Genomic DNA, 88,684 nt, shown 5'->3' with positions numbered 1-88,684 from the left:
TTCGCTCAAAGAATTGAAGTGAACTTCACTTCCATGAGCATTAAGGTCTTGCGACCATGTGTCCTAAGACACTTGGCACTCGCCTCTTAACGCCCACGCTTATCGGCTGTTAGTTTTTAAAGAGCTTCGACTTTCGTCGCGTTGCTGTTGACTTGTTGTCATCAGCAAAGAGGAGCGATTATGGCTTGTTTTAAAAACCCTGTCAAGCACTAGGCTTTTATCGCTTGCGGCTTGCGGTGATATTCACTTGCTTGCCGCCCTCTTGTTCACTGGTGGCGCTTGCTTTGCTTGCCGCAAAGCCGTGTCATCAGCGAAGCCCTCGACTATAGCACTGATTTTGCGAGCCGCGCAAGCAGCTATTTTGTTTTCTCTGTTTTTGCGCCCGTTACCGCTGGCCCGCAGCGTTTCGCCAGGCGGCTTGCGGGTCGTCTGCCGCCATAGCATTGTTGAGCAGCGCCGCGAAGTGCTTGGTGTCTGCCCGCAGGACACGCTGCTTGATGGCGCTGATTTGAGCGGGGTGCATAGAGAAGCTCCGCAACCCCATGGCCAGAAGGACTTCGGTAAACGCAGGATCTCCGGCCATTTCTCCACACACGCTGACGCTCTTGCCCGCCGCCGTGGCCACGGTGATGGTTTGCTCAATCAGACGCAAGACCGCTGGATGCCACGGATCATAGAGATGCGCGACTGCCTCATCGGCACGATCAATGGCCAAGGTGTATTGGATGAGATCGTTGGTGCCGATGGAGAAAAAGTCGAAGTGCGGCAGCAAGGAGCGAATCATCAATGCAGCGGCTGGGATCTCAATCATGGCCCCCAGCTCCACATCGCTGAAGGCTTGCCCGCGTTGTTGGAGTTGCTGCTTCGCCGCCTCCAGGCCTGCACGGATCTGAGCCACCTCCGAGAGATGCGCCACCATCGGGATCAGCACCCGAACCTTGCCGAACGCGCTGGCACGCAGCAGTGCGCGCAGCTGCTGCGCGAACATATCAGGCTCAGCCAAGCTCCAGCGAATGGCCCGCAAGCCCAGCGCAGGATTCAGCGTGTGCTCATGGCGGAGCTCATGGGTAGACATTCTGTCCAGGGGCTTGTCGGCACCGATGTCCACCGTGCGGATGGTGACGGGCAGGCCCTTGAGGGCCTCGACCGCCGCTTTATAGGAGAGGAACTGCTCCTCCTCGCCCGGCAGGTGCCCTTGGCGATTCATGAACAAAAATTCGCTGCGGAACAAACCCACCCCCACCGCGCCCGCCTCCAGGGCGGCAGCGGCGTCTGCAGGCAGTTCAATATTGGCCAACAACTCGACCCGCTCGCCGTCCAGCGTGACGGCCGGCGTATTGCGCAGACGGTGCAGCCGCGCCCGCTCCAGCTCGATCTGCCGCTGCCTGAAGCGGTATTCCTCCAGCACGATGGCAGAAGGATTGACGATCATCACCCCGGCATCACCATCAATGATGACCCAATCATCCTGGCGCACGATGCGGCTGGCCTCGCGTGCACCCACCACCGCCGGGATGTCCATGCTGCGGGCCACGATGGCCGTATGCGAGGTACGCCCGCCCACATCGGTGACGAAGCCCGTGAACACACCGCGCTTGAACTGCAGCATGTCCGCCGGCGCGATGTCGTTGGCCACCAAGATCAGTTGATCATCTCCGCCGAAGTCGCGGGGCGCGACAGGTGCGCTCGGTTCCTCACCGCGAGTCCGCCTGCTGGTGCGCATCAGGGCTTTGAGCACCCGCTCGACCACCTGCTCTAAGTCTGCCTTGCGCTCACGCAGATAGTCGTCCTCCATCTCGTCAAACTGACGTGCGAGAACCTCCAACTGGGCCGACATCGCCCACTCGGCGTTGTAATGCCGCTCAAGAATCCACTGCTTAGTGGCATCTGCGAGCATCTCGTCATGCAGCAGCATGAGGTGCACATCAAGCAGCGCCACCAACTCCGCGTGAGCCTCCTCCGGGACCTCCAGCTTCAAGGCCACCAACTCTTCGGCGACCTCGTCACGCGCTCGGCGTAGGCGCGCAATCTCGTCTAGTACCTGAGTCGGATCAATGAAATAGTGGGCGACATCCACGCGGCTGGACGCAACCAGTACCGCGCGACCAATGGCAACCCCGCGGGACACCGGCAGGCCAAACACTTGAATGCTCATGGACTCAATGTAGCAGTTGCACTCAGGCCGTGCGCGGCTTACCCAAGCACGCTAGGGCCTCATTGACCCTCGCCAAACTTGTCATTGACCAAGTTGGTGATGGCCTCCTGGGCCTGTTGCTCATCAGCCCCATCTGTCTCCAACTCGACTTCGGAGCCCATGCCAGCTGCCAGCATCATCACGCCCATGATGCTCTTGGCATTAACACGCCTGCCATTTCGCGTCATGAACACTTCGGACTGAAAACTGCCTGCCAGCTTTGTCAGCTTGGCCGAAGCCCGGGCATGCAAGCCCAGCTTATTGCTGATGGTCAACGTGCTCTTGATCATGGCGTGGTGGTTTCTGGGTTTGAAATTGGGGACCTTGAGGCGCAAGCTGAAGAACGCCTTGCGTACCGCCCGAGACCGCTCTGGCGACAAGCGCCTCCAAAGGCTCGTGCGTATAGCTCAGCGCACGCCACAACATGGCGACATTCACACCCGTCACCACTCGGACATTCTGCCCATCTGCTAGACGCTGGGCGGCATTGCACGGCGTTGCACCAAAGACATCGGTCAGGATCAGGAGCGGGGTGCCACGGGATTTGGCCAGCACTGCCTGAGCGGCAGCTCCAACGGCTGGACCATCCCAGCTGGGCAATACATCCAGCACCAGCAACTCACGCGCAGCTTCAGGCAGCACATGGGCAGCCACATCTCGGAGTGCACTGGCCAGCGGCGCGTGGGCCATGATCAAGATAGCGGTCATGTGGGAAGTATCTGCCAACTTCTGAGCAAGTACAGGCCAATAGACACCTCAAGGCGCCTGAAAGAGAAAACTCTCAAAAAACTGCTTGGCTGCGTCGGGAGGGACTGTTGGCCCACTGACGTTGACTTGAACAATCATCGTCCCCCGAGACACCAAGCCGGTTTCGGTTTGAACCGATTGGCCAGAAGGCATGGCACCGCCAAACCGCCACCGCCCCGCGTCGGGCTGAGGCGTCATGCCTTTCACCGCCCAGTCTTGACGGGCGGAAGAGCCAGGAGCGGCCCCCACATTGCTGGCATAGCCCAGCAGCAAATTCTTCATGACCACAGGTACGTGCGCAGGGTCTTTCACGTCCACCTCCGTCATCGCGAAGGTCAGACCGTCCACATCACAAGCCCGCAAGGTCATCGGTAGACGAACCCCGCTCAGGCCTTCCAAACTCACCTGCCGCACATGCAGGTCTGGCTTGCAAGGAAAGCTCGCCACTACCCCCGTCTGACTGCTGCGAACCTCTCGCCAGTTCAAGGCTGGCGCGCAGGCGACCAAGCCAGCCGCACAGATCAACCCCACAAGGGCAAGCACATTGCGTGCGCAGTAAAAACGCAGGTAGTAGCGCCATGCGGATCGGGTCATGGGTGGATTATCCCCACTTCGAGGGTAGTACCTCCCTGATGAGGAGGATGTGCACCTTGAGCTCCAGCCGGCATGATTCACCGGGCAATTTCTCACAGCATTGTCGCCAGCAACACGAACAGTCGCCCACAAATGTAGCCAATCGTGTCAATATCTTAAGACCCGACGCCGGGTTAACCCGAAGTCTAGGTTCATCATGACTGCAGTCCTCCCCCCTCAGCTAGAGCCACCGCACACCGCATCGCCGCTGATCCAAACCTCCAGTGACGAGCACTGGCGCGAGTTGATTGGCCAAGTAGGCAGTGACATTGCTCAATCTTTGTCCAGCGCTCTGGAGCGGGTGACGATTCTGGCCACCACGGGCAAGATCGACCGAGCGGGCTTGCGGGCACTGCGCGAAGAAATTGAGCAAGCTCGCCGCGTGGGCATGATTGGCCAGCAACTGGCCCGCTTTGCCTCCGGACGCATTCGTCAAAACGCCGAGCAGATCACGCTGACCCAAGTAGTTCGAGATGTCTTGGTGCAGCGTGGCCGAGAAGCCACCGCGCGTGGCATTGAAGTGCGCCAGGCGCTGCGGCCCGCCGAAGTCATTGTGGACCCCACCCTGCTCCACACCTTGGTTCAGTCCATCATGGATTGGGCTCTGGAGCATGCCCGCGAGCAGATCGAGTTCCGCATCGACCTCAAGCCCTGGCCGGCCCACGCCCGCTTGTTCTGCCAGTTCTTGCTCAAGGCCAGCGGTGAAGCGCCCGCTGATGTGGTGGCGCGCCATGACGCCACGCCCGGCCTGGACTCTATGACTTGGCGCTTGGTGCAGCAGATTTGCTGGACACTGGGTTTGGTGATTGACCGCGTGGACACCACCGAGACAAGCTCGGTCTTGATCGAATTCCCTCGAACCGTACAAGACAAAGTCGAGGGGATTGCCCTGACCGAGGTCGAGCCGGATTTTGGTGTGTCCGAGAACTCAAAGCCCTTGGCCGGCAGCCAAGTGTTGGTGCTGGCTGCACGACGTGAACTGCGCACCGAAGTGCGCGATGCCATCCGTCACATGGGCTTGGTGCTGGACTTCGTCAGCTCGGTCGATGAGGCCGAAGAATACTGCCGCGATACCCTGCCGCACGCCATCATTTACGAATCGGCCTCGGCGGGGCAGCGTTTTGAGCGCCTGCGCAGCGGGCTCTCGCACGACTTCCCCAACTTCGTCTTCATCGAGATTGCCGAAGAAGGCAGCCGCTTCGCCCTGAGTGGTGAAAACGGCCGTCGCCATGCCGTCATTGGCCGCGACACCGTGCTGCAGTCCCTGCCCTCAGCACTGATCTACGAGCTGTCACGCAGTATGTAACGCTATAGCGCTGGGCGCAGGTCGCCCGGCTCTACGGGCTGCAGCGCGGCAACTCAGCCGCCAAACACCTTGCGCAAGATATCGCTGCCGGTCCCTACCGGGTCGCGGCGAATCTTCTTTTCTTCCTCGCCGATCATGAAGTAGAGCCCGTCCAGGGACTTCCGCGTCACATAAGCTTGGATATTGGTGTCTTCCTTCTTCACCAGCCCCAAGCCCGAGGCCTTGCCGGCCACGGCGTTGTACTTGTCGGCCAATGCCACTTGCTCGGTGGCTTTGGTCACGATGGGCAAAAAGCGCTCAGTTAATGCAGCCCGGGTCCGCTCGGTGAAGAACTGCGTCACCGAGGTCTCGCCACCTTGCACGATGCGCGCCGCGTCTTGGACCGACATGCTCTTAGCCGCATTGACCAACAATTCCTTGGCCTGTGGCACGGCCGCTTCGGCGGCCCGGTTCATCGCGGTCACCAGTTCATCCACGCGCTTTTGCTGGCCGGTGTACTTCAGCACCTTGGCGGCATCGTTCAAAAAGCCTGGCAGGGGAATGCGCACTTGGGGGTTGCCCAGAAAGCCATCGGTTTGTCCCAACAGCCCCACGGCCGCCACCGCGCCACGCTCCAAGGCGGCTTTCACGCCTGCGGAGGCATCTGCATTGCTCAACTGAAAGGCCTGCGCTTGGGGAGTGGAAAGTCCCACCCCCAGCGCTGCCAAAGTGCCTGCCGTAAACTTCCGTCGCTTCATTGGGAGTCCTCCATGGATCGTCGTCGTCATCTTGCCTCCTGCGCCAGCCTGCTGGCAACCGCCTGCGTGGGCAGCTTGGCCCTGTCGGGCTGCTCCTCGCGTGAATCCGCGCCGGATGTCGCAATCACGTTGCTGGACGGCAGCAGCCACGCCGTTTCAGCCCAAAAGGGCAAAGTGACCCTGGTGAACTTCTGGGCCACCAGCTGCACCTCTTGCGTCAAAGAAATGCCCGAGTTGGTGAGCACCTTTGAAAAGTACAAGAGCCAGGGCTATCAGACCTACGCCGTGGCGATGAGCTACGACACACCGGCTTTTGTCAGCAACTTTGCCGAAACCCGCCAATTGCCGTTTCATGTCGCCATGGATACCAGCGGCGCCGTCGCCAAAGCCTTTGGCGATGTGCGCCTGACGCCCACCAGCATCTTGATCGACCGGCAAGGCCGCATCGTCAAACGCTATGTAGGCCCACCTGACTTTGAGGCCCTGCACAAGCAGATCGAAGCGCTGCTGGCGGCCTAAGCCGCCCGCTCCTTCGATCAGGCCACGCCCGCGTGCGCCGCTTGTTGGTCGGCGTGATAGCTGGAGCGCACCATGGCGCCCACCGCCGCGTGGCTGAAGCCCATCTCTGCGGCCTTGGCCTCAAACATCTTGAAGGTGTCGGGGTGCACATAGCGGCGCACCGGCAGGTGGTGGCCGGAGGGGGCCAGGTACTGGCCGATGGTTAACATGTCGATGTTGTGGGCCCGCATGTCGGCCATCACCGCCAAGATTTCTTCATCGGTTTCGCCCAAGCCCACCATCAGGCCGCTCTTGGTGGGCACGCCGGGCACCTCTTCCTTGAAGCGCTTCAACAGCGTCAAGCTGAATTGGTAATCCGATCCGGGTCGCGCTTCTTTGTAGAGCCGCGGCACGGTCTCGAGGTTGTGGTTCATCACATCCGGCGGCGCTGACTTGAGAATGGCCAAGGCCTTCTCCAGGCGGCCTCGGAAGTCCGGCACCAGCACTTCAATGCGTGTCTCGGGCGATTGCTCGCGCACCGCACCGATGCACTGGGCGTAGTGATCGGCCCCGCCATCGCGCAGGTCATCGCGGTCCACGCTGGTGATCACCACGTACTTCAGCTTCAGCGCCGCAATGGTCTTGGCCAAATTGGCCGGCTCATCCACATCCAGCGGGTCTGGGCGGCCGTGGCCCACATCGCAGAAAGGGCAGCGCCGGGTGCACTTGTCGCCCATGATCATGAAGGTGGCCGTGCCTTTACCAAAGCACTCGCCGATATTCGGGCACGATGCTTCTTCACATACGGTGTGCAGCTTGTGCTCACGCAGGATGTTCTTGATCTCGTAGAAGCGCGTGGTGGGCGACCCCGCTTTGACACGAATCCAGTCTGGCTTCTTCAGCGTTTCGGCCGGAACGATCTTGATGGGAATCCGCGCGGTCTTGGCCTGGGCCTTCTGCTTGGCAGTGGCGTCGTAATCGGCGCCAGTCTTGGCTTGGTGGGTGACGTTCTCGGTGGCCATGAACAAGGCTCTCTTAAAAGGCGAAGGGCACAGGGTTTGACGAGTGGCCCAGATGATGACCCAGCCGCTCAGCCAGCACATCGGCAACGGCCTGCGGCTCAGCGCGGACGCCCAGTGTAGCGAGGTCCACTGTTTTCAGCCCCGCATAGCCACATGGGTTGATGCGCACAAAGGGCTCCAAGTCCATGGCCACGTTCAGCGACAGGCCATGGTAAGTGCAGTGGTTGCTGACCTTGATGCCCAGGGCTGCGATCTTGCCCAAGCCTTCAAAGACATCTTGCCTGGGCCCGGCGGGCAAGCCCAGGTTAAACGGGTCAGCCAGGTTCACATACACCCCCGGCGCACTCGGCACCCGAAAGCCCACGACCCCAAAAATCTCCAGGGTCTGGATCAGTGCGGCCTCCAGGCGAAAGACGTACTCCTTGACGTAAATGCCAAGCCGGCGCAGGTCCACCAGCGGGTAAGCCACCACCTGACCGGGGCCGTGATAAGTCACTTGCCCGCCGCGGTTGCTTTGCACCACCGGAATATCTCCGGCCAGCAGCACATGCTCGGCCTTGCCCGCCAGGCCTTGGGTGAACACCGGTGGGTGCTCCACCAGCCACAACTCATCGGGCGTGTCGGCGGTGCGGGCTTCGGTGAAAGCGCGCATGCGCTCAAACACCTCGGCGTAAGCTTGCAGCCCCCCATCGCGACGAAACCAAGGCGCGGGATGCGCGCCTGCCTGAACCAGCGTACTCATCCCGCCATTGTCCCTGACCCGCGAAAGCCCTGAAGAAAGCCCACCATGCCTCCTGCCTCCCTGCTGGCCCGCCTTCTGCGAGGCCCTAGCGCGGCCGCTCTGTTGACGCTGAGTGGCTTCACCGCACTGCCTGCGTTGGCCGGTCCGACATGCTTGGCGGCCTCGGCGCCCGACTCGCCCACTGGCCAAGACCGGGCCTTTGCAGCAGCCTTGTTCGACTATGTGGAAGGCCGATGGCCGCAAGCTCAGCACAAGTTCGAAGCTTTGGCCCGAAAAGGGCATGCTGCAGCGCAGTACAACTTGGCCGTCATGCATGCCCGCGCCGAGGCCCGCCCCGCCTCCGCGAAAGCGGCGCAACAAGGCTTTGAGCGCGCCGCCGAATGCGGCTTTGTCACGGCCATGTTCGCTTTGGGTGAGTGGTTTGACAGCCCACAACGTGGCGGCCAGCGCCAGCGCGCCTTGCAGTGGTACTTGAAGGCCGCCGAAGCCGGCAGTGTGGACGGCCAGATGGCGGCGGCCACCGCCTACCTGATGGGCCGAGGCACTGCCGCAGACAGCGCGCAAGCGGCCCACTGGTACCGCAAGGCCGCCACAGCCGGTGATGTGGGCGGACAGTACATCTTGGCCTCGCTCTATGAGCGCGGTGACGGCGTGTCGCAAGACCTGCGCCTGGCGCGCTATTGGTACGAACAAGCCGCCCGACAAGGCGACGAAGCCGCCCCCGCCAAGCTGGTCGAGCTGGCGGCGCAGGAAGCGCCTACAGCACCACCTTCACCATCGGGTGGGAGCTGAGCGTTCGGTACATCTCATCGAGTTGCTCACGGCTGGTGGCGGTGATGGTCAGCGTCACGCCCAGGTAGTTGCCCGCCTTGCTGGGGCGCTGCTCCACAGTGGCGGGGTCAAAGCTCTGGTCGAACTGCTGCGCCACATGCACCATGGCCTCCACAAAGCCGGCCACATGCTGGCCCATCACCTTGATGGGAAAAGCGGACGGGTACTCGATGAGCGATTGCTCGGGTGGAATGTCTGGCATATCAAATCGATTGTTCGCGTTTGGCCTGTTGGTAGGCTTCATACAGCCGGGCATAAACCGGGCCGGGCTTGCCCCGCAAGGCCCCATGGCCCACGGCCTCACCATCGAGGCGGGTGACGGCCAAGACCTCTTTGCCGGTCGAGGACAGCAGGATCTCGTCCGCTGTGCGCAAGTCCGACTCACTCAAGGGTCGCAAGTTGAAGGGCAGGTTCAGCTCTTCACACAGCTCGCGCAGCAGGCCCACTCGGATGCCTTCGAGCACGTGGGCGTCCATCACCGGGCCCAGCAATGCACCTTCATGCACGACCCAGACATTGCACGAGGATCCCTCGGTCAACCAAGGCCCACCGGCTGCACCTTCGCGCAGCAGAATCGTCTCGGCCGCGTCAGCATCGGCCGAGAGCTGGCGCGCCAACACATTGCCCAGCAAGGAGATGCTCTTGATGTCACCGCGCTCCCATCGGAAGTCACGCGCGGTGATGCACGCCACGCCCTGATGCCGCTGCTCTGCCGACACCGGCTTCATGGCGTTGCTCATCATGAACACGGTGGGTATCAAGCCTGGCGGCATCACATGGTCGCGTGGAGCTACGCCGCGGGTGACTTGCAAGTAAACCACCTGATCGTCCGCGGGATGCGCCGCCACCAATCGGCGCACACGCGCCTGCCAACCATCGCGATCGAGCGGGTTGGGGATGCGCAACTTGGCTAAGCTGCGGCTCAGCCGGGCCATGTGCTCGTCAAAGCGGAATAGCTTGCGGCCATAGACCGGCATGGCTTCGTACACACCATCGCCGAACAGAAAACCCCGGTCCAGCACCGAGATCTTGGCCTGGTTCAGCGGCAGCAACTCGTCATTCAGGTCACACAGGGTGTCAGGCAGAGCAGTCACAGGCGTCTCCAGCGTGCAAAAGCCGACCTTACTTGATCCACAGCCGAATAGCATCCCACGCACGACCAAAAGCACCCGCCTCGGGCACGGCCGCTTGCGTGACCAAAGGCAGCTCAGCCACCACGGCGCCCGATCCGGTCGTGACTTTCAAGGTGGCCACGCGCTGCCCCTTGGCCAAGGGGGCGAGCAAGGGGTCGATGCGCTCGATGGAGGTCTTCAAGCGTTCCGCCTCCCCCTTGGGCACAGCCACAAACACCGCGCCCTCCATGCCGCCGATGGCCACCTCATTGGCCGAGCCCTTCCAGACCGGCACGGTTTGCACGGGCTTGCTGCCGTCAAACAAGCGCACAGCGTCAAAGGTGGCGTAGCCCCAGTTCAGCAGCTTTTGGCTTTCGTTGGCCCGAGACTGCATGGAGTCGGCCCCCAGCACCACCGACAGCAAGCGGCGCTTGCCGTTCGGGAAGTCACGCTGCGCCGAGGCGATCAAGCAATAGCCCGCCGCCTCGGTAAAGCCTGTCTTCATGCCATCGACCGTCGGGTCGCGGCGCAGCAGCAAGTTGCGGTTGTCCTGCTTGATGTTGTTGAAAGCGTAGTCTTTGATCGCATAGTAGGCATAGCGATCTGGGAAGTCGCGGATGATGCGCTGCGCAATCACCGCCAGCTCGCGCGCCGTGCTGCGGTGGCCTGCCTCGGTCAAGCCGGTCACATTTTTAAAGCTGGTGTTCTTCAGGCCCCAGGCTTCAGCCTGTTTGTTCATCAGGGCCACAAAGCCTTCGACCGAGCCAGACACGCCTTCGGCCAGCGCCACCGAGGCGTCATTGCCAGATTGCACGATCATGCCCCTGAGCAACTCGTCCACCGTCGGGGTCATCTTGGGGTCGATGAACATCAAAGAGCCGCCCCCTTTGCGCTCGGCCCAAGCGCGCTCGGACACGGGCAGCCTTTGGTCTAGGGCGATCTTGCGGTCACGCAGGGCCGAGAACACCACATAGGCGGTCATCAGCTTGGTCAAAGAGGCGGGCTCTGCGGCGGCATCGGCATTGCGCTCTGCCAGTACTTGGTTGGTGGTCATGTCCACCAGCAAGAAGCCTTTGGCTGCGACTTCCGGCGCTTGTGGCGCCGCCAAGGGGGCCACAGCCGCTGACCCTGCAACCACAGGAGGACGCGACGCTTGAGCTAAGGCGACCGAGCTGAGCGCTAGTGACGACAGCAGAAGAACGGATTGAATGAGTTTCATGAGAACCTAAATCAGGCCTGCCCCATCGACGACTGCGCGGGGCAAACCTTTGTCAATGTCAGGGCTGCCAAGCCGCCACCACCAGCGACTTGAGCAAAGCAAGCTGCCCATGGAAAAAATGTCCTACCCCCGGCACCACCACCACAGGGTGGACCTGGGGCCGGGCCCATGCCAAGGTGGCCGACAGGGGCACGACTTCGTCGGCCTCACCGTGGATCACCAAGGTGTTGGCGGCCACAGGGGCCACGTCAAAATTGGAGGTGGCCGGGCCGACCAGCACCAAGCGCTGCACGGCGTCTGGCGAGTCCTTCAGGCGATGGGCGGCCTGAGACGCCACGTAAGCGCCAAAGGAAAATCCCGCCAGCACCAAGGGCTGACCGGCTTGGCGATGCGCCGCGATCACCGCCAGCGCATCCTCCACCTCGCCACGGCCTTCGTCCCAGTGGCCCTCGGAGCCACCAACACCCCGAAAGTTAAAGCGCACCACCCGAAAGCCCAGTTGCACAAAGGCGCGGGCCAAGGTTTGCGCCACCTTGTTGTCCAGCGTGCCGCCGTGCAGCGGATGCGGGTGGCAGACCACAGCCACGCCGCAGGGCGGCTGCGCGGGCTCATCAATGGCCAGCGCCAAAGCACCCGCCGGCCCCGCCATCTGCAAACGTTGTGTGTGCGCGTTCATGGGCCCAGCGCCTCAGCGACCCACAGTGGGCGCCAGCATCAAGCGTTCGACCTTCTCGCCGCCCTTCAAATGCCGCTCAACGACCTCGTCGATGTCTTCAGCATCCACGAAGGTGTACCAAGTTTCGTCCGGATAGACCACGGCCACCGGCCCACCGGCGCAGCGGTCCAGGCAGCCGGCCTTGTTGACCCGAACGCCGCCAGGGCCTGCCAAACCCGCCGCCTTCACGCTCTGCTTGCAATGGTCAAAAGCCGCCTGGGCGCCTTGCTGGGCGCAACTAGCGTCGCCGTTTTCGCGCTGGTTGAGGCAAAAAAAGATGTGGTGCTTGTAATAGCTCATGCCCGGATTGTAGGCAGGGACCGAGAAAACCCTGATCTCAGCGCCAGCGCGTGGCAATGCGCCCAAGCAACCAAAGCGCGCAAGCCCAAGGCCACAGCAAGCCCACCCAACGCGCCAGACCATGAAAACGAATGAAACGCCCCTGCTCCCACGCCTGCAGGCTCTGCGCAAAGTAGGGGTCGGCGGGCGCCTGCGCCACCAGCGCCAGCATGATGGCGCAGGCCAGCAAACCCAGCGTGGCCGCCAGGCGCTGGTTGACCCACACCAACATCAGCGCCACCGCCGCCGCAACCCAGGCTCCGCGCACCACCACGGGCGCGATCCAAGCCAAAGCATGCTCAGGCCCAAAGTTCATCGCGGCAGACAAAGTAGCCGTGCCAAACCCCAGGCCCAAGGCGCCCAGCACCATCACCAAGCGTCGCCAACTCGGTGGTGTAACGGAATAGGCCAACAGACAAGGCACCAGCAAACCCAGGGACACTCCCAAGCCCTCCAGCAGCAAGGGCAGGCGCTGAGTGGGCACCGGCACCTCAGCCACCGCGCTGCGCACCGACTCCGCCCAACTCACGTCGGCCAAGCCTTGCAGCAGCGCCGTTTGCATGCCTTCCCACCCAGGGCCTAGACCAAAAGGCAAAGGGGTTGGGAACAACAAGCCCACCGGCCACAGCGCCATCAAGGCCAAGGCACCGCCACTGCGTTGGATGAACCAACGCTCTCGGGCGGCTTGCCAGTGGTCTACCCAGGCCAAGGACTGAGCCAAACCTGCCAACACCATGCCCAAAGCCGCGCCAGCGCTGTTCAGCATCCAGTCCAACAGCGAGGGGTAACGCCCAGGCAGGAACTGCTGGGTCACCTCCAAGGTGTAGGACAGGGCCGAGGGCAGCAGCACCGCCCACAGCGCGCCCGGCAAGGGTCGCCAGGCACTGCGCACGGCAGCGCCGTAGACCAGCGCCCCCAGCGGCACATAGCCCAGCAGGTTGGCCCACATGTCAAAGCGGTCGCGCCACGGTGGCATGGGCAGCGCAAGCCACGACCAGCCCTCGCCACCGGGCCAGCGCCAGCCCACAAAGGGGTAGAGGCTGGCATAGCCCATCAGCCCGACCAAGACCCAGGCCAGCGGAACGGCGGAGCTGGTGCCCTGGGGCCGCATTTGAGTGCTCAGAACGGTTTGACCACCACCAACACGACGATGGCGATGAACAGAAGCACACTGACCTCGTTGAACACCCGGAACCAGCGGTGCGAACGCCGATTCTCGAAGTGCTCAAATTTGTGCAGGATGCGATGGCAGGCATGTTGGTAGCCCAGCACCAGCGCCACCAGCGCCAGCTTGGCATGCATCCAGCCGCCCACGTTCCAGCCCATCATCCACCACAAGACCAGACCCAGCAGCAAGGCAGGCACCATCAGCAGGAGCGCAAAGCGCGAGAGCTTGCGCGCCATCAGCAGCAAACGCTCGCGCTCGGCATGCGACTCTTGCGGCACCATGGCCAAGTTCACAAAGATGCGCGGCAGGTAGAACAAGCCCGCAAACCAACTCGCCACAAAGACGATGTGAAAGGCCTTGACCCAGAGATAGCTTGTGCTCATGCCCAGATTATGAGGCGCGACGTGCCGGGCTGACTTCGGCTCCACACCAAGCGCGACAGCGCAGCAGCGCAGCAGCGCTCAAAAAGGAGGGCCAGAAAAGAAAGAGCCCAGACCATAAAGGCCTGGGCTGAAAAGCCTTGACGCTGTCATCACGTAAAGGCACCTGCTCAGGGAGGAAAAGCAGGGAGCGCGCCCTCACGGGCACCACTCAGAAGTGACTTTAACACCGCAAGACCTAGCCGCCATCGGCAAGAACCCCGCAAAATGCACAGTTCGCGGCGCCTGCCGCACTCACCTCCCTAGAATCACAGGAACTCGCCGTGCCGACTCCGCCCGCCTTTCCCGCCAGCCGCCCGCGCCGTTTGCGCCGTGATGCCTTCAGCCGCGCCATGGTGCGCGAATATCACCTGCGCCCCGAAGATTTGATCCTGCCTGTCTTTGTGTTGGATGGCCAGCAGCGGCGCGAGCCTGTCGCCAGCATGCCGGGCGTTGAACGCCTTAGCCTGGACCTGCTTTACCCGGTGGCCGAGGAATGCGTGCGCCTGGGCATTCCGGTGATGGCCCTGTTCCCGGTGATCGACGCCAGCCTCAAAACGCCTGATGGCCGCGAAGCCACCAACCCCGACGGTCTGGTGCCGCGCGTGGTGCAAGGCCTCAAGGCCCGCTTCCCCGAACTGGGCGTGCTGACCGATGTCGCGCTAGACCCCTTCACCAGCCACGGCCAAGACGGCTTGCTGGATGACTCGGGCTATATCTTGAATGACGACACCGTGGCGGTGCTCAAGGCCCAGGCCTTGGTGCAGGCACAGGCCGGTGTCGACATCGTTGCGCCCTCGGACATGATGGACGGCCGCATCGGTGCCATCCGCCAAGCCCTGGAAGGTGCGGGCCACATCCACACCCGCATCATGGCCTACAGCGCCAAGTACGCCAGCGCCTTTTATGGTCCCTTCCGCGACGCCGTGGGCTCGGCCGCCAACCTGGGCAAAGCCGACAAGAAGACGTATCAGATGGACCCGGCAAACAGCGACGAAGCACTGCGTGAAGTGGCGCTCGACATCGCCGAAGGCGCGGACATGGTGATGGTCAAACCCGGCATGCCCTACCTGGACATCGTCCGCCGCGTGAAAGACGAATTCCGCGTGCCCACCTTCGCCTATCAAGTCAGCGGCGAGTACGCCATGCTCAAGGCCGCCGCAGCCAACGGCTGGCTGCAACATGATGCCGTGATGATGGAGTCGCTGCTCGCCTTCAAGCGCGCCGGGGCCGATGGTGTGCTGAGCTACTTCGCCCTCGAAGCCGCGCGCCTGCTGCGTCAGGACTAAGCCCTTGATGCGCATCTTCTTGATCCGCCCAGAGAGCTTCACTGCGCTGGGCTTGCTGCCTGAAGATCTGCCTGCCGACGGCTTTCTGTGGCTGGGCTGCACCCGTGCCGAGCTGAATGCAGAGTTGGCAGCCGTGCAAGCAGGGCTTCATCGATGGATGGGGGCGGCCCTGGTCGATTTGCACACCAGCGACCTGCTGAATGCCCATTTGCCCTCGCATTTTGAGGACACTTCCTGGTACGACATGCTGGTCTTCAGGCGCTTGGCAGCGACGCCCAGCAGCGCCCAGCACAAAGATGGCGAGGATCCAAAACCCCCCAAGCGGGACGGCCTGCACGAGGCCCTGGAGGCCATCGACACCAACCCCGTCGGCTTCGCCGTCTTTGACCGCGTGCTGCTGACAGTGCACCCAGAAGGGTGCCAGGTGCTGGAGCACTTTGCCCAGCGTCTGGAGCAGCATTCCCAAGAGCCCGATCTGCGCGGCAGCGCCCGTCTGCCCACCAGCCCCGCCGACCTGATGCTGCGCATGGTCAACCACATGGTGGACAGCTACCTTGAGCTGCGGCGCATGCTGACCCGCCAGTTCACAGCCTTGCAGGCGGCCTTGTTGGCCCCGCGCAGCCGTTTTGACGACTGGCCCGCCCTGCTGGCCGCGCGCGACGCCTTGCACCGGCTGGAAGACACCTGCGAGGACCAACGCAGTGCCATCCAGGAATGGATAGACGCGCTGGACGAATGGCCGCTGGAGGCCGACGCCACCAAGCGGCGCGAGCGCGAGCTGCTGCGGGTGCGCTCCCGCGACGTGCTGGAGCACATCGAGCGCGTGCTCAGCCATGTTCGGCGGCTGGAACAGTCGGCCGATGGCGCCGTGCAAATGCACTTCTCGGCGCTGAGCAACCGCACAAACGACATCATGCGCACCTTGACGGTGCTCACCGCCATCTTCCTGCCGCTGAACCTGATCACCGGCATCTTTGGCATGAACTTCGATGCGCTCCCGCTCATCCACAGCAGCACCGGCTTTTTTGTGGCCCTGGGCCTGATGCTCTGCGTGGGCATTGGACTGGGCCTGTTTTTCTGGCGCAAGCGGTACTTGGGCACTCAAGTTCGACGCTGAGGCGACGACACCCCCCCAAAGTCGGGTGTCAAGTCGGCCGCATCCGCAGCCGACAACAGAAGCAGAACCTTTAGCAGCCCTCTGCAAAGGACTGTTTTGAGCACCACCATGACCGCCAAAGTTCCTGTCGAGGACCTGCGGGTGGGGATGTTCATCCACCTCGACCTCGGGTGGATGTCCCACCCCTTCCCACTGTCCAGTTTCAAAATCAGCTCGCAAGAGCAAATCGACACCGTGCGCAGCCTCGGGCTGAGCCATGTCCGCTGGGACGCCGCGCGCAGCGATACCGTGCACACCACGCCCGAGCTGGTGGCGGCGACGCCCATTGACATGCCCGCCCCAGCGGCGGTCTCGGCCGAACCCGAAACCCCCGGCCAGCGTCAGGCCAAAGCACTGGCTGCGCAAGAGACGACCCAGCGGCTGTGCGAAAAGCAGTTTGGCGAAGCCTGCCGCGCACTCAAGCAGATCAATGACCAAGCGCTCACCGCGCCCCAAGCGGCCCGAGACAGCAGCCATCAGCTGACCCGCGCCCTGCTGGACAAAATGCTGATCGGCGACGCCGAGCTTTGTCTGCGGGTACTGGGCGACACCAGCGGCGACCGTGGCTCGGCCCACGCCATGAACGTCAGCGTGCTCTCATTGCTACTGGCCAAGCACCTGGGGTGGCCCGACCACGAGCTGATGGACCTGGGGACTGGCGCACTGTTGCACGACATCGGCAAACTGAACTTGCCGGATCGCCTGCGCTGGCAACAGGACAACTTCACGACCGCCGAGCAAAGTCTTTACCGAGACCACGTGGCCCAAGGCATTGCGCTGGGCCGCCGCATGGGGTTGACGGCCGGCAGCCTGTTGGTGCTGGCCCAACACCATGAGATGGCCGATGGCTCGGGCTTTCCGTCAGGCTGCCCGCAAGAGCGCATGACACAGGCCGCGCGCATCGTCTCCATGGTCAACCACTATGACAAGCTCTGCAACCCCGCCACACCAAGCATGGCGCTAACGCCGCACGAGGCGCTCTCGCGCATGTTTGCGCAAAGCCGCACACGCTTCGACATCAGCCTGCTGAACGCCTTCATCCGCATGATGGGCATCTACCCGCCCGGCTCGGTGGTGCAACTGTCGGATGAGCGCTTTGCGATCGTCATGACCGTGAACGCGCAACGCCCGCTCAAACCCACGGTGCTGGTGCATGACCCACGCGCCTCGCGGCAAGACCGCCTTCACCTCAACCTGGAAGGTGTCACCGACATTGGCATTCGGCGCAACCTCAAGCCGGACCAACTGCCAGTCAAAACGGCCGAATTTTTGGCGCCACGCCAGAGGCTGAGCTACTTCTTCGGCGCCGACATCAATACCCCCCATGCCGCCTGAACCCGCCGCCCCGCCCCGGCCTCTGCAGCATGGGAGGACAATGCAAGGGTGACACCACCAACTCAGGGGCGACTGTGATCTACAAATTCAAAAGCAAAGCATCGGGCGATGTGATCATGCTGGGCGACTTAGGCGACCGCTTGCTCACGCTGATGGGCAAGGAGCCTGCCGCCAAGGGCATCATCGAGCCTGCGGCCTATCCTGCAGCCATTGCCGCTCTGCAATCCGCCATTGCGGAAGAGGAGCGTGAGCGCGCGCAAGCCGCTGAAGAAGACACCGACTCCGCCCCCAGCGTCTCCCTGCGCCAGCGCGCGTGGCCGCTGATCGACATGATGCAGCGCTGCCAAGGCGCTGATGAGCCCATCGTCTGGGGGGTGTAATGCGAGAGCCGACGCGCATCATCGCCATCCGCCACGGCGAAACTGCCTGGAATGTGGCGTCGCGCCTGCAAGGCCAATTGGATGTGCCGCTCAATGAGCGCGGCCAAGCACAAGCCCGACTCACCGCGCAAAGCCTGTTGGAAGACCGCCCCGACGTGCTCTACAGCAGCGACCTGAGCCGCGCCAGAGACACTGCCCGCGCCATCTCCGAAGCTTTGGGCATGCCGTTGACAGAGCATGCCAGCCTGCGCGAGCGACACTTTGGACATTGGCAAGGCCAGACCTATGCCGAGATCGAACAGCAATGGCCCGACCTGAGTGAACTGTGGCGTCGCCGCCTGCCCGAGTTTGGGCCAGAAGGTGGCGAGACCTTGCAGGCGTTTTCGGACCGCTGTGTGGCGGCTTTTGCTGCACTGGCCGCACCGCACGAGGGGCAGACCGTGGTGATCGTGACCCACGGCGGCGTGCTGGACTGCCTCTACCGCGCCGCGTCTCACATGACGCTGAATGCACCACGCACCTGGGAGTTGCCAAACACGGGCATCAACCGCCTGCTCTACACCGGCGAGGGCTTTACCTTGGTCGGCTGGGCCGACACTTACCACCTAGAGGCCCAAGCGCTGGACGAAGCTACCGACGGCGCCACCCAAGCGGTGTGAGCTTTAGAACGTCGTCCAGTCGTCATCGCTGGCCGTGCTGGCCACAGCCGGTGCGCTGGCAGCAGGGGCAGGCGGCGACGGTGGTGTTTGCGGCTTGGCGGGTGCAGCACGCGGTGCGGTCGGAGCTTTAGCCACGACCGAAGCGGGTTTGGGTGCAGCCAAGGGTGGTGCGCTGTAGGCCGACGCGCTGTGTCAGCTGTCCTGCCCGCTGAGCTTGAACACGGCGACGGCCTGCACCAATTGCTGGGCTTGGCCGCGCAAGCTTTCCGCTGCCGCGGCGCTTTCCTCTACCAAGGCCGCGTTTTGCTGGGTGGCCTGGTCCATCTCGGTCACCGATTGCCCAACCTGGGCCACGCCAGCGCTTTGCTCGGCACTTGCGGTACTGATCTCACCCATGATGTCCGTCACACGGCGGATGGCGGTGACCACCTCGTTCATGGTGTGACCGGCCTTATCGACCAGCGCTGAGCCCTGCTCGACCCGGTCCACACTGGCCGTGATCAGCTGCTTGATCTCACGCGCAGCTTCGGCGCTGCGTTGCGCCAAGCTACGCACCTCACCAGCCACCACGGCAAAGCCGCGGCCTTGCTCGCCAGCGCGTGCGGCTTCCACCGCCGCATTCAGGGCCAGGATATTGGTTTGGAAAGCAATGCCGTCGATCACCGAGATGATGTCCGCAATCTTCTTGGAGCTTTCGTTGATGCCCTTCATGGTCTCAACGACTTGGCCGACCACATCACCGCCTTGCACGGCCACGGTCGAGGCCCCCATGGCCAGTTGATTGGCCTGCTGCGCGTTGTCGGCGTTCTGGCGCACCGTGGAGCCCAATTGCTCCATGGCGGAGGCCGTGCGCTCCAGCGCTGAGGCCTGCTGCTCGGTGCGGCCACTCAAGTCTTGATTGCCTTGGGCGATCTGGGCACTGCCGGTGGCCACGCTCTCAGCATTGCGCCGCACCGTGCTGACCACTTCAGAGAGCGACTTCTGCATCTGCGCCAAGCCCGCCAAGAGCGGTGAGAACTCATCACGGGCGTCGTCCTTCACCGTGACGGACAGGTCGCCCCCTCGTACCGCATCGGCCACGCTCTGCGCCACCGCCACGCGACGGCGCAAGGTGCCGGCAATCATCCAGACAGCCGCCAACAAAACAAAACCAGCAACGGCCACCATGCCAACGATCATGCGCGCCATCGCGGTGGCTTTTTCGTCGATACCCGCAAGGTCGCGCTTCAGCCATTCACTCTGCCGCTTTTTCTCACTCGCTAGCGCTTCGAGCAGCTTATTGCGGGCGGGGATGGTTTTGGCAACCAGCATGTCAAAGGCGGCATCCTTCTGGCCCGCAGTGATCTGCTCGATGTTGGCCCCCCCAACTTCCCAGAACGCCTGCGCCACGGGTTGCATGCGCGCAAACTCGGCCTTGCCAATGTCAGAGGTTAGCGCTTCGCCATAGGACTTGATGGTTTCGTCAATGAGCTTGCGCTTAGCCCCAATGTCGGCCAGCGTGGCCTTGAGGTCCTCGTCGTTGCGCACCAGCAGGGCATGACGGATCTGCAAGGACACCCGTGTGACATTCAACTCAATATCAGCGACGCGCTGCAGCTGTGGCACCCGGTCTGTCTCGGTGCTCTCGGTCAGATCGTGCACCTCGGCCAGCCGCAGCCACGAAAACGCCGCTACCGCGCCAAGAATCGCCACCAGCGCCAAGGCAGCCAGCTGCAAGCGGCGCCCTATTCCCAAGCTCGACCAAAAGCTCATGGCTCACTCCTCAGAAGAATACCGTGGCTCGCGGTGAGACCCTCTCGCCGCTTTACGCTGATACAAAGTGTCGCGGTGAACTCTTCAGCTCAAGGCGCCAATAAGAAGGGTCAAGCCCGGCCGATTCTGGCGCCAGCAAGGCCATGAAAGTCCCAAGCAACAAGTCTCTCGCTTTGGGGCACCATGTCCACACCTCTCCCTATTTGCCCCCTTCGCGCATGACCTCGTCCCAAATCATTGCCCTGGCCAGCCCGGTGTTTTTATTGCTCATGGCCTTGGAGTGGTGGGTCGGGACGCGCCGCGGGCGCCCCAGCTACCGGCTCAACGACGCCTTCAACAGCCTGGGCTTGGGCATGCTCAGCCAGGTCATCGGCCTGTTCACGGCCTTGCTGGCGGTGGGTGTCTACACCAGCGTGTGGCAGCACGCCTCGCTGTGGCAGCTGCCCGCGGACCAAGCGTGGGTTTGGGTCAGCGCACTGCTTTTGTATGACTTTTGCTATTACTGGCTGCACCGCTGCGGCCACCGGGTGGCCGTGCTGTGGGCCGCCCATGCCGTGCACCACCAAAGTGAGGACTACAACCTCTCCACCGCCTTGCGTCAAACCTCCTCGGGCCACCTTTTGGGCTGGCTGTTCTACCTGCCCATGGCGGTGCTGGGCTTTCCGCCGCTGGTCTTTGCCGTGGTGGGCTTGATCGACCTGCTCTACCAGTTTTGGGTCCACACCCAGCAGGTCGGACGTCTAGGCTGGTTTGACCGCTGGTTTTGCTCGCCCAGCAACCACCGCGTTCACCATGCGGTGAATGACCGCTATCTCGACAAAAACTATGGCGGCATCTTCATGGTCTGGGACCGACTGTTTGGCACCTTCATCGATGAAGACGATCTCGAACCCATCGTCTACGGCACCCGCAAACCCCTGCGCAGCTGGAACCCCGTCTGGGCCAACCTGGAGGTCTACAGCGCATTGGCGAAGGACAGTTGGCACACCCAAGTGCCGCTGGACAAGCTGAAGGTCTGGCTGATGCCACCGGGCTGGCGCCCTGCCGATGTCGCAGCCCAAGACCCCAGCCCGCCGTTCGAGCTGAAACGCCCCCTCTACAACCCGCCCCTGTCGCGCCAGCGCAAAGCTTTGGCCTGGGCCCTGGGCCTGTGCGCCATGGCGGCGGTCATGAGCCTGCTGTGGCTGGCGCACACCCTGCCTTGGGTAGACAAAGCCGCTGCCGCTTTAGGCGTACTGAGCCTGCTGTGGCTGATCGGGCGGGTCTGTACGCCCCCGAAACTGGACATTGCTCGGGACGCGACGACTGCCCCCCACGTAAGGTAGCAAGGCCTTGACGCCTAGCCTCTGACTCAATAGTCGTTGCGCAAGGCCACTTCTTCGCTGTCGTACTGCACAAACTCAAACTGCAGTGCACCCGGTGCCATCACATAGGCACTGCGGCGGGCCGCGCCCGTGCCGCCCCAATGGTCTAAGGCAAAGCCAGCGGCGCCCAAGCGCTCGACCACCTGCGCCACATCGGGCACCACCAAGCCAATGTGCTTGACGGCCGTGTGGTGGCTTTGCCAAGCGATGGGGTCAGTCTCGCCACCGCTTTGCAAGGCCAGGTAGCTGTGGTCGTCGCCCACATGGCACCAGTCAATGGTCTTGCCAAACCAGTCCATCTGCCCGCTGCCGCGCACGCGCCAGTCGGGCAGCGCCAGCTGAATGAAGCGCAGCGTGGCGGGCAGGTCGGTGACGGTCAAATTGACATGTTCCAAAGTGATCCGGCTCATGATGAATGTCCTTGAGGAAGTTGGTGATGAGTGCATTCTCAAAGTTCAAGTGAACTTGAAGTCAAGAGATTTACACTCTCCGCGATCAATCTTCTTCGAGACACCTCATGAGCGAGCACTGGAGCATTGGCCAACTGGCCGAGCGTGCAGGCCTGGCCACCAGCGCCCTGCGTTACTACGAAGACCAAGGACTGATCACAGCCTTGCGCAGCAGCGGCGGCCAGCGGCTGTATCCGCGCGAGGTGCTGCGCCGCGTGGCCTTCATCCGCGCAGCGCAAAACGTGGGCTTGAGCCTGGACGACATCCGCCAAGCCCTGGCCAACTTGCCTGAAGGCCGCACGCCCACGCAGGCCGACTGGACGCGCCTTTCGCGCCAATGGAAGCCGCTTTTGGAGGCGCGCATTGCCGCGCTGTGCACACTGCGCGACCAACTGGATGCCTGCATCGGCTGCGGCTGCCTCTCGCTCAAGCGCTGCGCGCTTTACAACCCCGGTGATGCGGCCCAGCGCCTGGGGCCGGGGGCGCGTTACTTGCTGGGCAACAGCGCATCAGAAGTCACCTGAGCAGGCCGCTGCGCAGCAGCTGCGTCACCGCCTGCGCCAGGTGCTGCACCTCGGCCTCGTGGAGCACCGGCATCGCCTCGGCCTGCGCCAGCAAGCGTTGGGCCACGCCTGCATGCGGCAGCACCGTACCGTAGAAGACGGGCTGCTCGCCCCGCATCAGCAGCAGGGTCGGAAAGTTGTCAATGTCGGGCACCGGCCCAAAGGCCTCCAGCGCATCGGCTTGGTCTTCAATGTCCACCCAAGCGGCTTGCAGGCCGGGGCTCTGTGCCACCAGCGCGTCAAAGGTCAAGCGGTACTCGGTGCAGGTTTTGCACCAGGCCGCGCACAGGCAGGCCAGGGTCAACGGCGCGGGCACATCAAGACTCGAACAGGTCGCCCGCACGGGAGGGCGGCGTCAGCCCCAAGTGACGCCAAGCCAGCAAGGTGGCGACCCGACCACGTGGGGTGCGCTGCAGATAGCCTTGTTGGATGAGATAGGGCTCGATCACGTCTTCGATGGTGCCGCTCTCTTCGCCAATGGCCGCCGCCACGTTGTCCAGGCCTACGGGGCCGCCATCGAAGCGGTGGACCACGGCCTCCAGCAGTTTGCGGTCCATCACATCAAAACCCATCGGGTCCACGTCCAGCATCTTCAGCGCGGCATCGGCCATCACGCGGGTGATTCGGCCGTCTCCCTTCACGTCCGCATAGTCGCGCACGCGGCGCAGCAGGCGGTTGGCAATGCGCGGGGTGCCACGGCTGCGGCGGGCAATTTCCAGCGCGCCCTCGGGTTCGATGGGCGCATTCAGCAGACCGGCCGAGCGGGTGACGATGCGCGCGAGCTCTTCAGCGGTGTAGAACTCCAGCCGCGCCACGATGCCAAAGCGGTCGCGCAGCGGGTTGGTCAGCATGCCGGCCCGCGTGGTGGCGCCCACCAAGGTGAAGGGCTGCAAATCGAGCTTGATGGAGCGGGCCGCCGGGCCTTCGCCGATCATGATGTCGATTTGATAGTCCTCCAGCGCCGGGTAGAGGATTTCCTCGACCACCGGGCTCAGGCGGTGAATCTCGTCGATGAAGAGCACATCGTTCTTCTCGAGATTGGTCAGGATGGCGGCCAGGTCCTTGGGCTTCTCCAACACCGGGCCGCTGGTCTGGCGCAGGTTCACGCCCAGTTCGGTGGCGATGATGTGCGACAGGGTGGTCTTGCCCAAACCCGGCGGGCCAAACAGCAGCACATGGTCGAGCGCCTCGCTGCGCTTCTTGGCCGCGCCGATGAAGATCTCCAACTGCTCACGCGCCTTGGCCTGGCCCACATACTCTTGCAGCGCCTTGGGCCGCAACGCGCGCTCCAGCGCCTCTTCTTGCGGCGTGGCCGGGCTGGCCGCCACCACCCGAGCAGTGCGGGCGGGCAGATCTCCAAAGTCGTCGGTCTGGATGGACATACAGGGATTATCGCCAGCTTTGCATGACCGTCGAGCACGTCCTTCGCCCGCCTCCACCTTCTCGGGCATGATGGCCGCTCACTGACTGCTGCCCCGCTGCCATGCAACGCCTGACCATGTCCCTGGCCGATGACCTAGCCGACGCTTTCGACACCCTGGTTCGCCAACGGGGCTACGAGAACCGCAGCGAAGCCTTCAGAGATATGCTGCGGGCTGAACTGCAAGCGGCTCGGCTGGCCACGCAGCCGGAAGGGCCTTGCGTGGGCACGCTGACCTACGTCTATGACCACCATCAGCGCCAATTGGCGCTGCGCCTGACCGACCTGCAACACGACCACCACGGGCTGACCATCTCCACCACCCACGCCCACCTAGACCACGATCATTGCATCGAGGTGGTCATCCTGCGCGGGGCCAGCCGTGAAGTCCAAGCATTTGCCGATGCTGTCTTGACGCAAGCCGGGGTCAGCCACGGCCACTTGCATTTGGTGCCGCTGTCTTTGCAAACCCATACACATTCGGCTTGAAGCGCCGGTCAATCAGCTTCCAAATCCGGGGGTTGCTTTCCGCGCGTTAACCCTGAGGCCAGGGCGCCCGCCCTGGGAGCGCCCGAGGCCAAGGGGTTGGCATGGTTCTTGTATGAAGAAATGTTCAAACTTCATACAGGCCCCGCCATGCTGCCGATCTCGTGCTCACACCGCCCTCGTCTCAGCCTCTTGGCCACGGCCCTGCTGGCCGCCCCTGCGGCCTTGTGGGCTCAGACTTCACCCAGTGCCACCGCAGCCACCACCGACCCGGAGCGTGTGGAGGTGACCGGCCGCCACTACGACAACGCCGTGGGCAGCAGCGACGCGGCCTCGCAAGGCGTGGTGCGGGCCGAACTGCTGAAGAGCCGCCCGGCCTTGCGCCCTGGCGAAGTGCTGGAGTTTGTGCCCGGCGTCATCGTCACCCAGCACTCGGGCGACGGCAAAGCCAACCAATACTTCTTGCGCGGCTTCAACCTCGACCACGGCACCGACTTTGCCACCAGCGTGGCCGGCATGCCGGTCAACATGCCCAGCCACGGTCACGGTCAGGGCTACACCGACCTGAACTTTCTGATCCCGGAACTGGTGAGCCAGATCGCCTACCGCAAGGGGCCTTACTTTGCCAGCCACGGCGACTTTGCCTCCGCAGGCGCAGCCGACATTCGCTACCGCCAGACCTTGGACGCCCCCCTGGCGCAACTCAGCATCGGGCAGCGCGGCTACGTGCGCGGCCTGGCGGCAGGCTCAGGCACGGTCAGCCCAGACACCCAAGTGCTGGGCGCCTTGGAGTGGATGCGCAACGACGGCCCCTGGACCGTGCCCGAGGGCCTGCAGCGCCACAACGGCGTGCTGACCGTGAGCCAAGGCACTGCACAGTCGGGTTGGTCAGCCTCGGCCATGGCCTATGACGCCCGCTGGACCTCCACCGACCAAGTCCCCCAACGCCTGATCGACGCCGGACAGTTCCAAGGCCGCCCCTTTGGCCGATTCGACTCGCTGGACCCCAGCGACGGCGGCAGCACCTCGCGCTTCAGCCTCTCAGGAGAGTGGCATCGCCGCGCGGACACAGAAGAAACCCAAGCCTCGGCCTACCTGCTGCGCTATCGCCTGAAGCTGTTCTCCAACTTCAGCTATGCGCTAGAGCGGCCCGACACCGGGGACCAGTTTTCTCAGCAAGACAGCCGCTGGGTGGGGGGCTTGCAGGCCCGCCAGGCCTGGCAGCACATCCTCGGCCAAGCCAACTTGCGCAGCGAGGTGGGCGCGCAACTGCGGCACGACCGCATCCGCGTGGGCCTCTTCGACACCCAAGCCCGTCGCATCCTGGCCACCACCCGAGAGGACGACATTGAGCAAAGCCAGTGGGGCCTGTACGCCCAAACCGAATGGCAGGCCAGCCCTTGGGCGCGTGTCATCGCCGGCCTGAGAGCCGACGCTGGATGGTTCAAAGTGCATGGCCTGGACGGCAGCGAAGCCGCGCTCGCCAACAGCGGCCAGGCCCGTGACAGCCAGGTCTCACCCAAGCTCAGCGTGGTGCTGGGCCCTTGGGCCAAGACCGAGTTGTTCTTCAATGCCGGCCGTGGCCTGCACAGCAATGATGCACGCGGCACCACCGCGAAACAGGACCCCAAGTCCGGTGAGCCCGCCAACGCCGTGCCTGGCTTGGTCCCGGCCAAGGGCTGGGAGCTGGGCCTGCGCAGCGAAGCAGTTGCCGGCTTGCAAAGCTCACTGGCCCTGTGGCAGTTGAAGTCAGCCTCTGAGTTGGTCTATGTGGGCGATGCCGGAGCCACCGAAGCCAGCGGCGCCAGCACCCGCCGCGGGATCGAGTGGAACAACCGCTGGACACCCCACCGCCACCTGCTGTTGGACGCCGACCTGGCCTGGACCCACGCACGCTTTGACAACGGCGACCGCATCCCCAATGCCGTGGACCGCGTCGCCTCGGTGGCCGCCACACTCAAAGACCTGGGGCCTTGGTCCGCCAGCCTGCAGTGGCGCTACTTGGGCCCTGGCGCCTTGGTCGAGGACAACAGCGTGCGCTCCCTGCCCTCGTCCACCTTGAACCTGCGGCTGACGCGCACCCTCAAAGACCTGCTGGGCCATGACAGCGACCTGACCCTGGATGTGTTCAACCTGACGAATGCACGCGTCAACGACATCCAGTATTACTACGAATCACGCCTGCCCGGCGAAGCCGAGGCCGTGGCCGACCGCATCGTCCACCCGGCTGAGCCACGCAGCCTGCGCGTCACCCTGCGCTGGACATGGTGATGTGCTCTGCGTGCACCTGCACTGAGGCGCCGATACCACGTCGGGGTTGATGTGGGCACGCCGACTAGGGCCTGTTAACACTACGGAAAGGGGACGCGTTGCGAGTCAAAAAGAGCGCAGGCAAGGCGCAAACCGCAGCCGGGCTGCCCGCCCGGCGAGGATTTGCAACGCCGCATGCGCCCTTTTTGACCACAACCCGAAGGGAAGCGGCGGATTGGGGCGCCCCTCGTCGTTGCAACGCTTGCCCGCACACCAGTGCGGGCGGCGCATTGCGCCTAGATGGGCGCCCCAATTCGCCGCTTCGCGCCCCTTGCCGTAGTGTTACCAGGCCCTTAGGCAGCACCTTACAATCGCCGCCGTGTTGTCCTGGATCCGCACCCACCTTCGTCGCGCAGTTTGGCTGGCCCTTGGGCTCATGCTGAGCTTGGCCATGGTGCCGACCCTGTCACACGCCATCGCCTTGAGTGCGGGGGCCTCGCTGCCCAGCGATGTGTGCTCGGTGCAAGACCCGCAGTCCTTAGGCACCGACGCTGCTCCCCAAACGGCATCGCACCACTTAGAGCACTGCCCGCTCTGCGGCGTGACCACCCATGGCGCCCCGCCTCCTGCCCCGGTGGTCTTCACCTTAGCGGCCGCTCCGGCCACTTCGGCGCCCGCCCTGTTCTGGGTCTCCCCCAGGCCCCTGCACGCCTGGGCCAGCGCGCCCTCTCGCGCCCCGCCGCTGAACTAAAGCCGCGCGGCTGACGCGGCCTGCGTCGGCACCACTGGCCCTTTGCGGCTGGTGAAAACGATCCCCTTTTTGTTGCAGCCCTCCATGGGCACGTCGCACCCCTGTGTCCGGCGTGGCGCCTTGCGCGTGCACCGATCTTTGTCCCCACCCTTTCCCGGAGTTTGCCCATGTCCCCCGTTTTCAAACCCACCTGTGTCGCTGTCGCTGTCACGCTGCTGAGCCTGGGCGCACGTGCCCAAAGCACTGAGCCTGAGCGTGTTGAAGTGACCGGTCAACGTGACGCTTACCAAGCACCACCGACCGAGCGAGCCACCAAGACCGATACGCCTTTGCTCTTGACACCCCAGTCGGTGCAAGTGGTGCCGCGTGCCGTGCTGAATGACCAGAAGGCGCTGACCTTGACGGATGCGGTGCGCAATGTCTCTGGCGTGGGCACCGACTTTGGCTTCAACGGCAGTGCTCAACCCTTGTTGATCCTGCGCGGCTTTCAGACCACCTCGATGACCGCCTCGGGCAGCATGTCGGGCATGTCGGCCTATTACGTCAACGGCGTCAAGGTCATGGGCGTGCCGCTGAACATGGCCAACGTGGATGCAGTGGAAGTGGTCAAAGGCCCGGCCTCGGTGCTTTACGGACGCTCTGAGCCGGGCGGCCTGGTGAACGTGGTGCCCAAGGCCTTGTCGGCGCAAACTCGGCTGGGCCTAGAGCAGACCTTTGGCCAATATGGTTTGTCGCGCACCCTGGTCGAAGGTGGCGGCGCGCTCAACGAGGAGAAAACCCTATTGGGTCGCGCCTCCTTGTCCTATGACAAGGGCGGCTCTAACCGCGACTTCGTCGAGAACAAGCTGGCCGCCTTCAGTGGCACCTTGGCCTGGGTGCCCAATGCCGGTACCCGTGTGGCACTGACGCTGGACCACAACGCCCAGAAGTATCGCAACGACTTTGGCGTCCCCGCCGATGGCAACCGCCCCGCCAACCTGCCACGCACCCGCCAGTACAACGACGCCCCCGAGCTGTCGACCTTTACCAGCGACTCCCTCGTGCTGGATGCACAAACCAAGCTGGACCCCAACTGGACCCTGAAGGGCCGTGTGGTGAGCATGCGCGCCAAGACCCATGAGGTGGATGTCTGGCCCTATCGCGAGAACTATGGTCTGGGCGCCGAAACCTGCGACAACACAGCGGGCTTGAGCACGCTGTGCCGCTACTACTTCTATGTGCGGCCAGACGGCCGGGTCAAGCTGGACCAAGCCACCGTGAGCCTGGCAGGCGACCTGGCCTTGGGCGGCTTGAAGCACAAGTTGCTGGCCGAGGTGGACCATTACCGCACCGAGAAGACTGGCAACCTCTACTTCACCCAGATCAGCTCGGTGAGCGTGTTCAACCCCTCGCTGGGCAAAGCCCCCGCCTTGGACACCAGCTTTCCCTTGCCTGCAGACGATCACAACCAGTGGACCAGCCTGACCCTGCAAGACCAAGTGGCCTTTGGCGGCGGCTGGCATGGCGTGTTGGCCCTGCGACATGACCGCACAGACGCGCTGTTCAGCCTGACGCCGAACACCGCCCCCAACAAACAATCTTTCACCACCCCCCGCGTGGGCGTGGTCTGGGAGTTTGCGCCCCAACAGACGCTGTATGCGCAGTACCAAGACTCCATTGCCGCCAACAACGGCCGTGACCCCGCGACGGGCAATGCCCTGGAGGCGGAACGCGCCAAGCAGATCGAGCTGGGCTGGAAACAAAGCGCGCTGGGTGGCAAGCTCAACACCACGGTCGCGGTGTACGAGTTGGTCAAGCGCAACCGGGCTGATTTCAGCCTCTACCCCACGGTCACCACCATTGGTGAGGCGCGCTCGCGTGGTTTGGAGGTCGATGCCATCGGCCAGGTCTCACCGCAATTGGCCATGATGGCGTCTTACACCTACCTGGACGCCAAGGTCACCCAAGACCCTCTCTACCAAGGCACCCGCCTGGCCAACACCGCTCGCCATGCAGGCAGTGTCTGGGGCCGCTGGATGTTTGATGAGCAGTGGGCTGCGGGTGCGGGCATCTTCTTCCAGGGCCAACGCCAAGGGGACAACGCCAACTCCTTCCAACTGCCGGGCTTTGCCCGCGTGGATGCCATGGCTTCGTATGCCTTCAAGGTCGGCACCAGCAGCAAGGGCTCGGTGCAGTTCAATCTGAAGAACGTGTTTGACACCGTGTACTACACCGGCAGCCACCCCTTGGTGAAGGACTGGATCCAACCGGGCACACCCCGCACCGCGTCTGTCACCCTGCGTCTGGACTATTGAGGAGCCTTTCATGACCCAACAGCGACGTGATTTTTTGCGGCAGATGGCCCTGGCCGGTTTGGCAGGCTCAGCGGCCGTGACCGCCCCGGCGGCAGAGGCCCCCAAGGCCGACGCCACGCTGACGCATGACATGACGGCCTTCCCACCCGAGTGGTTGGGCAAGGAGCAAATTGCCATGCTCATCTACCCCGACTTCACGGCGCTGGACATGGTCGGGCCGCACTACATGTTCACCAGCCTGTGGGGCGCCAAGGTGAACTTGGTGGCCGCCTCCAGAGAGCCGGTGCGCAGTGACGCCGGCCTGGTCTTCACCCCCAACCTCACGCTGGAGGAGGCCCCCAGTGACCTGGACATCTTGTTCGTTCCTGGCGGCAGCACCGGCACCCTCAAGGCCATGCAGGATGCGCGCCTGATCGCTTGGGTGGCCGACCGGGCGCGTCGCGCCAAGCTGGTGGCCTCTGTGTGCACGGGGGCCATGATCCTGGGACAAGCCGGCTTGTTGAGGGGCAAGCGGGCCACCACGCACTGGGCCACCCACAGCCTGCTCAAAGACTTCGGCGCTCAAGCTGTGGACGAGCGGGTGGTGTGGGACGGGTCGCTCGTCACCGGCGCAGGGGTGTCGGCGGGGCTGGACTTGGGCCTGTCGGTGGTAGGTCGCTTGCGTGACAAGCCCTATGCCCAGGGCGTGCAGTTGCTGGCCGAATATGCGCCGACGCCGCCCTATCAGGCAGGGACACCCAAGACAGCACCTTCTGAGGTGCACCAGCTCATGGGGTCCATGTTCAACGGCTTGGTGGCCGACATGCGCCTCACCGCCAAATCGGCCTTGGGAGCCTGAACATGCAGACCTTAACTTCACGACCCGCAGGGTCACTCTGGGCCTGCGGGCGCGCCTGCCTGGCAGGGCTACTGACGGCCCTGAGCTTGACGGCTTGCCACCGCAGCGAGCCCGCGCCAACACCGCCCACCACTGCGGCCTCGGCCGGGCCACTGAGCGCAGAAGACGCTGCCCTCAAAGCCAAGCTGCCCGAAACGGTCACCGCCGACAACCACTCCATGATCATGGATGCGATCTTGGGCAAGCCCAAGCACAGCATCAAAACCATCGGCATCTTGGTGTATGACGGCGTCAATGACCTGGACTTCACCGGCCCACGCTATGTGCTGGGCCAGGCGGGTGCTAAAACGCAATTGATTGGCGTGAAGCCTGGGATGATCAAAACGGTGATGGGCGTGCAGGTGATGCCGGACACCACCATGGATCAGGTTCAGCAGCTCGACATCTTGATCATCCCCGGAGGCTTCACCGGCACCATCGAGGCCGCCTACGACCCCAAGGTGCTGGATTGGATTCGTGCCATTGACAAGGGCAGCGTCTACACCGGGGCCGTCTGCACGGGCGTGTGGGTACTGGGCGCCACAGGCTTGCTGGAAGGCAAGCGCGCATCAACCAACTGGTACCGCGAAGACGAGTTCTTGAAGAAATACAAAGCCATCCCGGCGCATGAGCGCTATACCCGTGACGGCAAGTACTGGACCTCGGCCGGCGTGACCGCCGGGATGGACATGGCACTGGCCATCCTGCATGACAACTGGGGCGAGAAATACACCCAAGGCGTGATGCTGGACATGGAGTACGACCCGGCGCCCCCCATCAAAGGCGGCACGCCTGAAAACACCAACTGGCTGGTGAAGTGGATGATGGAAGCCATGTATTCAGCAGGGGTGGACCCTCTGATTGAGAAGCTGGAGAAGGCCAAGCCCTGATGGGCACCGAACACTGATCTATATCAAGTGATCGTGCAAAGCTGATCAAGGTCAAGGGTTGTCCTGCAAGGCCACCGAAAGCCCTCAGCCTACAATGCCATCGTGTTTGCCCTGATTCGTCACCACCTCCGCCGCTGTTCGTGGATCGCCTTGTTGGCGGTCTTCGGCTTGGCCCTGGCGCCGACGATCTCGCACGCGGTGGCGCATTCCAAAGGGGCCACGCCCTGGACGGAAATCTGCACGCCGCAGGGCATCAAGCTGGTCAGTCTGAGCGGGGAAGAGCTCCCAGCAGATGCCACGCTCTCACAGCACAGCCTTGAACACTGTGCGCTGTGCGGCCTTGCAGCAACGCCTGCGGCCCCCCCAGCAGCCCCCGAAGGCGTGGTGCTGCACAACGGCCTGAGCCAGGCTGCACCCGACCTCTTCTGGCACGCGCCCCGGCCTTTGTTTGCCTGGGCCAGCGCCCACCCCCGAGCCCCTCCACTGCGCGGCTGATCCAGCCGCCGCTCTTGCGGCAGGCCGCGCCCTTGGCGCCGCCCGCCTTGCAAGCTTCGTCACCTTTGGGTGACCCGGGCTGCCCTCTTGTCGTGCCTTGAGTCCACCCTGTGGGCCTGAGGCGAAGGGCACCCCTGAGGAGTCTCTACCGTGTCCCTGTTAGAACGCGTCTTCCGCGGGTTGACGTACTTGAACATTGGCGCCATGTTGGCCATGGCCTTGTGGCTGCTGACCAGCAGCATCATTCAAACCGCTGGCCCTGCGTCGCGCCACACCAAACCCCTGCGCTTGATGCCTGTGGCCGCCACAGTCAGCGTCGAGCATTGCCACCCGTCGGCCCCCTCGACCACTGCGGCTCCGACGCTGGTGGCACGCCATGAGGGTGCTGCGCCATGAAGCCCGCCGTCGATCACGCCAGCCGCATCCGATGGTTTGTGGCAGCGCATGTGGCCGCTGTGCTGCTGATCTTTGATCTGGCCGTCAGCTTAGGAGCGGGCCTGGCTGCAGAGCCCATGCCGCCCCTGACGCCCCCGCCACTGCGCACAGAAGCCAGCCCACAGCGTGTGGCGCTGGCCGAGCCTTCCCCCTCCCACACAAACCCAACCCCAACCACTCAAGAGGATTGATGACATGAAAAAAACCCTGATGCTCAGCAGCTTGGCCGCAGCCGCTCTGGCCGCGCTCACCGCCTGTGGCGGTGGCAGCGACGAAGACACTGGCCCCAAGGCGGTGCGCGTGGAGTTTGCCGCCGTGTCCGGCGACACCCCCATCACCTGCGCCTCCACCCTCAGCGGCTTGGGCACCACCAGCGCCAGCGGCACCTTGTCGGACATGCGCTTCTACATCTCGAATGTGAAGCTGGTGACCCGCGCTGGCGCCGACGTGCCGCTGGTCTTGGAAGCCTCAGACACCTACAACACCACCAAGGGCGCAGACACCGTCACCCTGATCGACCTGGAAGACAAGACAGGCACCTGCGCGGGCACTACCGCCATGAATAGCAGCATCAAGGGCACCGTGCCTGCCGGTGACTATGTGGGCATCAAGATGACCCTGGGCGTGCCGCTGTCGCTGAACCACACCGACCAAACGGCTGATGTGAGCGTCACACCGGCCGTGGTCAACAATGCCTCGCACCCCGGCATGGCCTGGAGTTGGGCGGGTGGCCGCAAGTTCGCCAAGATTGAGGTGACCAACAGCACCTGGACGGCGCCGGTCTTCAATATGCACCTGGGCTCCACAGGCTGTACCGGCGCCAACCCGGCCGCCGGCCAAGTGGACACCTGCAGCCGCCCGGGCCGGGTGGAAGTCAAGTTGGCCAGTTTCAACCCTGACACCCAGAAAGTGGCCGTGGATGTGAAGGCCATGCTGGCGGCCAACAATGTGACCGTCAATGGCGGCGGCCCCACCGGCTGTATGTCTGGCAGCACCGACCCTGAGTGCCCGGCCATCTTCAACGCCTTGGGCCTGGACTTGACCACCGGTGTGGCCACATCGACCTCGCCTGCGCAAACCTTGTTCAAGGTCGTGAGCAAGTGATGTCCATGCAACGCTTCAAACAGGCGTTGCTGGCCCTCGCAGGGACAGCCGTGGCAGGCGCCACGCTGTCCTTGTGGGGCTGTGGCGGCGGCGGTGTGACGGTGAATGACACGGCGCAGACCCCGCCCAGCAACGGCTGGGTGTGGCAATTACCCGCCAACTTCCCCATGCCCAAAGTGCCCGCCGACAACCCCATGAGCACGGCCAAGGTCGAGCTGGGGCGCTTCCTGTTTTACGACAAGCGGCTCTCCGGCAACGGCACGCAGTCTTGCGCCAGTTGCCACCACCAAGACAAAGCCTTCACCGATGGCCGCGCCACCGCCGTGGGCTCGACCGGTGCCGCCCACCCTCGCAATTCTCAAGGCCTGGCCAATGTGGCCTACCACCCGACACTGACCTGGGCCAACCCCTCGCTGCTGAGCCTGGAGGCGCAGATGCAGGTGCCGCTGTTCTCAGAAACCCCTATCGAGTTGGGCGTGAATGATGGCAATGTGGCCGAGATTCTGGCGCGCCTCAGTGGTGACGCCCGCTACCCCAGCCTGTTCGCTGCGGCCTACCCTGGGGTGGAGGCCCCGATCTCTTGGGGCAACATCACCCGCGCCATCGCCAGCTTTCAGCGCACGCTGATCTCGGGCCACAGCCGCTATGACCAGTTCCTGCAAGGCACGGTCACCTTGACCGAGAGTGAGCGACGTGGCCTGGACCTCTTCAACAGCGAAAAGGCCGAGTGCTTCCACTGCCATGCGGGGTTTAACTTCAATGATCAGGTGGTGCATGCCTCCACCCAAGTGCTGGACATCCCCTTCCACAACACCGGTCTCTACAACCTGGGCGGCACGGGCAACTTCCCCGCAGGCAACCAGGGCTTGTTTGAGCTGACGGAAAAGCCCACCGACCGTGGCCGCTTTCGGGCCCCCAGCTTGCGCAATGTGGGGGTGACCGCGCCTTTTATGCACGACGGCAGCATGGCCACGCTGGAAGAGGTGCTGGACTTTTATGCCGCCGGTGGCCGCAACATCACCAGCGGCCCGAATGCCGGTGATGGCCGTGCCCACCCCAACAAAAGCGACCTGATCTCGCGCATCGACCTGACGGCGCAAGACAAGGCCGACTTGGTGGCGTTTCTCAAGACGCTGACCGACTCGGACTTCCTCACCAATCCCAAGTTCTCCAACCCCCATGCAGCCAACTAAGCACCGCCTTTCGCGCAACCCTGGCGCATTCGCCCTGCTGCTGATGCTGGCCCTGCCTGGCCAGAGCATGGCCCACGAGGTCGAGGAGGATGCCGTGCCCGATGTGCCGGGCTGGCGCGTGGGGGCCGGCGTGGCGCTGAGCGCCATCCACGCGGACCAGGCCTGGCCCACACCCCGGCACGCAGGCGTGCTGCTGACGGGCGAGCAAGCCCGGGACCGCAGCGGCCAGTTGGGCCTGGAGCATGCCGTGCTGGGCTTGGGCCTGCGCTTGGACCGCCACTGGTCGGCCCAGGCAGCGGTGGGGCAGCATGACCGCGACGCCCCCCACGTGGAAGTGGCCCGCGTACAAGGCGAATGGAACGTTGCCTGGTGGCAGGCCGGTGAGCAACTGCGCTGGCGCTTGGGGCGCCAGTCTGTGCCACTGGGCGCTGTGATCGGGCAGGCCGGTCAACTCGATGCCTTCGCGCAAGCGCCGCTGGCGAAGCAAGCCGCCATCCACACCACCTGGGTGGACGACGGCAGCAGCCTGCAGTGGCAAGCCGCGCCCAGCGACACGCAAGGCCCCCGGCTGAGCCAAGTCGAGTTAGGCGTTTGGCGGGCGCGTAAATTCCCTGCGGGGCCGCATGGAGCGCCAGCGCCGTCGCTGCGGCTGCAGGGCCAGTGGGGGCATTGGCGCGCGGACGTGAGCGGCGTGTGGCTTCACCCTGAAGGCCGGGGCGCAGCCGTGCAAGGCGTGGGCGTGGTGGGACACAGCCACGGTGTGCCCGACTGCCGCGCCAGCATGGCCCAACGCATCTGCTTTGACGGCCAGGCCCAGGTCTTAGGTGCCAGCCTGGCCACCGACAGCGACGACGGCCGCTGGACATTGCAAGCCGCAGGCTTGTGGCGGCGCGAGCGCGGTGATCTCAGCTCCGTCAACGGCCGTGCCGTGTACGCAGGCGACACCAGCGGCGTGTGGCTGCAAGGCCAGTGGCGCTGGCTGCCCACCTGGCAAGCAGCCGCCCGTCTGGAGCGCCTGCAAACCCGCCATGACCTGCAAGGGCCCGGCGCCAGCTTGCTGGCCACAGAAGCCGGCTTCAATGGCGCGCGGCCGGTCAGCCGTGCGGCCTTGTCGATGGGCTACAGCGGCTGGTCGCCGGTGCAGCTTTGGGTGGAGGCCGGCCAAGAGCGTGCCGCCACCGCGCAGCCCTACGCCGCCCTGCGCCTGTTGTGGCAAGGCCCGCGCCTGCTGGAAGGAGGCTGGTGATGCACACCTTGCCGCGCCGCCACCTCATTCAAGCCACCGGAGGCAGCCTCGCCTTGCTGGCCTGCGGCCTGAGCCTCGCCCACGGCAGCCAGTTGGGTGACCTGACCCTGGACCACCCCTACGCCATCCCTTCGGCACCGGGCACTCTAGAAGGATTCGCCTATCTGCGCCTCTTGCGCAATGGCGGTCGACAGGCCGACCGCCTGCTGGGCGGCCACACGCCGGTGGCGAGCGCGGTGCTGATTCAGCAACGCCAAGCCCAGACCTGGCGCACCGTCGATGCCCTGCCCATCGCCGCGCAGAGCGAGCTGCCGCTGCGCCATGACGGCGCCTGGCGCCTCAGCCTGCAAGGCCTCAAAGCACCCTTGCAGGCGGGCGACCGCTTCCCACTGACGCTGCGCTTTGAGCGCAGTGGTTCCATTGAGCTGCGCGTGTGGGTGCAACAACCCCGCCAGGCTTGATTTCCCGCAAGTTCCATGACGGCAAACCCTGGTAGAAACCCGTATCTTCCTGCTCGAACGCAAGTTCAAGCGGGCACGGCAGTGTGGGCCAGGGCCTCACTGCATATCTCTTGTTGCGCAGCGCGAGGCCTTGAGCCTCGCAACGCCAGCCCTGGCGGGCCGGCGGCTGCGGGAGTTTGATCATGAGTTTGGAATCACCCTCTTCTTTGGAACTGATGCACTTGGCCTGTGGCGAGCCGCTGTTTGAAGCCGGCGCCTCGGGCACGGTGTGGCAGTTGGAATCCGGCGCCGTGCGTCTGGACCGCATGGACCGCGAAGGCCCTCGCTTTGTGCATCTGGCCCTGCCGGGGGACCTGCTAGGCCTGGAGCTGCTGGCCGCCTACCCTTATGCCTACACCGCGCGTGCCATCGTGCCCAGCAGCGCACGCCAGCGCGTGCTGCCTGGGGAAACCCAGCGCCGCATGGCGCTGATCGAAGGCTTGCTGCAGCAACAGCGCAGGGGCGAAGATGTAGTCAAGCTGCGCAGCGGCCCGGCCCAAGACCGGCTCAAGCACCTGCTGCTGACCTTGACGCCCGAGGGCACCCCTTGGAGCGGGGAGGGCACTTGTGCCCTGCCGACCATCAAGGACATGGCGGCCATCATCGACACCGCGCCCGAGACCGTGTCGCGCATTTTTGCCAACCTCAAGCGCACGCAGATTCTGGCTGGGCGGCAACGCCAAGGCGCCAGTTTCAGCTTGTCGCGCTTGGTGCAGGCCGAGTGGCCCTCCGGCATGACCCGCAGCGACGGCAGCCTGCGCCTGGGCGTGCTGAGCCCTACCTGAAGCAGGCAGCGCGCAAGTCATTGAACTTCTCGTCAACCCAATCGTCTGAATCAGGGTTGAGTTACCTTCACCGATCAAGGATCATCATGAACAAGTTGTTTGCTCTGGCCAGCTTGGCCGCCACGCTCGCCGCATCGCCCGCTTGGGCTCAAACCACGGTCAAAGACGCCTGGGTGCGCGGCACCGTGGCCCAGCAAAAGGCCACTGGCGCCTTCATGACATTGACCAACGCCCAAGGCGGCAAGCTGCTGTCCGCCGCCTCCCCGGTGGCCGGTGTGGTCGAAGTGCATGAGATGAAGATGGACGGCAACGTCATGAAGATGGCCGCCATCCCCAGCCTGGACCTGCCCGCTGGTAAGGCCGTTGAGCTCAAGCCCGGTGGCTACCATGTGATGCTGATGGACTTGAAGCAGCCTTTGAAGGACGGCGAAAGCGTGCCCTTGACCCTGACCATTCAAGGCAAGGATGGCAAGAAGGAGACCGTCGAGGTCAAAGCCCCCATCAAGGCCTTGGCCATGCCCAAAGGGCACGAAGGCATGCACAAATAAGCGAGGCGCCCTCGCCGGGGCGTTCAGGCCAGCGACTTCAGCGCCAGCTTGATGCCCTCACTGACCCCCACATCCGGCGGCAGCTTCTTCAAAGCGGCCGCCGCGTCTTTTTCGTTGTAGCCCAAGGCCATCAAGGCTTGGACGATATCGGCCTGGTTGTCGCTGACCACCGCCCCGCCCGCCGGCAGGCCCAAATCAGGCCCCAGCTTGCCCTTGAGCTCCAGCAGCAAGCGCTCGGCGGTTTTCTTGCCGATGCCCGGCACTTTCTGCAGCCGCCCGCCTTCTTGGCGCGAGACGGCCTGCGCCAGCTCCGTCACCGACAGCCCCGACAAGATGGACAGCGCCGTGCGCGGCCCCACGCCCGAGACCTTCACCACCTCGCGGAAGGTGGCGCGCTCAGCCGCTGTGCCAAAGCCAAACAAGAGGTGGGCGTCTTCACGGATCACCTCGTGGATCAGCAAGGTGACCCGCTCGCCCAAGGCCGGCAGGTTGTAGAAAGTGCTCATGGGCACCTCTACGTCATAGCCCACACCGCCCACATCGAGCAGCACTTGCGGAGGGGTCTTCTCCGCGATGAGACCCGTGAGTCGTCCAATCATGCGAGCCATTATCAGGGCCGCCGCTGGGCGTCAGCGCGATGCCGGACAATGCACCCCATGATCTTGAAGCATCAGTTCGAACCCTTGGACAACACCCGCCTGGGCCATTTGTGTGGCCCCGTCGATGCGCACCTGCGCGCCATCGAAGAGGTGTTGCCCGTCAGCATTCAGCACCGGCAATCGGAATTCCGCATTGAAGGCTCTAAACGCGACGCCGAGACGGTGCAAGCGCTGTTGACCTCTCTGTATGAGCGGGCCGCCAAGCCCCTGAAGCCCGAGCTGTTCCAACTGGCTTTGGATGACCTGCGGCGCGGCCATGGCCCGGCCGTCTCTGCGCGGGCGGTGGGCGACAACGAGATCGTGCTGCACACCCGCCGCGCCGACCTGACCGGCCGCACGCCCAACCAAATGCAGTACCTTCGGCAGATCTTGTCGCATGACATCAGCTTTGGCATTGGGCCAGCGGGCACAGGCAAAACCTTTTTGGCGGTGGCCTGCGCGGTCGATGCGCTGGAGCGCAGCGGCGTGCAGCGCATCATCCTGACCCGCCCCGCCGTGGAGGCCGGAGAGCGCCTGGGCTTTTTGCCGGGCGACTTAACGCAGAAAGTCGACCCTTACCTGCGCCCACTTTACGACGCGCTCTACGACCTGATGGGTTTTGATCGCGTCACCAAGGCTTTTGAAAAAGGCACGCTGGAGATTGCGCCGCTGGCCTTTATGCGCGGCCGCACGCTGAACCATGCGTTTGTCATCTTGGACGAGGCCCAGAACACCACGCCCGAGCAAATGAAGATGTTCCTCACCCGCATCGGTTTTGGTGCCAAAGCCGTCATCACCGGCGATGTGAGCCAGATCGATTTGCCGCGTGGCATGAAGAGCGGCCTGGTCGATGCCGCGCAAGTGCTGCGCGACGTGAAGGGCATTGCCATGACCCGCTTCACGAGCGCCGATGTGGTGCGCCACCCGCTGGTGGCCCGCATCGTCGAGGCCTATGAGGCCCATCAGCAGGCCGTTGCCCAGCGCCCGCCCGACCGCCCCTCTGACAACCGCTGAACCCACCCGCCCGCCATCATGAGCAAAGCCCTGCACCCCTTGACCCTGTCGCTTCAGTGTGCCGATGGTCGGCATCGCGCCCTGCTGCCGCGTCACAAGGTGACGCGCGCCATCCGCCATGCGCTGGAGGCGCCGGGCGAGATCACCGTGCGCATCGTCGACGAGGTCGAAGGCCAGGCCCTGAACAGCGAGTTTCGGGGCAAGGACTACCCCACCAATGTGCTGACCTTCAACTACAGCCATGAGCCGGTGGTGATGGCCGATTTGGTGCTGTGCGCGCCCATTGTGGAGGCCGAGGCCAAGCAGATGCGCATCAGCGTGGCCGACCACTACATGCACCTGCTGGTACATGGCACGCTGCATGCCCAAGGCTGGGACCATGAAGACGATGAGGCCGAAGCCGAGGCCATGGAAGCCCGCGAGACCGAGATCATGCTGGGGCTAGGTTTGAAAGACCCGTACAGAAGCGGCAAGTAAGGCGGGCGCTGTGGCGCCGTCACCGAACTGTCACGCCGTCGTCACGGCGCGGCCACATGGGTTTTGAAGAATGCAGTGATCCCTCCACCCGCTGGACACTGCCATGAACACACTTCAAAAAACCTCTTCCACTTTCGCTGAGAACAGCTACGACGACAACGAGATCGTCAACCCCTCCGCCAACCCGCACATGAATGAGCTGGTGGCGGCCATGGTGAGCCGTCGCCAAGCCTTGCGCGGCGGTGTCAGCGTGACGGCAGCCACCCTTCTGGGCAGTCTCAGCCTCAGCGCCTGTGGCGGCGGCGACAGCCCCGCACCGGCACCAGCTCCCGTGGCACCCACCCCTCCGGCGCCAGCTCCGCTGGCCCTGGGCTTTACCGCCGTGGCCAAGAACAAGAACGACGTGGTCACCGTGCCAGAGGGCTACCAAGCCAGCATCTTGCACGCGCTGGGTGACCCGCTGCACTGGGGCGACGCCAGCTGGGCCAACGACGGCAGCGAGAGTGCCGACAGCTACAACCGCCGCATTGGCTGCGGCCATGACGGCATGTACTACTTTGGCCTGAGCGAGGCCAGCAAGTACCAGGCTGACCGCTCAGACCGTGGCCTGCTGTGCGTGAATCACGAGTATGTGGTGGGCCCCTACAGCCTGCACCCCAACGGCTTGACCGCAGGCAGCACCCGCGTTGTCAGCGAAGTGGAGAAGGAAATCTACGCCCACGGCGTGAGCGTGGCTGAAGTGCAGCGCAAGAGCGGCAGCATGGACATGGCGATGGTGCGCGGCTCGCGCTTCAACCGCCGCATCACCTCGGCGACAGTGATGGATATCACCGGTCCGGCGCGCGGCAGCCGCTTGATGCAGACCCGCTTCTCACCCACCGGCCGCCAGACGCGCGGCACCAACAACAACTGCGCCAATGGCTACACGCCTTGGGGCACCTACCTGACCTGCGAAGAGAACTTCCTGAACGTGATCAGCCGGGCCGTGGGCGATGACGCGCTGCGCAGCGCCGCTGAAGTGGTGGCCCTGAAGCGCTATGGCCTGACCCAAGGGCGCGTCAGCCCCTACAAGTGGGACACCGCTGGGACCGACGATCTCTTTGCCCGCTGGACCTCCTCGGTCACGGGCACGGACGCCACGCTGGACTATCGCAATGCCATCAACACCTTTGGCTGGGTGGTGGAGATCGACCCGTTTGCACCCGATTCCGTACCCGCCAAGCGCAGTGCGCTGGGCCGCTTCAACCACGAAGGTGCCTGGCCCGCTCCCGCCGTCGTGGGTCAGCCCATCGTGATGTACATGGGCGACGACGCACGTAACGAATACATCTACAAGTTCGTCTCCAAAGCCTTGTGGAGCGCTGCGGACGTGAATGGCGGCCTGACAGCCGGCGCCAAGTACCTGGACGAAGGCACGCTGTATGTGGCCAAGTTCAATGCCGACGGCAGCGGCCAGTGGCTGGAGCTGACGCACGGCAAGAACGGCCTGGACGCCAGCAACACCACCTATCCCTTTGCGGACCAAGCCGATGTGGTGACCCACCCCCGCCTGGCGGGTGATGTGCTGGGCGCGACCAAGATGGACCGTCCGGAATGGGGCGCGGTGAACCCGCTCAACGGTGAGGCCTACATGACCCTCACCAACAACTCCAACCGCGTGGACCCGACGGCCACGCCCACCGGCAGCCAGCTCAAGCCTGATGCTGCCAATCCGCGCTACTACAGTGACACGAAGACCGACGACACCAAAACGCCGCCTGTCACCACGGTCTCCAAGGGCAACCCCAACGGTCACATCATTCGTTGGCGCGAGGCGGCCAGCAATGTGGCGGCCACCAGCTTTGCCTGGGACATCTATCTCTTTGGCGCCCAGGCCGACGCGGCGGCCAATGTCAACTTGTCGGGCCTGACCGCGAGCAATGACTTCTCCAGCCCTGACGGCCTCTACTTCGACCCGCGCGGCATGCTGTGGATCCAGACCGACGACGGTGCCTACACCGATGTCACCAACTGCATGATGCTGGCCGCTGTGCCCGGCAAAGTGGGTGATGGTGGCGCGGCCACTGCGGCGGGCGGCACCGCCACGATCAAGGGCGCCAATGCCACCGATGCCACGGTGCGTCGCTTCTTGGTGGGCCCCAAGGACTGCGAGATCACCGGCATTGCGGTCACTCCTGATGGCAAGACCTTGTTCGTGAATGTGCAACACCCGGGCGAAGATGGCAGCTTGGCCAGCCCCAGCAGCGCCTGGCCCGCCTCCCAGACGGACAGCGCCTCCAAGGCCCGTCCCCGCTCGGCCACGGTGGTGGTCACTCGCAAGGACAGCGGTGCCGTTGGCGTCTAAGCGCTGAGCCGCTTCGGCCGCACAAAGCCTGCGCTTAAGCACGGGCTTGTGCGGCCGATATACACTTCTGCCCTTGTTCGAGGAGCGTTGCAAGGCTCCACCCCCGTGGTGAGTGGCCCCAGGCTCGAACACATCCAGCCAGTGCCCAGCACTGATTTGGCAACGGCGCTCACCCGCAATCCTCTCTGGCCGTGGGTGAGTCGCGTCTGATGTCAGTCGCGTTCAGATGAGATGCGGGATTCCTGTTGAACCACACGGAGTCTTTGCCCATGAACGCTGCAACCACCCCCGCCCAATTGCTGGCTGCTGACCAATACGCCGTCGCTGACTTGACCCTCGCCGCCTGGGGCCGCAAAGAGATCAAGATCGCCGAGACCGAAATGCCTGGCCTGATGGCCATCCGCGAAGAGTTCGCCGCCAGCCAGCCGCTCAAGGGCGCGCGCGTCACCGGCTCGCTGCACATGACCATCCAGACCGCTGTGCTGGTGGAGACCCTTCAGGCCTTGGGTGCCCAAGTGCGCTGGGCTTCGTGCAACATCTTCTCGACCCAAGACCATGCTGCCGCCGCTTTGGTGGCCACCGGCACGCCGGTGTTTGCCTACAAGGGCGAGTCGCTGAAGGATTACTGGGATTACACCCACCGCATCTTTGACTTCGGCGCCGCTGGCACACCGGGCGAAGGCCCCAACATGATCCTGGACGACGGTGGCGATGCCACCCTGCTGATGCACCTGGGCAAGCGCGCTGAAAAAGACGCCTCGCTGATTGCCAACCCCAGCAGCGAAGAAGAGACCTGCCTGTTCAACGCCATCAAGGCCAAGCTGGCCGTGGACCCGACCTGGTACAGCCGCAAGGGTGCGCACATCATCGGCGTGACCGAAGAAACCACCACCGGCGTGCTGCGCTTGAACGAAATGGCCGCCAAGGGCAGCCTGATGTTCCGTGCCATCAACGTCAACGATTCGGTCACTAAGAGCAAGTTCGACAACCTGTACGGCTGCCGCGAATCGCTGGTCGATTCGATCAAGCGCGCCACCGACGTGATGATCGCCGGCAAGGTGGCTTGCGTGGCCGGTTACGGCGACGTGGGCAAGGGCTCGGCCCAGGCCCTTCGCGCTTTGAGCGCCCAAGTCTGGGTGACCGAGATCGACCCGATCAACGCCCTGCAAGCCGCGATGGAAGGCTACAAGGTGGTGACCATGGAATACGCCGCCGACAAGTGCGACATCTTCGTCTCGGCCACCGGCAACAAGAACGTCATCCGCTACGAGCACATGGCCGCCATGAAGGACGAAGCCATCGTCTGCAACATCGGCCACTTCGACAACGAGATCGACGTCGCCTCGCTGGAAAAGCTGGAGTGGGACGAGATCAAGCCGCAGGTCGACCACGTCATCTTCCCCGACGGCAAGAAGATCACCCTGCTGGCCAAAGGCCGTCTGGTGAACCTGGGCTGCGCCACCGGCCATCCCAGCTTCGTGATGTCCTCTTCGTTTGCCAACCAGACCATCGCCCAGATCGAGCTGTTCACCAAGCAAGACCACTACGAAGCCGGCAAGGTCTATGTGCTGCCCAAGCACCTGGATGAAAAGGTGGCTCGCCTGCACCTGAAGAAGGTCGGCGCCCAGCTCACCGAGTTGACCGATGAGCAAGCCGCCTACATCGGCGTATCCAAGAACGGCCCCTACAAGGCCAACACCTACCGGTACTGATCCCGAGCGCGGGCGCACTCACCCGGCGCTGTGGCGCGAACCTCCAGGCACCGTTGCGTTTTCAAACTACGCGTCGGTGCCAGGGGCGCTTTGCGCCAAGCCCCATGCGTGCCCGCTGCATCGTGTGTAGACATGCTTTTTCGGGGTCTGAATGAGAGTTGATCAATTGCTGGTCCAACAAGGACTGGCGCCCACCAGGTCGGCCGCGCAGCGGCTGATTGAGCAGGGTGGAGTGCGCTGGCTAAGCCCCAAGGGCTGGGCCGTCCCGAAGAAGGCTGGCGAGCAAGTGCCGGACGACTGCACGCTGGAAGTCACCGACGACGCCGAACTGCGCTGGGCCTCGCGCGCCGGGCTCAAGCTCGAAGGCGTGTTGGCCAAGCTGAAGCTGCCCTTGAGCGGAGCCACCGCCTTGGACGTGGGCCAAAGCACCGGCGGCTTCACCGACGTGCTGTTGGCCCAGGGTTGTGCCAAGGTGGTAGGAGTGGACGTGGGGCACGACCAACTCGCCGAGCGTCTGCGCGAAGACCCGCGTATCGCCTCATTTGAAGGCCTGAACGCCCGAGAGCTGACCGCCGCCCACCTGGGTGAGCATGCGCCCGCAGCGGGCTTTGACTTCATCACCGGTGACTTGTCCTTCATCTCGCTGGCCTTGGTGTTGCCGGCCCTGGTGCCCTTGCTGGCCCCGGGTGGCCGAATGCTGATGCTGGTCAAACCGCAGTTTGAGCTGCAGCCGGTGGACATTGGCCGCGGGGGCCTGGTCAAGAGTGAAGCCGCCTACGGCCATGTGGAAGCCAAGCTGCGCAAGGCTTGTGGCCGTCTCAATCTGACCGTTACTGGCTGGCACCACAGCCCCATCACGGGCGGCGACGGCAATAAAGAATTTTTCATCGAGGCGGTGCCCACCGCGCTCGACAAGGAGTGAGTGACATGAGTGAGCGACAAGCGCCGATCAGCTTCGAGTTCTTCCCCCCCAACACGCCCGTCGGCAGCGAGAAGCTCAAGACCGTGGTGAAGGACCTGTCGGTGGTGAGCCCAGAGTTCTTCAGCGTGACCTATGGCGCTGGCGGCGCCACCCGCGAGAAGACCCTGGCCACGGTGCAAGACATCGCCACCTTGGGTTATGAGGCCGCCCCGCACCTGTCTTGCGTGGGCTCGACCCGCGAAGGCATTGCCGAGATCTTGCAGACCTACCGCGCCCAGGGCATCCGCCGCTTGGTGGCCCTGCGGGGCGACTTACCCAGCGGCACGGCCGTCGCTGGTGAATTCCGTTACGCCTCAGAGCTGGTCAGCTTTGTTCGTGAAACGCAGGGCGAAGACTGGCACATCGAAGTAGCGGCCTATCCCGAGTACCACCCGCAGCAACGTTATGCCGCCCGGGACTTGCAGCACTTTGCCGACAAGATGAAGGCTGGCGCCAATGCGGCCATCACCCAATTCTTCTTCAACCCAGATGCTTACTTCCATTTTGTCGATGAAGTGCGCAAATTGGGCGTGACAGCGCCTATCGTGCCGGGCATCATGCCCATCCATAACTATGCGCGCATCGCGCAATTTGCCCAGCGCGACGGGATTGAGATCCCGCGTTGGGTGGCGCTGAAGATGGAGGGATTCATGGACGACGCCGCTGCCGTCCGAGCCTTTGGCTTGGATGTGGTGACGCGTTTATGCGAGCGCTTACTTGCAGGAGGAGCCCCAGGCATTCATTTCTACACACTCAATCAGTCAGCACTTTCCCTGGAAGTCTGTCGCCGATTGGGACGTTAGAAGTGACCGAAGGCTATCGCTGGTGAGATTTACATCACAATAGCCCCATGCTTCCCCATCCCGAAGAAACCCCAGACAGCCTGCCAGCGGCGGCCCCCGCCGGCCCGTCAGTCGCCAGCGCTGGGGCGGCCTCGCCCGCCATGCAAGCCAAAAGCGTGTTGCTGGTGGAAGACCAAAGCCTCGTGAGGGCAGGCATGAAAACCATGCTCCATATGGTGGAGCCTGAGTTGCTGATCACGGAGGCGGGCAGCTACGACGAAGCCCTGCGCAAGCTCCAGCATTACAAGATTGACTTTGTGCTGCTGGACATCGACTTGCGCTCTGAGAAGTCCGGTCTGGACCTCCTGGCCCATATCCGTGCGCAGGAGTTGCCGGTCAAGGTCATCATGCTGTCGGCCTCCGACGACCGTGACACTGTCATGCACTGCATCGCTTCAGGCGCCTCGGGCTACATCGCCAAGAGTTCGGGCAATGAGTCGGTGTTTGCCGAAGCGTTGAGCACTGTGCTGAACGACGGCGTGTTTCTGCCCAGCTCAATCCTGGCAATGGCGCGCCCCAGCCTGCCTCCAGATCGCCTGCCTGCGCCCAAAACCTTGGCCGATTTCGCCCTGTCTCCCCGCATGACGGAGGTCTTGTTTTACCTCTGCCAAGGCATGCCCAACAAGAGCATTGCGCGCCAGATGGGTATCAGCGAAGGCACCGTCCGAAAAACCTATGTGTCCGAACTGCTACGGCACTTCAAGGTGACTCGCCGCACCGAGTTGATCATCGAGGTCTCTCGCCTGGGCCTGCGTGTACCCCGCCCGGCACCCCACACGTCAGCCTGACCGTCGCGCCCACGCGTCAGGCACCTGCACAAGCTCTGCGCCATGTCAAAGCAGCGTTGGCTTTGACGAGGGTCCGATCACGATCTTGATGTCGAGCAACTGAGCCCCTGCGCCGCAGCGCTGAAATGACTCCAGCACCTCAGACGAGGTTTCGGTTTCATCACTCAAGGAGCATGACATGCACAAGACCCTGATCGCCCTGGCCACCGCAGCCACCCTGGCCGCCCCCCAACTGGCCACCGCTCAAGACAGCGGTGACTGGCTGGTGCGCGCCCGCGCCGTTCACCTGCAATCGGCCAACAAGGACAGCACCGGCTTGGGCTTGACCATCAACGACAAGTGGCTGCCCGAAGTGGACATCAGCTACTTCATCAACCCTAACGTGGCTGTTGAGCTGATTTTGACCGTTCCACAAAAGCAAACCGTGTACTCGAATGGCGCCGCCATCGGCAGCTTCAAGCATCTGCCACCGACGCTGACCGCGCAGTATCACTTCACCGGCAACAGCAGCTTCCGCCCGTATGTGGGTGCAGGCGTGAACTACACGAATGTGTCTGACGTTCGCCTGCTGGACGGTGGCGCCAACCTCAAGCGCAACAGCTTTGGCTTGGCCTTGCAGGTGGGCGTCGATGTGCCGGTGGGCGGCGGCTGGGTCTTGAACCTGGACGCCAAGAAGGTGCAGATCAAGACGGATGTGCTGGTCGGCCCCACTGAAACCAATGCCGGCACCTTCAAGGTCGATCCGCTGCTGCTGAGCGTGGGCTTCGGCAAGCGCTTCTAAGCCAAGTCGCGACGCCCCAAGCCCAGCGCCAACATGGGCGCGGGGCGCCAGAGCAGAAAGCCTTGCGCTCGGGCGCAAGCCATCGCCCGCAAAACCTGGGCTTTTGCGGCCGGCGGCTTGCCGGGCAAGCTCATCAAGCGCCAAGAGTGGCTGCCCTCCATCCCCTCAAGCTGGGGCTGACATAGGTCAGGCTTGCTCAGCCTTCACCTGGACTGGCCGAGACACTCGCAGCAAAGCGCGCAGCACATCGGCCACCGCAGCGGGCTTACGCAACAGGCTCACGCCGTGCAACTCGGGCAGTGTCTCTGCGTCCAGCGGCTCACCACTGAGCACGACCAAGGGCACCTGGGGCCACACCGTGCGCACCACGCGCCGCACATCCAATGCGGTCCTGCCCGCCGGAAGGCGAAAGTCGCTGATGAGGACATCCGGACAACGCTCTAGGCCGCTCGCAGCCGCGGCCAGGGAGTCATGGTCCGCAAACGACTCACACAAGACGCCCACCCCCTGGAGCATGTGCTGCAGAGACTCACGGACGATGGCGTCGTCCTCCACCAACAGAACATACAAGCCAGCGAGCGCGGACAGTTCCACCTCATCCGCCAGACTCAATGTCGAGGCATCCACGCCCTGTGCCGCATGCGGCATGCTCAGCGCAAAGCAACTGCCCCGCCCCAAATCAGACCGCACCGCCAAGGCATGGCCGCTCAACAAGGCCAAGAGCTTCTGCACCACCGCCAGCCCTAGGCCGACCCCTTTCTCGGCTTGTGCCAGCAGGTTATTGGCCTGGAAGAAGGGCTGAAAGATCAAGCCTTGGTCCAGCAAGTCTTTGGCAATGCCCAAGCCGTTGTCGACCACCTGCACGTCAACGCGTCCCGCGTCGCAAGAGAGCATGACGCGCACCCAAGCGCCCTCTTCGGCTTCGGCGCGGCGATATTTGATACCGTTGCTGATCAGATTGCCCAGTATGCGGCGCAGGAATTGCGCATCACTGCGGACCCAGCAGGCCTCAGCGGGCCTCTCCAAGCCCAGGCGCACACCTTCGGACTGAGCCTGGGCCGAAAAGGCATCCACCATTTCTTTGACCAAGCTCCGCAAGTCCACCCAACCCAACTCGGGCTGAACGCGACCAGACTCCAAACGCGCGATTTCCAGCATGCCGGTCAGCTGGTCCTGCAAAAAGTGGGTGGCTTGATGAGAGAGCTGCAGCAACTGCGCGACAGTGGCTTGGTCCCCGCGCTCCAGCGCGCGAGAGACGGGGTACATCGCAGCCATGATGGCCTGCACAGGTTGTCGCAAGTCATGCACCGCACTGGCCATGAACTGCGCACGCTCATGATTGCGAGCTTCTGCATCTTGATGCAGTCGCTCCTTGAGCCGTATCACCGCCTGCAGGCGCTCTTGGGCTTCCGCGCTGGAGACTGCCAGCGCATCATGCAAGCGCTGCAATTCGAGCCCATGGCGACGAATCTCTTCGTTCTGCACGGCGAGCGCCTGCTGGTCCAAAAAGCTGCGTCGCGAAATCAACTCAAAGAGCCAACACACCATACATCCGACGGCGATGAACAAGCCCAGCAGCACAATGGCGCTCACCGAAAACTGCTGCGTCACCGCCGTTGGCATCACGGTCGGCTTACGGGTGGTGCACCAGATCATCGTGGCACTCAGTGCCGTCGTTTGCCAGAGCGCCAACCACACCGCAGCGCGCGCCGACAAACCAAACAAGCCGAAGGAGAATGCACTCACCAGCGCCAATCCGGTGAAGCCATACAGCTGGTCGTAAGGGGCCGGCATGATGCCAACGATGAAGCTAAGGCCCAGATAAACGAAAACGGACGCCCAGAGAATCATGCGGTCGGCATACCCCGCTTCCGTCAGCACCCGTTCAGACGACACAAACAAGGTGTAGGCCATCAACAGGCCCGCCGCCACCACGACCCGCAGCATCAAGATCCAGGACATCACGGCGGCATACGCCGGGTCCGCTTGCGCGAGCGCGAAATCCCACAGCAGAAAGGAGCACCAAGTCGCCGCCCCGACCAGCGTGACCACCTTGCGAACCGACATCAATCTGCGGTTCAACCACTGCCCGTAGGCTCGCTCTTGCTCGGGCTCAAACCGGCGAGGAAAGCCGTCTGGCCAAGCGCCTGAGGTGTCACTCAATGCGGCGCCCATGCGCTCAGTCACGCTGCCAGAAAACGCCTTCTTCAGTCAGCAATGCATCCAGCGGCATATCGTGCGGCTCGGCTTCCAGCCACGGCACATAGCCATGGGAATAGCCCAGCCCCGCCGTGATGGGGGCAGGCTGCAAGGCCGCCAGCGTGCGGTCATAAAAACCACCGCCGTAACCCAAGCGCGTGCCCCCTGGGCCAAACCCGACACAAGGCACCAACAGCAACTCAGGATGAAATGCCTCGGTATCTTTGGGCTTGGGAATGCCATAGGCATCCTCTTCCATGGGGCAGCCCGGGTACCAGACATGGAAGGTCAGCTGCTTAGTTTCGCGGTTGATGACTGGCAGGCCGATGCGGCGGCCCTCTGCCGCTTCACTCCAGCGGTAGAGCGCAGGCAGCGCGTCGAACTCGCCTTTGATGGGCCAGTAAGCGCCAATGGTCTGCTCCTTGCGACTGATGAGCCAGACCTGCAGCACCTCTTGCAGGTGAGCAGCCCGCTGGTGCCTGTCCAGCAAACTCAGGCGCTCGGCCTGCAGTTGTTTGCGCAGCACCGCTTTGTCGCGGGAGGGTTCGAGGTTGAGCTTGAACGGCAGGGTCATGGCGGGTCACACAGCGCTGCGAAAGCGCCTCACAATAGACCAAAGCGGCGGAAACCCGATTGTGCATGGGTCACCGCCATCCGCCTACCCGACACGCACCGCCCTGATGAAGACGCCTCCTCCCAGTGCCGAACTTTTGGCTTGGGCCCTTGAGCTGCTGAGCCCCCAAGGCCCTGCGCGCTCGCGCCGCATGTTTGGCGGCCATGGCATCTATGTGGACGACTTGTTCATCGCCTTGATCCTGAACGATCAGCTCTACCTGAAGGCTGATGAACACAACCAAGCGCGCTTTGAAGCGGCCGGTTGCAGCCGCTTTGAATACACCATGGCCGATGGCCGCCAGGGCCATCTGCGCTACTACACCGTGCCGGCCGAAGCCTTGGAATCGGTGGCCGAGATGCAGCCCTGGGCGCGTGAGGCCATGGCTTCAGCGCTACGCGCTAAAGCCAGCAAAGCCCCAGCCAAGCCGCGCACCCGGGCCGCCAGAAGCGCCAAGCCTGCCGCGAAGAAGCGACTCGCCAAACTTTGACGGCAAGGCTGAGGCCGCAAGCCCCAGGCGCTGGGGACGCCGCTTTGCCAAGCCTCCAGCGTCACCCAGTCGCCGCGCCGCAGTGCGAGGCAGGCGCCTTCCCGCAGCACATGGTCCTCTGGGTCATGGTCGCGGGTCACCCACAGCGTGCCCTGCACAGCACAGAGCTGCGCATCCCCGCTGAGGCGCAAGCGTTGAACGTGATGAAGCGGTGTGGAAGTCATGAATCAGCTCCTGGTCAATGTCTGCATGATGCAGGACAGCCTGCGACAAATCCAATGACATTGCGGTTCAAGATTGATAAGCTGGCGTCATGAATCGACCACTCCATCGTCCCTTGCCCTTGGATTGTTTACGCAGCTTTGAAGCCGTGGCCCGACACCTGAGCTTCAGCGCGGCGGCCGAAGAGCTGCACCTGACCCAACCTGCCGTCAGCCGCCAAATCAAAGGCCTGGAAGAGGAATTGGGCGCGCCGCTGTTCCAGCGTGCCACCCGCAAGGTGGAGTTGACCGCCGCCGGGCACACCCTGCTGCGCGCGACCGAACCCTTTCTGGCCCGTCTGGACGCCAGCGTGCGCCAGATCCGCATGAGCCGCAGCCGCGCCAAGGTCAGCGTCACCACCTTTCCGTCGTTTGCGTCGCTATGGTTGATGCCGCGCCTGCCGCTGTTTGAGCGCGACCACTCCGACGCCGACATCCGCATCGCAGCGTCAGACCGCATGGTGGATGAAGACGACACCGAACTGGACCTGGCCCTGCGCCACTGCCGGCCGGAGCGCGCACCCGCCGCGGCCAAGCGTCTGTTTGGGGAAGTCCTGACCCCGGTCATTGGCCGGCGCCTGGCCGAGGTCATCGCAAGGGGTGAGGCGCCCGTGCTGACCCAAGCTGCTGACCTGGCCCAGCACACCTTGCTGGACATGGACGATGGCTCTCCGCACGCCAGCGACCTGGGTTGGGGCGCCTGGCTGGCCGCCCATCACCTGCCGGGCTTGGCGCCACGCCGCTGGCTGAGCATGAACTACACCCACCAGCAAATGCAAGCCGCACTGTCAGGCCAAGGCGTGGCACTGGCCCGCCTCGCCATGGTGCATGACGCGGTCGAGCAAGGCGATTTGATCGAGCCCTTCGGCCCGCAAGGCCGCCGCTGGGCGCCCTGGTGTTACTGGCTGCTGCCCTTGGGCGGTGCGGGTGTCCAGCCCCGGCCCGAGGTGCAGGCCTTCAGCGCCTGGATACAACAACAGGCGGCGTTGACCCGCCACGCCATTGGCGACACGCCGGACCCAGAAGCCGAGATCGACAGCGATTGATGCACGAGGCGCATGGCCGCCATGCGCCGATTGCACCCATGTGCAGCCCCTGGCGCGCTAGCATCAGGCCATCATTCACCGCCTCTTGCCACGCACCATGTCCACACTTCAACTCGTCATCGGCAACAAAAACTATTCGTCCTGGTCCATGCGGCCCTGGGTGCTCCTGCAGCACTTCGGCATCCCGTTTGAAGAGCTCATGGTGCGCTTCGACGGCTTCACCCCCGACTCTGCCTTCAAGCAGCGCATGGCCGAGATCTCGCCCACCGGCAAGGTGCCGGCGCTGATCGACGACGGCTTCACCGTGTGGGACACCCTGGCCATTGCTGAATATCTGGCCGAGCGCCACCCCGAGCATCCGCTGTGGCCGCGCGACCGACTGCAGCGCGCCCGGGCCCGCAGCCTGTGCGCCGAAATGCACAGCGGCTTTGGCGCACTGCGCAGCCACTGCCCGCAAAACATCGAGGCCTCGCTGCCTGAAGTGGGCCAGCGCGTGCTGCAAGAACAGCCCGGCGTGCGCGCCGACCTGGACCGCCTGCAAGCCCTGTGGTGCGAAGCCCTGGCGGGCAGCGGCGGCCCCTTCCTGTTTGGGGAATTCGGCATCGTTGACGCCTACTTCGCCCCCGTGGTCGGGCGGCTGCGCACCTATGCCCTGCCGGTCAACGCCACTGTGGCCGCCTATATGGACCGCGTCTGGGCCTCGCCCGGCGTGGCGGCCTGGGTCACCGAAGCCTTGGCGGAGCAGGAGTACCTGGATTTCGAAGAACCCTATCGCAAGCATCGTTGACACCAAGCAGACCTGCGCACAAGGGGCAGATCGGGGTACAGTGCCCCGTCATGTGGAAAACCCGAATCCCCCTTGCGCTGGCGACCTTGGCCACGGCTGCCGCCAGCTTCAGCGCTCTGGCTCAATCCAGCGCAGACGACCTGATCCGCGACGCTCGTCAAGCCTTTGTCCGCAAAGACAAAGCCAAGCTCGCCAACGTGCGCAGCGCCGTCATGGACGCGCGCCACCCCTTGGCGCCGTGGGCCGACTACTGGGCGCTGAACCTGCGTCTGCCGGAGGCCCGCAGCGAGGACCTCGACGCCTTTTATGCCCGATGGCCGGGCAGCTATGTTGAAGACCGGCTGCGCAATGACTGGCTGCTGGAGTTGGGGCGCCGCCGCGACTGGGCGACCTTCAGCCGCGAAGTGCCGCGCTTCAAGATGAACGACGACCGCGAGGTGAACTGCTACCGGCTGCTGGCCGAACACCAAGCCGGCAAGGACGTGCGTGAAGCAGCCCGCAAAGCCTGGATGGCCCAAAGAGAGGCTGACGACGGCTGCCACCAACTGGCCAAAGCCCAGTTGGACAGCGAGCGCTTCATGCCCGAAGACGTGTGGCGCAAAGTACGGCACGCCACCGAGCATGCGCGGCTGCGGCAGGCGCGCCAGGCCGCCTCGCTGCTGGGCGACAACGTGGCCGCCTCCACCCAAGAGGCGCTGGACAACCCCTCGCGCTTCATCAACACCCGGGCCATTGCCCTGGGCCATGCCCGCAGTGAGCTGGCGTCCATCGCCCTGGGCCGCTTGGCCGCCAGTGACCCAACCGCCGCCGCACGCCTGCTGGAGGACCGCTGGGCGGGCGCCTTGGGCGGCGAGCATGGCGCTTGGGCCTGGGCGCAAACCGCCAAACAAGCTGCGCTGGCCTTGCGCCCTGAATCGCTGGAGTGGAGCCGCAACGCCTGGGACACCCTCAAACCTCGGCTGCGCGACAAACCCGATTGGAGTGACGAAACCTTGGGTTGGCATGCCCGGGCAGCACTGCGTTTGGGCGGTACCACTGAACGCTGGGTGCTGGCCATGAGGGCCATGGATGCCATGAGCCCCGAAGAGCGCGCCGACCCAACCTGGCGCTACTGGCGTGCCCGCGCCCTGCAAGCCTTGGCCAAACCGGGCAGTGCAGGGGACGAGCAGCGCGAACAAGCGCGAGACTTGCTCAAAGACCTGTCGGACGAATTGCACTTCTATGGCCAACTGGCCTCGGAAGACCTGGGCGCTGTGCAGCCCTTACCGCCAAAGCCTGCCGCCCCCACCGCCCCAGAGCGCGACGCTGCCCGCAGCCGCCCGGGCCTGCAGCGCGCGCTGGCTGCGTTGGCCTTGGGCCTGCGCAGCGAAGGTCTGCGCGAGTGGAACTTCTCGCTCATCGGCATGACGGACCGCGAACTACTGGCCGCTGCGCAGCTGGCCTGCAGCCGCGAGATCTGGGACCGCTGCATCAACACCAGCGAGCGCAGCAAGGCCGAGGTGGATATGGAGCAGCGCTTCCCCTGGCCGCTGCGCGAAGAGGTGGTGCCGCGCGCCCGCGAGGCGGGCCTCGAACCGGCCTATGTCTATGGCTTGATCCGCCAAGAGTCGCGCTTCATGCTGGCCGCGCGCTCGCATGTCGGCGCCTCGGGCCTGATGCAGATCATGCCCGCCACGGCCAGCTGGACAGCCAAGCGCATTGGCCTGCCCTACAAACCAGAGATGATCACCGACCGCGACACCAACCTGCGGCTGGGCAACGCCTACCTTAAGATGGTGTTAGAAGATTTGGGGGGCTCCCAAGCCATGGCAGCGGCCGCCTATAACGCCGGGCCGAACCGCCCCCGGCGCTGGCGCGAGGGCCCGGTACTAGAGACCGCGATCTGGATCGAAAACATTCCGCTGCATGAAACCCGCGACTATGTGAAGCGGGTGCTCTCCAACGCCAGTTACTACGCCGGATTGGCCGCTGGCCGGCCGGTGGCCTTGAAGCCGCGCCTGGGCAACAGCATTGGCCCTCGAGACACCCAAGCCCCAGCCCCTGACAGGGAGCTGCCATGAGTGTGCAGCAGCAAGCCATGCCTGCGCGCCACATCTTGGTCTTGGGCGGCACCGGCTTTGTGGGCAGTGCCTTGTGCGATGCGCTGGCACGCGACCCCCAGCTCGCAGGCGCTCGCTTGCGCGTGCCCTCGCGCCGCGCGCAGCGGGCAGGGGCGGTGCGCATGCTGCCCAACGTAGACCTGATCCAGGCCGACATTCACCAAGACGCGGCCCTGGACGCGCTGCTGCACGGGTGTGACGCCGTGGTCAACCTGGTCGCCATCTTGCACGGCAGCGCCGCTGCTTTTGAGCAGATTCATGTGGGCCTGCCCAGGCGTTTGCTTGCAGCCATGGCCCGCCAAGGCGTGCACCGCTTGGTGCATGTCAGTGCCTTGGGCGTGCCCGACAACGGCGCAGCGGCCCCCTCCCACTACCTGCGCAGCAAAGCGGCCGGAGAGCAGGTTTTGCAGCAGGCGGCCCAAAATCAAGGTCTGCAGCTGACCGTGCTGCGACCCTCGGTGATCTTTGGGGCGCACGACAAATTCCTGAACCTCTTTGCGGCCTTGCAGGCCCTTTTCCCGCTGATGCCGCTGGCCGGGGCCGAGGCGCGGTTTCAGCCAGTGTGGGTGGGCGATGTGGCACAGGCCGTGGTGGCCTGCCTGCGTCAGCCCGGTACTGCGGGCCAGACCATCGAGTGCGCCGGGCCGGAGGTCTTCACCCTGCGGCAATTGGTCGAGCAGGCCGGGCAGCTCAGCGGCCACCCGCGCACGGTGCTGCCGCTGCCCTCAGCATTGGCCCAGCTTCAGGCCTTGGCGATGGAGTGCCTGCCGGGCGAGCCCTTGATGTCGCGTGACAACCTGGCCTCAATGACCACACCCAACGTGGCCACACCGGGCCGCCCGGGGCTGGCGGCGCTAGGCATCACCCCCACCGCCTTGATGGCGGTTGCCCCGGCCTATCTGCGCCAGCACCAAGGTTGCGCCCGGCTGGATGCTTGGCGGGCATTGCACCGCTGACACCCTGTCGTTTGTCCCGCCATGCCCGACATCCGCTGGATCACCACCCAAGAGCGCCCGGCAGGCGTCGTTGACGCCGTCGACTCGGGGCTGGATCACTACAACCTGCATCATGCGCCGCTGCAGCAAGTGCAGCCTTTGGTCTGCGCTGCGCAAGATGAGCACGGTGCCACGCTGGGCGGCGTGGTCGGCCGGACCTGGGGCGAGTGCGCCGAGGTCGAGCAGGTTTGGGTCGATGAGGCGCAACGCCGCAGCGGCTTAGGCCGGCGCCTGATGACAAACTTCGAACACGCGGCCCAGGCCCGTGGCGTGCGCCGCATCTACCTCAGCACCTTCAGCTTTCAGGCTCGGGGCTTTTATGAAAAGCTGGGCTATCGCATGGTCTGGGAAGTGGCCGGCTTCACGCCCGAGATCAGCAAGTTCATGATGCAGCGCGAGCTGCCCAGCGCCCCATGAAGTGCTATGTGGTGGGCGGCGCGGTGCGCGACGCCCTGCTGGGCCGCCCCGTGCATGACCGCGATTGGGTGGTGGTGGGCAGTTCGCCCCAGGCCATGTTGGACGCGGGCTTTGTGGCGGTGGGCAAGGACTTCCCCGTCTTTTTGCACCCGCAGACCCACGAGGAATATGCCCTGGCCCGCACCGAGCGCAAAACCGCGCCGGGCTACCACGGCTTTGCGGTGCATGCCGCGCCCGATGTGACGCTGGAGCAAGACCTGCAGCGGCGCGACCTGACAATCAACGCGATGGCGCAAGACGCCGACGGTCAGGTCATCGACCCCTATGGCGGCCAGGCCGACCTGCAGCAGCGCGTGCTGCGGCATGTGGGCGAGGCCTTTGCCGAAGACCCGGTGCGCATCCTGCGCCTGGCCCGCTTTGCGGCACGGCTGACGGACTTCAGCGTCGCGCCAGAGACCTTGCATCTGATGCAGCAGATGGTGGCCAGCGGCGAGGTAGATGCCCTGGTGCCTGAACGCGTGTGGCAAGAGCTGGCACGTGGCCTGATGGAGGCGCGCCCCAGCCGCATGCTGCAGGTGCTGCGGGACTGCGGCGCCCTGGCGCGACTGCTGCCGGAGTTGGCCGCGCTGTGGGGCGTGCCCCAGCCGCCCAAGCATCACCCCGAGATCGACTGCGGCGTGCACACGCTGATGGTGGTGGACATGGCGGCGCGCTTGCAAGCGCCGCTGCCGGTGCGCTTTGCGGCCCTGTGCCATGACCTGGGCAAGGGCCTCACACCACCTGAAGAATGGCCGCGCCACATCGCCCATGAAGCCCGCAGCGAACGCTTAAGCCGCCAAGTGGCGCAGCGCCTCAAGACCCCCACCGAGTGCAGCGAGCTGGCGGTGATGGTGGCACGCGAGCACACCAACATCCACCGCGCCACCGAGCTGAACGCTGCGGCCCTGCTGCGCCTGATCGAGCGATGCGATGCCTTCCGCCGCCGCGAGCGCTTTGAGCAAGCCCTGCTGGCCTGCGAGGCCGACGCCCGCGGCCGCCTGGGTTTTGAAGAAGCGGCCTACCCCAGCCGCACGCGTGTGCTCCAGGCCTTGGCCGTGCTGGACAGCGTCGACACCACCCAGGTGGCCGCCGAGGCCATGGCGCGTGGTGTCAAGGGCCCAGGCATCGCGAATGCCCTGCATCAGGCCCGAGCGGCGGCCTTGAGCGCTGCAAACGTGTAGGACTGCGCACTCTTCGCCACTGTCTGCAAGCGGCGCTTGAGGCACCGCCTTGGCGGACGATAGCGCGTGGGCGCTAGGCGGAAGCTCGCCTGCGCCCACTTCACTTTGGCGTAAAACTGATGATCGCGACCCCTCCCGACAAGTACCGGCTGCTGACCCGCAGCGATATGGACGGCCTGATTTGCGCCGTGCTGCTGAGGGAGCTGAATCTCCTGGGCGAGGTGGTCTTCCACCACCCCAAAGACGTGCAAGACGGCAAGGTCGAGGTGCATGAGCATGACATCTTGGCCAACCTGCCTTATCTGCCGGGCTGCGCCCTGTGCTTTGACCACCACTCCAGCGAGGCCAAGCGCAATCTGGGCCTCAACACCCCAGGCTATGTGCTGCACGCCAACGCCAAGTCGGCGGCCCGTGTTGTCTACGACTATTACGGCGGCGCAGACAGCTTTCCCAACATCAGCGCCAGCCTGATGGACGCCGTCGACCGCGCGGACTCTGCCGACTTCAGCCGCCACGACGTGCTGCACCCAACCGGCTGGGCCTTGATGTCGTTCTTGATGGACGCGCGCACCGGACTGGGCCGCCACAAGGACTACCGCATCTCCAACTATCAGCTCATGGAGATGCTGATCGAGGCCTGCCGCACCCTGAGCGTCGAGGAGATTCTGGAGCTGCCCGATGTCAAAGAGCGCACCACGCGCTACTTCGCTCAGCAAGAGGCCTTTGAAGCCCAGCTGCGCCGCGTGGGCCAGGTGCACGACAACCTGGTCGTGCTGGACCTGCGCGACGAAGACCCCATCTATGTGGGCAACCGCTTTGTGGTCTATACCGTGTTCCCGCAGTGCGACATCTCTATGCACGTGATGCGTTCGCGGCAGGGCGAGCAAACGGCCTTCACCGTGGGCAAGTCCATCTTTGGGCGGCGCAACAAAATGGACATTGGCGCCCTGATGCTGGACCACGGCGGCGGCGGCCATGATGCGGCAGGTGCTTGCCAGGCCCCCAATGCCCAGGCAGGCCTGCGCAAGCAACGCCTGACCGAGCGCATCGTCGCGCTGTCACGCCTGGCGCAGCCCGTGCCAGCCTGAGACTTTCTGCCCAGCGCAACACCCACTTGCAGGGCGCAAGGTAAAGCCGCCGCCACTTTGGCCGAAAAAGCAGCATGCGCGCGGCGTCAGGCCAGCGCGAGCCTTTTTGACATTGGGAGCCTCACCACATGACCTCTGCCCCTCAAAAGTACCGCCTGTTGACCCGCAGCGACATGGACGGCCTGGTCTGCGCCGTGCTGCTCAAAGAAATGGACATGCTGGGCGAGATCGTCTTTGTGCACCCCAAGGACATGCAAGACGGCAAGGTGGCGGTGACGGCGCAAGACATCCTCACCAACCTGCCCTATGTGCCCGGCTGCGGCATGTGCTTTGACCACCACTCCAGCGAGGCCGAGCGCAACAACGGCAAGCCCACGCCGGGTTATGTGCTGAAGGCCGATGCCAAATCAGCCGCGCGGGTGGTCTATGAGCACTTTGGCGGCAAGGCCCGCTTTCCGCGCATCAGCGACGAGATGATGCACGCCGTCGACAAGGCCGACTCCGCCGGCTTCACCGAAGCCGATGTGCTGCACCCGCAGGGCTGGGAGCTGCTGTCCTTCTTGATGGACGCCCGCACCGGATTGGGCCGCTTCAGAGAGTTCCGCATCTCCAACTACCAGTTGATGATGCAGCTCATCGAGTGCTGCCGCGACATGCCCATCGCCGACATCTTGGCGCTGCCGGATGTCAAAGAGCGCGTCGACTTGTTCTTTGCCCAGCACGCCCTGTTCCGCGAGCAGATCCAGCGCGTGGCCGAAGTCCACGACAACCTGGTGATCCTGGACCTGCGCAAAGAAGACACCATCTTTGCGGGCAACCGCTTTGTGGTCTACGCCATGTTCCCGCAGTGCGACATCTCCATGCACGTGATGTGGGGCCGCGAAAAGCAGAACACCGTCTGCACCGTGGGCAAGTCCATCTTCGGGCGCCGCAACCCCATGGACGTGGGCGCGCTGATGCTGGAACACAGCGGCGGCGGGCACCATGCGGCAGGCACCTGCCAAGGCCCGAATGAGCAGGCCGACATGCGCAAGCGCACTTTGACGGCCCAGATACTGGAGCAATCCAAGCGGCCGCCGCTGAAGAACGCGGCCTGAGGCTTGGTGAGCAAACAGCCCCTTCAGGGCAGTGGCAGCTGCAACACCAACTCTTCGCCCAGCATGTCGATAATCTTCACCGCCACGGTGCTGCCAGGGGGTGGGGCGGGCAGCTCGTAGCGGCCTTGCACCAGGTCTTGCTTGCGCTCGGGCACGTCAGCCAAGGCCACGGTGAAGAGCTGGCCCTTGTGCTGGGGGTCGATCAGCACCGTGTCCACCACCGCACGCCAGTCGCTGACCTGCGCGCGGAACACGCCTTGCTCTAGGTTCAGGCGCTGCAATATGGTGGGCGAGACCACGTCTTGAATCTCCACCACCAGCCGCTCGCCTTGGCGCTGGGCGGTGACGCTGGCCCACAGCGGCTCGTGGCGAATGAAGCCGCCAAACTTGCGGTCGGTGCGCAGCTCTATGAGGTGCAGCTTGTTGATGGGCCGGTTGCGGTTATAGCCCTCAGCCCAGGCGCGGGCGTCGTGCTGCTGGCCCAGGCTGACCACCAGCACGTCGCGCTCTTCACTGGGGCGGGTGGCCAGCTCGGCACGCACGGCCTCCAGGTCCAGCGGGGTGAGCGGGTGGTTGAAGGGCACGATCTTGACCAAGCGCCCGCCCTGCGTGCCGTCAAAAAAGCTGTCGGTGCGGGTGCGCGCCACACCCAGGTGCTGGCAGGCCAGCTCCACCGCTTCGTTGTGCTGAATTTGCAGGTCATAGTCATTGACCCGGTAGGTGGCAAAGCTGAGCTGGGCCGGTGCGGGCGGCGCTGCTGGCCCGCCCTCTTCGCGCTCCTCGCCCACCAGCAGGCTGCTTTGGGCCGGTAGTGCCTGGCTAGCGGCTTGCTCGCGCATGAGGGCCTGCAGGCGCTTGGCCGTGGTTTGCAAGGCGCCTTTGTTGATGTCGCAACCTATCCAGCGGCGGCCCAGGCGCTGCGCCACGGTGGCGGTGGTGCCCGAGCCGATGAAGCAGTCGAGGACGAGGTCGCCAGGGTTGGAGCAAGCTGAAATGACGCGTTGGAGGAGTGACTCTGGCTTCTGGGTTGGATAGTCAGACCGCTCGTCGGCTTGGCTATTGACTGCAAAAAGGTCGTCCCAAATGCTGCTTACAGGTCGCCCCTTCAAGTCATCCCTGTAACGCTTGAGACGTGGAAATCCTTCCCCCTTCTTCGGCCAATAAATCTTGCCCTCAGCATCGAGGCGATCTAGCTCCTCAGTTCGATACTTCCAATGGACGCCCTTGGAGCTTGGGCTGAACCCGCGCCATGTCCCGCCCGTAGAGCCGTTGCGTAAGCCTGCAGCAGTCAGATTGTCCGCTGTGTAGAGACGCCCATCGCCGTCGTCTTGGTTGTAGTACTTGTCGAGATAACCGTCGGTGTACTCGCCGAAAGGTCGATTCCAAATTCTCTGGCTTGGGTTCTTCGCGATGTACAGCAAAGTGTCATGGATATGCCCAAACGAACTGGAATCATTTCTAGAGGCAGTGCGCTGCCAAGTGACTTCATTCACCAGCGAATCCGGCCCAAGCACCTCCTCTGCAATGAGGCGTAACAAGTGACTGCGATGCCAGTCGCAATGCAACCACAAGCAGCCATCCTCCGCCAACAACTCCCGCAGCATCAACAGCCGCTGATACATGAACTGCAGGTAGTTGTCGTTGGCCCAGATGTCGCTGTACTGGATCTGCTCGCCCAGGGTGTAATCCTCGCCGTCGATCTTGACCGTGCCCTTGGCCCCGCGCAGTTGCACCTTGCGCACATAGTCGGCGCCGCTGTCAAAGGGCGGGTCGATGTAGATCAGCTTGACTTGGCCTCTAAAGCCTGTGGCCAACAAATGGGCCAGCACGTCTTTGTTGTCGCCGTGGTAGAGCAAGCCGGCCTGGGGCAGGCTGGTGGGCCAGCCCGCCCAGCGGGTGCTGCTGGGGGCCGGGCTGCTGCTATTGCTGCTGCTGTGGCCTGCTGGCGGGGCGGCCTCAAAGCGCTCTATGGCCTGGGCGGGGTAGGCCGTCAACCGGCCCAGGGGCTTTTTACCCACCCAGGTCAGCATGGGGCGGCCTTTGGCTTTGGCCACGGTGAGGGTGCGGGGCGGGGTCGTCTTTTCACTCATGATGGGCTGTAATTTTGTTTTTGCGGGCTCAGCGGCCTTGAATGAAGTCGCGCACCAGGGCCTTGCCCTCGTCGGCCAATGCTTGGGTGGCAAACATCACGTGGTAGTGCAGCAGCTCGGGGTTCAGGGCTTCCCAGCGTTTCAGGGCCACGGCTTTGCGGCCTTCGGCGGTCTGCGGGGCCTGGCCTTGCTCGAACCGGGCCATGTCCGCCTTGATGTCGGGGCTGAAGAGGTCCTTTTTGATCTCCACCACCAGGTGCTTGCCGTCAGCGCGGCGCAGCACAAAGTCGGGGGTGTAGCGGTGCCAGCGGCCATCGTCGCCCAGATATTCGGCGCTGAGGTCGGTTTTGCTGGGGTCCGTCAGGCCGCCGGTGAACCACAGGCCTTCCAACTGGTGCGGGGCCTGGGGCAGCAGGGCCAGCACCCAATCCAAAAACTCAATCTCGGCGCCGGAGTCAAAGTTATAGCCTTCGTAGTGGAAGCTGTGCGACAGGGCCTGGGCAGCGTCCGCCGTGTCTGCCGCTGTTTTGTAGAGGGCCTCGCGCTCTTTGGCAAAGCTGATGCGGGCGGTGTAGACAGTGGGGCTCTGCGGGTCTTGGGGGTTGGCGGGGCGGGCGTCGAAGCCCTCGGGCTTGACCAGGGCCACAGCCACGTCGATCTCTTCGGTGTGGGCTTCGTAGTCGGCCCGCTGGGCCTCAATTTGCGCGCCCAGTGCTGGCAGGTGGTGGGCGGGCACCTCGCCATCAGCGCCATAGGTGTTGCGCAGTGCGGCCAGCAGCTCGGGCGTGGGCAGGTGGTAGTGGGCTGCCAGCTCGGCAGCGGCGGCATAGAGGTTGAACTCGGGCGGGGCGCTGGGCAGGGTGTCTTGGCCCGCGTCCACCCGCTGCAGTTGGGTGCCGCCCCGGCCGGTGTGCACGATGTCCAGCGTTTGCATCAGCACGGCGCTGGGGGGCTCGACCTGGGGCAGGCTGAAGACCAAGGGCTGCTGGCCCGCTGGGGCCACAGCGCGGCGGTAGCGCAGCACCCGCTTTTTGATGAGCAGGGGCGGCAGTTGGGGCTGGCGCAGCACGATCTCTTTTTCAACGCGCTCCACCTGCTGCAGGTTCAGGTCTTTGAGGCTGGTGCCGTAGGTTTCGGCCAGTTGCGCTTCCAGCGTCTTTTTGTTGGCGCTGGTCAGGTAGACGCGTGCTGGGTGGGTGTTGCCGGGCACTTGGCGCAGGCAGCGGGTGGCGGCTTGCAGCACAAAGTTATTGCTGTTTTTGAGCTTGCGCACCAGGCCGCAGGCAAACAGGCTGGGGCAGTTCCAGCCCTCGGTGCCCATGTTCACCAAAAGCAGCACGCGCTGGGGTGCGGTGGGCTGGTGGGCCAGGGCTTCAAATTGGCGGCGGACGGCATCGCTAGAACCACCGTCCACCGCCAACAGCACATGCGGGCCGATGCCGTGCAGGGCCAGGGCAGATTCAACCGCGCCGCGCAGCTCGTCACGCGCCTCGATGTTAGGGAAGTAGAGCGCCAAGCGGGCAGGTGCACCGGGCTGGCTGCCCTGGGGCGGCAGGGTCACAGCCCAGTAGTCGCGCACAAAGTCGTCGATGATGGCTGCCACTAGGGCGTCGCCCTGGGTGTCGTCCAGCTCCAGCACTTTGATGTTGCGGGCCAGGGTTTTGAGCACGCCGTCGCGTATGCCTTCGCCCAGGCCGTACCACACCACCACGTCACGCAGGGGTTGACGCTCGAAGTAAGGCGTGCCGGTGGCGTTGATGACGACGATGAGGTTGGTTTCTTGCGCCAGATAGTCGATGGTGCGACGCACTTTTTTGATGCCATCGTCTTTGAACACCAGCTCGCCGCTGTCTTTGTCTTTCTCCCACTTGCCCAGCAGCTTTTGCCCATAGGTGTGGTGCGCCTCGTCCGAGAACACGGCCAAGTGGGGCAGCGAGGCAATGGCTTGCAAGCGCAGGTTGGCCAGCTCGGTGGCCTCTTCCAGCTTGTGGTGGGTGATGAGCGAGATTTGATTGGCCGGCCCGCGCTGGGCGGGCTTCTGGATGCGGATTTTCTCGGTGTTGGTGACGATGACGTTGAAAGCACTGCCCCAGGTGATGGGGATTTGTTTGTCACCGTCACGGGTGAAGGTGAGCTTGAAGCTGGCCGCAAAGGGCTTATGCAGGCGGGCGGGCAACAGGCGCTCGTAGGGCACATCGGCCAGCTCACGCAGCGCGCTCAAAATGGTTTTGCCGGGCGCAAAGATCAGCGCGTTTTGCACAAAGGGGCCGTCGGGGTGCTCCAGCGCCATGGCGAACTCGGTGGCCACGATGGAGCCCATCAAGATGGTTTTGCCCGCGCCCATGGCCAGCGCCAAGATGTAGCTGGCGTAGTCCAGCGTCAAAGACTCGCGCAAGCTCTCCAACTGGTGTTGGCGCACAAAGGCGTTGTCGCTGCGCACGCGCTCTATCAGTGCGGTGTAGTCATAGCCCGCTTCCTCAAACAGCTTGGCGTTGACGCCCATGGCCCCCAGGCGCTCGGGCAGCTTGGGGAACAGGGCCTCATACAGCTGGGGCGTGGTGGGCGTGCCTAGCACCAGGCGCAGGTACCAATAGGTTTCTAGCGCACGCAGTTGGGCCCGGCGCAAGTAGCGCAGCTGGCCTGTGGCGGCATCTTCTGTGGCAAAGGCCAGGATCTCCCGGATCGTGGGATAGGCCTCGCAGGGGTAGTGGCTGGCCCGCCAGGCATCCACCCGGCTGGCCAAGGCTTGGTAGAGATAGCTCATGGGTGCGCAACTGTCGCATGAAATGGGGCCGTTGCTGTCACAGGCAAGCCTTCTGAATCGAGGGGATGTCGCTGCTACTCGCGACCCTCTACAAAACTCAGCAGCCTCCAACGATCAATTCGCTGATTGCCGTAGTCGGAGGTGTTTCTCCCGCTCAGGCTTTCGTCAGACTCTGCCGCAAGCCAAGCGACAAAGTCAGACCTGTTTGTGAACACTCGCCGCTCAGATGAACCGCCTTGCGACGCCGTCAGCGCCGAACTGGCCGACATATAGCCATCGACGACGATGCCATAGACATACTCATCCTCCAGCTTTGCCAAACCGTAACCGCAAAAATCCCGGTGGTAATAGCCAAGGCGATCCCCTTGATCCAGACGGTCTACGACAGCTTGGCTGAGTTCAAAACCAAAGGGCTCTGTGGAGTGTTTAGGATACAAGTGATAGGGATGCAATGGCATAGGTAGCGTCGAAAGCCAAGCAAATCGGTACTCATGGCGTGGTGCTTCAGTTGGTGACTTGGCCGGGCAGCGCAGGCAGGCAGGCTGGCCTAGTCCTTGCTCAACCTTGGTTCACATCCCACTGCCAAATCGTCGAACCATAAGCCCCACCCGTCTCAGGCATGACTTCCCCGGCCTCAAAGTGACGGCGGCTGTCGATGCGTGCAGGGGTGAACCAGTAACCAGTTTGAGAGCAAGGCTGACCTGCTTCGCAGCGCAGGCCGACACCCTGTCGCGCTGAGGCGCCTTCAGACACGGCTGGCTCCAATTCTTCGTCAAACTCCCCCTCAATCATTTCGACGAAGTACCACTTGCAGGGGCGAGCCATCTTCGTAGAAGCTTGGATGATGTATCCGGAGCAGTCGGCATCGAAGTCAACGCCGGGATCAAGAAACAGAAAATCCAGTTTCACCCCGCGTCTATAGGCGTCAACTACCCACTGTTTCATGCGGGGATGGTCTTGCCACATTGCATGTGACCCGATTTGCTTGAAGGCATCACGACCCAAATCCGAATATGTCTCCGCCCGACCAAGGACGCCGTCCTCGTTGTGTCGCCAAGCAAATTGAAGAGTGGCGAGCTCATCGTCCTGCGCCACATACACGCCAGTCCGGGGCGGGCACTTGCCAGTTTCTCCGACTACGTCGGTCCGAACCTTGAACATCGGTAACTTAGGAAAGAGGTACTTCGTATTCGCCCACTCTGAATACATACGTAGGTCATGCAACTGGTGCCGCCGACCCCCTGACCCTGCCGCATCGTCTATCTTGCTGGCGTAGCGGTAAACCTCATCAAACTCCTTCTTGAAAGTCTCTTCCTCCTCGGGTGTCATCCACATAGACGAAAACTCTTGGATCATGCGGGCGCATTGATAGGCACCTGTCTTGCCGTACTCTTCGTTGGCACGGTGGGCGATGTGCCATACGGTAGATTGCCTGAAGTCCTCCAACGCCGGATAGACATTGGTGGACCAATTAATGGCCGTATCGCGAATGCCCCAGCGCGGATTGGCAATCAGCTCATCGCGCCCCTGCTGCCTAGCCAAAGCCAAGTTCACATCGACACCCTTGATGAGGGCGTCAATCATGGCCTTCAGGCCTTTGAGGTAGTCCAAACTCATCCAGTGATACAGCAGCGTGGCCTGCCGCTTTTGGTGGATGTTGAGGCTCATGGAGGGGTACCCACCAAGCGGTTTACCAAACAAATCGGTGCTCATGGCGTGGTGCTTCAGTTGGTGACTTGGCCGGGCAGTGCAGGCAAGCCCAGCTTGGTGTCACGAAGTTGGGGGTCAAAGTCTGTGCTGCCCCAGCCGGTGTCCAGGGGGCCTTTGATGTTCGGATGGTTGATGCGCTCTCGTACCGGCGTATAGGCTTGACGCTTTGAGGCACTAAGCTTGAGCCATTCTTCCCGCGTCAAACCCGGTGGATGCAGCTTTTCACCGTGGCCGCCACCGCGCATGAAGTAGCGGGTGGTGTCGTACTGGGCGGGCTCCACTTTGATGACGACTTGGTCCCAGCCGCCTTCGAGGTGGGCCGTTGCTGGGTAAGGTTACACGGGCGGCGCTTCGCCTTGATTGGCATCCCATTGCCAAATGGTGGCACCGTAGTCTCCACCTGTTGACGGCATAACTTGCCCTCGTTCAAAGCAGCTGCGACTGTTGGCCCGAGCGGGTGTGAACCAGTAGCCGCTTTGCGGGCAAGGCTGGCCTGCCTCGCAGCGCAGACCGCCAGTGTTTCGCGGCGCGGCACTTGCTGGGGCGGTCGGATCCTCTTCATCGAATTCACCGCCGATCATTTCGACGAAGTACCACTTGCAAGCTCGTGAGTGCTTAGTCGATCTGGAAATAATTCGCCCAGCCCGCTCAGGTTCAAAGTTCTCTCTGGGGCCGAGTGGCCCAAAGTCCAACTTCTCACCGCGACGATAGGCTTCAAGCACCCATTGCTTCATTCGGGCGTGGTTCTGCCACATTGAGTCGCGCCCAATTACCTTCACAGCCTCCCGACCTAGATCAGAAAGGGTTTCGGCGTCGCCCAATTCACCGTTGTCATAGCCTCGCCAAGCGAATTGCAACGTCGCGAGCTCATCGTCCTGCGCTACATACACGCCAGTCCGAGGCGGGCGCTTGCCAGTTTCTCCGGTGATGTCTGTTCGAACTTTGAACTTAGGCAACTTCGGGAACAGATGCTCGTTTTCCGTCCACTCTAAGTACATGTTGAAATCATTCAACTGATGCCGCCGCCCCCCTGACCCTGCCGCATCGTCTATCTTGCTGGCATAGCGGTAAACCTCCTGAAACTCCTTCTTGAACGTCTCTTCCTCTTCGGGCGTCATCCACATCGAAGAAAACTCTTGAATCATGCGGGCGCACTGGTTAGCGCCCGTGAACTCGTATCGCTCATTGGCGCGTTGTGCGATGTCCCGGACAGTGGCTTGCCTGAAGTCCTCCAACGCTGGATAGACATTGGTGGACCAATTGATGGCCGTATCGCGAATGCCCCAGCGCGGATTGGCAATCAGCTCATCGCGCCCCTGCTGCTTTGCCAGAGCCAGGTTCACATCGACACCCTTGATGAGCGCATCGATCATGGCCTTCAGGCCTTTGAGGTAGTCCAAACTCATCCAGTGATACAGCAGCGTGGCCTGCCGCTTTTGGTGGATGTTGAGGTTCATCGCGGGGTAGCCGCCGATGGGGTTGCCGAGTAAATCTGTGTGCATGGTGTCCGTCAGTTGGTGACTTGGCCCGGCAGTGCAGGCAAGCCCAGCTTGGTGTCACGAAGTTGGGGGGCAAAGTCCGTGCTGCCCCAGCCGGTGTCCAGGGGGCCTTTGATGTTCGGGTGGTTGATGCGCTCTCGCACAGGCGTATAGGCTTGGCGCTTGGAGCCACTGAGTTTGAGCCACTCTTCTCGCGTAAGACCCGGAGGATGCAGCTTCTCGCCTTGCCCACCGCCGCGCATGAAGTAGCGGGTGGTGTCGTACTGGGCGGGCTCCACTTTGATGACGACTTGATCCCAGCCGCCCTCAAGATGCTTGCCACTGAGATCCTTTTTCTTCTGACTGGCCGCTGGCCCTCGCCACACTTTCAGGCCTTCACCCGCCGGGATTTCCAGCACCACGAACTGCCCGTTGGGGTTCCAGTCGGGCCACACGGCGCTGTACTTTCGCCATGCGGTCTTGGGGTCTGGCGCTTTGAGGATGGCGTTCCACACGTCTTCAGGCACCCAGCAATCTCCCATCGCACCGTTGCTGGGAGAGGTCACACGGAAGAGCTTGGCCGGGCCTTTGATCTCCACCGCCTTCATGGTGTGGAACGATCTGATGTTTTGATCCGTCAAATCGGGATAGCCGGGGTCTTGCGCCCTCATATCTTTAACGTCATCGCGCCCTGCCGTCAACTCTTGCTCCGGCCACTTCCCCTCCTTGCCTTTGCTCAACCATGCGGGTGGTGGTTCCGTCTCCCGCATTAAGGTCACCGCTCGGGCCTCAGGCATCGCGCCTCTGAAGTGAACGTTGCGGGTGTCCAGAATGCCGGAGCGGCGGGCCATGCCTTCCAGCTCTAGGCGGTGAATGAACGCCTCAATGATTCGGTCCAGCTTGCCGAACACAGGCGCGCCCAAATACTTGTCGGCTTGCTGCCTCACCTTCTGCACCATCTCCAATGTTTGCCGCGCCTTGCTGCCTACCCAGGGCAGCATGGCCACTTTGCCTAGCAAGTCCTTCAGAACAGCAATGGCCCGGTCAAAGGCGCGCAGTAAGACGGGCAAGCTCAGCATGGCCCGAACGACCTTGAGCTGGTCTGCCAACCAAAGAAAGACTTCGTCGACCTTCAGCTTGCGCAGGTATTGCTGTAGCTCAGGCTTGCGCAGCCAAGTAATCAATAGGCTTAGGCCGTGCTCGCACATGTCTGAGAGATGATCGCCCCCGAACTGCCGAGCCTTCAGGAACAAAATTTTGAGCGCCCCTTTGACCACCGAGCCCAAGGTCGGAATCAAACCCACCAAAGTGAACGCCAGGGCGACCCATTTCCACGTGTTGTCCTCGTTCTCATCGCTGGTGGCAATGGCCTTGCTGTTGGCGATCAAATCCCGCAAATCACAGACTTGATCCACCAAGGGGATCATCGAGACTGCCGAATCAAAGGCAATTTGACCCACAGAGCGGTTCTCGTTGAAGTCGCCTTGAATGGCCTCCCAGAGCCATTCAAAAACGTTCTTGTCCTCCGGCGCTTGCGTGCCGGTCTCCCAGGCCAAGGCTTGGCGCAATTGGTCGTCGCTGCTCATCGCGGTCAGGCCCCTTTTGTCAGCAAGTTCAAGGTGGGATGCGCCGCATCGTCGTCCGGTTCACGCGGGTGATATTCAATCCGCTCCACAGACTTATTCGGGACGTTGTCATGCTGGCCCAACCCTGCTGCATTCAGTATGCCGCTGTGCTTGGCGCCCCCAGCGAGGTGGATGTCATAAGTCACCCCCTGCATGGGCTCGCTAGTTTGTGCGTCAAGGTAGCAAGTTGCCACCCAATGCGGAGCTTCTTCAGCATTGCCACTCGGCAGCGCTGGTAGGTCAGCCCCACCTGTTACGCCCCCCAACATCGCCTGCGCCGCCCCCTTGGCCTCCCAGGTCCCAGGCGTCACAAAGGTGATGTCCCCGCCTTCCAAGATCACGCCGGAGTCCGCCCCAATCAACTCGATCTTGCTCTGCGCATTGATGTGGATCTCGCCGTTGACGCTGAGGATGGTCACGTCTTTGTCGGCGAGGATTTGCAGCTCGTCGGTGTGGGCGCGCAGGGACACCGGCCCGTTCGCCGCGTGCGCGGTGATGCCGCCGGCGTGGGTGTAGAGGCTCACAGTTTGCCCGGCCACGGTGGCGTGGGTGTGGGCCGCTGTTTCGTGCTGGTCACCTTGGCTCACGCGGGCCAGGTCTTGTCCCGCATAGCTGGCGATGCTGGCGTCGCTGAGCCAGGCTTGGCTGCTGGGGGTGTCCAGCAGGATGGTGGGCGTGGCGGGGGCCTCAACGGGCTCGCTCAAGTCGCGGCCCTGGGCCTTCTTGGCGTCTTGGCCGTTGACGGCCTGGGTGAGCTTGCCGTCTTGCTCGGGATCTAGGGTTTTGATCAGCGCCGGGATGCTCTCGGCGTGTGCGGTCAGTGCCTGGGCTTGGCCGGTTTGCGCCGCTTGGCTCAGGCGTTGGGCCAGGTCTTGTGCGCCTTTGAGCTGGGCCACGGCCTCCGTCGCGTCCATTTGCGTGCTCTGAGCGCTGCCGTAACTGCCGGGCCGGGCGGTGGTGCTGATGAGCATGCCCTTGGCAGATCTCAGGCTGGCCCAGGCGCGGGTGGCGGCCTCAAAGCCACTGCCGCGCCAAGCGCCGCGCTGCGCGGTGTGAGCGGCTTGTTGGATCAAATGCCCCAGGCCCACTTCGGCCGCGCTGTAGCTGCACATCAGGCGCATGCGGACTTGGGCCGTGGCGTCGTCCAGCACCCATTGGTTAAAGCCGGATTGATCGAGGCTGTGGCTGTGGATGCCGCTGAGCGTGCCGGGGTGGTTGACGCCGGAATCGACACCGGCCGAGAAGGGCGGCCGATCTTGCCCGTTGTAGAGGGCAGCGGTGATGACGGGGCGGTCAATGTCGCCTTCGATGAACTCAACCAGCACCTCGGTGCCAATGCGCGGGGTGAACATCGCGCCCCAGTTGGCGCCAGCCTGGGGGCTCATCACGCGCACCCATGTCCCCGAGTTGCCATCGTCATCGCGCTGCCAATAGAAACGGACTTTGACCCGGTGGTCGCGGTCGGTGTTCAGCGCTTCACCTTCCAAGCCAACGACCAAGGCGGTCTGTGCGCCAGGGGCCGTGGGCTTGCGGGTGAAGCGGGGTAGCACAGGGGCTGCGGCTGGGGCGGCGTGGAACTGGTTGCGGTAGCCGCCGCGCTCAATCGCGCTCGGGCCCAACAGGGCTGCGGCTTCAGAGCCCAGGTTGTTGGCGGCGTGGTGCTCTACCGCAAGAATGGTGAAGCGGTTGTCTTCGCGCGCGCCCAGCAAGCTGGCCGGTGCATCCAGCACGGCCTTGATGACGCCGCCCAGGCCTTCGGTCAAACCGGCGCCGTAGAGCGGGTGGTCGATCAGGCTGAACTGGCGGCCGGCTTCAAAGTGGCGGGTGCTGCCCTGGCCTTCAAAGGTTTTGACCTGCAACTCCAGCGCGCCCAGGGCCAGCTCGGTGGCGCGTTGGGCGTGGGCGGTGTTTTCATAGCGATAGGCACCGCTGCCGTCATAGACCTCCAGCGTGGGCAAGTCGCCTTGCTCCAGCGCTGTCGCCAGGGTGGCGCTGCTGCCCACCAGCTCGCGGTAGTTCCAGCTCCCCAAAGCCACTGCATTGGGCTGCAAGCGGCGCTGGGTTTTGAAGGCGGTGACGGCGTCCTTCTGGCCCTGGATGAAGGCCGTGGCGTGTTGGGCGGTGAAGCGGGCGTCCCCTAAATCAACTCGTGGGGCCGTGCGGTCGGTGATCACCAGCGTATGCAGCGCACTGGTGGCGCCCGCCAGCTCAGCGGCATCACCGGCGTGTTCAAAGTGGTAGCTCAATCCCTCTTCGGCCAGCAGGCGCTGCACAAAGGCCAGATCGCTTTCGCGGTACTGGGTGCAGGTGCTGCGCTGGCGCAGCTCTTCTGTCACCTCAAAGCGAAACTGCGCTTCTGGGTAGGCGGCAAACACATCTTCAAGGATGTCGCGGGCGGTCTTGCTTTCAAAGACGCGGCTGTTGAGGCTTTGCTCAAGGCAGCACAGCCAAGGGCGTAACACCAGGCGGTAGCGGGCCAGTGCGCCGTCCGAGCCCAATTGCGCGGCCTCAAACACATAACCATGCCAGGGCTTGTACAGGCCGCGGGGTTGCAGCAGGCCGACCGAGACCTGCTCGCCCACCAAAAGCTTGAGTTCGAAGTGCGCTGAGGTGGAGAGGCAGTCGATCACCAACTCGAAGGGCTGGCTCACCGCCTCGCGCATCACCATGCGCTCGGGGATCAAGGCCAGCGTGGGCAGTGCGGTGTGGACTTGCAGCAGCCGACCGCGTTGGTCCAGCAGGGTTTGGAAGTCAAGCCGTGAACTGATTCCGTGCGGCAGGAACGACGGAATGAGTGACGTGAATGACATGGTGGCTCCCCTGCGACATTGAGTGATTGGTTTGAAGGGATTATGCAGTTTTGGTCGGCGACAATTCTCTGCGGTGATACCCAACTTGACTGAGGACTTTGATGCACCCATCAATACATCGCGGGAAGGCAACCTACGACAGAGTCTCGGCGCTACTGGGCGGCATGGAGATCCCAAACAGCGAGAGGGTCCAAGTGTCTGTCCCTTGCCTCGCGGTCGCGCAAGATCACTTCAAGGCCATATTGGTATTGCTCAGCCAGAGCCGCCCGTTGTGCGCCCCTGCATATGCCTTGGCACGCCCAATGTTAGAAGCGGCGATCAGGGGCCAGTGGCTAGCCTTCAGCGCGACGGCAGACCAGATCGAAAAGCTGCTGAACGACACACTCAAATTCCCCTCCTTCAATAGCATGCTGAGCGCTCTCGAATGGTCTGGGCTCGCAGGCATAGCGGTGACTCAGTCTCATTACAAGACTTTCTGCGCCTACACGCACACTGGGGCGCAACTCATTAGCCGCATGTCTACGGGCCAACGTATTGAGCAACGGTTCAGGCCAGAAGAAATTGCCGAACTGATTGACCATTGTGAAGTCACGCTCCTGCTCGCTGGGGCCGCTATCGCCAACATTGCCGGCAATGCCGCTTGCCTGGAAGAGATCGCCACACTCGTACCGAGCAATTCACTACCGCAAGAGCTCAAAGCATATAGCTGATCCCCGCCGCCAGCACCGACAGCACGATGCTGCTGGCGAAGGGCAAGAAAATCTCGCGGCCGAAGAGCGTGAAGCGCACGTCGCCGGGCAGGCGTCCTAGGCCGATGCGGCCGAGCCAAGTGCCCAGGCGGTTGAAGATCAGAAAGGCCAGCAGGAAGACGATGAGCCAGCGCATCGCTCACAGCCGATGCGTGCGGTCACCCGCCACAAAGCCCAGGGGATCGAGGCTCACCTCGGATGAGGCCAGGGCGATCACTTTGAAAAGCTCGCCCATCTCGTGCTCGGTGATCAGCTTTTGCGCCATGGCGCGCTCTTGCACGCTGGCCGCACCCAGCAGGGGCATGAGGCCGCAGTTCATCAAGAAGCGGGCCTGGCTTGTGTAGCCCAGGATCTGCATCCCCGCGTCTTGCGCCGCCAGCGCAATGCCGGTGAAGTTGACGTGGGCGGTGATGTCTTTGTGGCCCACGCTCACCAGCGGGTCGGCGTCGGCCACATGGGCTTGGTGGCACATCAAGGTGCCGCCAATGCGCTGGGGGTGGTAGTACTCGGCCTCGGGGAAGCCGTAGTCCAGGAACAGGGCCACGCCATGTTGCAGGTGCTCGGCCAGGCTGCGGATGAAGGCCTCGGCCTGGGGGTGGATCTCGGTGGTGGTGCCTGGCACAAAGCCGCTCAGGTCTTCCAGCGATGGGCGCAGATCCGTGGGCCGGTCGGCATGGGCAAAGGCGAGTGTGCGTTCGTCCCACACCACGCCGCGCTCCAGCCACTGCAGGCCGTCAAAGTGCAGCAGGTTGACCGGCATGGCGTCCAGCACTTCATTGCCCAGCACCACGCCGCGCATGGCGGCAGGCCAGGTGTGGGCCCACTGCACGCGCTCGCCAAAGCGGGCCAGCCGCAGGGCTTGGCGCTCGCGCAGCTCGCCCGACAGGTCGATGATGGTGTAGCGCGCCAGAGGCTGGCCTGCGGCGTCCAAGCTGCTGATCACCTGCTCGGCCAAGGCGCCGGAGCCCGCGCCAAACTCGAACACCTCTTGCGTGCCGGTGGCTTGCAGCGCCTGCGCCACCTGTTGGGCCAGGGCTTGGCCGAACAGGGGCGACAGCTCTGGGGCCGTCACAAAGTCGCTACCGCTGTCCGGCATCAGGCCGAATTTGCGGCCGCTGTTGCTGTAATAGCCCAGACCCGGCGCGTAGAGCGCCAGGGCCATGAACTGGTCAAAGGGCAGCCAGCCTGCGTTGGCGGCCATGGCCTCACGAATCCGGGTGCGCAGTGCGGGCTCCACCCCGGTGTCAGGGCGGCCATTTAAACTGTGGGGTTCGCCGCCTGCTGCATCCGCAGGGCCGGGCGATGGCGTTTTGTGCATTCATGGATTGTAGGTTCGTGCCCCTCCACACCCCCTCCCCCGCGCCGCAGCGCCCCGTCACCCTGGTGACGGGCGGCGCGCGGCGCATTGGCCTGGCCATTGCGTGCGAGCTGGCCGCAGCCGGCCACGACCTGGCGCTGCATGTGCGGCGCCAAGACGGTGAGGCCGCCGCCGCCGTGCAAGACGCCGTGGCCCAACTGCAGGCCCTGGGTGCGCGCGTGGCCGTGCTAGCGGCCGACTTGGGCGACGACACTGCCTGCGCCGAGCTGCTGCCGCGTGCGGTGGCCGCGCTGGGGCGGGTGGATGCGCTGGTGAACAACGCCTCGCGCTTTGACTATGACGCGCCCGGCCCCGCCAGCCCCCAGGCGCTGACGCCCGAGGCCCTGCGCGCGCACTGGCAGGCCAACACGGTGGCCCCGGTGATGCTGGCCCAAGCCTTGGCCCAGCATGTGGCCGAGCGCGGGGGCCAGGCTTGCGTGGTCAACCTGTTGGACCAAAAGCTCTGGAACCCCAACCCGGATTACTTCTCCTACACGCTCTCCAAGGCCGCGCTGCGCGAGGCCACGGTGCTGCTGGCCCAAGCCCTGGCACCGGCCGTGCGCGTGGTGGGTGTGGCGCCGGGGGTGACGCTGGTCTCTGGCCCCATGAACGAGGCCGAGTTTGCCGCCGCCCACCAACTGACCCCGCTGCAGCGCTCGTCCACCCCGCAAGACATTGCGCGGGCGGTGCGCTTTTGCATTGAATCCCCCGCCATCACCGGCACCACCTTGTTGGTGGACGGTGGCCAGCACTTGGCCGCGCAACCGCGCGACGTGCTGTTTTTGGCGCAACAGACATTGAACCCTCAAGGCTAATCTGACCATGCAGACCTCTTTGCTTCACCCTGGCCTGCGCGATTGCCGCCGCCTGTTTTTGCGCGACTACGAGGTGTGGATCAACATCGGCGTGCACGACTTCGAAAAGAAGGGCGAGCAGCGCGTGCTGATCAATGTGAACCTCTTTGTGCCGCTGTCCACTTCCACGCCCAAGGTCGATGAGTTGGAAGAAGTGCTGGATTACGACTTCATCCGCCGCACCATTGCCGAGCGCGTCTCCAAGGGCCACATCCACCTGCAAGAAACCCTGTGCGACGAGGTGCTGGCCCTGATGCTGGCCCACCCCAATGTGCGGGCCGCCAGCGTCTCCACCGAAAAGCCTGATGTCTACCCCGACTGCGATGCCGTCGGCGTGGAAGTCTTCGGCATGAAAGACTGATGATCTCCCCATGAGCAACGTTCTCCAAACCCCAGAGTTGAGCCCCGAAGAGCTGGCCGCCAAGCAAGCCAAGAAGGCCGCCTTCGAGACCAATAAGCTCAGCAAGCGCCTGCACCGGCAGGTGGGCCAGGCCATCACCGACTTCAACATGATTGAAGAAGGCGATAAGGTCATGGTCTGCCTCTCTGGCGGCAAAGACAGCTACAGCATGCTGGATATCTTGATGAGCCTGCAGAAGCGGGCCCCCATCAAGTTTGAGCTGATCGCCGTCAACCTCGACCAAAAGCAGCCGGGCTTTCCGGCTGAGGTGCTGCCCAACTACCTGAAGCAAGTGGGGGTGCCGTTTCACATTGAGACGCAAGACACCTACAGCATCGTCAAGAACATCATCCCGGAAGGCAAGACCATGTGCAGCCTGTGCTCGCGGCTGCGCCGGGGCATCCTCTATCGCGTGGCGCGGGAGTTGGGCTGCAACAAGATCGCGCTGGGCCACCACCGCGACGACATGGTGGTGACGCTGCTGATGAACATGTTCTTCGGCAGCCGCATGAAGGGCATGCCGCCCAAGCTGGTGAGCGACAACGGCGAGTTCGTGGTGATCCGCCCGCTGGCCTATGTGGCCGAGGACGACCTGGTGCGCTGGTCCGATCACAAGGCTTTCCCCATCATCCCCTGCAGCCTGTGTGGCAGCCAAGAGAACCTGCAGCGCGTGCTGACCAAGAAGATGATCCGCGAGTGGGACAAGCAGTACCCCGGGCGCATCGACAATATGTTCAGCGCCATGGGCAACATCACGCTCTCGCACATGATGGACCGCAAGCTGCACCCGTTCGAGAGCATCAAGGCCACCGGCATCCCCGACCCGCAGGGCGACAAAGCCTTTGACGAGGACGAGGACAGCTGCGCCCCCCCCACCGTCAGCGCAGGTAAAGAAGTTCAAACCGTGCGGCTGATGTGGGACGATTCCAAGCCCTGAGCCTGAACTCTGAAGGAGACTGCCATGACTGCAATCACGCCCTCTCGTCGCCGCGCTTTGCGTATGGGCCCGGCGCTGGCGGCCCTGCTGCTGACAGCAGGTCTAGGCGGTTGTGCGCTAATCAACACCTTCCATGCGGAAGTGGCCAGTTTTGGCAACTGGGCGGCCGAGCGCAAGCCGGGCAGTTACCGCTTTGAGCGCCTCCCCTCTCAGGCCACCCAGCCCGAGACACAAAAGTCTCTGGAAGACGCCGCCGCCCAAGCCCTGGTCCGCGCCGGGTTTGTGCCGGCCGCAGAAGGCAGCGAGCCCGACGTGGTGGTGCAGATTGGCGCCAAGGTCTCGCGCCAAGTGCGCTCGCCCTGGGACGACCCACTGTGGGGCAGCCTGACCCTTGGCACCCGCGTGGGTGGCCAATACCCGCGCCTGGGCTGGGGCGTGGTAGCACCTTGGGGGCAGGTGGAATATGAGCGTGAAGTGGCGCTGCTGATCCGCGACCGCAAGAGCGGCGAAGCGCTGTACGAAACCCGTGCTCGCAGCAATGGTGGCACCACAGGCGGCACCAGCGTGCTGCAAGGCATGTTCCTGGCCTCGCTGGCCGAGTTCCCCAAGGTCCAGAACGAGCCCCACAACGTGGCTGTGACCCTACCCTAATTTTTTAGCTGTTGTTATGTCCCTGAACATCGTCATCATGGCTGCGGGCAAAGGCACCCGCATGCGCTCCAAGCTGCCCAAGGTGCTGCACCGTTTGGCCGGCACGCCGCTGCTGCACCATGTGCTGCAGACCGCCGCCACCCTGGAGCCCACCCGCACCTTGGTCATCACTGGCCACGGCGCCGATGTGGTGGAGGCCAGTGTGGCCAACTTGGCCGTGACGGGCCTCAGCAGCGTGCGGCAAGAGCCCCAACTGGGCACCGGCCATGCCGTGCAACAAGTGGTGCCGCACCTGGGCGACGACGGTGTGACCCTGATCCTGAACGGCGATGTGCCCTTGATCGAAGCCGCCACCGCCCAAGCCCTCGCAGCGGCCTGCGGCGGCGACAAGCTGGCCTTGCTGACCGTCACCCTGCCTGACGCCACCGGCTATGGCCGCATCGTGCGCAGCGCCAGTGGCGGCATTGAGGCCATCGTCGAGCACAAAGACGCGAGCGAGGCCCAGCGCCAGATCCGCGAGGTCTACACCGGCATGATGGCCGCGCCCACCGCCGCACTGAAGCGCTGGGTGATGGCACTGAACAACCAGAACGCCCAGGGCGAGTTCTACCTGACCGACATCGTCGCCATGGCCGTGGCTGAGGGCGTGGCCGTCACTAGCGCCAGCGCGGCCGATGAAACCGAAGTGCTGGGCGTCAACAGCCCGCTGCAACTGGCCGACCTGGAGCGCCGCCTGCAAACCCGCCGCGCCCACACCCTGCTAGAGCAAGGCGTGCGCCTGGCCGACCCGGCCCGCTTTGACTTGCGTGGCACGCTGACTTGTGGCAGCGACGTCGAGATTGACGTGGGCTGCATCTTTGAAGGCGAGGTTAGCCTGGACGACGACGTGCGCGTGGGCGCGCACTGCGTGATCCGCAATGCCAGCATCGGCGCGGGCGTGGTCATCCACCCCTACACCCACATCGATGGCGGCAGCGAAGGCGCCACCGTCGGCGCGGGCTCGCTGATCGGCCCCTATGCCCGCCTGCGCCCGGGCGCGCAGTTGGCCGAAGAGGTTCACATCGGCAACTTCGTGGAGGTCAAAAACTCCACCATGGCCAAAGGCTCCAAAGCTAACCATTTGGCCTATTTGGGCGACGCCACGGTGGGCGAGCGCGTCAACTACGGCGCTGGCTCCATTACCGCCAATTACGACGGCGCCAACAAGCACCGCACCGTGATTTGCAACGACGTGCACGTGGGCTCCAACTGCGTGCTCATCGCCCCCGTCACCATCGGTGCCGGCGCCACCATCGGCGGCGGCTCCACCATCAGCCGCGACGCGCCCGAAGGCCAACTCACCGTGACCCGCGCCAAACAAATGGCGATTGCGGGGTGGACGAGGCCGGTCAAGCAGAGGAAGTGAGCGTGGAGGCCTTGGACGCTAGGCCACTCGCAATACACCACTGCGCCGCCCAATAGCTGCCGAGCACCCACAGGCTGGCCAGCGGCAGCGGCCCGGCGAATTTATTGGTGGCCAGGAGTGCGTCGCTCAGCATGAAGAGCGCGCCGCCCAGGGCCAGGACACGGCCACGCGGCTCGCCTTGGTGCCACAACACAGCGGCCTGCGCGGCCATGGCGCCTAAGCAGACGACATAGGCCAAGACCGGCCCCTTCAGAGGGCCGGGCACGCCAGGCCAGAGTTGGGACAGCACGACCACGGCAATGGCCGCATAGGCGGCGAAGGCGGGCCACCAAGCCGCCAGGCGCTGGCGCCGGGTGAAGGCCCAGAGGTAGCACAGGTGGGCCAGCAGAAAGCTCACCAAGCCGGGCAGAAAACCTTGCTCGGGCCAGAGCAAGGCGATGTCGCCACACAAGGACAGCAGCAGCCCCGCCAACACCCAGCGGCGCAGCAGCGGATCGCTCAGTCCACGTCCCCAGGCATAGGCAATGATGACCAAGGTGGCCAGCGGCTTGAACGCAAAGTTCAGCCACGGCTGGTTCAGCGCCCAGGGTGCAGAGGTGATGGCCAGCAGGGCGCTGATGAGCAGCAGGCCTGCCAATGCGGAGGATGAAGCGCGCAGGGTCATGACAAAGGTCCGCCGTGGGGGTGAAGAGGGACGCGGGGTGGGAGCAATGTGGTGCAGCCCCATCAATCCAGCCCGATCAAGTCTGCACCTTTCGGTGCTGAAGACTTTATGGGGCCGACGCAATGGGCGTTCAAGCGGACAGCTTCTCGACAGTGTCCGCGGCCAGGCACAGGTCTGCCCAGGCCTTGGCTTTGTCCAGCGGCTGGCGCAAAAGGTAGGCCGGGTGGTAGGTGACGACGACGGGCGTGCCGCGATAGTCGTGCAGGCGGCCCCGCAGCTTGCCAATGGGCTCTTCGGTGCCTAGCAGTTGTTGGATGGCAAAGCGGCCCATGGCCAAGATGAGTTTGGGCTTCACCAGCTCAATTTGACGTTGCAAGAACGGTGCGCACTGGGCCATTTCTTCGGCGCTGGGGTTGCGGTTGCGCGGCGGGCGGCACTTGAGCGTGTTGGCGATGAAGGCGCGCTGGGCGGCGTCGCCCTCGCTGCGGGACAGCGCCACCGCGGCCAGCATGCGGTCCAGCAGTTGCCCGGCCGCACCGACAAAGGGCTCGCCTTGTTGGTCTTCTTGCTCACCGGGGGCCTCGCCCACAATCATCCAATGCGCGTGTTCGTGGCCCACGCCAAACACCGTCTGCTTGCGGCTTTGGCACAGGCCGCAGGCTTGGCATTGGCTGACGGCCTCTTGCAGCCCGGCCCAGTCCATCTGGGCGATCTCGGCGGCGCGGGCGCTGTCCGCTTGGGGACGCAAGCCCTGCACCGCCGCCCCCGCCAAAGCTGCTGCGGCCGCCATGGGCGCGGGCTTGTCGCGCGGGACGGTGATGGGCCGCGTAGCAACTGGGGCCACGGGCGCAGCGGGTGCAACAGGCGCTTCGGCAGCCACCGGCACAGCGGCTGGGCGCGGTGCGACCGCAGGCGGGGCAGGCTCAGCGGCCAGGGCTGCCGCAGGCACGGCCGCAGCCGCGTCAGCAGCGCCCTTGCGCGCCGGGCCCCAGGGCTTCAAGCCCATGGCCGACAAGATGCTCTGTTGGCGTTCAGTCCAGCGCATGGTCAGGACCCTCATTGCGCAAGAAAACGCCGGGCCGCCCCAAGTTTTCTTGACCCCCTCGGGGGGCGGGCTGGGCTGAGCCCAGCCCTGGGGGCTCCATCAGGCGCCAACTCATCAGCACCGCGTCTTCGCGCTGGCCGCCCGCAGCCGGGTAATAGGCCCGCCGCACCCCCATCTCGGCAAAGCCCCAGCGCTGATAGACCGCCCGCGCCCGCTCATTGCTGCGGCGGACTTCCAGCCACAGGCTGTGCACCTGGGCCTCGCGGCTGCGCTCGGCCAGGTGGTTGAGCAAGCTCACCGCATGGCCGCGGCCTTGGGCCTCCGGCTTGACGGTGATGTTGAGCAGGTGCATTTCTTCAAAGCCCAGCATGGCCACGTAGTAGCCCAGGCATTCGGTGTCGCGCTCGGCGCGGCGTGGGGCTTCGCTGCTGGCTTCTAGCATCCAGGCCAGGTAGCCGGCCGCCAAGGAGTCGGTGAAATTGCCCCGGCTCCAAGGGTAAGGATAGGCGCGCGGCTCAATGGCCATCACCGTGTCCAGGTCGGCCACGCTCATGGGGCGCAGCGTCAGGGTGGCCTGCTGGGGATTGGGGCGTGCACTCATCCGGCTGCCCCTTGCTCTTTGGCCAGACGCTGGGCCATGCGTTCCGCCGTGGTTTGGGCGACTTTGTCGCGCAGGTACAGCGGCTGCGCGTCTTCCGGGGCCCGTGGGGGGCCTTGCTGCCAGGCAGCGCGCGCCAGTGCGAGCAGCGCCTGGGCGCGGTGGGTCACGCCGGCCACCGTGAGCAGGCCCTGAGTGTGGAGCCGCTCGCCAAACGCGGCGGCTGCCGAGCCCGCCACGCAGGCCGGTGGCAAGGCCTGCCAGGCGGCATTCAGGCTGGGCGCGTCCATCAGCGCAGGCGCGGCCAGGGTCTTCCAGGCGCGGCCGTCATGGGCATAGGCTGCGGCATAGATTTCGTCCATGCGGGCATCCATCGCTACCCAGACGGTGCTGCCGGGGGCCACCGGGGCCTCTAGGCGGGCAGCTTCGGCCACCAGCATCAAGGAGTCCAGCATCAGCACCGGTTTGTTCGCCCCAAAGGCCAGGCCTTGAGCCACTGAGATGGCCGTGCGCAGCCCGGTGAAGGCACCCGGCCCTTGGCCCACGGCAATGGCATCGAGGTCGGCCAAGCACAGGCCGCGCTCGGCCAGCAGCGCCAGCAGCATGGGAATGAGGTGGGTAGACGACTGCGCGCCCCCTTCGGCCAGCCGGTGCGTGCCCTGCTCGGCCACGGCGCTGCCGTCCCACAAGGCCAGGGCCATGCGCTCGGTCGCGGTGTCGAGTGCCAGCAACTTCATGGGGTCAAAACAGGACAGTCTGGAGGAGAAAAGGGGGGTGCGCGTCGGTGCGAGATCGAGGCAGGGAGTGTAGCCGTGCGAACATCGCCGCCATGCTGAACACCCTGCGCCGCACCGGCGGGTCCCCCGCCCCAACTCTGCTGGCAGCGCTCTGTCTGAGCCTGCCTCTTGCCACCTGGGCCCAAGAACTGCCCGCCGAGGTAGACGCCGCGCTGCGCCGCGCCAAGCTGCCCGAGAGCGCCTTGGTGGTGGCTGTGCATGAGGTGGGCAGCGGCGCCCAAAAACTGGGCTGGCGCGAGCGCGAGCCGGTGAACCCGGCCTCGGTGTTCAAACTGGTGACCACCTATGCGGCACTCGACCAATGGGGCCCCGCTTGGAGCTGGCGCACCCCCGTCTGGGTGCAAGGCACGGTCAAAGACGGGGTGCTGGAGGGCAACCTCATCATCAAGGGCTCAGGCGACCCGAGCTTGGTGCTGGAGCGAGTTTGGCTGATGCTGCGCCGGGTGCAGCAACTGGGTATTCGCGAGATCCGCGGCGATGTGCTGCTGGACCGCAGCCTGTTCAGCCTGCCCGTCGTCTCCCCCAAGGCCTTTGATGACGACGCGAGCCAGCCCTACAACGTGCGTCCCGATGCCTTGATGATGAACTTCAAGGCCGTGACCTACACCTTCACGCCCGACATGGCCCGCGGCTTGGCCCTGGTGCAAACGGACCCACCCCTGGCGGGTGTGCGCACGGACGACACCGTGCCGCTGGCTGCAGTGCCTTGCGAGGATTGGTCAGCCCAGGTCAAAGCGCAATGGGGCGAGCCCAAGCTGATGCGTTTTGGCGGGCGCTACCCGGTGAGCTGTGGCGAGCGCAGCTTTTCCATGGCCTATGCCGACCCCGCCAGCTTCAATGCCCGCATGGTCGAGGCGATGTGGCTGCAGTTGGGCGGGCGCTTGAGCGGCCAGGTCAAAGACGGTGTGGTGCCACCCGGATCACGGCTGTTGATGGAGCAAGTCTCGCCGCCACTGCAGCAGGTGGTGCGCGACATCAACAAGTTCAGCAACAACGTGATGGCCGAACAGGTGTTCTTGAGCCTGGGCCTGGCCGACAAGCCCACAGGCCCCATCACCCCCGACGATGCGCGCGAGCAAGTGCGGCGCTTTTTGGTGGGGCGTCTGGGTGAAGACGGCCTGAAGGGCTGGGTGGTGGACAACGGCTCAGGCCTGTCACGCGAGAACCGGCTGACGGCTGGCGCGCTCTCGCGTCTGCTGCAACAGGCCTGGGCCAGCCCAGTGATGGCCGAGCTGATGAGCTCGCTGCCCATCAGCGGGGTGGATGGCACGCTGAGGCGCTCCAAAGCGCCGCAAGGCCGGGCACACCTGAAAACCGGCTCGCTGCGCGATGTGGCGGCGGTGGCGGGCTATGTGCTGTCCAACAGCGGCAAGCGCTATGTGCTGGTGGCGATCGTGAACCACCCCAATGCGGCCGCCGGCCGCCCGGCGTTTGACGCCCTGGTTCAGTGGACAATCCGCGACGCTCCCACTCGCTGAACCCGGATCACCCATGGATGCTGACAGCCTGCGCTGGCTGGGTTACCCCGCCGCCACCTTGACCACCCTGGCCTTTGTGCCCCAGGCGTGGTTGACGCTGCGTACGCGCAATGTGGAGGGCATCTCCGCCAGCACCTACATCGCCTTCACCGTGGGCGTATCGCTGTGGCTAGTCTATGGCTGGGCCATCAAGGACTGGGCCTTGGTGGTGGCCAACAGCATCACCTTGCCCATGGCGGCCAGCATTCTGTTCATCAAGCTCCAAGAAGACAAACGCGCCAGAGCCCGCAAGGGCTGAGGCGCGTTCAGTCCGAATCAGACTGGTAGAGGCCGCTGATCAGAACGGCAGGGTCGCCAGGCGCCTGGTCGCCTGCTGCGCCAAAGAGTTGTGAAACACGTAGCCCGGACGGGTGTCATCCGCCCAGAGATAGTTGGACGGAGAGGCATTGGTCACCATGGTCTTGGTGGTGCAATTCGGCAGAGCCGAGCTGCAAGCAGCCACGGTGGAGTTGGCAATGCCATACGCCGAACGCGTGCGCTCGCTGGCCATGGTGCGAGAGAGGTCATCGGCCAGCAACAGGCCGATCTTGCTGCCGTCATTGACCAGCTTCAATCGCATGGCCAAGTTGAAAGCATCCGTCAGGCGGGACATCAGGGCAGCCCGATCGGGGTTGGTGGGAGTGACGGGGTTAGCAGCCTTTTCAGCCAAGGCCCAAGGGGTGACAGACACGTCCATCGCCGTGGACACCAAGACACGAGGCCCCAGCGCCGTGAGCGCATTGATGCGCACTGCCAAGGCCTCGCCCTTCGCCTTCACCTCGGCGACCAGAGCGGCCTCGGACTGCGCCGGATACTTGGCGTAGGCCGCCTTAATGTCATTGAAGCCGACAAACAAGGTGACCAGATCGGTGTTGGTGAAACTATTGCTGGCCTGGAAGGTATCGATCTGGGCGAGAGCTTCGTTCACGCCAGCTCCCACAGTCGCCAGATTCAGTGCCTTGAACTCGGTCTTTTTGTCTGGGTTGCACTGGGAAAAGGTGAATCCGTAAGTCGCCGCAACCGTCTGAACCCACATCGGATTGCTGGCACACAAAATCGCGTCTGAAGCATCCAAGGCATTGACGCTGTATTTCTTGCCATCGGCCGTCAGCAAGTTCAGCTCATCGCCAAAACTTAGCAAGCGCGTGGGCTTGAACTGATCGACCTGCGAGGTGCCGCCACCGCAGCCGGCCAACAAGGCGCCGCTCAGGGCCAGCACAGCAAGAGGGGCCGTCAGGCGTGAAGCCCAAGGGGCGAATTTCATAACAAACTCCGTTGTAGTCTAGGCTCGCTGCGTCAGGCCGCAGCGGCGCGTTGTAGCCGATCTCGTACCCCTTCCCACTCTGGGGAGTCTGGGGGCCGCTCGATCCAGAGGAGCGGGGCTCGGGTCTCATCCAAAGCCCGCAAGACGGCAAACAACTCGTGCGCGCAATCAGCAGCATTGTCAGGCATGCGGCGGTGCGGCCACTGCGCGCTTGAGTCGGCCGCCGGAAAGACGGTGCGTGAATATACCGCCGCCACCGGCTGGCCCGTGGCGCTCAAAGGTTGCATCAAGGTAAAGGCCTCTTGCAGCTCTGCGGCACTCATCAACCTGACCTTGGCACGTGGGGCGTAGTGCGCCTCCAGCGTGCCCGAGGCTTTGGGCGCATTCAAGCCCGGGGCGTGCAGGGGCTGGCCCAACACGGCTTCGATGGCTTGGCGCGTCAGCACGCCGGGCCTCAGCAGAGTGGGTTGCTCACTGCTGCAGTCGACGATGGCCGACTCAATGCCCACTTCGCAGTCACCGCCGTCCAGAATCAAAAGATCGGCGCCGAACTCCTGGGCCACATGGGCGGCGGAGGTCGGGCTGACACGGCCGAAGCGATTGGCGCTGGGCGCGGCCACGCCGCGCACGCCCAGGCGCGCCGCCGCAGCCAACAAGGCCTGGGCCACCGGATGTGCTGGGCAGCGCAAGCCGACCGTGGTTTGGCCCCCGGCGGCGGCATGTGCCAAACCCGGGCTGCGCGGCACGATCACCGTCAATGGCCCAGGCCAGAAGGCGGCCGTCAGGCGCTGGGCAGTTTCGGGCCAGGCGGCCGCAAATGGCGTGGCATGGGCGGCATCGAGCACATGCACGATCAAGGGGTGGTCGGCCGGGCGGCCCTTGGCGCTGAAGATAGCAGCGACCGCTGCATCATCGTCGGCACGCGCACCCAGGCCGTAGACGGTCTCGGTGGGCAAGGCCACCAAGCCACCGTCGGCCAAGCATTGGGCCGCTTGTGACACGGCCTCAGCCCGTTCGCCTTGGAGCACGGTCATGCTGGCTGGCTCACCACGCGGGCAGGCCCAAGAGCGCGGCGGCTTGCAGGGCCACGGCCCGCACGCTGGCAGCATCGGCGCCAGTGAGGGTCAGGTGGCCCATCTTGCGGCCGGGTCGCGCGCTGGTTTTGCCGTAGAGGTGCAGATGCACGCCGGGCAGGGCTAGCACCGCGTCCCAGGCGGGGGGGCTCTCCACGCCGTCTCGCCACCACAGGTCGCCCAAGAGGTTGAGCATGACGGTGGGCGAGTGCAGGCGTGGCGCCACCAGTGGCAGCTGGGCCATGGCGCGAACTTGCAGCTCGAACTGCGAGACATCGCAGGCGTCTATCGTGTAGTGGCCGGAGTTGTGCGGGCGCGGGGCCATTTCATTGGCCACCAGGCTCAGGCTGCCATCGGTCGCCTTGACCACAAAGAACTCCACGCACAGCACGCCCACATACTGCATGGACTGGGCAATCGCCCCCGCATGGGCCACGGCCTGAGCCGCCAACTCTGGCGCCACATCCGGCGCGGGCACTTCGGTGACCGCCAAGATGCCATCGCGGTGCAGGTTTTGCTGCACCGGAAAGTGCACCCACTGCCCATCTACACCACGCGCCACGATGACGCTCAGCTCCCGGTGCAAGGCCAGGCGCTGCTCCAGCACGCAGGGCACGCCGCCTAAGCTGGCCCAGGCTTCGGCCAACTCGGCACGGCTCTGGATGCGCACTTGACCTTTGCCGTCATAGCCCATGCGCGCGGTCTTGAGGATGCCCGGCAAGAGCGCATCGCTGACGCTGGCCAGCGTGACGTCAGAGTCAATGAGCGCAAAGGGCGCACAGGGCACGCCGGACGCTGTGATGTGGGCCTTCTCAGCCGCGCGGTCTTGGCAAATCGCCACCGCATCGCCACTGGGCGCGACCGGGCGGCTTTGGGCCAGGGTGCGCAGGGCCTCGGCGGGCACGTTTTCAAACTCGGTGGTAATGGCTTGGGCCACTGCCGCCAATTGCTGCAGGCCATCGGCGTCGAGATAGGCCTTTTGCACATGATGGTGCGACACCAAGCCTGCGGGGCTGTGCGGGTCAGCGTCCAAAACCGCCGTGCTGTAGCCCAGGGCCTGGGCCGCGTGCACAAACATGCGGCCCAATTGACCGCCGCCCATCACGCCCAACGTGGCGCCGGGCAAGAGCGCTTGGCGTTCCCTCACGCTCATACCAAGTCCTGCGTCATGGCCCGCGCCACTTCAGTCTGACGGGCACGGTAGGCCTGCAACTGGGCCCGCAAGGCGTCATCACGATTGGCCAGCATGGCCACGGCAAACAGCGCGGCATTGGCGGCCCCAGCGTTGCCAATGGCAAAGGTCGCCACCGGAATGCCCTTGGGCATCTGCACGATGGAATGCAAAGAATCCACACCTTGAAGATGCCGGCTGGCCACGGGCACCCCCAGCACCGGCACCACCGTCTTGGCTGCCAACATGCCCGGCAAATGCGCTGCACCGCCCGCACCGGCGATGATGGCTTGCAGGCCACGAGCCTGGGCGGCTTCGGCGTAGGCAAACATGTCGTCCGGCATGCGGTGGGCCGAGACCACGCGGGCCTCATGAGCCACGCCGAACTCGGCGAGAATCTGGGCAGCAGCCTTCATGGTCTCCCAATCACTGGAAGACCCCATGACGATCCCGACCACGGGTTGGGCAGTGTTCAAGGCTCAGTGCTCCGACATTGTGTAAACCGGTGATTTTACTTGTGCCATCAAGTTCTGGCCCCATATAGGAAGGAGCCAGGCCTTCCGGCGTTTTGTGCACCAGCAACCCTACGCGACCATGATCGACATCACCCTCCAAAATTTCGAAGCGGACCTGATCCACGCCTCCATGCAGCAGCCGGTGCTGCTGGACATCTGGGCGCCCTGGTGCGGGCCTTGCAAATCACTTGGCCCAGTGCTGGAGAAGCTGGAAGTTGCTTATGGTGGCCGCTTTGTGCTGGCCAAGCTCAACAGTGATGAACAGCCCGAGATCGCCGGGCAGCTCAGCCAAGCCTTTGGCGTGCGCTCCATCCCGTTTTGCGTGATGTTCTCGCAAGGCCAGCCTGTGGACGGCTTTGTGGGGGCGATTCCCGAATCGGACATCCGCAGCTTCTTGGACAAACACGTGCCCACCGAGGATGCCCTGGAAGCCGAGGCTGACCTGGAAGAGGCGGAAGCCATGCTGGCCCAGGGCGCCGACCCCTTGAGCGCACTCGACAAGCTGCAAGAAGCGGTGGCCATTGACCCGGCCAACGATGCCGCGCGTCTGGACTACCTCAAGTTGCTGTTGGAGATGGCGCAGCACGAGCCGCAGCGCGCCCAACAAGCCCGCCTGGCCTTTGACCCGGTGGCCGCCAAAACACTGTCAGACACCCGCTTTGCTGCGGTGGAGCAATGGCTGAAGGCCGCCGAAGCCTACCCACAAGCGCGCGGTGAAGCCGAGTTGCGCGCCGCCTTTGAGGCCAACCGCCGTGACTTTGATGCCCGCTATGCCCTGGCCCAGCGCAAGATGGTGGAGAGTGAACCCACGCAAGCCATGGACGAGCTGCTGGAGATCCTGATGCGGGACAAGGCCTGGAATGACAGCCTGGCGCGCAAGACCTATGTCGCCATTTTGGAGTTGATGAGCAAGCCCCTGCCCAAGGCCGCCCCTGAAGCCGCTGCGGGCAAAGGCGCACTGGAGATTGCTGGGCCTGCTACCGTCGCACCCAGCGACCCGGTGGTGGATCAGTACCGGCGCAAGCTCAGCATGGTGTTGTTCTAAGGCGCCGCTGGCGCTCTCGCACGGGGGCACCGCTGCGTGCCCGCGCGCGCCGTCAGCGCCCCGACTTCTGCAAAAGTCGCGCCCGTTCAGCCTCAATACGGGCCAATTGAACGCACAACTCGGCCTGCTGGTTTTTCAGCCACTGGTGCTGCCGTTCGGCCTCGCGATGATGTTGTGCCGCTTCGATAGGCTGCCCCATCAGCCCCAATAAAGAAGCCATGCGAGCGTGCGTGGCCGCCAAATCGTCGGGGTCGGGCATGTCAGCCACCTGCGCTCGGGCCACCGCCAAATCCCGTCGCGCAGCCTCTTGCTCACCCACTTGCCACAAACACCAAGCTCTCGCCGCATGAAAGTAGGCACTGTGAGTGCCCAGGCCATCGGACATGGCATTGCG

Annotated in this window: 91 protein-coding genes, 2 pseudogenes and 1 riboswitch; of the genes and pseudogenes, 51 read left to right on the top strand and 42 right to left on the bottom strand. The window is 64.0% G+C overall.

Annotation, left to right across the window (positions count from 1 at the left end; translation table 11 throughout):
* Window positions 1-385: 385 nt before the first annotated feature.
* Genes ptsP through ACIQ3Q_RS05770 form a run of 4 tightly spaced genes read right to left on the bottom strand, consistent with a single transcriptional unit; the run spans window position 386 to window position 3,535 of the window.
* Window positions 386-2,155: a phosphoenolpyruvate--protein phosphotransferase gene (gene ptsP, locus ACIQ3Q_RS05785; protein WP_396268058.1), complete on the bottom strand. Its 1,770-nt coding sequence runs from the start codon at window positions 2,153-2,155 to the stop codon at window positions 386-388.
* Window positions 2,156-2,214: 59 nt separating this feature from the next.
* Complete coding sequence (locus ACIQ3Q_RS05780; protein WP_396268057.1) at window positions 2,215-2,484, bottom strand: HPr family phosphocarrier protein; 270 nt, start codon at window positions 2,482-2,484, stop codon at window positions 2,215-2,217.
* A complete protein-coding gene (locus tag ACIQ3Q_RS05775; protein ID WP_396268056.1) occupies window positions 2,453-2,902 on the bottom strand; it encodes a PTS sugar transporter subunit IIA in 450 nt (149 codons plus the stop codon). Before ACIQ3Q_RS05775 ends, ACIQ3Q_RS05780 begins: the two co-directional genes overlap by 32 nt.
* Before the next feature lie 48 nt (window positions 2,903-2,950).
* Window positions 2,951-3,535: a hypothetical protein gene (locus ACIQ3Q_RS05770; RefSeq protein ID WP_396268055.1), complete on the bottom strand. Its 585-nt coding sequence runs from the start codon at window positions 3,533-3,535 to the stop codon at window positions 2,951-2,953.
* Window positions 3,536-3,731: 196 nt separating this feature from the next.
* On the opposite strand from ACIQ3Q_RS05770, the gene ACIQ3Q_RS05765 reads away from it, so the two are divergent.
* Entirely contained in the window at window positions 3,732-4,880 is a 1,149-nt protein-coding gene (locus tag ACIQ3Q_RS05765; protein WP_396268054.1) for a hypothetical protein, read from the top strand.
* A 53-nt stretch (window positions 4,881-4,933) separates the two neighbouring features.
* Here ACIQ3Q_RS05765 and ACIQ3Q_RS05760 read toward each other — a convergent pair whose 3' ends face one another.
* Window positions 4,934-5,617 (bottom strand): DUF4197 domain-containing protein, encoded by a 684-nt coding sequence (locus tag ACIQ3Q_RS05760; protein ID WP_396268053.1) that lies wholly within the window; start codon window positions 5,615-5,617, stop codon window positions 4,934-4,936.
* Window positions 5,618-5,629: 12 nt separating this feature from the next.
* On the opposite strand from ACIQ3Q_RS05760, the gene ACIQ3Q_RS05755 reads away from it, so the two are divergent.
* Entirely contained in the window at window positions 5,630-6,136 is a 507-nt protein-coding gene (locus ACIQ3Q_RS05755) for a peroxiredoxin family protein (protein WP_396268052.1), read from the top strand.
* 17 nt (window positions 6,137-6,153) lie between these two features.
* Here ACIQ3Q_RS05755 and lipA read toward each other — a convergent pair whose 3' ends face one another.
* Window positions 6,154-7,137: a lipoyl synthase gene (lipA, locus tag ACIQ3Q_RS05750; protein ID WP_396268061.1), complete on the bottom strand. Its 984-nt coding sequence runs from the start codon at window positions 7,135-7,137 to the stop codon at window positions 6,154-6,156.
* 13 nt (window positions 7,138-7,150) lie between these two features.
* Window positions 7,151-7,879 carry a lipoyl(octanoyl) transferase LipB gene (lipB, locus tag ACIQ3Q_RS05745; protein ID WP_396268051.1) on the bottom strand — a complete coding sequence of 243 codons (729 nt, stop codon included), beginning with the start codon at window positions 7,877-7,879 and terminating at the stop codon, window positions 7,151-7,153.
* Window positions 7,880-7,924: 45 nt separating this feature from the next.
* Between lipB and ACIQ3Q_RS05740 the strand changes: the two genes are divergently transcribed.
* The gene (locus tag ACIQ3Q_RS05740; RefSeq protein WP_396268050.1) at window positions 7,925-8,671 is read left to right on the top strand and encodes a tetratricopeptide repeat protein; all 747 of its coding nucleotides are present in this window, start codon (window positions 7,925-7,927) and stop codon (window positions 8,669-8,671) included.
* On the opposite strand, the gene ACIQ3Q_RS05735 is transcribed toward ACIQ3Q_RS05740, so the two are convergent.
* The 7 genes from ACIQ3Q_RS05735 to ACIQ3Q_RS05705 are packed head-to-tail and all read right to left on the bottom strand — an operon-like array spanning window position 8,637 to window position 13,646.
* Window positions 8,637-8,912, bottom strand: a complete 276-nt coding sequence (locus ACIQ3Q_RS05735) for a DUF493 family protein (RefSeq protein ID WP_396268049.1) — start codon at window positions 8,910-8,912, stop codon at window positions 8,637-8,639. The genes ACIQ3Q_RS05740 and ACIQ3Q_RS05735 overlap by 35 nt on opposite strands.
* A 1-nt stretch (window position 8,913) precedes the next feature.
* The gene (locus ACIQ3Q_RS05730; protein WP_396268048.1) at window positions 8,914-9,858 is read right to left on the bottom strand and encodes a D-amino acid aminotransferase; all 945 of its coding nucleotides are present in this window, start codon (window positions 9,856-9,858) and stop codon (window positions 8,914-8,916) included.
* Entirely contained in the window at window positions 9,833-11,041 is a 1,209-nt protein-coding gene (locus ACIQ3Q_RS05725; protein WP_396268047.1) for a D-alanyl-D-alanine carboxypeptidase family protein, read from the bottom strand. The genes ACIQ3Q_RS05730 and ACIQ3Q_RS05725 overlap by 26 nt, the downstream gene beginning before the upstream one ends.
* A gap of 58 nt (window positions 11,042-11,099) precedes the next feature.
* Complete coding sequence (locus ACIQ3Q_RS05720) at window positions 11,100-11,717, bottom strand: alpha/beta hydrolase (RefSeq protein ID WP_396268046.1); 618 nt, start codon at window positions 11,715-11,717, stop codon at window positions 11,100-11,102.
* A gap of 12 nt (window positions 11,718-11,729) precedes the next feature.
* The gene (locus ACIQ3Q_RS05715; RefSeq protein ID WP_396268045.1) at window positions 11,730-12,056 is read right to left on the bottom strand and encodes a (2Fe-2S) ferredoxin domain-containing protein; all 327 of its coding nucleotides are present in this window, start codon (window positions 12,054-12,056) and stop codon (window positions 11,730-11,732) included.
* A 37-nt stretch (window positions 12,057-12,093) separates the two neighbouring features.
* Window positions 12,094-13,206, bottom strand: coding sequence for a VanZ family protein (locus tag ACIQ3Q_RS05710; RefSeq protein WP_396268044.1), 1,113 nt, complete (start codon window positions 13,204-13,206; stop codon window positions 12,094-12,096).
* Between the two features lie 8 nt (window positions 13,207-13,214).
* Complete coding sequence (locus tag ACIQ3Q_RS05705; protein ID WP_396268043.1) at window positions 13,215-13,646, bottom strand: CopD family protein; 432 nt, start codon at window positions 13,644-13,646, stop codon at window positions 13,215-13,217.
* 320 nt (window positions 13,647-13,966) lie between these two features.
* Between ACIQ3Q_RS05705 and hemB the strand changes: the two genes are divergently transcribed.
* From hemB to ACIQ3Q_RS05680, 5 genes are all read left to right on the top strand, one after another.
* Window positions 13,967-14,971, top strand: coding sequence for a porphobilinogen synthase (gene hemB / locus ACIQ3Q_RS05700; RefSeq protein ID WP_396268042.1), 1,005 nt, complete (start codon window positions 13,967-13,969; stop codon window positions 14,969-14,971).
* A 7-nt stretch (window positions 14,972-14,978) separates the two neighbouring features.
* Window positions 14,979-16,088 (top strand): magnesium transporter CorA family protein, encoded by a 1,110-nt coding sequence (locus tag ACIQ3Q_RS05695; protein WP_396268041.1) that lies wholly within the window; start codon window positions 14,979-14,981, stop codon window positions 16,086-16,088.
* Between the two features lie 108 nt (window positions 16,089-16,196).
* Entirely contained in the window at window positions 16,197-17,462 is a 1,266-nt protein-coding gene (locus tag ACIQ3Q_RS05690) for an HD-GYP domain-containing protein (protein ID WP_396268040.1), read from the top strand.
* A 29-nt stretch (window positions 17,463-17,491) separates the two neighbouring features.
* Entirely contained in the window at window positions 17,492-17,842 is a 351-nt protein-coding gene (locus ACIQ3Q_RS05685) for a DUF1840 domain-containing protein (RefSeq protein ID WP_396268039.1), read from the top strand.
* On the top strand, window positions 17,842-18,501 hold the full coding sequence (locus ACIQ3Q_RS05680) for a histidine phosphatase family protein (RefSeq protein WP_396268038.1): 660 nt from the start codon (window positions 17,842-17,844) through the stop codon (window positions 18,499-18,501). The genes ACIQ3Q_RS05685 and ACIQ3Q_RS05680 overlap by 1 nt, the downstream gene beginning before the upstream one ends.
* Window positions 18,502-18,504: 3 nt before the next feature.
* Here ACIQ3Q_RS05680 and ACIQ3Q_RS05675 read toward each other — a convergent pair whose 3' ends face one another.
* Window positions 18,505-18,636, bottom strand: coding sequence for a hypothetical protein (locus tag ACIQ3Q_RS05675; RefSeq protein ID WP_396268037.1), 132 nt, complete (start codon window positions 18,634-18,636; stop codon window positions 18,505-18,507).
* A gap of 57 nt (window positions 18,637-18,693) precedes the next feature.
* Entirely contained in the window at window positions 18,694-20,253 is a 1,560-nt protein-coding gene (locus ACIQ3Q_RS05670; protein WP_396268036.1) for a methyl-accepting chemotaxis protein, read from the bottom strand.
* A gap of 218 nt (window positions 20,254-20,471) precedes the next feature.
* Here ACIQ3Q_RS05670 and ACIQ3Q_RS05665 point away from each other — a divergent pair.
* Window positions 20,472-21,512, top strand: a pseudogene (locus ACIQ3Q_RS05665) (sterol desaturase family protein); the annotation flags it as partial.
* Between the two features lie 92 nt (window positions 21,513-21,604).
* Here the strand turns inward: ACIQ3Q_RS05665 and ACIQ3Q_RS05660 are convergent.
* Window positions 21,605-22,027: a VOC family protein gene (locus tag ACIQ3Q_RS05660; RefSeq protein WP_396268035.1), complete on the bottom strand. Its 423-nt coding sequence runs from the start codon at window positions 22,025-22,027 to the stop codon at window positions 21,605-21,607.
* 107 nt (window positions 22,028-22,134) lie between these two features.
* Between ACIQ3Q_RS05660 and soxR the strand changes: the two genes are divergently transcribed.
* Window positions 22,135-22,590, top strand: coding sequence for a redox-sensitive transcriptional activator SoxR (gene soxR, locus ACIQ3Q_RS05655; RefSeq protein ID WP_396268034.1), 456 nt, complete (start codon window positions 22,135-22,137; stop codon window positions 22,588-22,590).
* On the opposite strand, the gene ACIQ3Q_RS05650 is transcribed toward soxR, so the two are convergent.
* Together ACIQ3Q_RS05650 and ruvB are read right to left on the bottom strand one after the other, a co-directional pair.
* Window positions 22,583-22,945 (bottom strand): thioredoxin family protein, encoded by a 363-nt coding sequence (locus tag ACIQ3Q_RS05650; RefSeq protein WP_396268033.1) that lies wholly within the window; start codon window positions 22,943-22,945, stop codon window positions 22,583-22,585. The genes soxR and ACIQ3Q_RS05650 overlap by 8 nt on opposite strands.
* A gap of 1 nt (window position 22,946) precedes the next feature.
* Window positions 22,947-24,011, bottom strand: a complete 1,065-nt coding sequence (gene ruvB, locus ACIQ3Q_RS05645; protein WP_396268032.1) for a Holliday junction branch migration DNA helicase RuvB — start codon at window positions 24,009-24,011, stop codon at window positions 22,947-22,949.
* Window positions 24,012-24,112: 101 nt separating this feature from the next.
* On the opposite strand from ruvB, the gene nikR reads away from it, so the two are divergent.
* From nikR to ACIQ3Q_RS05570, 15 genes are all read left to right on the top strand, one after another.
* A complete protein-coding gene (gene nikR, locus ACIQ3Q_RS05640; protein WP_396268031.1) occupies window positions 24,113-24,538 on the top strand; it encodes a nickel-responsive transcriptional regulator NikR in 426 nt (141 codons plus the stop codon).
* 147 nt (window positions 24,539-24,685) lie between these two features.
* Window positions 24,686-26,806, top strand: coding sequence for a TonB-dependent receptor (locus ACIQ3Q_RS05635; protein ID WP_396268030.1), 2,121 nt, complete (start codon window positions 24,686-24,688; stop codon window positions 26,804-26,806).
* 358 nt (window positions 26,807-27,164) lie between these two features.
* Window positions 27,165-27,536, top strand: coding sequence for a DUF2946 family protein (locus ACIQ3Q_RS05630; protein WP_396268029.1), 372 nt, complete (start codon window positions 27,165-27,167; stop codon window positions 27,534-27,536).
* 167 nt (window positions 27,537-27,703) lie between these two features.
* Window positions 27,704-29,830 (top strand): TonB-dependent siderophore receptor, encoded by a 2,127-nt coding sequence (locus ACIQ3Q_RS05625; protein WP_396268028.1) that lies wholly within the window; start codon window positions 27,704-27,706, stop codon window positions 29,828-29,830.
* A 10-nt stretch (window positions 29,831-29,840) separates the two neighbouring features.
* On the top strand, window positions 29,841-30,668 hold the full coding sequence (locus tag ACIQ3Q_RS05620) for a DJ-1/PfpI family protein (RefSeq protein ID WP_396268027.1): 828 nt from the start codon (window positions 29,841-29,843) through the stop codon (window positions 30,666-30,668).
* 2 nt (window positions 30,669-30,670) lie between these two features.
* Window positions 30,671-31,597: a DJ-1/PfpI family protein gene (locus ACIQ3Q_RS05615; RefSeq protein WP_396268026.1), complete on the top strand. Its 927-nt coding sequence runs from the start codon at window positions 30,671-30,673 to the stop codon at window positions 31,595-31,597.
* A gap of 102 nt (window positions 31,598-31,699) precedes the next feature.
* On the top strand, window positions 31,700-32,092 hold the full coding sequence (locus ACIQ3Q_RS05610) for a DUF2946 domain-containing protein (protein WP_396268024.1): 393 nt from the start codon (window positions 31,700-31,702) through the stop codon (window positions 32,090-32,092).
* Between the two features lie 150 nt (window positions 32,093-32,242).
* The gene (locus tag ACIQ3Q_RS05605) at window positions 32,243-32,488 is read left to right on the top strand and encodes a hypothetical protein (RefSeq protein ID WP_396268023.1); all 246 of its coding nucleotides are present in this window, start codon (window positions 32,243-32,245) and stop codon (window positions 32,486-32,488) included.
* Window positions 32,485-32,718 (top strand): hypothetical protein, encoded by a 234-nt coding sequence (locus tag ACIQ3Q_RS05600; RefSeq protein ID WP_396268022.1) that lies wholly within the window; start codon window positions 32,485-32,487, stop codon window positions 32,716-32,718. The genes ACIQ3Q_RS05605 and ACIQ3Q_RS05600 overlap by 4 nt, the downstream gene beginning before the upstream one ends.
* 4 nt (window positions 32,719-32,722) lie before the next feature.
* Window positions 32,723-33,631, top strand: a complete 909-nt coding sequence (locus ACIQ3Q_RS05595) for an MbnP family copper-binding protein (RefSeq protein WP_396268021.1) — start codon at window positions 32,723-32,725, stop codon at window positions 33,629-33,631.
* Between the two features lie 5 nt (window positions 33,632-33,636).
* Entirely contained in the window at window positions 33,637-34,824 is a 1,188-nt protein-coding gene (locus ACIQ3Q_RS05590; protein ID WP_396268020.1) for an MbnH family di-heme enzyme, read from the top strand.
* On the top strand, window positions 34,811-36,070 hold the full coding sequence (locus tag ACIQ3Q_RS05585; RefSeq protein WP_396268019.1) for a hypothetical protein: 1,260 nt from the start codon (window positions 34,811-34,813) through the stop codon (window positions 36,068-36,070). The genes ACIQ3Q_RS05590 and ACIQ3Q_RS05585 overlap by 14 nt, the downstream gene beginning before the upstream one ends.
* Window positions 36,070-36,531, top strand: coding sequence for a copper chaperone PCu(A)C (locus ACIQ3Q_RS05580; protein WP_396268017.1), 462 nt, complete (start codon window positions 36,070-36,072; stop codon window positions 36,529-36,531). Before ACIQ3Q_RS05585 ends, ACIQ3Q_RS05580 begins: the two co-directional genes overlap by 1 nt.
* A 182-nt stretch (window positions 36,532-36,713) precedes the next feature.
* Complete coding sequence (locus tag ACIQ3Q_RS05575; RefSeq protein ID WP_396268016.1) at window positions 36,714-37,355, top strand: Crp/Fnr family transcriptional regulator; 642 nt, start codon at window positions 36,714-36,716, stop codon at window positions 37,353-37,355.
* A gap of 86 nt (window positions 37,356-37,441) precedes the next feature.
* Window positions 37,442-37,903: a copper chaperone PCu(A)C gene (locus ACIQ3Q_RS05570; RefSeq protein WP_396268015.1), complete on the top strand. Its 462-nt coding sequence runs from the start codon at window positions 37,442-37,444 to the stop codon at window positions 37,901-37,903.
* A gap of 23 nt (window positions 37,904-37,926) precedes the next feature.
* On the opposite strand, the gene ruvA is transcribed toward ACIQ3Q_RS05570, so the two are convergent.
* Window positions 37,927-38,502 (bottom strand): Holliday junction branch migration protein RuvA, encoded by a 576-nt coding sequence (gene ruvA, locus ACIQ3Q_RS05565; protein WP_396268014.1) that lies wholly within the window; start codon window positions 38,500-38,502, stop codon window positions 37,927-37,929.
* 57 nt (window positions 38,503-38,559) lie between these two features.
* Here ruvA and ACIQ3Q_RS05560 point away from each other — a divergent pair, with 57 nt between their 5' ends.
* The 8 genes from ACIQ3Q_RS05560 to ACIQ3Q_RS05525 all read left to right on the top strand — a co-directional run bounded on the left by ACIQ3Q_RS05560 (window position 38,560) and on the right by ACIQ3Q_RS05525 (window position 47,460).
* Window positions 38,560-39,555: a PhoH family protein gene (locus ACIQ3Q_RS05560; RefSeq protein WP_396268013.1), complete on the top strand. Its 996-nt coding sequence runs from the start codon at window positions 38,560-38,562 to the stop codon at window positions 39,553-39,555.
* An 18-nt stretch (window positions 39,556-39,573) separates the two neighbouring features.
* Complete coding sequence (ybeY, locus tag ACIQ3Q_RS05555; protein WP_396268012.1) at window positions 39,574-40,032, top strand: rRNA maturation RNase YbeY; 459 nt, start codon at window positions 39,574-39,576, stop codon at window positions 40,030-40,032.
* A 103-nt stretch (window positions 40,033-40,135) separates the two neighbouring features.
* Complete coding sequence (locus ACIQ3Q_RS05550) at window positions 40,136-42,376, top strand: PhoX family protein (protein WP_396268011.1); 2,241 nt, start codon at window positions 40,136-40,138, stop codon at window positions 42,374-42,376.
* A gap of 73 nt (window positions 42,377-42,449) precedes the next feature.
* Window positions 42,450-42,554, top strand: a riboswitch (S-adenosyl-L-homocysteine riboswitch).
* A gap of 91 nt (window positions 42,555-42,645) precedes the next feature.
* Window positions 42,646-44,088: an adenosylhomocysteinase gene (gene ahcY, locus ACIQ3Q_RS05545; protein WP_396268010.1), complete on the top strand. Its 1,443-nt coding sequence runs from the start codon at window positions 42,646-42,648 to the stop codon at window positions 44,086-44,088.
* 151 nt (window positions 44,089-44,239) lie between these two features.
* Entirely contained in the window at window positions 44,240-45,010 is a 771-nt protein-coding gene (locus tag ACIQ3Q_RS05540; RefSeq protein WP_396268009.1) for a TlyA family RNA methyltransferase, read from the top strand.
* A gap of 5 nt (window positions 45,011-45,015) precedes the next feature.
* Window positions 45,016-45,852: a methylenetetrahydrofolate reductase [NAD(P)H] gene (gene metF / locus ACIQ3Q_RS05535; protein WP_396268008.1), complete on the top strand. Its 837-nt coding sequence runs from the start codon at window positions 45,016-45,018 to the stop codon at window positions 45,850-45,852.
* A 47-nt stretch (window positions 45,853-45,899) separates the two neighbouring features.
* Window positions 45,900-46,679, top strand: coding sequence for a response regulator (locus ACIQ3Q_RS05530; protein ID WP_396268007.1), 780 nt, complete (start codon window positions 45,900-45,902; stop codon window positions 46,677-46,679).
* A gap of 178 nt (window positions 46,680-46,857) precedes the next feature.
* On the top strand, window positions 46,858-47,460 hold the full coding sequence (locus ACIQ3Q_RS05525; protein WP_396268006.1) for an OmpW family protein: 603 nt from the start codon (window positions 46,858-46,860) through the stop codon (window positions 47,458-47,460).
* 186 nt (window positions 47,461-47,646) lie between these two features.
* On the opposite strand, the gene ACIQ3Q_RS05520 is transcribed toward ACIQ3Q_RS05525, so the two are convergent.
* Window positions 47,647-49,647 carry an ATP-binding protein gene (locus ACIQ3Q_RS05520; protein WP_396268005.1) on the bottom strand — a complete coding sequence of 667 codons (2,001 nt, stop codon included), beginning with the start codon at window positions 49,645-49,647 and terminating at the stop codon, window positions 47,647-47,649.
* On the bottom strand, window positions 49,640-50,233 hold the full coding sequence (locus ACIQ3Q_RS05515) for a 5-formyltetrahydrofolate cyclo-ligase (RefSeq protein WP_396268004.1): 594 nt from the start codon (window positions 50,231-50,233) through the stop codon (window positions 49,640-49,642). Before ACIQ3Q_RS05515 ends, ACIQ3Q_RS05520 begins: the two co-directional genes overlap by 8 nt.
* A 106-nt stretch (window positions 50,234-50,339) precedes the next feature.
* On the opposite strand from ACIQ3Q_RS05515, the gene ACIQ3Q_RS05510 reads away from it, so the two are divergent.
* On the top strand, window positions 50,340-50,762 hold the full coding sequence (locus tag ACIQ3Q_RS05510) for a TfoX/Sxy family protein (protein WP_396268003.1): 423 nt from the start codon (window positions 50,340-50,342) through the stop codon (window positions 50,760-50,762).
* A gap of 59 nt (window positions 50,763-50,821) precedes the next feature.
* Here the strand turns inward: ACIQ3Q_RS05510 and ACIQ3Q_RS05505 are convergent.
* Window positions 50,822-50,986: pseudogene (locus ACIQ3Q_RS05505) on the bottom strand (DUF2917 domain-containing protein); the annotation flags it as partial.
* Window positions 50,987-51,075: 89 nt separating this feature from the next.
* On the opposite strand from ACIQ3Q_RS05505, the gene ACIQ3Q_RS05500 reads away from it, so the two are divergent.
* From ACIQ3Q_RS05500 to ACIQ3Q_RS05465, 8 genes are all read left to right on the top strand, one after another.
* Window positions 51,076-52,068 (top strand): LysR family transcriptional regulator, encoded by a 993-nt coding sequence (locus tag ACIQ3Q_RS05500; protein WP_396268002.1) that lies wholly within the window; start codon window positions 51,076-51,078, stop codon window positions 52,066-52,068.
* 97 nt (window positions 52,069-52,165) lie between these two features.
* On the top strand, window positions 52,166-52,855 hold the full coding sequence (locus ACIQ3Q_RS05495; RefSeq protein ID WP_396268001.1) for a glutathione S-transferase family protein: 690 nt from the start codon (window positions 52,166-52,168) through the stop codon (window positions 52,853-52,855).
* Window positions 52,856-52,905: 50 nt separating this feature from the next.
* A complete protein-coding gene (locus ACIQ3Q_RS05490; RefSeq protein WP_396268000.1) occupies window positions 52,906-54,915 on the top strand; it encodes a transglycosylase SLT domain-containing protein in 2,010 nt (669 codons plus the stop codon).
* Window positions 54,912-55,910 carry a complex I NDUFA9 subunit family protein gene (locus tag ACIQ3Q_RS05485; RefSeq protein ID WP_396267999.1) on the top strand — a complete coding sequence of 333 codons (999 nt, stop codon included), beginning with the start codon at window positions 54,912-54,914 and terminating at the stop codon, window positions 55,908-55,910. Before ACIQ3Q_RS05490 ends, ACIQ3Q_RS05485 begins: the two co-directional genes overlap by 4 nt.
* Before the next feature lie 21 nt (window positions 55,911-55,931).
* Window positions 55,932-56,366, top strand: coding sequence for a GNAT family N-acetyltransferase (locus ACIQ3Q_RS05480; RefSeq protein ID WP_396267998.1), 435 nt, complete (start codon window positions 55,932-55,934; stop codon window positions 56,364-56,366).
* Entirely contained in the window at window positions 56,363-57,586 is a 1,224-nt protein-coding gene (locus ACIQ3Q_RS05475) for a multifunctional CCA addition/repair protein (protein WP_396267997.1), read from the top strand. The genes ACIQ3Q_RS05480 and ACIQ3Q_RS05475 overlap by 4 nt, the downstream gene beginning before the upstream one ends.
* A gap of 119 nt (window positions 57,587-57,705) precedes the next feature.
* Window positions 57,706-58,674, top strand: a complete 969-nt coding sequence (locus ACIQ3Q_RS05470; RefSeq protein WP_396267996.1) for an exopolyphosphatase — start codon at window positions 57,706-57,708, stop codon at window positions 58,672-58,674.
* A 128-nt stretch (window positions 58,675-58,802) separates the two neighbouring features.
* Window positions 58,803-59,771, top strand: a complete 969-nt coding sequence (locus ACIQ3Q_RS05465) for an exopolyphosphatase (RefSeq protein WP_396267995.1) — start codon at window positions 58,803-58,805, stop codon at window positions 59,769-59,771.
* Between the two features lie 23 nt (window positions 59,772-59,794).
* On the opposite strand, the gene ACIQ3Q_RS05460 is transcribed toward ACIQ3Q_RS05465, so the two are convergent.
* The 8 genes from ACIQ3Q_RS05460 to ACIQ3Q_RS05425 form a co-directional block, all read right to left on the bottom strand.
* Complete coding sequence (locus ACIQ3Q_RS05460; protein ID WP_396267994.1) at window positions 59,795-61,861, bottom strand: site-specific DNA-methyltransferase; 2,067 nt, start codon at window positions 61,859-61,861, stop codon at window positions 59,795-59,797.
* Between the two features lie 28 nt (window positions 61,862-61,889).
* Window positions 61,890-64,625: a DEAD/DEAH box helicase family protein gene (locus tag ACIQ3Q_RS05455; protein ID WP_396267993.1), complete on the bottom strand. Its 2,736-nt coding sequence runs from the start codon at window positions 64,623-64,625 to the stop codon at window positions 61,890-61,892.
* 74 nt (window positions 64,626-64,699) lie between these two features.
* Window positions 64,700-65,083, bottom strand: coding sequence for a hypothetical protein (locus tag ACIQ3Q_RS05450; protein WP_396267992.1), 384 nt, complete (start codon window positions 65,081-65,083; stop codon window positions 64,700-64,702).
* A gap of 100 nt (window positions 65,084-65,183) precedes the next feature.
* Window positions 65,184-66,338, bottom strand: a complete 1,155-nt coding sequence (locus ACIQ3Q_RS05445) for a hypothetical protein (protein WP_396267991.1) — start codon at window positions 66,336-66,338, stop codon at window positions 65,184-65,186.
* An 11-nt stretch (window positions 66,339-66,349) separates the two neighbouring features.
* Window positions 66,350-66,616, bottom strand: a complete 267-nt coding sequence (locus ACIQ3Q_RS05440) for a hypothetical protein (protein WP_396267990.1) — start codon at window positions 66,614-66,616, stop codon at window positions 66,350-66,352.
* Window positions 66,617-66,670: 54 nt separating this feature from the next.
* Window positions 66,671-67,837 carry a hypothetical protein gene (locus tag ACIQ3Q_RS05435; protein WP_396267989.1) on the bottom strand — a complete coding sequence of 389 codons (1,167 nt, stop codon included), beginning with the start codon at window positions 67,835-67,837 and terminating at the stop codon, window positions 66,671-66,673.
* 8 nt (window positions 67,838-67,845) lie between these two features.
* Window positions 67,846-69,399 carry a hypothetical protein gene (locus tag ACIQ3Q_RS05430; protein ID WP_396267988.1) on the bottom strand — a complete coding sequence of 518 codons (1,554 nt, stop codon included), beginning with the start codon at window positions 69,397-69,399 and terminating at the stop codon, window positions 67,846-67,848.
* A gap of 5 nt (window positions 69,400-69,404) precedes the next feature.
* Window positions 69,405-72,248, bottom strand: coding sequence for a type VI secretion system Vgr family protein (locus tag ACIQ3Q_RS05425; protein WP_396267987.1), 2,844 nt, complete (start codon window positions 72,246-72,248; stop codon window positions 69,405-69,407).
* Window positions 72,249-72,442: 194 nt separating this feature from the next.
* Between ACIQ3Q_RS05425 and ACIQ3Q_RS05420 the strand changes: the two genes are divergently transcribed.
* Entirely contained in the window at window positions 72,443-72,958 is a 516-nt protein-coding gene (locus ACIQ3Q_RS05420; protein ID WP_396267986.1) for a DUF6988 family protein, read from the top strand.
* Here ACIQ3Q_RS05420 and ACIQ3Q_RS05415 read toward each other — a convergent pair.
* Both ACIQ3Q_RS05415 and ACIQ3Q_RS05410 read right to left on the bottom strand, forming a co-directional pair.
* The gene (locus ACIQ3Q_RS05415; protein ID WP_396267985.1) at window positions 72,942-73,133 is read right to left on the bottom strand and encodes a DUF2905 domain-containing protein; all 192 of its coding nucleotides are present in this window, start codon (window positions 73,131-73,133) and stop codon (window positions 72,942-72,944) included. The two genes, ACIQ3Q_RS05420 and ACIQ3Q_RS05415, sit on opposite strands and share 17 nt — an antisense overlap.
* A gap of 3 nt (window positions 73,134-73,136) precedes the next feature.
* Window positions 73,137-74,315, bottom strand: a complete 1,179-nt coding sequence (locus ACIQ3Q_RS05410; RefSeq protein WP_396267984.1) for a class I SAM-dependent methyltransferase — start codon at window positions 74,313-74,315, stop codon at window positions 73,137-73,139.
* Window positions 74,316-74,332: 17 nt separating this feature from the next.
* Here ACIQ3Q_RS05410 and ACIQ3Q_RS05405 point away from each other — a divergent pair, with 17 nt between their 5' ends.
* Genes ACIQ3Q_RS05405 through glmU form a run of 5 tightly spaced genes read left to right on the top strand, consistent with a single transcriptional unit; the run spans window position 74,333 to window position 78,601 of the window.
* Window positions 74,333-75,169, top strand: a complete 837-nt coding sequence (locus ACIQ3Q_RS05405) for an SDR family oxidoreductase (protein WP_396267983.1) — start codon at window positions 74,333-74,335, stop codon at window positions 75,167-75,169.
* 7 nt (window positions 75,170-75,176) lie between these two features.
* A complete protein-coding gene (locus ACIQ3Q_RS05400) occupies window positions 75,177-75,569 on the top strand; it encodes a dihydroneopterin aldolase (RefSeq protein WP_396267982.1) in 393 nt (130 codons plus the stop codon).
* 10 nt (window positions 75,570-75,579) lie between these two features.
* A complete protein-coding gene (gene ttcA / locus ACIQ3Q_RS05395) occupies window positions 75,580-76,545 on the top strand; it encodes a tRNA 2-thiocytidine(32) synthetase TtcA (protein ID WP_396267981.1) in 966 nt (321 codons plus the stop codon).
* A gap of 24 nt (window positions 76,546-76,569) precedes the next feature.
* The gene (locus tag ACIQ3Q_RS05390) at window positions 76,570-77,196 is read left to right on the top strand and encodes a DUF4136 domain-containing protein (protein ID WP_396267980.1); all 627 of its coding nucleotides are present in this window, start codon (window positions 76,570-76,572) and stop codon (window positions 77,194-77,196) included.
* 16 nt (window positions 77,197-77,212) lie between these two features.
* Window positions 77,213-78,601: a bifunctional UDP-N-acetylglucosamine diphosphorylase/glucosamine-1-phosphate N-acetyltransferase GlmU gene (gene glmU, locus ACIQ3Q_RS05385; protein WP_396267979.1), complete on the top strand. Its 1,389-nt coding sequence runs from the start codon at window positions 77,213-77,215 to the stop codon at window positions 78,599-78,601.
* Here glmU and ACIQ3Q_RS05380 read toward each other — a convergent pair.
* The 4 genes from ACIQ3Q_RS05380 to tsaB all read right to left on the bottom strand — a co-directional run bounded on the left by ACIQ3Q_RS05380 (window position 78,585) and on the right by tsaB (window position 81,645).
* Window positions 78,585-79,265: a lysoplasmalogenase gene (locus tag ACIQ3Q_RS05380; protein ID WP_396267978.1), complete on the bottom strand. Its 681-nt coding sequence runs from the start codon at window positions 79,263-79,265 to the stop codon at window positions 78,585-78,587. The genes glmU and ACIQ3Q_RS05380 overlap by 17 nt on opposite strands.
* Window positions 79,266-79,395: 130 nt before the next feature.
* Window positions 79,396-80,310, bottom strand: coding sequence for a uracil-DNA glycosylase family protein (locus ACIQ3Q_RS05375; RefSeq protein WP_396267977.1), 915 nt, complete (start codon window positions 80,308-80,310; stop codon window positions 79,396-79,398).
* Window positions 80,297-80,911 carry a ribosomal protein S18-alanine N-acetyltransferase gene (rimI, locus tag ACIQ3Q_RS05370; protein WP_396267976.1) on the bottom strand — a complete coding sequence of 205 codons (615 nt, stop codon included), beginning with the start codon at window positions 80,909-80,911 and terminating at the stop codon, window positions 80,297-80,299. The genes ACIQ3Q_RS05375 and rimI overlap by 14 nt, the downstream gene beginning before the upstream one ends.
* Window positions 80,908-81,645, bottom strand: a complete 738-nt coding sequence (gene tsaB, locus ACIQ3Q_RS05365) for a tRNA (adenosine(37)-N6)-threonylcarbamoyltransferase complex dimerization subunit type 1 TsaB (RefSeq protein ID WP_396267975.1) — start codon at window positions 81,643-81,645, stop codon at window positions 80,908-80,910. The genes rimI and tsaB overlap by 4 nt, the downstream gene beginning before the upstream one ends.
* 92 nt (window positions 81,646-81,737) lie before the next feature.
* Between tsaB and dacB the strand changes: the two genes are divergently transcribed.
* Together dacB and ACIQ3Q_RS05355 are read left to right on the top strand one after the other, a co-directional pair.
* Window positions 81,738-83,183: a D-alanyl-D-alanine carboxypeptidase/D-alanyl-D-alanine-endopeptidase gene (dacB, locus tag ACIQ3Q_RS05360; RefSeq protein ID WP_396267974.1), complete on the top strand. Its 1,446-nt coding sequence runs from the start codon at window positions 81,738-81,740 to the stop codon at window positions 83,181-83,183.
* A 13-nt stretch (window positions 83,184-83,196) separates the two neighbouring features.
* A complete protein-coding gene (locus ACIQ3Q_RS05355) occupies window positions 83,197-83,481 on the top strand; it encodes a SemiSWEET transporter (RefSeq protein WP_396267973.1) in 285 nt (94 codons plus the stop codon).
* A gap of 39 nt (window positions 83,482-83,520) precedes the next feature.
* Here the strand turns inward: ACIQ3Q_RS05355 and ACIQ3Q_RS05350 are convergent, their stop codons facing one another.
* The 4 genes from ACIQ3Q_RS05350 to purE are packed head-to-tail and all read right to left on the bottom strand — an operon-like array spanning window position 83,521 to window position 87,173.
* Window positions 83,521-84,486, bottom strand: coding sequence for an SGNH/GDSL hydrolase family protein (locus ACIQ3Q_RS05350; protein WP_396267972.1), 966 nt, complete (start codon window positions 84,484-84,486; stop codon window positions 83,521-83,523).
* Window positions 84,487-84,518: 32 nt separating this feature from the next.
* Complete coding sequence (locus ACIQ3Q_RS05345; RefSeq protein WP_396267971.1) at window positions 84,519-85,520, bottom strand: L-threonylcarbamoyladenylate synthase; 1,002 nt, start codon at window positions 85,518-85,520, stop codon at window positions 84,519-84,521.
* A gap of 10 nt (window positions 85,521-85,530) precedes the next feature.
* Complete coding sequence (locus ACIQ3Q_RS05340; protein ID WP_396267970.1) at window positions 85,531-86,712, bottom strand: 5-(carboxyamino)imidazole ribonucleotide synthase; 1,182 nt, start codon at window positions 86,710-86,712, stop codon at window positions 85,531-85,533.
* Window positions 86,709-87,173: a 5-(carboxyamino)imidazole ribonucleotide mutase gene (gene purE / locus ACIQ3Q_RS05335; RefSeq protein WP_396268060.1), complete on the bottom strand. Its 465-nt coding sequence runs from the start codon at window positions 87,171-87,173 to the stop codon at window positions 86,709-86,711. The genes ACIQ3Q_RS05340 and purE overlap by 4 nt, the downstream gene beginning before the upstream one ends.
* A gap of 151 nt (window positions 87,174-87,324) precedes the next feature.
* On the opposite strand from purE, the gene ACIQ3Q_RS05330 reads away from it, so the two are divergent.
* Entirely contained in the window at window positions 87,325-88,290 is a 966-nt protein-coding gene (locus tag ACIQ3Q_RS05330; protein ID WP_396267969.1) for a tetratricopeptide repeat protein, read from the top strand.
* A gap of 52 nt (window positions 88,291-88,342) precedes the next feature.
* On the opposite strand, the gene ACIQ3Q_RS05325 is transcribed toward ACIQ3Q_RS05330, so the two are convergent.
* Window positions 88,343-88,684, bottom strand: a 342-nt coding sequence (locus ACIQ3Q_RS05325) for a hypothetical protein (protein WP_396267968.1), incomplete at its 5' end; no start/stop codon positions are given.

This window comes from Ideonella sp. (assembly GCF_044358605.1).
Taxonomy (GTDB): Bacteria; Pseudomonadota; Gammaproteobacteria; order Burkholderiales; family Burkholderiaceae_C; genus Ideonella.
This window is presented reverse-complemented; position numbering and strand designations above follow the sequence as displayed.

Excerpts from the sequence above, each read along its gene's own strand:
- ACIQ3Q_RS05625 (WP_396268028.1), top strand. The coding sequence starts at position 27,704 with ATGTCCCCCGTTTTCAAACCCACCTGTGTCGCTGTCGCTGTCACGCTG.
- ACIQ3Q_RS05415 (WP_396267985.1), bottom strand. The coding sequence starts at position 73,133 with ATGCGCTGGCTCATCGTCTTCCTGCTGGCCTTTCTGATCTTCAACCGC.
- ACIQ3Q_RS05570 (WP_396268015.1), top strand. The coding sequence starts at position 37,442 with ATGAACAAGTTGTTTGCTCTGGCCAGCTTGGCCGCCACGCTCGCCGCA.
- ACIQ3Q_RS05495 (WP_396268001.1), top strand. The coding sequence starts at position 52,166 with ATGTCCACACTTCAACTCGTCATCGGCAACAAAAACTATTCGTCCTGG.
- ACIQ3Q_RS05475 (WP_396267997.1), top strand. The coding sequence starts at position 56,363 with ATGAAGTGCTATGTGGTGGGCGGCGCGGTGCGCGACGCCCTGCTGGGC.
- ruvB (WP_396268032.1), bottom strand. The coding sequence starts at position 24,011 with ATGTCCATCCAGACCGACGACTTTGGAGATCTGCCCGCCCGCACTGCT.
- ACIQ3Q_RS05765 (WP_396268054.1), top strand. The coding sequence starts at position 3,732 with ATGACTGCAGTCCTCCCCCCTCAGCTAGAGCCACCGCACACCGCATCG.
- ACIQ3Q_RS05465 (WP_396267995.1), top strand. The coding sequence starts at position 58,803 with ATGACCTCTGCCCCTCAAAAGTACCGCCTGTTGACCCGCAGCGACATG.
- ACIQ3Q_RS05455 (WP_396267993.1), bottom strand. The coding sequence starts at position 64,625 with ATGAGCTATCTCTACCAAGCCTTGGCCAGCCGGGTGGATGCCTGGCGG.
- rimI (WP_396267976.1), bottom strand. The coding sequence starts at position 80,911 with ATGAGTGCACGCCCCAATCCCCAGCAGGCCACCCTGACGCTGCGCCCC.
- ACIQ3Q_RS05635 (WP_396268030.1), top strand. The coding sequence starts at position 24,686 with ATGCTGCCGATCTCGTGCTCACACCGCCCTCGTCTCAGCCTCTTGGCC.
- ACIQ3Q_RS05515 (WP_396268004.1), bottom strand. The coding sequence starts at position 50,233 with ATGACCCTGCCGTTCAAGCTCAACCTCGAACCCTCCCGCGACAAAGCG.
- ACIQ3Q_RS05615 (WP_396268026.1), top strand. The coding sequence starts at position 30,671 with ATGCAGACCTTAACTTCACGACCCGCAGGGTCACTCTGGGCCTGCGGG.
- ACIQ3Q_RS05705 (WP_396268043.1), bottom strand. The coding sequence starts at position 13,646 with ATGAGCACAAGCTATCTCTGGGTCAAGGCCTTTCACATCGTCTTTGTG.
- ACIQ3Q_RS05760 (WP_396268053.1), bottom strand. The coding sequence starts at position 5,617 with ATGAAGCGACGGAAGTTTACGGCAGGCACTTTGGCAGCGCTGGGGGTG.
- ttcA (WP_396267981.1), top strand. The coding sequence starts at position 75,580 with ATGAGCAACGTTCTCCAAACCCCAGAGTTGAGCCCCGAAGAGCTGGCC.
- glmU (WP_396267979.1), top strand. The coding sequence starts at position 77,213 with ATGTCCCTGAACATCGTCATCATGGCTGCGGGCAAAGGCACCCGCATG.
- ACIQ3Q_RS05480 (WP_396267998.1), top strand. The coding sequence starts at position 55,932 with ATGCCCGACATCCGCTGGATCACCACCCAAGAGCGCCCGGCAGGCGTC.
- ACIQ3Q_RS05550 (WP_396268011.1), top strand. The coding sequence starts at position 40,136 with ATGAACACACTTCAAAAAACCTCTTCCACTTTCGCTGAGAACAGCTAC.
- ACIQ3Q_RS05600 (WP_396268022.1), top strand. The coding sequence starts at position 32,485 with ATGAAGCCCGCCGTCGATCACGCCAGCCGCATCCGATGGTTTGTGGCA.
- ACIQ3Q_RS05755 (WP_396268052.1), top strand. The coding sequence starts at position 5,630 with ATGGATCGTCGTCGTCATCTTGCCTCCTGCGCCAGCCTGCTGGCAACC.
- ACIQ3Q_RS05540 (WP_396268009.1), top strand. The coding sequence starts at position 44,240 with ATGAGAGTTGATCAATTGCTGGTCCAACAAGGACTGGCGCCCACCAGG.
- ACIQ3Q_RS05575 (WP_396268016.1), top strand. The coding sequence starts at position 36,714 with ATGAGTTTGGAATCACCCTCTTCTTTGGAACTGATGCACTTGGCCTGT.
- ACIQ3Q_RS05435 (WP_396267989.1), bottom strand. The coding sequence starts at position 67,837 with ATGCACACAGATTTACTCGGCAACCCCATCGGCGGCTACCCCGCGATG.
- ACIQ3Q_RS05680 (WP_396268038.1), top strand. The coding sequence starts at position 17,842 with ATGCGAGAGCCGACGCGCATCATCGCCATCCGCCACGGCGAAACTGCC.
- ACIQ3Q_RS05560 (WP_396268013.1), top strand. The coding sequence starts at position 38,560 with ATGATCTTGAAGCATCAGTTCGAACCCTTGGACAACACCCGCCTGGGC.
- ACIQ3Q_RS05725 (WP_396268047.1), bottom strand. The coding sequence starts at position 11,041 with ATGAAACTCATTCAATCCGTTCTTCTGCTGTCGTCACTAGCGCTCAGC.
- ACIQ3Q_RS05470 (WP_396267996.1), top strand. The coding sequence starts at position 57,706 with ATGATCGCGACCCCTCCCGACAAGTACCGGCTGCTGACCCGCAGCGAT.
- lipB (WP_396268051.1), bottom strand. The coding sequence starts at position 7,879 with ATGAGTACGCTGGTTCAGGCAGGCGCGCATCCCGCGCCTTGGTTTCGT.
- nikR (WP_396268031.1), top strand. The coding sequence starts at position 24,113 with ATGCAACGCCTGACCATGTCCCTGGCCGATGACCTAGCCGACGCTTTC.
- ACIQ3Q_RS05330 (WP_396267969.1), top strand. The coding sequence starts at position 87,325 with ATGATCGACATCACCCTCCAAAATTTCGAAGCGGACCTGATCCACGCC.
- tsaB (WP_396267975.1), bottom strand. The coding sequence starts at position 81,645 with ATGAAGTTGCTGGCACTCGACACCGCGACCGAGCGCATGGCCCTGGCC.
- ACIQ3Q_RS05735 (WP_396268049.1), bottom strand. The coding sequence starts at position 8,912 with ATGCCAGACATTCCACCCGAGCAATCGCTCATCGAGTACCCGTCCGCT.
- metF (WP_396268008.1), top strand. The coding sequence starts at position 45,016 with ATGAGTGAGCGACAAGCGCCGATCAGCTTCGAGTTCTTCCCCCCCAAC.
- ACIQ3Q_RS05445 (WP_396267991.1), bottom strand. The coding sequence starts at position 66,338 with ATGAGCACCGATTTGTTTGGTAAACCGCTTGGTGGGTACCCCTCCATG.
- ACIQ3Q_RS05390 (WP_396267980.1), top strand. The coding sequence starts at position 76,570 with ATGACTGCAATCACGCCCTCTCGTCGCCGCGCTTTGCGTATGGGCCCG.
- dacB (WP_396267974.1), top strand. The coding sequence starts at position 81,738 with ATGCTGAACACCCTGCGCCGCACCGGCGGGTCCCCCGCCCCAACTCTG.
- ACIQ3Q_RS05590 (WP_396268020.1), top strand. The coding sequence starts at position 33,637 with ATGCAACGCTTCAAACAGGCGTTGCTGGCCCTCGCAGGGACAGCCGTG.
- ACIQ3Q_RS05425 (WP_396267987.1), bottom strand. The coding sequence starts at position 72,248 with ATGTCATTCACGTCACTCATTCCGTCGTTCCTGCCGCACGGAATCAGT.
- ACIQ3Q_RS05410 (WP_396267984.1), bottom strand. The coding sequence starts at position 74,315 with ATGCACAAAACGCCATCGCCCGGCCCTGCGGATGCAGCAGGCGGCGAA.
- ACIQ3Q_RS05770 (WP_396268055.1), bottom strand. The coding sequence starts at position 3,535 with ATGACCCGATCCGCATGGCGCTACTACCTGCGTTTTTACTGCGCACGC.
- ACIQ3Q_RS05345 (WP_396267971.1), bottom strand. The coding sequence starts at position 85,520 with ATGACCGTGCTCCAAGGCGAACGGGCTGAGGCCGTGTCACAAGCGGCC.
- ACIQ3Q_RS05485 (WP_396267999.1), top strand. The coding sequence starts at position 54,912 with ATGAGTGTGCAGCAGCAAGCCATGCCTGCGCGCCACATCTTGGTCTTG.
- ACIQ3Q_RS05710 (WP_396268044.1), bottom strand. The coding sequence starts at position 13,206 with ATGCGGCCCCAGGGCACCAGCTCCGCCGTTCCGCTGGCCTGGGTCTTG.
- ACIQ3Q_RS05685 (WP_396268039.1), top strand. The coding sequence starts at position 17,492 with ATGGGAGGACAATGCAAGGGTGACACCACCAACTCAGGGGCGACTGTG.
- ybeY (WP_396268012.1), top strand. The coding sequence starts at position 39,574 with ATGAGCAAAGCCCTGCACCCCTTGACCCTGTCGCTTCAGTGTGCCGAT.
- ACIQ3Q_RS05720 (WP_396268046.1), bottom strand. The coding sequence starts at position 11,717 with ATGAACGCGCACACACAACGTTTGCAGATGGCGGGGCCGGCGGGTGCT.
- ACIQ3Q_RS05620 (WP_396268027.1), top strand. The coding sequence starts at position 29,841 with ATGACCCAACAGCGACGTGATTTTTTGCGGCAGATGGCCCTGGCCGGT.
- ACIQ3Q_RS05530 (WP_396268007.1), top strand. The coding sequence starts at position 45,900 with ATGCTTCCCCATCCCGAAGAAACCCCAGACAGCCTGCCAGCGGCGGCC.
- lipA (WP_396268061.1), bottom strand. The coding sequence starts at position 7,137 with ATGGCCACCGAGAACGTCACCCACCAAGCCAAGACTGGCGCCGATTAC.
- ACIQ3Q_RS05660 (WP_396268035.1), bottom strand. The coding sequence starts at position 22,027 with ATGAGCCGGATCACTTTGGAACATGTCAATTTGACCGTCACCGACCTG.
- ACIQ3Q_RS05380 (WP_396267978.1), bottom strand. The coding sequence starts at position 79,265 with ATGACCCTGCGCGCTTCATCCTCCGCATTGGCAGGCCTGCTGCTCATC.
- ahcY (WP_396268010.1), top strand. The coding sequence starts at position 42,646 with ATGAACGCTGCAACCACCCCCGCCCAATTGCTGGCTGCTGACCAATAC.
- ACIQ3Q_RS05340 (WP_396267970.1), bottom strand. The coding sequence starts at position 86,712 with ATGAGCGTGAGGGAACGCCAAGCGCTCTTGCCCGGCGCCACGTTGGGC.
- ACIQ3Q_RS05460 (WP_396267994.1), bottom strand. The coding sequence starts at position 61,861 with ATGAGTGAAAAGACGACCCCGCCCCGCACCCTCACCGTGGCCAAAGCC.
- ACIQ3Q_RS05450 (WP_396267992.1), bottom strand. The coding sequence starts at position 65,083 with ATGCCATTGCATCCCTATCACTTGTATCCTAAACACTCCACAGAGCCC.
- ACIQ3Q_RS05690 (WP_396268040.1), top strand. The coding sequence starts at position 16,197 with ATGACCGCCAAAGTTCCTGTCGAGGACCTGCGGGTGGGGATGTTCATC.
- ACIQ3Q_RS05775 (WP_396268056.1), bottom strand. The coding sequence starts at position 2,902 with ATGACCGCTATCTTGATCATGGCCCACGCGCCGCTGGCCAGTGCACTC.
- ACIQ3Q_RS05730 (WP_396268048.1), bottom strand. The coding sequence starts at position 9,858 with ATGCTATTCGGCTGTGGATCAAGTAAGGTCGGCTTTTGCACGCTGGAG.
- ACIQ3Q_RS05430 (WP_396267988.1), bottom strand. The coding sequence starts at position 69,399 with ATGAGCAGCGACGACCAATTGCGCCAAGCCTTGGCCTGGGAGACCGGC.
- ACIQ3Q_RS05715 (WP_396268045.1), bottom strand. The coding sequence starts at position 12,056 with ATGAGCTATTACAAGCACCACATCTTTTTTTGCCTCAACCAGCGCGAA.
- ACIQ3Q_RS05500 (WP_396268002.1), top strand. The coding sequence starts at position 51,076 with ATGAATCGACCACTCCATCGTCCCTTGCCCTTGGATTGTTTACGCAGC.
- purE (WP_396268060.1), bottom strand. The coding sequence starts at position 87,173 with ATGGGGTCTTCCAGTGATTGGGAGACCATGAAGGCTGCTGCCCAGATT.
- ACIQ3Q_RS05585 (WP_396268019.1), top strand. The coding sequence starts at position 34,811 with ATGCAGCCAACTAAGCACCGCCTTTCGCGCAACCCTGGCGCATTCGCC.
- ACIQ3Q_RS05400 (WP_396267982.1), top strand. The coding sequence starts at position 75,177 with ATGCAGACCTCTTTGCTTCACCCTGGCCTGCGCGATTGCCGCCGCCTG.
- ACIQ3Q_RS05355 (WP_396267973.1), top strand. The coding sequence starts at position 83,197 with ATGGATGCTGACAGCCTGCGCTGGCTGGGTTACCCCGCCGCCACCTTG.
- ACIQ3Q_RS05375 (WP_396267977.1), bottom strand. The coding sequence starts at position 80,310 with ATGCGCTGGACTGAACGCCAACAGAGCATCTTGTCGGCCATGGGCTTG.
- ptsP (WP_396268058.1), bottom strand. The coding sequence starts at position 2,155 with ATGAGCATTCAAGTGTTTGGCCTGCCGGTGTCCCGCGGGGTTGCCATT.
- ACIQ3Q_RS05350 (WP_396267972.1), bottom strand. The coding sequence starts at position 84,486 with ATGAAATTCGCCCCTTGGGCTTCACGCCTGACGGCCCCTCTTGCTGTG.
- ACIQ3Q_RS05740 (WP_396268050.1), top strand. The coding sequence starts at position 7,925 with ATGCCTCCTGCCTCCCTGCTGGCCCGCCTTCTGCGAGGCCCTAGCGCG.
- ruvA (WP_396268014.1), bottom strand. The coding sequence starts at position 38,502 with ATGATTGGACGACTCACGGGTCTCATCGCGGAGAAGACCCCTCCGCAA.
- ACIQ3Q_RS05780 (WP_396268057.1), bottom strand. The coding sequence starts at position 2,484 with ATGATCAAGAGCACGTTGACCATCAGCAATAAGCTGGGCTTGCATGCC.
- ACIQ3Q_RS05525 (WP_396268006.1), top strand. The coding sequence starts at position 46,858 with ATGCACAAGACCCTGATCGCCCTGGCCACCGCAGCCACCCTGGCCGCC.
- soxR (WP_396268034.1), top strand. The coding sequence starts at position 22,135 with ATGAGCGAGCACTGGAGCATTGGCCAACTGGCCGAGCGTGCAGGCCTG.
- ACIQ3Q_RS05510 (WP_396268003.1), top strand. The coding sequence starts at position 50,340 with ATGAAGACGCCTCCTCCCAGTGCCGAACTTTTGGCTTGGGCCCTTGAG.
- ACIQ3Q_RS05670 (WP_396268036.1), bottom strand. The coding sequence starts at position 20,253 with ATGAGCTTTTGGTCGAGCTTGGGAATAGGGCGCCGCTTGCAGCTGGCT.
- ACIQ3Q_RS05695 (WP_396268041.1), top strand. The coding sequence starts at position 14,979 with ATGCGCATCTTCTTGATCCGCCCAGAGAGCTTCACTGCGCTGGGCTTG.
- ACIQ3Q_RS05595 (WP_396268021.1), top strand. The coding sequence starts at position 32,723 with ATGAAAAAAACCCTGATGCTCAGCAGCTTGGCCGCAGCCGCTCTGGCC.
- ACIQ3Q_RS05490 (WP_396268000.1), top strand. The coding sequence starts at position 52,906 with ATGTGGAAAACCCGAATCCCCCTTGCGCTGGCGACCTTGGCCACGGCT.
- ACIQ3Q_RS05580 (WP_396268017.1), top strand. The coding sequence starts at position 36,070 with ATGCACACCTTGCCGCGCCGCCACCTCATTCAAGCCACCGGAGGCAGC.